This window comes from Rhizobium sp. SSA_523 (assembly GCF_030435705.1).
GTDB lineage: Bacteria > Pseudomonadota > Alphaproteobacteria > Rhizobiales > Rhizobiaceae > Neorhizobium.
Map to the genome: position 1 here is coordinate 1322873 of NZ_CP129381.1, position 113867 is coordinate 1436739.

Consider the following 113867-nt stretch of genomic DNA (forward strand, 5'->3'; position numbering starts at 1 on the left):
AGGTCCCGGCCGCAAGACATGTCAGGCCGCGAGGCCGGCTGCCGTTTTCGGAAGAGCGACAAAACCGGGCAGAGCTTCGATCCTGGCCAGCCAATGTCGGACCTGCGGATGCGGCGTCAGATCGACATTGCCTTCCGGCGCGCCGGCGATGTAGCTGTAGAGCGCGACATCGGCGATGGTCGGCGTCTTGCCGAGGATGAACATGCGATTGTCCAGCTCGGCATTGATGAGGCCAAGCACCCGGTGAGCGCGCGCAATCACCTCGTCGGCCCGGAAATCCGCGCCGAAGACCGTGATCAAACGGGCCGCGCACGGGCCATAGGCAATTTCCCCGGCAGCGACGGAGAGCCACTTCTGTATCTTCGCAACAGATGCCAGATCATCCGGCAGCCAGTCCTTGCGGCCGAGCTTCGTGGCCACATAGACGAGGATGGCGTTGGAATCGTTGACGACCACTTCGCCGTCCTGCAGCACCGGGACCTGGCCGAAAGGATTGAGCTTCAGGAATTCGGGCGTCTTGTGCTCACCCTTCGCCAGATCGAGATCGATGATCTCGGCTTCCACATTCAGCAAAGAAAGGAAGAGGCGGGCGCGGTGCGCGTGTCCCGACAAAGGAAAGTGGTAGAGTTTCATGACTGGCTCCCGTAAGGCGCCGGATACCATCATCCGGTGGGAGAGACCTAGCGACATCCATCTTTCTGGAGTAGACCTTTAGTTCTGGAACCATCCTCTCGATTTATGGAAGGCAGATATGGATCGTCTTGATGCCATGGCACTTCTCTTGTCCGTGGTGGAACAGGGAAGCCTTTCAGCCGCGTCGCGCGCCTTGCACACGCCGCTGCCGACGGTCAGCCGCAAGATTGCCGATCTGGAAGCTCATCTGGGGGTTCGCCTGATCACCCGCACCAGCCGCCGCATCCTTTTGACGGAGGCCGGGAAGGATTATGTCGCCGCGGCGCGCGAAATCCTCGAGCGCGTAGAAGAGGCCGAACGCCGCGCCTCCGGAGAATATGCGGCACCGAAGGGAGAGCTGACAGTGACGGCGCCCATCGTCTTCGGTCGCCTGCACGTGCTGCCGATCATCACCGACTTCCTGAAAACATATCCGGACATCAACATCCACCTGACGATGAGCGACCGGTCGATCAGTCTTGCCGACGAGCACATCGATGTCGCCTTGCGCATCAGCAGGCTTTCGGATAGCAGCCTCGTTGGGATCCGTGTGGGATCGATCCGCACGACGACCTATGCCAATCCCGACTATCTGGAGCGACATTCCCGTCCGTCACATCCTGAGGCACTCAGGGATCATGATTGCATTGCGTTCAATGGCGTGCTTTCAACCCAGGCATGGACCTTCCGCGACGGAGCGAAGGATCTTGCGGTGCCGATCCGCACGCGCCTGTCCGTCAACACGGCAGAAGCGGCGGTCGACGCTGCAGCGGCCGGCCTCGGGATAACGCGCGTGATGGCCTATCAGGCAAAGCCGGCAGTCGATGCCGGCTTGCTGGTGCCGCTACTGGAGGAGTTTGAACTGGAAGCGTCTCCTGTTCACCTCCTCCATCTATCGGAGGGCCTGATGCCGCTGAAACTCAGGACCTTTCTGGACTTTGCAACGCCGCGACTGAGAGTCCTTCTGAAATAGCGCAGCTCTTAAGCTTCCGCCCCATGTGAAACGCGGTCGCATTCCTGGTCCTGCCTCGTCACGTCCGGGACGATTCGAAGCGCTTCCACACCTCTTCGAACTCGTCAAACGTCGTGATGCCGCTCCGCATCGGCTCCAGGACGACGCGTTCCGATCTGCGGAGCTTTTCGACTGCGTCTGCAAGCTTCGGGATGATATCCGGCGGAACGACAACGGCACCATGGCGATCAGCGTGAACGAGATCGCCTTGAGAGACCTTCAGTCCCAGAACGTCGACGGTTTGGCCAAGGCTGACGACATGAACGAAGCCGTGGCTTGGCCCGACGCTTCCGGCGATGACGGGGAAGCCTGAAGGCAAATCCCCAAGATCGCGGACCACGCCATTCGTCAGGGCTCCCGACATGCCGAACGCCTTGTGGATGGTGGTGTTCACCTCTCCCCAGTAAGCGCCGATGGCGTCAGGATAATCGAGATCCTCCACCACGGCGATCGACGGTTTTTTCGCATCATACATCGCACGGTAATACGCCATGCGGCGCGCGCGGACCGTCTCGGCCGGCTCCGTGGAGGGGGCGCGGGCGGCAAGCTGCGCCGTGACGGCATAACCGACAATGGCAGGCTCCGCTGGCGCGCTGCACACCATGGTTCCGCGCGTGAAGTTGGAAAAGCCCCGCTTTCCCTGTGCGACCTCGATCGCGTTGCAAACGGTTGGCGTGTCGCAGCCACGCAAAAGTTCTAGAAGCGCCTGGTCCATCATTCCTCCAGCCAAAGGGCAAGTGCCGCCATTGTATCGATCGGGTTTTCCAACGGCGGCAGATGGCCGGCCCTTGGAACAATCACAAGCCGCGATTGCGGCATAAGGGCGTGCATGAGTTCATGCCGATCCAGCGGGCAGAGCCGATCATCCTCTCCCATTAGCACCAATGCCGGACGATCGAATGTCGTCAGGACATCCCGCCTATCCGGTCGATCCCGAAGCGCGCTCGACTGCCGGACGAAGATCTCCGGCCCGAGATCGAGGGCCATCTGCATGCAAAGATCGAGGATTTCCGAGCCTGCCGCCTGCCGCCAGAGGTAGTTCGGCTTCATCTCGTCGCGCAGAACAGCGTCGAGATCTCCCTTTTGCACCCGCTCGATCTGCCCAGCCCGGCGCTGCTTCACCTCGTCCAGTTCGGCCCGCGGGTTGGTGTCGAGCAGAGCCAGCCGTTCGACACGTGCTGGCGCTTGGGCTAAGATCTCCATTGCCACGATACCGCCCATGGAAAGGCCCGCCAGCGCGAAACGCGGCGGAGCATCGCAAAGTATGGCCGCCGCCATTTCAGATGTGGAGAAGCCCTCGGTCGGCACCGCGTGACGGATCTCCCGATCCGCCGCAAGCGCAGAGAGGTCCCCCCACATGCGGGCGTCGCACATCATGCCGGGTATGAGCAGGAGCGGTGTCATCCGACGCATTGCGCACCCTGCTTCAAAGCCGCAAGCTTGGACCAGGCGATCTCGGGATCAACGGCGCCGAAGCCTGCAAATGTGCCAAAGCCACAGTCGGAGCCCGCGACGACCCTCTCCTTGCCGACGATGTCCGTGAACCGCTCAAGCCGCTGCGCGACCAGATCGGGATGCTCCACGAAATTGGTCGTGCTGTCGATCGCGCCGGGAACCAGGATCTTGTCGTCCGGGATCTCGTCTGCACGGTCGCGGAAGACGGTCCATTCATGTCCGTGCCGGGGATTTGCCGTCTCGAACAGGATGTAGGTTGCCGGGACGCTCATCAACAGCGGGAAAACCTTTGCCATGTCGATGTCGCAGACATGCGGCCCCTCGTAATTGCCCCAGCAGATGTGCAGCCTGATCCGCTCACGCGGCAGACCGTCCAGCGCTTGCTCGAGAGCCTCGACATGCGTGGCAGCGACGCGAAGGAATTCCTCGTCCGACAGATCGGGAAACAGCATGTGGCGACTGAGGGCAAGATCAGGGCAGTCGAGTTGCAGGTCCAGACCCGAGTCGATGATCGTGCGATATTCCTCCCGCATGGCTTCCGCCAATGCCTTCAGATAAGCGCCTCGATCGGGATAGTACGCATTCTGCAGGAAGAGCGAGATCACGCCCGGCGAGGCCGCGTTCATGAAACCTCGTTCCACACCATGCGCCGCCATTGCAGATTTGAGGTTCGCAATGTCCTTCAGGAGTTCGTGCTGCCCCCTGGACTGTACCCTGTCGATGCATTGCGGACGCGCATATTGCGGCGTGCCCCCAGCCTTGGCAAGGCGCTCGAGGAAGGAGGGATACAGCTTGAGATCGGCCGGGGCATTGCGTGGGCTGTCGCCGCCAAAGCCGGTATAGCGATCCTTGACATAGGTTGCATAGCTGATCTTGGAGCACTCGCCGTCGCTGACGATGTCGATGCCGACCTCCTTCTGACGCCGCACATTCTCCATCACCGCGTCAGCCATACAGGTGTCGAATTCAGCGGTGTCGTAATCCTCCCCGCGCTCCCGCGCGAAGAGGAAATCGACGACCTTCTGGGATCGCGGCAGTGAGCCGACATGCGTCGCCAAAAGCGCCATGGTTGTTCTCCTTAAAGCAAGTGCCCGGTGAGGCCGGCCTTGTCGTCGGTGTTGATGACCCGGTAGAGGCTGGCCTCGCCCGTCATCGACGGTGCAAGCGAATGCTTCAGCCCCGGTGGGATCGCAGCAGTATCGCCCGGATTGAGCGTGGTCGTGCCGCCATCCCAGGTCAGTCGCCAGTGACCGCGGACCGGCATCAGGATCTCATGCCTGTCGAGCGTATAGCTTTCATCGCTGATAGAATTGCGCGACAGAAGCTCCACCTCAAATCCCGGCCGGTCCCTCAATCTGCCGTTTTCTCCAATGACCTTGGCCGGCTGCCGGTCGGAGAGCGCCATGAGGTCCCAGTAGCGCGCGACGAAATTCGGCACCACGTCGGCGGTCGTCGGCTCCGGATAGGCCTTCAGCTCCTCGTCCGTCAGCGTCGGCATGGGGGCAACGCCCTCCGGCAGGCTCTGGCCCTTCTTCGTGTCGTAAAGCTTGCCGTTCTTGCCCAGCACGAGGCCGTGGTCCCGGGCGTCCTCGATCACCTGCGGTGCCCAGACGACGCCGCCGCCGGCATCGTCTCCGCCAAGAATGGCCATGATCATTCCGTAGTCGGTGCCGATATTCTCGAAGCCGCGGAAGATGCCCGTCGGGATGTTGAAGATATCGCCTTCTTCCAGCACCACTTCGCCGGCATTGCCCCAGCGGCCCCAGAAGAAGCGCCAGCGACCCTTCAACACGAAGAAGACTTCCGCCGTGCGGTGGATGTGCAGACTGTTGCGGCATTTGGGCGGCTGGCCGGCAGCACCGATATTGAAGCCCGGCGTTTCGCGGATATGCACGTGCTGGTCGGGGCTTTCACTTACGCCGCCGCCGATGATGGTGAAGTTTTCCTTCTGGTTCGAGCCCGGAGTATGGGCGTCGATGAAGGCAGTCTTGCAGGGCCGGAGGTCTCCGTAGCGTACGATACGAGCTTCCATTTCGTCACGTGTCATAGATCACCTGTTTTCAAGAGGATTTGTTTCCAGATCGCCACTTCGTCGAAGAGCGTGAATTCCCGACGCAGTCCGATGCCATCGGGACCGAAGGGTCCGTATTCGACATGGGACATGCCCATGACATGCACTCTCGCCCCGGTGGGACTGCCGAACATGCCCCAGCCGTCATGCGTGCCGTCGAGCGACCACCGTATGGCTGCGCGCGGCGGCATCATTTCGCTTTGCATGCCGATCCGATGATGGATCTTGAAATCAGCGGAGGGAAAGGATGACCGGAGTGCAAGCCAGAAATCAGCGAGCTTGCGCGCTCCGAGCAGACTGCGGCCTCCCGCCATTTCGCCGATCGCGGCGCGGTCGTAGGTGCAAAGAGCATGAGCCAGATCAGCCTTCATGATGCGCTTCAGCGTCTCGGCATAGCGCTCACCCCAGGGATCATCATTGCCGCGCGCGGTATAGTCCCCTGCAATGTCGGTCTCCGGCGTAAAGGGCCGCGAGGCCTTTTCCGGCCCTCCTTCACGCATGATCAGGCTTCGTGCGAAGGCTTGCGGATCTTCTCCGAGCTGGCGCACCAGGCCGCCATTGTCTCGAACCAGCCATTCGTCGAAAATGGTGCCCGCCTTGGCGGCACAATCGGCGATGACGCGGACCGTGAAGCCTTTGCCGGTGGCCTTCCCGAAATAGCCGTCGCCGGTATGCGTCCCCGTGGAAATGATGCGATGGGAGGACAGAAAGCCCGTCTCGTCATTGCCCGACCAGATCACGTCTTCGCCGAGAAGCTCACGATCGGGAAATTCGTTCAGCGTCGCCATGGTCGAGGCGATCACACCCTTGTTGCCCCTGGCAACGCCCATCGGCGTGCGCACCGGAATGTCGCTGCTGTAATAGTGCTCGAGTGTCGCGAGCCCGCGATCCTCCCAGATCTCCTTGGTGATGCCGAGGATATAATCGGGAAAATCGTCCCATCGGTTCCAGAAGGGTTTCATGCCTCCGCCTCCCTTGGATTACGGGTCGATCCACGCACCATGAGCGGCCCGTCGATACGGATCTTGAGTGGCGTCGCGTCGCCGGCGAGATGCCCGAGCAAAGCCTCGACTGTGGCTGAAACCATCCGGTTGACCGGCTGGCGGATGGTCGTGAGGTTGTAGGCCGGCCATTCAGCCATGGGTACATCGTCATAACCGACAACGGAGACATCTGTCGGGACCGATAGACCAAGCCCGAAGCGAAGTTCGTCCATAACGGCGAACGCCATGTGATCATTGCCGACGAAGATGGCGTCAGGCCTCTCGTCGCCGCTGCAAAGCGCCCGCGCTGCCGCCGCAGCCGTGTTGCGGTCATACATGCCTTCCACCATGCCGAAGGGTCGAAGCCCCGCACCGGCCAGAGCCTGGCGGAAGCCTTCGGCACGGTCTCGACCCGTCGATGAACCCTGCCAGCCCATGATATGGGCAATGCGCTTGTGGCCGCCGGCAATGAGATATTCCGTCGCGCGGCGCGCGCCAGCGATGTTGTCCGATGTCACCTCGGCCAGCCTGTCGTCATCCTGGCCTCGGTTGAACATGACCACCGGTATGCCGAGCGCTAGAAGCCTGGCCGTGATGTCGCTGGAAAGCGCGACCGATGCGGTGATGATCCCGTCCACCCGGTAGTCGATCAGTTCTTTGACGACTTCCGTAACTTGCTCGGTGTGGTTCTCCGCCATGAAGACGAGGATGTGATAGCCCTTGGCCTGGAGCGCCCGCGACAGCCTCTCCAATGCCGTGGGATAGAATTGGTTTTCGAGATAGGCGACGACCAGGCCGATGATCCTCGTGCGGCCGGTGATCATGGCGCGCGCCAGCGGATTGGGTCTGTAGCCAAGCGTTTCCGCTGCGGCCAGAACCTTTTCGATGGTGTGCTTGGAGGCGGAAGCGCCGGGCGTGAAGACACGGCTGACGGCCGACTGGCTGACCCCTGCGAGCTTCGCCACATCGAGCGCCGTCACGGTCGTGGTGTTCTGCTCGCTCATTCGGCTGTCCACCCACCGTCGATGATCAGATGCGTGCCGGTCATGAGCGCCGATGCCTCGCCTGCGAGAAACACGACAGGGCCCATGATGTCCTCGATCTCGCCAAGCCGCCCGAGCTTGATCTTCGAGAGTATCCAGGCCTTGCGCTCAGGGTTGGCAAGTGTCTGCTCCGCAAGCGGCGTGCGGATGAAAGTGGGGCACAGCGTGTTGACGCGGATGCCGTGATGCGCCCATTCCAACGCCATCGCCTTGGTCATACCTTCCAGCGCATGCTTGCTGGCCGCATAGACCGCGCGGTCGGGCCCGCCGACATGGCCCATCTGGGACGAGATATTGATCAGGCTGCCTGGTCTGGCGGCCGCGATCAGGCCGCGCGCGACCTCGCGGCTCAGAAAATAAGCCGCCCTCAGATTGAGGTTCATGACGGCATCATAATCCTCCGGCCTGGTGTCGACCGCGGGGCTGTGCCGCGCCAGTCCGGCGGAGTTGACCAGAACATCGAACGGCTCCCGGCTTTCCAACGCCGCCTTCATCTCGTCCAGCGCGGTGATGTCGATTGCTAGCACATTGGCCTTGCCGCCCCGTTCCTGTATCTCGTCACGAAGCGCAGCCAGTGCCTCTTCCCGGCGTGCAACCAGCGTGACTTCCGCACCAGCATCGGCCAGCGCAACGGCAGCGCCGAGACCGATGCCGGAGGAAGCCCCGGTCACGAGCGCACGCTTTCCGTCCAGCCGAAATGAGGGGGAGCGAGGCAGGCTCATTCGGCGGCGACCCCATAAGGCACGTTCTTGCCGCCATAGCGCCGCACGCGAATATTGCACTGCTCGGCATGTCCGACAAATCCCTCCAGCACGCAGAGGCGCGATCCGTATTCCCCGATGAGGGTCGCGGCCTCGTCGGTCGTCACCTTCTGATAGCTGTGGGTCTTGAGGAATTTTCCGACCCAAAGACCGCCCGTGTAGCGGCCGGCCTTCCTCGTCGGCAGCGTGTGGTTCGTACCGATCACCTTGTCGCCATTGGCGACATTGGTGCGCGGACCGAGGAACAGCGCGCCATAGCTCTGCATATTTTGGAGAAACCAGTCGTCCCTGTCGGTCATCACCTGAACATGCTCGTAAGCCATGTCGTTGGCGACCTGCAGCATCTCGTCATAGGTGTCGCAGAGAATGACGTCGCCGTAATCCCGCCAGCTGATCCGCGCCGTCTCGGCCGTCGGCAGGATGGCGAGGATGCGGTCGACTTCGCTGAGGGTTTCCTCGGCGAGCTTCTTGGAATTGGTGATCAGGCAGGACGGCGAATTATAGCCGTGCTCCGCCTGCCCGAGCAGATCGGTCGCGCATAGCTCGGCATCCACCGTATCATCCGCGATCACCATCGTTTCGGTCGGACCGGCGAACAGATCGATGCCGACGCGGCCGTAAAGCTGCCGCTTGGCTTCGGCCACATAGGCGTTGCCGGGGCCGACAAGCATGTGAACCGGCTCCATGGTCTCGGTGCCGATCGCCATGGCTCCAACGGCCTGGATACCGCCAAGCACGTAGATTTCATGCGCGCCCCCAAGCTGCATCGCCGCGACGATGGCCGGGTGCGGCGCGCCGTTGACGGGAGGAGCGGCGGCCACGATGCGCGGCACCCCGGCAACGCTTGCAGTCAGAACCGACATATGGGCAGACGCCACCATGGGAAACTTTCCGCCCGGCACATAGCAGCCGACGGATTGCACGGGAAGGTTGCGGTGGCCGAGGATGACGCCCGGCAGGGTCTCGACTTCGATATCCGTCATGCTGGCACGCTGCGCCTCTGCGAACCGGCGGATCTGGTTCTGCGCGAACCGGATGTCCTCCATGTCACGCGTCGACACCTGCTGCATCGCGGCCTCGATCTCCGACGCAGTCAGACGGAAGGATGCGGGGGAATAGTTGTCGAACTTCGCGGACAGCGCGCGGACCGCAGCATCTCCCCGCTCCTCGATGTCCTTCAATATGCCCTCGACCGTCGCGCGCACCTTGGCATCGTCCTCGGCGCGGGCTTCTTCCGGCTTGCCGGATTTGATGTGCTGTATAGCCATGATGAAGTCCTCAGGGATGAACTTTGTTGTGGGAAGAGGCCCATTCGACGCGCTGGCCGGATTGGGCATCGAACAGGTGGCAGATGGATGCCGGGATCTTCGCCGCCAACGGCTCGCCGATCCTTCCCTGGAAATCCTTGGCCGCCTTGATTGCAACCAGCCCATCGCCGGCCTGGACCGTCGCCATCGACGCATCGCCCAGAAGCTCCATCGAGTAGATCCGGGCCTCGATGTCGCCTGTCTGGGCAATCGTCGCATCCTCGGCGCGGAAGCCGAGCTGAAACGGTCCGTCCGGCGCGCCGGTAAAACCTTCGATGCGGACGTTGACGCCTTCGAAGACCCCGTTGCGGATCTCACCCTTCAGCAGGTTCATGGCGGGATTGCCGATGAAACCCGCAACGAAAACATTTGCGGGTCGATCATAGATCTCAAGCGGCGTCCCGACCTGCTGGACCACGCCCTTGGACATTACGACAACCCGGTCGGCGAGCGTCATGGCTTCGATCTGATCATGCGTGACATAGATCGTCGTGGTCTTCAGCTCGTGATGCAGGTTCTTGATCTGCGCGCGCGTGGAGACGCGAAGCTTGGCATCGAGGTTCGACAGCGGCTCGTCCATCAGGAAGACCTTGGGTTTACGCACGATCGCGCGGGCCAGGGCGACACGCTGGCGCTGACCTCCCGAAAGCGCCGCCGGCTTGCGCTCGAGAAAATCGTTAAGTTCCACGGTGCTGGCCGCCCGCATGACCCGCTCGTGATGCTCTGTCTGCGGGATCTTGCGCACCTTGAGCGGGAAGCGGATGTTCTCGTAGACGGTCATGGTCGGATAGAGGCCATAGGACTGAAACACCATGGCGATGTCGCGGTCCTTCGGCTCAAGGTCGTTCACCCGTCTTCCGCCGATCAGGATATCGCCATCGGTTGCATCTTCGAGCCCCGCGATCATCCGCATGGTCGTGGTCTTGCCGCAGCCGGACGGCCCGAGCAGGACGAGGAATTCACCATCCGCAATATGGAGATCCATCGTCTTGACGCCGATGAAGCTGCCCCAGCGTTTAGAGATGCCTTTCAGTTGGATATCGGCCATGTGTTAACCTTTCACCGCGCCAGCCGTGAGGCCGGAGACGATCTGACGCTGGAAGAACATCACCATGAGGAAGAGCGGCGCGGTGACCGAAATCACCGAGGAGACGGCGAACATGACATTGCCTTTCGTCTGCGTCGTTCCGAGGAAGCTGGCAATCTTGGGGACCATCGTCTGATTTTCCTTGGAGAGAAGCATCGCCGTGACCGCGAAGTCATTATAGGCGAGCAGGAATGAGAACAGGCCCGTGGTGATCACGCCGGGCCACATCACCGGAATGATGACGTGCCGGAAGGCCTGGAAGCGCGAGCAGCCGTCGACCATGGCGCTTTCGTCGAGATCCTTCGGGATGTTGCGGAAGAAGGATGTCAGCATCCACAGCGTGAACGGCTGGTTGATGGCGACGAGCACGATGATGGCTGTCGGCAGGTGACCCCACAGATTCCATTGGAAGAATGGCAGGAGATAGCCGGACACCAGGGTGATCGGAGGCATGGCGCGGAAGATGAGCGCGAGGATCAGCAGCCAGAAGGCGTATCGATGCGGCGAGCGGGACAAAGCATAACCGCCAAGCGTGCCGAAAGTCAGTGAGATGCAAACGACGCAGACGACGACGATCAGCGTATTGATCGCGGCGCGCCAGAATTCCTCCTGGACCCAGGCACCGTAATAGCCCTCACCCGTGAAACGCCCACCTGTCTCGATGACAGTGAGCGGGCCTGTCAGGGCATTGATCCAGTCGGCTTTGGAGAAGAAATCTCCCTCGACCTTGAAGCTGCCCCAGAGCGTCCAGAGAAACGGGAAGGCTGCAACAATGATCCAGATGACCAAGAACAGTGTCATGGCGATTTGCAACACCGCAGGGCGGCGGTCGGCGACGCGGGCACTCATGCGTGTGCCTTTCCGAAGGTGCGCCAGGTGCGGACGAGCACCGGCGAAAGAAGGATGATGACGCCTGCTATGGTCAGGACCGAGGTCGCTGCCGCAGACGACAGAAGCCGCGTCTCTCCCCCAAGATCTGAATAGATGAAATAGCTCAGGGACTTCGCGTGGGCGCCCGCCGAGAAGCTGACGATCGGCTCGAAGACGCGGAAATTGTCCATGATCTTGATCAGCGCCATGAAGGTGGTAAGCGGCAGAAGGTGCGGAAGGATGACGTAGCGGATGCGCTCCCAGCGGCTTGCTCCGTCGATCATCGCGCTTTCCAGCGTGTCGCCGGGCACCGTCTGCAGCCCGGCATAATAGATCACGAAGGCAAACGGCGCAGATGACCAGACGCCATAGACGATCAGCATGATCCACATCATCGGCGTCGACGCTTTGACGGAGAGGCCCGGATCGCCTGCCAGCGCCTGCACCGCCGCTCCCAGAACCCCGCGCGAATCGATCATCCAGAAGAGGATGAGAGCGCCGACGAGTGGTGTCACGATCATCGGCAGAAGCGACACGAAGATCACCGGCCCCCGGAACAGGCGCGGCAAACCGTTCACGGCAAGCGCGATCGCCAATCCGAATGCGAGGGAAAGAGGGGTCACCAGCGCCGTATAGGTCAGAGTGAAGCTCAGCGCGTCATAGAAGGGCAGGTTCAGCACCTGATGCACGAAGCTGCCTATGCTCGGCGAATTCGCCCAGATCTCGCCGATCTCCGTGATGGCCAGATGGTTGCGATCCGTATAGATCCCCGGACCGACGAACCGACCCATCGGCTCAGCCTCGCGCAGCGCGCGTGTGGCCTCCTGATCGATCTGCGTTGCCTTGGTGCAGCCGAAAACCGTGCAATTCTCAACTTCGCGGATCACCTGCTCATGTGGCGCATAAACGGACTGCGTCAGCACCGAAACGATTGGCATCGCGATGAACAGAAGCATCGCCAGTGCCGAGGGCAGGAAGAACCACATGAATGTCTTGTGCTTCATGGTTCAACGCTTTCTGGATGCGGGGAGCCAACGGCCGGAGTCTTGTGGGGCCGGCCGTCGGCGAAGCGTCCTACTTCAGGAAGCCTTTTTCCTTGGCCGCCGCGCTATAGGTGGCTTCAATATCGGAGAGCGCGGTCTGCGCATCCGTCTTGCCGCTCAGGTAGCGGGCAACGTTCTCGCCGATGGCAGCATGCAGCAATCCCATGTAAGGCAGCATCGGATAAGGTCTGGCGCCGCTGGCCATTGTCTGCATGACGCCCTGATTGACGGCCGCAGGCTTGTAGCCCTCGATCATCCAGACGGCCTGGCCCATCGTGGTTTCATTGAGAAGTTTGGAGCTCGTGCCATTCTTGAGCGCAACGAAGGTTGCCGCAGCGTCAGCGTCCGAGATGTTCCTTGCCACCGTCCAGCCGTCCCACCAGAGAGCGGATGCCGGGGTCTTCCCGCCAGCCACCGTCATCGGCGCCCCGACCTTGGTATTCTCGTAAACCTCCGGCGCTGATCCTACCTTGTCGACCAGGACACCTGTGCGAGAGCCCCAGAAGTTCATCAGCGCGACATTGCCGGCCTCCCATTCGGCGGCGGTGGCATTGGAGTCATGCGTCAGGAAATCCGGGTTCATATAGCCCGTCAGCTTCTTCATCAGCTCGAGCGTCTTGACGCCCTGCTCGCCCTTGATCGATGCCGTCGCGGTGCCGTCCTTGAAGAACTCGCCGCCCATTCCGTTATAGATGTTGATGAATTCGAGGCCGAGATTGTAACCGGTGGCATAGGCGCCGCCGACCGGGTTCTTCATGATCCCGGCTGCGCGGATCTTTTCCGCCGCCTCCAGGAATTGTTCATAGGTCTTCGGCGGCTCCATACCGACCTTCTTCAGCACATCGTCGCGATAGACCAGATGCTGGGCATTCGCCATGAAGGCCACGGCGATGACTTTTCCATTGGCCGTGATCAGCTGGCGTTTCGGAATATCCTGCCCATATTTTGCAATCAGATCGTCGAGCGGACGGATAACGTCCGCATTCATCAGAGGGACGATCGAGGACGTCGCGACGATCGCAGCCGTGTATTCGGCCGGATTGCCCTGCATGCCGGGCAGATTGATCTTCTGGTGGTCGGCCGTGAGGTTCGACTTCACCGTGACTTTGCCACCTTCGCAGGCAGCCGTTGCGGCCTTCACCACAGAATGAATGGCCGGGAAATCATTCCCGACAATGGATACGCGCCCCGCGACGTCGCCACAATCGGCAGCGGCGCTGAAAGCGGAGATGCCGAGAATTGACGACGAAAGCAGCGCGGACGCAACGAAGCGCATTGCAAAAATGGTCATGTGATTACCTCCCAGTAACATGCCCGAAGATCCCTCTTCCGTCCCATCGGAAAGGATCGATGCAGCCATGTTGCAATTTTTGCAAACGTATGCAAGATTTTTTTGTGGGCGTAGGGCATGTGCAATTCGGGAGGAAATTTCGGTATGGCTTCAGCTTCAGCGAACGGGGCGGGCCCGTCATCCGCGCAGCGCAGAGCATTCCTCTCTTCGCTGCAACGCCTGGCGGAGGCCAGGCCTGAGGCTCTCGCGGATGCCCTATCGCGCACCGCTTGCGAGACTGCCGAATGGCGTGTCGCCCATCCCATCAACGCCTTGCCCGGCAATGACGCAGCCCTTTCGAAGCTCTGGACCCCCCTGAAGGCGGCCTTCCCGGACCTGGAGCGGCGCGACACGATTTTTGTTGGCGGGTCCTACGAAGGTCGAGACTTCATTGCCGCAGTCGGCCATTACTGCGGAACGATGCGCGGCGACTGGCTCGGCATCCCGGCTACGCACAAAACCGTCTATCTTCGCTACGGTGAGGTTTGGCAGATCGATGCAGACGGCCGTGCCATTCAGGCAAATCTGTTGTGGGATGTCTTGGATGTGATGCGGCAAGCCGGCGTCTGGCCGCTCGCGCCGTCGCTGGGGGTCGAAGAATTGTGGCCCGGCCCCATCACGGCAGACGGCGTCCGCCTGGAACTCTCACCCGCGAGGCTGGGAGAGACGAGCATTGCTCAGACGCTGGCGATGCATAAGACCCTGATGGAGCACGACGACCGCAACAGCCTCAACCGGCAAAGCCTCATCGACATGCCCCAGCGAGAGCACTGGCACGAGAAAATGATGTGGTACGGTCCGGCGGGCATCGGCACGACACGCGGGCTCGATGGGTTTGTCGATGGCCACCAGTTGCCCTTCCGTATCGCGTTCCATCGGCCGCAGGGCACGCATGATGAAGTCATGGCGGAGCGGCAACGGCATGGAGCAGGCCACTATATCCGCATTGGCGATGGCCCCTATTCCGTCACGGGAGGTTGGCCTTCCGTCTATGCCATGCACAAGGGCGGAGATTTCTGCGGCCTGCCGCCAAGCGGAAAACCCGTCTTCATGCGGGTCATGGATTTTTATCTGCATCATGAGGGGCTGATCCGCGAAAACTGGGTTCCGCTCGATATGCTCCATCTGCTGTTCCAGATGGGCGTCGATCCCCTCGCCCGCATGAGGGCCTTGCTGCGGCAATAGATGGCGGGCATTGACTGCCACCGGTGGCTCCTCAAACCTCAGCCGTTCCACCTCATCTCAGGCTCCATCACCATTGCTCCGGTAATAGCTTGGGCTCTCGCCTATCACCCGCTTGAAGGCGCGACTGAAGGAGGCTTCCGCATCATAGCCGAGCTTTTCTGCAACCGCAGCAACGCGCATCCCGTCCTTGAGCCACAGGCGGGCCTGGTGCATCTGGATCTTGGCCACGTAGCGGGCCGGCGTCACGCCCACAACGCGGGCGAAGCGCTCTGCAAATCCTGAGCGGGAAGCCCCCATCAGCTGGGCAAGTTCGGCCACGGTCCAGTCCCGATCGGGCTCCAGGTGAATTGCCGCCAGCACGCGGCCGATTTCGGGATTGCGCACAGCGGCGATCCAGCCGTTCGTGTCGCCGCAGCCGTGTTCGACCCACGTCCTGATGATGGTTGCCGTCAAGACATCGGCCAATCGTGCCAATATGCCTCCGGCGCCGACGCGATCCATATCCACTTCCCGTGCCATGGCTTCCAGAAGATGAGGAATGGCCGGCTCGCTCTTGGCAAGATCGCTGGTCATCATCACATCCGGCATCATCTGCAGAAGCGGGTGCATCTTGTCGATGTTGAAGCGCATGGACGCGGTCAGGGCGACGGTATCGCATGTCGTCGGAGAGCACTGCAGATCAAAGACGCCGCGGCAAACCTCCTTGCGACCATACCGGTCGAAGGGCAAAGGCTCGACATCCTCAGCACTCGCAATCACATGCGCGTCGCCCCGAGGCAATATGATGGCATCACCGGCATCCAGACGAAGCCAAGCTCCCGAAGGCGCCCGCAGCAAGGCTGAGCCGGACGAAATGAAATGAAAGCGCGCCGCCTCCTGCGCCGGGAAGGTCGTCGCCCAAGGCGCCGCCAACCGGCAACGGCCATATTCCACCCCGTCCAGCCTCAAACCACGCAGGATTTCGGACAGGGGATCAGCCGGAACGGCAGCAGCGAATTTGGAGGAAGTGTCAAGCATAACGGATTATCTAGCATAGAAGCGCCAGGCCGTCACGGATAATGATCGCTCCATCATCATTGTGAGATTAGGATTTTTCCATGCTCGGCACCTCTTCATCCCCCAGCGACGAGAACCAGACGGGACACGGCGTCGCGCATTGGGGCGCCGTCGTGTCCCTCACACTCGGCGTCTTCGGTCTCGTCACCGCAGAATTCCTGCCCGTGAGCCTGCTGACCCCGCTTTCCGCCGATCTTGGCGTCAGCACCGGTCTGGCCGGGCAGTCGATCACCACGACAGCCGTCATTGCTGCGATCGCAGGCCCGGCGGTCGTGATCGGCACCGGCAAGATCGATCGACGGTGGACGGTCCTTGCCTTGACGACGCTCCTCATCGTCTCGAGCCTCGTCGCGGCGGTCGCCAATGACATCTACACCGTTTTCTTCGCCCGCATCCTGCTGGGTGTCGGGCTTGGCGGCTTCTGGGCGATGTCGGGAGCGCTTGCCATGCGCCTCGTCCCGCCGGCTCTCATGCCCCGCGCCATGGCCATCATCATGGCGGGTGTTTCGCTCGCCACGGTTTGCGCCGCCCCGCTTGGAGCCTGGATCGGCGCCACGATCGGCTGGCGTGCCGCCTTCTATCTCTCCGCCGGAGCAGGCCTTGTCGCCCTCATGGCCCAGGCAGCCACCCTGCCCGCTCTGCCTCCGACAGGACATGCCGGGCTTGCGACGCTTGCGGCTGTCATGCGCCGGCCCGCAATCCGCACCGCCTTATTCACCATCGTGCTGTTCGTCGCAGGCCATTTTGCAGCCTTCACCTATATCCGCCCCTTTCTGGAGCAGGTACCACGGCTCAATGTGGAAACCATTTCGCTGATCCTGCTCGGCTACGGCATTGCCGGTTTCATCGGCAACGTGCTCGGCGGCATGGTGTCCGAACGCAGCCCTCGCCTTTCGATCGCGCTGTTCACCACCCTTGTTGCAGCATCTGCAGTCATGCTGACCGTCGGCGGCGCGTCGCTCGAAGTGGCGGCAACGGCCGTTGCGCTCTGGGGCCTTGCATTTGGCGCCTTTCCGGTCAGCGTTCAAAGCTTCGTTGCCCGCAACGCACCGGACGAAGCAGAAAGCGCCGGCTCGCTCGTGGTCACAACATTCCAGGTCGCGATCTCCAGCGGCGCTATTCTCGGCGGCGTGCTGATCGAAACCCAGGGTCCTGTCTCGGTTGTTGCCTTCCTGGCCGTTGCGGCCCTTCTGGGCGCCTCAGTCATGGGCGCGCGCAGCTACCCGGTCGCTCTTCACGGCAGCGGGTCCAAAATGTAGCGCCGCAACGTGTCGCCGATGACGGACACCAGCCTCTTGTGCTCGATCTCCGTCGTTGGAAGGCCGATAACGTAGCGCGTATAGGCAAGGCCCAGGATCTGGCTGGCAACGAGATAGGCCCGCTGGGAGGCAGTTTCAGGATCCGAGAGCGCCTCGATCATCGGCGTTACCTGCCTGCCCAGCACCTCTCTTATCCGCGCGGCGGCATCGGGATTGGTGGCGGCCGTGCGGATCAGGACGCGAAGCAGATCATCGTGCTCGTCTCCCTCCCAGCGCTTGAAGAAATGCATCGCAAGCGTGGCGCCAACGGCCTCCCGTCTTGTTTGAGAGAGATCCGGAAGAGCAAGATCGATCGAGACAGCCTCTGCAAACAGTTGATCTTTCCCGCCGAAGTAGCGGTTGATCAGGGCGGGATTAACCCCTGCAAGAGCGGCGATCTCGCGGACGGTGGTGCCGTCGAAGCCGCGCTCGGAAAACATCGTGCGAGCTGCAAGCACCAGCCGCTCCTTCGTCGCTTCGGCATCCCGGCCCATGATTGCCCTCAAGTAAACAAGCGTTGACATATACCGCATCATTGCGTAGTAAACGTCTGTTTACATCCTTTAAGGGGAAGTTCAATGGCCAGGTCATCCACCAAGGTATTGATTGTCGGCGCCGGTCCCGCCGGATTGGCAACCGCCATTGGCCTTGCGCAGCGAGACATAGACTTCATCATCATCGACGCCTTGCCGGAGGCCCGGAACACGTCGCGCGCAGCAGTCGTTCATGCCGCAACACTCGACAACATGGCCGAGCTGCACGTCGCCGACCGGATGGTCGCCCAGGGGATCAAGGTCCCGCACTTCCGGATCAGGGAAAAAGATCAGGTTCTGCTCAATCTGGATTTCGGCGTCCTGCAGAGCCGAAACCCCTATGCTCTGATGATCCCGCAGGACGAGACGGAACACATCCTGGTCGAGCGGCTGCGTGCGCTTGGACATGCCGTTGCTCGGCCGCGACGCTTCACGAGCTTTGACCGGCAAAACGGCAGGCTCCGTGCTGCTCTCGATGGAGAAGACGGCTCGACCATCATCGAGGCTCACCTGATCGTCGGTGCCGATGGGATGAACAGCGCCGTCAGAGATTGTGCGGCGATCGGCTTCCCCGGCGAGACCTACGGCTCCTTCCTGCTTGCAGACATCCGGATGGATTGGCCGTTAAACAAAGATGAGGTGACGCTGTTCTTCTCCCAGAGCGGGATGCTTGTTGTCGCGCCTATGTCTCATGGACGGTACCGTGTCGTCGCCCAGTGCCCGGATGCGCCGCAAGTTCCGACGGTGGCAGATATTGAAGAGGTGCTGCACGCACGCGGCCCGTCTTCCGGGGCTTCCGTAACCGATCTTCTCTGGGGATCTCGTTTCAAGGTTCATCACAAGCTTGCGGACCACTTTCACAAGGACGGAGTGGTCCTGGTCGGCGATGCCGCGCATGTTCATAGTCCTGCAGGTGGGCAGGGGATGAACCTCGGTCTTCGTGATGCTGTCGCGCTTGCTCAAGCGCTATCGGATGCGATCGACAGCGGGAGCAAGGATCCGCTGGTTGACTACGATGTTACGAGGCGAGCCAAGGCGCAAAAGGTTCTCCAGCGTACGGACAGGCTGACAGGGCTTGCGACAATGTCACTCCCGATTTCCCGCTGGGGGCGCAATCGGCTGATCGGGGCAGCAGGCGCGATCCGGCCTGTACAACGATTCATCGCAGGAACTCTCGCCGGGTATACATGAGATCGCGAACGAGAGAATGCGAGGCCCTGCCAACAGCGACCCATCCCTCTCTTCTTGCAGCGATTCAGACTTATTTAACTTCGTCCTTTCAGTCGTCTGTAAGTTAGATCTTGTAAAGGAGTAACTAAATCAATCGACGTAAGCCTTGCTGCGCTTGCCGAAGAGCCTCGCTGTGAAAGAAGCCATGTCAGAGCATACGTTTTCCGGGAAAGAAACAAGACGCCTCCAGGAACTTGTGAAATACAGATTTCTGCGCTCCGGAAATAATGCATCCTTCGATCACATCGTTCGTCTGGCCTCAAAAATCTTCAATGTCCCGACATCGCTGCTGTCGTTTGTCGAGACGGACATTCAATGGTTTGCGGCGCAGACCGGTTTCGAGCCTTGCGAGACGTCCCGGGATGTCTCCTTCTGTGCGCACGCCCTTGAAGGATCGGACGTGCTCGTCGTACCGGACGCATTGGAGGACCCCCGTTTTGCCTCGAATGCTCTCGTGACCGGGGCGCCCTTCATCCGCTTCTATGCCGGCGCGCCTTTGATCACGTCGAACGGCAACGTTCTTGGCAGCCTCTGTGTCATTGATCAGAAGCCACGGCCGGATTTTTCGCCAGAGGATCAGGAAACGCTGCGGGGACTGGCGAAACTGGCCATGGACCAGATGGAAATGAAGCGCCTTTCCGAAATGCGGCGGGCTGCTCTGTGCCTCAATCGCACCTCTCCGGATGCCATTCTCCACATCAACGCCGCCGGAACGATTACTTATGCCAACCGTGCTGCGCTCACGATTTTCGGCTACAGCAAAGACGAATTGATCAACGCGTCCATCGACCGGCTTCTACCGCCGAATCTGCAGCGGAAAATGGCGGCCGTCGTTCGGAAATTCAGACGGACCCAGACCGAATTCCTATCATTCTCGCCCATTGAATCCATTGGCCTGCACAAGACCGCGGGCGCAATTCCCGTCGAGTTCTCGGCCGGCATCTGGACGAGCGATACCAGTTTCTGCATGGGGGTGATTGTTCGCAATATCGCCAATCGCAAGCGGCGTGAGGCCTCTTTCGAGTTGTTGTTCGACCGCAACCCCATTCCCATGTGGATCTTCGATGCTGAGACGCTGAATTTCGTGGCATTCAACGATGCCGCCTGCGCCCTTTACGGCTATTCCCGCCATGACGCCTTGACGAGGAACGCTCTCGATATTCGGCTTCAAGAGGAACGCGAGGCTATCCGCCGCACGATTACCGAATTCGGCGAATTTTATCATTCCGACCGGGCCGGAACGCATCTGACAGCGCAGGGCGAGCGGTTGAAAGTTCTCACCTTTGCCAGGCGCTTGCGTCATAATGGCAAAGACTGCGTCGTCGTCGCCAATATCGACGTGACAAAGCGAGAGGAAGCAGAAAGCGAGCTGGCGAGCACAAAGATCTTCCTGAATGCCGTCGTCGAAAGCATTCCATCAATGGTTTTCGTCAAAGAGGTAGACAATGGCAGATTTGTTCTCCTCAACAGATCCGGCGAAGATCTATTGGGCGTGAGCCGGCATGATCTGATCGGCAAGACCGACTTCGATCTGTTCGACGCGATCGACGCCGAACGCTTTCAAGATGCAGATCGGGAGGTTGTCGCCTCAGGCGAACTGGTGACGATCGAAAACGAACGCGTCGTCACGCCCGCCGGCATCCGAGCGCTCCGGACGCAGAAAGTCGGCGTTCCAGACGCGGACGGCACGCCCCGCTACCTGCTCGGCATCTCCGAAGACGTGACGGAGAGACTGAAAGTGGAAGAGCATAATCGGCATTTGTCTCTGCACGACATTCTCACGGATTTGCCGAACAGGCATTCCTTTCAGACGGCTCTGCAGCAATTGCTGGCCGGCATGTCGCCCTTTGCTCTCGTGATGATCGACCTTGACCGCTTCAAGGCGGTCAATGACACGCTCGGCCATCACGCGGGGGACGAATTGCTGCGCCAATTGTCTCGCAGGATACTCTCCGTCATAGGCGAGAAAGACATTATTGCACGGCTTGGTGGCGACGAATTCGGAATGGTCCATACCGGTCAGGGCGTCAGCGAGGAAAGCGTCAGACATCTTGCTGAACGCGTCGTCTCGGCCATCACACAGCCATTCGTGGTCGATGGCCATACCGTGTCCATCGGCTGCAGCCTGGGGGCGGTCCTCAGCCCCGATCATGGCACGAAGATGGACGTGCTGATCAAACGCGCCGATCTGGCGCTCTACGCTGCCAAGTCCTCCGGCCAGGGTGGCTCCCGGCTGTACGAAGCTTCGATGGAGGAAAAGGCGGATCGAGAGCGGCTGCTCCGCGATGAACTGAAGTCGGCCCTTCGAAAAAACCAATTTTGCCTTAACTTCCAGCCCGTCGTCGATGCGCTCACGCAGAAGATCGTCTGCTGCGAAGCCCTTCTGCGCTGGCATCATCCCACGCTGGGGCCGATTTCGCCGAGCGAATTCATCCCGGCCGCGGAATCGTCTGGCCTCATCGTTCCGATAGGCCAGTGGGTTCTCGAACAGGCATGTCTGCAAGCGATGCAATGGCCGGAGGAGATCAAGGTTGCCGTCAACCTGTCTCCCAGGCAGTTTACGGGCTTTGCGCTGGCGGCCGGCGTGGCCCAAGCCCTGTCACGATCAGGGCTCACGCCCGATCGGCTCGAACTCGAAATCACCGAATCCGTATTTCTCTCCGACAGTCAGGACAACATCCAGATCCTGAAAGAGCTGAAAAGCCTCGGGCTACGCATCGCATTGGATGACTTCGGCACCGGATATTCCAGCCTCGCCTATCTCAGGAAATTTTCCTTCGACAAGCTGAAAATCGACCGGTCATTCGTCACCGATATTGCGACCTCGAAGGAGAATTTGGCGATCATACGCGCCGTCATCGGACTGGGAAAAAGTTTTTCTGCAATCGTAACGGCAGAAGGCGTCGAAGACCTTGAGCAATACGAGTGCTTGAAGGCCGAGGGCTGCGAGCAGCTCCAGGGCTATCTGTTCGGCCGCCCGCTGGATCCGACCGCCTTGAGCGCGCTGTTGTTGACCGGTGGCCGCGCGCGTCGGGCTGAGGCAAGACGCTGACTCTCCGGCGTGAGCGTAAGACATTTGCCTATGTTGCAAACTCGGTCGTTGGGGCGTCGACCTGAGCTGCAGGTGCGTATAGATTCGCGCGAGCGACCACCTGCAAGGAAGTTTTTGGTGAAATCCTCCGGCAAGTCCTCCCTGAAGCAGCAGCCAAGCCGTTCCCTCGAGGCGCGGATCTATGCGGTCTACTCTTCCTTCACACCGGCCGAAAAGCGCCTTGCAGATGTCCTTCTGCAATATCAGATGGAATTGCCAAGCTACACGGCGGGAGAATTGGCGCTGAAGGCGGATGTCTCCAAGGCGACCGCCGCACGACTGATCCGCACGCTCGGCTACAAGACCTATCCGGATGCGAAGCGGCAGATCCGCGCCGACCAGCATTGGGGCTCGCCCCGTGCCGGGCTTGCAGATCCAGACCGGGCGCCGTCGGAAAAGGTCTCCATCGCCACGACCGTGCAGATGGATATCGATAATATCCGAACCACCGCAGAAGGCCTCTCGCCGGAAACGCTGGAAGCCGTCAGCAATGCCATCGTCAAGGCGCGACGGGTCTGGATCATGGGTTTGCGCAGTGGCTACGGTCTTGCCCATCAGGCCGCACATTACCTGACGCTGATGAAGAACGATGTCCAGGTCCTGCCGGCTGGCGGTGCCAGCTATTCCCACGAGATTGCCTCGATCGCTCGGGGCGATGTCATGCTCGTCATCGCCTTTCGCCGCCGTCCACGCCTCTTGCCGACGATCATCAAGGAGGCACGCGCGGCCGGTGCCATCACGGTCCTGATCACGGACCTCAGTGCTGCGGCCAGCGCCAAAGCGGCCGAGCATGTGCTGCGTTGCCGCTGTCAGTCGCCCTCGCCGTTCAACTCCTTCGTGGCCGCGCTATCGATCATCAACTACCTCTCCTGGAGCGTTGCGACCGCAATGGGCGAGGAAAGCCTCAAGCGCTACGAAAAGATCGACCGGCTGGTCAAGCTGCTGGACGATGTCTCGACCCCGCAGACCAATACCGGCCGCTGAGCCTCTGCCCTCAGTCACTGCCGAGCACGTGCATCCGGGTTGGCGGCGCCCAGATACCGGATTTGGATGTCGACAGACCGCAGCGCACCAGCATTTCCGCCAGGCCAACGGCAGCGCTGACGCCATCGACCACGGGAATGGCGTGTTCACGCTGCAGCCCCTGGGCGAAATCCGCCATGCCGGCACAGCCGAGCGAAATGCCTTCGACACCCATGTCCTTTGCCTTCACGATCATGGCCGAGATCATTTCCACCGCGCCGCTGGCGGGATTTTCGAGCTCCAGCACCGGAATGTCGGTGGCAAAAACCTTCCGGCAGCGGCGGCCAAAACCGTAGCGGTTGATATTATCCTCGATCACCGGCGCCGACCGCGACAGAGTGGTGACAACGGCAAAGCTGTGGGCGACAAGGCTGACCGCGTGGAACGATGCCTCCCCGATGCCGATCACCGGTTTCCTGGCCACGGCGCGGGCCGCATCCAGCCCCGTGTCGTCGAAACAGGCGATGATATGAGCATCAACCCCATCCGCTTCGGCCGCGACGATCTCCTTCAGCAGCCTCGGCACAGACAGCGCACCGTCGAATGGCCCCTCGATCGCCGCTGGTCCGGTTGCAGGCTGCCGGCCGATGATTTCGGTTGCAGGGCTTGCAACGCGGCGAGCTGCCTGCGCAATCCGTTCCGTCATGGAGGCGGTTGTGTTGGGATTGATGACGGCGATGCGCATCGTCATGTCCTTTCGGTCAGCGTGTCGCGAGGGCGGCGGTTGGCCGGCTGTCGATCAGAGCGTCATAGGCAATCGGCGCTGTGGTGAGGTGGCCGTCATGAATGCCGGTCTGCCAACGGGCATAGGCATCCGGATCGATACGCGGCGTAGTCCACATCCCGTTGGCCCGGTAGATATTCGCCAGCCTCACGAGGAAATCCGGCTTGAACTTCGGAAACGTGCTTGCGAGGAAATCGCGGTAGCGCTCTGCATCATTGGCCATGATCCAGTCCATGCCGCGCCCGAGCGCGCGGGCAAACCGGCTCTGCGTATCGAGCTGCGCCGCGTCGCTCTCGCCATCCGTGTAATAGACGCTCCAGGGCACATTGCCGCCGGTGATCGACAATTCCTGCACCAAATGGCCCCCGCCGGCCGCTTCCAGCGTTACGGCGGAGGGATAGTCGATGACCAGGTAATCACCCATCCCGCCTACGAAAAGATCACTCAGCATCTTGCCGTCGAGATCCTGCACGAAGCGGACGTTGCGCGGATCGACACCGTTTTCGCGCAGCAGCAATTTCATGAACAGGCCAACGCTCGCGCCATTACTGCCCTTCATCGCGACCGTTTTGCCGGGCATGGATTGCCAGTCGAAATCCGCGGGCTTTTCTCGGCCCATGACCGCCAGCGGCGCCCGGGCGGCAACCTGCGCGAAGGGCACATAGCGTTTGCCGCGGCCATGGAACATCGACGGCACCCAGATGCCGCCGAGCGCTGCCTGCGCCTTGCCTGCACCGATATCGCTCAGCACCAGATCCCAGGGCGAGGGCACGCTGGCGGTGACGTTCAGCCCCTCTTCCTCAAAGAAACCCTGCCAGACGGCGACATATTCCGGCAGATAGTTGAGGCTGTGGCCGGTGGCGGAAACATGGAAATTCTGCATGGATGGATCTCTTACGTCAGAGGGATGCGTTCGCCGCTGTCGCTGTCGAACCACAGCACGTCCTCGGCTCGGTAATCCAGCGAGCAGGACTCGCCGATCCGCATGCGGGGATTGCCGGACACGCGGACGAAGACGAGGTCCTGTTCGATCAGCAATTCGTCGGAAGCTTTGTTAGTCATCAGGCTGCAGCCAATCACCGTCTCGGCGCCCAGCCGTTCGATGACGGAGACGCGCGCGGGAACGCGGCCCTCGCCCTCGGCCTTGAGTTCGATTTTTTCCGGTCGGATACCGAACGTCGCCTCGCGGCGGGCGGGCATGGCGGCATTATGGGCGACGGCGATTTGGCCGGCCAGTTTCAGACCCTCGGCGCGGATCGAGGCGGGGATGAGGTTCATCGGCGGCGAGCCGATGAACTTCGCCACAAACGCATTGGCCGGATTGTCGTAGATTTCGTCCGGCGTATCGACCTGCTGGACGATCCCCTTGTCCATGATGATGATGCGGCTGGCCATGGTCATGGCCTCCACCTGATCATGCGTCACGTAGACGAAGGTTTTCCCGACCTTGTGGTGCAGCGCGGAGATCTCCGAGCGCATCTGGGTGCGCAGCTTGGCGTCCAGGTTCGAAAGCGGCTCATCGAGCAGATAGAGCGCGGGATTGCGCACCAGCGCGCGCGCCAGTGCCACGCGCTGCCTCTGGCCGCCGGAAAGGCCGGAAGGGCGCCGGTCCAGCAGCGGCTCCAATTCCAGCTGACGCGCCATCTGCAGCGTTCGCTCGGCAATGGCCTTGCGCCGCATCAGCCGGTGGCGGGCGATGATGTTGACGATCGGCAGGTGATACCACTTCTTGAAGGCATCCATGATCAGCGGGAAGGCGATGTTCTCGCGCACCGTCATGTGGGGATAGAGCGCATAGCTCTGGAAGACGAAGGCGACGCCGCGCTGTTTCGGCTCCCAATCGTTGGCGATCGCCTTGTCGAACAGCAACTGGCCGGAGGTGATGTCGCTCAGGCCGGCGATCATGCGCAGCAGCGTGGACTTGCCGCAGCCGGACGGGCCGAGCAGGACCAGGAATTCGCCGTCGTGGATCTCGGCATTGAATGCCTTGATGACGGTGTTGTCGCCGAACGATTTCGAGACGTTGTTGAAGGTCAAAGCGGGCATGGATTATCCCTTGACGGCGCCGGCGGTGAGGCCTGCCACGATCTTGCGTTGAATGAGGAGGAAGAAGACAATGGCCGGGACCGAGAATACCAGGGCGGTTCCCATGACAGCCGACATGGGCGTCTCGTATTGTCCGACGAAAGAGGCAAGGCCGACGCTGGCCGGCCAGTTGGCCCGATCCGACAGGAAGGTGGAGGCGAAGAGGAATTCGTTCCAGCCGGCGAAGAAAGAGATAACGGCGGCAGCGGCAATGCTCGGCGCGATCAAGGGCAGGATGATCATCGTCAGCACGCTGAAGCGCGGGCAGTTGTCGATGATCGCCGATTCCTCGATCTCATAGGGCACCGCATCCATGGCGCCTTTCAGGACGAAGCAGGCAACCGGCAGCGAGAAGCCGACATTGGCAAGCACCAGCCCGGTCAGGCTGTTCAGCAACCCAAAGGTGATGAACATCGCATAGAGCGGCACCAGGATGAGTGCTTCCGGCACGACCTGCGTCATGAACAGCAGAAAGCCGACAATGCCGCGGCCATGGAACTTGAATCGGCTGAGGGCATAGCCGGCCAGTGATCCCAGCGTCAGGCTGAGCACGGTGCCGCCGGCTGCGATCAGCAGCGTGTTGAACAGCCACTGTCCGGTCGGCACCTGTCCGAGTTCCGTCACCAGGCCGAAGATGTTCTGCGGCTGCAGCAGGAACCGCTGGCCTGTTCCGTAGAGTTCCGCATTCGGCGACAGCGCGGTGGCGGCCATCCAGTAGACCGGGAAGCCGGCCATGACGACCAGGATGCCGATCAACAGATACCGCAGCGTTTTGAGGGTGAGGGTCTTCATGGTCATCAGCGTCCCATCCACTTCATGCGGCGTTGCTCGACGGCGTAGTGGATGGCGGCTACCGCCAGTGCCAGCACCAGGCCAATCGCGCCATAGGCACTGGCCATTCCGAGTTCGTGGTTTTCAAACGCCGTCTGGCGGATCTTCACCACCAGCGTGCTGGTGGTGCCCACAGGGCCGCCGCCCGTCAGCAGGTAGATGATGTCGAACCGCCGGATCGACCAGACGCAGACGAGAAGGGCGGCAAGCTGAATGGCCGGCCGTATATGCGGCAGGGTAACGGCACGGAAAGTGCTCAAACCGTCGGCTCCGTCGATGCGGGCAGCTTCCCTCACCTCTTGCGGTACCGATTGCAGCGCGGCCAGTACGACCAGCATGACGAAAGGTGCCACCTGCCAGACCGTGGTTGCAAGAATGGACGGGAGCGCCAGATCGACGCTCGTCAACCAGCCGAAGCGACCGACGCCGAGCATTTCCGTCAGGCGGTTGAAGACGCCGGAGCGATCATTATACATCCACAGCCAGATCAGCGAGGCGGCGACATTGGGCACTGCCCAGCCGAACAACAGAATAGCGCGCACGATCGGGCGACCCTTGAAGGGACGGTCGATGGCAAGCGCAGAGATCGTTCCGAGGGCGACGCCGAAGATCACCGCCAGCACCGCATAGACCAGTGTCGTCTTCAGCGAGAGGTAGAAGGCCGGGTCTTCGAACAGGCGCTCGTAATTGCCGAGCCCGACGAAACGGCCTCGGTTGGGATTGATGATCCGCGTGTTGGTGAGGCTCATGTACATCTGGCGGCCAAGCGGCCAGAACATGAAGACCATCAGGTAGATCATCGGTGGAAGAATGAATGCATAGGGCACGAGGCGCGTCATGCCGCTGCGGATTTTAAGGCCTGTCATACCCGTTGTTCCGATCCATGGAGGCAGGGGGTCGGAGCGCCTGAAGACCGGGCGCTCCGGGGACGGGATCAGAACTGCTTGTCGATCGTGGCCTGCGCCTCGTCCAGTGCCGTCTTCGGATCGGCATCCGAGAGGATGACCTTTTCCACTGCCTGCATGACAAAGCGCATGATCTGCATGGTTTCCACCTCATAGCCGGGGATCAGCGTGCTGCGCGAGGTCTCCGCGAGTTTGACGAAGGCCGGCGCCCAGGGGTTGGCCGCCGCATAATCGTCGCTGACGGGAACGTCCGTTGCCAGAGCATCCGGTCCGGAGGCTTCGCGAAGGGCCTTCTGGGCGGGTTCGGTCAAAAGCCAGGTCAGGAACTTGATCGATTCCTCCTGCACCTCGCTGTGCTTGCTGACACCAAGGAAGATCTGCTGGTGGGCGCCCGGGTTCTTGAACGGCATGGCTGCACCGCCAATATCCTTGCTGGCCAATGCACCGCCCGAGGCGATGTTCAGCGTGCCGCCGGAATTGTCGATCGAGAAGGCGACGTGCTTTTCCTTGAAGCGGGTGCGCTGGGTCGGCATGCTGTCGCCGACCGGGATGATGCCGGAGGCGTAGGTTTGCTTGAAGGCCGTGACGGCGGCGACGGCTTCCGGCGTGTTGACGGTCAGCTTGCCGTTCCCGTCAGTCCAGTTGACCCCGTAGCCATAGGCCCAGCTCTGGAAGTCCATGTACCAGCCGCTGAGATCGTTGATCTGGTGCCGGGCACCGAAGCCGATCACGCCGGGCGTCTTGGCAGACGCGGCCTTGGCAGAAGCGATCAGCTCTTCAACCGTGGTCGGGACCTTGGCGCCGGCGGCCTCCAGAACAGGCTTGTTGTAGATCAAGGCATAGGCCGCGCGCTGCCAGGCAATCCCGTAGCGCGTGCCGTCAATCATGCCATTGTCATTGGTCTTGTTGAGTTTCACGCCCTCGGTCGCCGCACCGATATCGACGAGGAAGCCGGCATCGGCCATCGCAAAGAACAATCCTTCCTGCATGATGGCAATATCCGGACCCTGGCCGGCACCCATTTCCGTGGTCAGCTTGTCAGCAAATTCGGCCGATGGAATGGCCACCTGCTCCAGCGTCACATTCGGTGCGACCTCCTGGTATTTGGCAATGGCGGCCCAAAGGTTCTTGCCGCGCAATGCATCAAGCCATTGAGAATTGGCGATCTTGATCGTGACCTTCGACTGGGCATGGCCGATGCCGGGAACGGCAGAGGCAAATGCGACGGCCAGCACGGCAACCGTGGCGAGGAATTGGCGGCGCGAGGGGGAGTTCAGCATGTCAGTTCTCCTTCTGGGGTCTGTTTTTATTGGTTTATTGCAATTTTCGTAAGCGTCAGGCTTTGACCCGGTAGGGGGCAAGCGGCGTGTGATGGCTGAGGTTTTCGTGGCCGTCGGCTGTGACGAGATAGCAATCGCCGACATTGCAGCCGGCCACTTCCGGCTCCAGCCATTGCGAATGCAGCACGAAGGTCATGCCCTCCTCCAGCGTGTCATGATTGTTGGACTGGATGTTGTAGGGCGGGAATTTCTGCATGGACACCGAATGTCCGACATTCGGATTATGCGGCCCGAGCGTGGCGGGATAGACATGCATCAGCTTGCGGCCCTGGCGCTCCCAGTCCTCGTCCACCACATGCTTGCGGGGAATGAGGCGAGGCTTGCCGTCATCCTCCGACACCCAGTTATAGGGCATGGTGCGACTTTCTGCGGATGTCAGGTAGCCACGGCTGATATAAGGTTCGAAGGAGGCGTTGGCGACGTCGGAAATCAGTGTGCCGGGCTTGACCAGCGCGGCGGCCTTTTCAACGCCGTCGACGCACATCTGCAGGACGTCCTCCTGCTTGTCGGTAATTTCGCCGACCGCGATCATCCGGGCGATCTGGGCTGTGTAGCCCTGATAGATCACGGCGGAAATGTAAAGGTTGATGAGATCGCCATCGCGCACGATATGGCCATAGGGCTTGCCGCAATGGGTGCCATAGCGGTTGATGCCGATCTGGTAACCATCGCCGGTCTCGCCGCCCCTTGACATCTGCGCATAGGTGAAAGCGGCATAGATCTCGAAATCGGTCACGCCCGGCTTGATGACGTGATAGGCCGCCTCGATGCCGATGCTGGCCAGTTGCGCGGCAGCTCGCACCACCGCCTGTTCCTTTGGCGAGCGGACCTTCTGCATCCGGTCGATGATCGGCTCGGCCGGCACGAAGGCGCTTTTCGGCAATCTGGTCTTGAGCCCGTTCCAGTAGCCGGTCGAGGTGGCATCGCCGATGATGCCGATCTGCGCCGAGGAAAGCTTGTTCTTTTCCAGAAAGGCCGCGACAGCATCGCTCACCTTGTCGACGGTCTTGCCGGGGCGGTTATAGGTTTCGCGCCCCCAGGTGCCGACCTGCCAAATATCTTCCACCAGCACCGGCTCGCCGGCCGGCGGAAGCAGTACCGAACTGCTGAATATCGAAAACAGCGTCAGCGGCTGGTCGTCATCGGTCGGGATGACCAGCACGCCTTCGCGCGCCCAGTCGCAAACATAGCGAAGATAGGAATTCGACACCTTATAGGAGCCGATCGAATCGGCATGGATCAGGATGACATCGTGGCCCGCGACCACAGCCTCACGGCGAATGCGCCGCAGCCGATCGACGAACTCGCTTTCCGGCAAGGGGCCGACCGGCTCGAATTCGAAGGAAGGCCTGAACCCGTCGAGAAGTCGTTCGAACCGTTGATCGGATTGGAAGGAAGGCGTGAGGTGGGATGAGGTCAAGGCTGTCATGGCGTCTCTCGTGGAGAATACGAATGAAAACCAGCTTACCCCTGAAATTTATTTTGCAAAGAGTGCCAGGCTCGGTTTTGGATTAGCATTTGCCTACAAATCATGCAGCTTTTATCTTTTAGGCAGAACACCGGCCAAAAGTGCGCAGGCCGGCAATATCGGCGAAGCCAAACAGCTATAGAAATCAAGTTTAACCGCAGACACGGCACCAGAAGCTTTGAAAAAAAACTTTCAAAATAAATTCGAAAATCGTCAAGACGGATTGGACCGCATGCCTGGAAAAGCGGCGCTGCGTGGCAGGACATCCGCTCCCGGTGGGCATTTGCCTAAAGCGGCGTCAGCTGCAGCCCCGCGGAATGGTCGCGCCGGAGGGTCGCCCCGGATAGCCGCCACGGTCAGCCAGCGCCGCACCGAAATGGCGCTGACGATGCCCCCCGTCAGCCGGCCGAAGAAGGCCGCGCAGACCGCGCAATTGCCCTTTGCAGTCCCCCGCACAGCTCCCATGCCGAGCGCTCCGTGAAATCCTTCGCGCCTCGCTACACTTTTCGATCGCCGGTGCTACCTATCCCTTCGCAACCTTAGATGCAGGCGAGGAAGCACTGATCAATCGTCACGGCAGGACATTGGAAGACCGCCGAGCGAGACAGTTCTGTGGACCACGCGATCGCCTTCGGCGGCGTTCTCTCAAGCTTCACCAGGCTTTTGGGGAATTTGGCAAGATACCGGGACAGGAAGACGTCATGACCGATGCGCAAGCGACCACCGACACAGCCAGGCGCCGCATACCGCCGGCCTTGATATCAGGCTTCTGGCTGATCCTGCTGCCGCTGGCGCTTGCCGGGTTCGGCATTTGGCAGCTGGATCGGTCCGTCGACGCCAGACAGGCGGTTCAAGCCAATGTACAGGACATCACCCGCTCACTCGATGAAATCCGCCCGATTGCGGCCGACGCGCCGGGAACGATGATCCGCTTTGAAGGCGGGCGTTCTTTCCCGGCCTCGATGGCCGTTGCGCAGCTGGAAAATGCGCTTGGTGAGACCGAGCTTGTCCAGACCGTCGCAGAAATCCGGCATCCCTTTGCCTATGTCACGATAGCCGGGGGAGTCCTTGCCTTGCTGGGCGGCGCGGTCGGCCTGCTTGGATCAAGCCTTGCCGGCCTCTCGGCGCGCCGCTCGCGCGACCAGCTGGTGCGCAGTTTCACCTGGCTGAGGATCACGCTGCCGTTCTTCCTGGCTGCCGTCATGCTCGGCCTTGGCTTTGCAGGCGTCGGCGCCACCGTCTTCGAAACCCTGACGCTGCCATTCTGGGGCAATCTCTCAGGCAATGCCGTAAAACTGGGGCTGATCGGCATCATCCTCGCCGGCGTCGCGCTGTATTGCGCCATCACCGCCGTCCGCGGCTTGCGCCGCGTCTTCGCGCTGGTGGAGCCGGAGCCGATCATAGAAAGGGCGCGTGTCGTGACCGAGCACGAGGCGCCTGCGCTCTGGACATTCGTCCGCAATCTGGCGACACGCATGGAGGCCGGCGCGCCGGACACCATCGTCGTCGGCCTGACCAGCGGCTTCTACGTGACCGAGAGCCGGCTTCTGCTTCTTCCCGAGGAGCGGCTGATCGAGGGGCGGACCCTGCACATGCCGGCCCCTATGCTGGAGCTTCTCGACACCGCCGAGATCGCAGCCATTGTCGGCCACGAGCTTGCGCATTTTGCAGGCGAGGATACCCGGTATTCGCAGCGCTTCGTGCCGATCTATTCCAGCCTGCAGCGTTCGCTGGACGCACTCTACCGGGCTGATATCAATGGTGATTTTGGCATCGCCGCGGGCCTTCGCCTCGGTTACCACGCCCTGTCCCGCTTTGATACCGCTGTTGCCCATTGGAGCCGGCTGCGCGAGTTCGAAGCGGATCGCCACGGCAGCGCGGTCAGCGGCACAGGCGGTGCCGCGTCCGCGCTGGTGCGCGTCCATATTGCCGACCCTTGTGTGCATTTTGTCTTGAACGATGCCTTTCGCGGAAATGAGGGGCTTGGGCCGGATCTTGTTGCGGCCATCGCGAGTGTGGCCGCCAATCAAGGCTTTGTCGATCCGGCCGCGCATCTGGAAGACCGCCAGGCCCACCCGACCGATAGCCACCCTCCGACGATCCAGCGCATCCAGGCGCTCGGCGTTTCAGTTGATGACACGCTCCTTTCGCATGCGACCCGACGCCCTGATCCAGGCATGGCATCTTTCGGCAGACGGGCATTCCCGTCCTGGGATCAGCTTTGCCGCGAACTCTCCGCAGACTTCCTGCGCAATGCCAGCGCCGTTCGCACGGAATACCGGGAGGAACTGAAGACGGCCGCCGCCGGGGTGACCGAGCCGGAGCTGGTGGTCCATGAGAATACCGGGCCGATGGCAGGCGCCATGATCTTCATCATCGTACTTTTCGGCGTCTTCCTCGCCTGCACCTATCTCTTCCCCTATGAGATGGGATTCGGCGGAAATGAGAGCCACAGGGCCATCCTCACAGGGGTGCTCGGTTTCGGTATGCTCCTGTGCCTTGCCGCTGTCGTCTTCTATCGCCGCCGGGCCGCCCGGCCATTGATGGTTTTCACGCCGGAATTCTTGCGCTCGCCCTGGCTGAGCGAGCCTGTACGGTGGGACGCGGTCAACGGCTATCAGGTCTATGCCTCCACCCGCTTCGCCCTGCAACTTTACCTGGACCCAAACGAGCCTCTGCCCAGCCGGACCCGGTTTTCCTTCTACAACAAGGTCAAGCCGAAGCGCCACATGATCGAGCTGGACGCTATCGGAATCCGCGGCATGAAGGCAGACGCATTCTCGGATCTGGTGGGCCGCTATCTTGTTGCGGCGCATGCGCGGCGGGCGCTCCAGGAGCAGGGCTTGGACGCCGTGGCGGTCGAGGCTTCGCCGCGCACGGCTGGCGAAGGTTTGACCCGTGGTCAGCCTTCGCCCGTTTGACCGTCACGGCTTACTGAGCAAGGCCGAGCTCTGCGAGATAGGCGGCAGAGGCCTGGATCTGGCTCTTGTCGCGGATCTCGATGATCAGGCGCGGGTTGGAGGTGATGACGGCCAAGCGTGCGAAGACGGCACGCCAGTTGATGTTGCCATGGCCGAGCGGCCAATGACGATCCGCATAGCCGTCGGCGTCCTGAAGGTGCACGTGTTGCAAAAGATTGCCGGCGTCATGGGCGAAGTAATCGACCGGCGGCGCACCGGTCGACCCGGCGGCATAGGCCGCATGACCCGTATCAATGGATAGAGCAAATGCGGGCGAGTTGAAGTCTTCCACCAGACGGCGGCGTTCGGCGGGATCCTTGTCCTCGATATTTTCCAGCACAAAGACGCAACCCTGGATCTCGGCGCGCTTTACAGCGGCATCCAGTGTCTGGTGCGTCATGTCGATCACCCGCTGGCGCTGATCCGGCCAATTGTCGAGATTGTTGTGCATCCAGGTCGTATAGGGGCTATGGATGACGATCTGGGTGATGTCGAGCGCAGCCGCCACGTCAAGCGCCTGATCCATGCGGCGCGCCACCACGGCCCGCACATCCGGATCAGCGGAGGCGACATTGAGGCCCATGAAAGGACCATGCATGCCAAGACGGCCCTGATGGCCATCGAGAAGCTGCTTCGCGCGCTCCACCAGCGGCTGCCAGTCGCCTGTCAGAACCTCGGCTGGAACGAAATCCTGCAGTTCGAGATCGCGCGGCTTTTCCAGCAGCCAGTCGCGGTTCAGTTCAACGTCCTTCAACGTCATGGCGGCGCCAAGAATGGGCAGGTCAGACATGGGTGTAGTCCTTCTTTATGTGAAGCAGAATGCTGTTGAGGGTGGCAGATCAGGAAAGGGTCGGATCGAGCCGGTCGCGCAGCCAGTCGCCGAGAAGCGAAACACAGAGCGCGGTGGTGGTGATGACGAAGGCCGGCGCCAGCATGATCCAGGGAGCCGAGGAGAGATATTCGCGACCAAAGCCAACCATGTTGCCGAGCGAAGTGTTCGGCGGCTGAATGCCGAGACCGAGGAAGGAAAGGCCGCTTTCCAAGAGAATGATCTCAGGGAAGGCAAGCGTCATCGAAACGATCAGTGTGGAAGCTATATTGGGCAGGATATGGCGGCCGTAGAGTCGCCAGGGCGACGCCCCCAACTGATGTACGGCCGCGGCATAGCCATGCATCCGGCCACTGATGGCAAGGCCGCGGGCGATGCGCGCATAGCGCTCCCACGCATGGAAACCAAGCAGGCAGACAAACAGCACCAGCGAATTGCCGAAAAACGCAAGCACAGCGAGCGCCAGCACAAGAAAGGGAATGGCAGCGGAAAAATCAACCAGCGCCAAAAGCGCCTGCTCGACGATACCGCGGAAATGTGCGGCCACGAAACCCAGCGTCACGCCGATCACGGCGCCGATAATGGTCGCGCCGAACGCAATCAGCAGGCTCATGCGTATCGAAGTGATAAGTCTCGACAGAACGTCGCGACCCAACTCATCCGTTCCAAGCACATGCGCCCAGCTACCGCCCATGAAGACCGGCAGGCTCAGGCGGTTGCGGAGATCCATCTGGGTGAAACGGTATGGGGAGATCAGGTCGGCCGAGACGGCAACCGCCAGCATCACAACAAGCCACAGGACGGCAATGCTGATCAGGATCGGCATGCGTTTGACGCGCTCCAGCAGTGCTGTAGGCCTTGCTGCAGGAGAATTCTCGGCCGCGACGAGTGAAGAGGTGGCTTCGACCATGGTTTGCTCCTTCAAGTTCTGAGCGGGCAGCGACGAGACAGGTTCAAGGCGGCGAGGAACATCATCACCGCGCCGGCCTTGCCTGCCCATGCATGCGCGGATCGACCAGGCCGTAGAGAACATCCACGATCATGTTGGCTGCGACCATCGTCATGGCGATCATCAGGACGACGGCCTGCACGACGGCGAGATCCCTGTTGGCGACCGACACGACGAGAAGCCTTCCAACCCCCGGCCAGGAAAAGACACTCTCAACAACAACGGCACCCGCGACCAGGCCGCCCAGCATGAAGCCGATGATGGTGATTGTGGGGATAGCCGCGTTTTGCAGTGCATGACGCCAGACCACAGCCGACCACGACAGGCCCTTGGCACTCGCTGTGCGGATGTAAGGCTGGCCGAGCACTTCCAGCATGGCGCTACGGGTAAAGCGCGCCAGAAGTGCTGCGCCGCCAAAGCCCATCGTCGCAATCGGAAGAATGGCGTTCACCCAGCTGTCCTGCCCTGCCGATGGCAGCCAGCCGAGACTGACAGAGAAAATCAGCACCAACAGCATGGCCAGGATGAACGAAGGAACGGCAAAGCCCGTGACCGCCATCACCATGACGAGGCGGTCAATGAACGAGTTGCGGTGGAGTGCGGCATAAACGCCGGCAGGTACACCCACAAGGAGGTTTACCAGAAAGGCCGGAATGGTCAGGGCCAGTGTCGAGGGAACTCTTTCCAAAACAACGGACACCACGTCGCGGCCATCGCGCATGGAGCGCCCGAGTTCGCCGCTGAAAATCGCCTCGAAGAACGAGAAATACTGGATCCACAGTGCCTGATCGAGACCCCAGGCCTTCCGAAAGGCATCAATGGCCTCCGGCGGCGCATCGGCACCCATGATCACCATGGCCGGATCGCCCGAAAGGCGCAAAACCACGAACACAAAGGTCACGACCATGACGATGCTGACGGCGGCCCGCAGCAGCCGGAGCAGTAGATAATGCAGCATGTCAGCAGGTCTCCAGCGAAACGGGGGTGCGGCCAGGTGCAGCCTCCCCATGCACCACATGACAGGCGACGCGTCGGCCATCGCTGCGGCGAGGTTTCAGTTGCGGCACTTGCTCGCGGCAAGTCGCGGAAGCGACAGGACAGCGCGGATGAAAGGCACAGCCTGCCGGGCGGTTGGCGGGATTGGGCGGATCACCCTGCAGGACCACACGGCTCGCCCTCTTCCCCGGGTGGGGAATGGCCGAGACCAGAGCCTGCGTGTAAGGGTGGGCCGGATCGTGCAGCACCGCGTCCGGATCGCCCTCCTCGACGATGCGCCCGAGATACATCACCGCAACACGCTGGCTGATCTGGCGCACGGCTCTCAGATCGTGACTGACAAACAGCATGCCCATCTTGAGCCGCTCCTGCAGATCGCTGAGCAGGTTCAGCACCAGGGCCTGAATTGACACATCGAGCGCGCTGATCGGTTCGTCGCAGACGAGAAGATCCGGATTGGTGACAAGTGCACGGGCAATCACTGCGCGCTGACGCTGCCCGCCGGACAGCGATTGTGGATGACGGGCGGCATGATGCGGCTGCAAGCCGACCTCTTCCATCACGGCCGCGATTCTTTCCTCTCTTTCCGAAAGAGTGCCGATCCGGTGAATGTCCAGCGGTTCGCCGATCTGCACACCGAGGGTCAGACGTCGGTCCAGAGCGGCCAAGGGGTCCTGGTAGACCAGTTGCATGCGTTGGCGGAGGCTCGCCCAAGCCTTGGTGCCATCCTGCGGCAACGCCATGCCGTCGAAGGTGACGGAGCCGGTGTCGGTTGGTTCGATGCCCAGCACCAGCCGCGCCGTCGTCGATTTTCCGCAACCGGACTCGCCGACCAGTCCCAGCGTTTCCCCACGCGCCACCGTGAGCGAAACATTGTCCACCGCGCGAACGGGATGAGGTCGCCCCAGGACGCCGCGCCGCATCGAGTAGCTGCGCGAAAGATCACGCGCCTCGAGCAAGGCTGATGCACCCATGCTCATTGCATTGCCCTTTCGCGCGCATTGTGTGCGGACTTGAACGCTAGCTCATCCGCAGCCTGATAAGGCCGTGCATGAATGCAGGCGGCGCTATGCTCGTGCGTCAGTGGCAGGGGCACCGGGTCCACTTCCGTGCAGCGATCGGTTGCCGCAGAACAGCGAGGTGCGAAAGCGCATCCCTGCGGCATATGCGCCGCTTCCGGCACACTGCCGGGAATGGCGACCAACCGCCTGCGTGCCCCGTTAAGCGGCGGCAAGGCTCCCATGAGCCCGCGCGTATAGGGGTGACTTGGACGGGCGAAGATCTGTCCGCTCGGCGCCTCTTCAACGATCCGGCCAGCATACATCACAGCAATGCTGGAACAGGTTTCCGCAACGACGCCCAGATCATGCGAAATCAGCACCAGCGCCATTCCGGTATCGCGGCGAAGCGTTGTCAGCAAATCGAGGATCTGTGCCTGGATGGTGACGTCGAGCGCTGTGGTCGGCTCATCCGCCACCAGAAGATCAGGCTCGCCCGCCAGCGCCATGGCAATCATCACGCGCTGGTTCTGCCCACCTGACAACTCGTGCGGATAGGCATTGATGCGGTTCCTTGAATCGGGGATCCCGACCAGATCCAGCAGGCGCATGACCTCGGCCCTCGCGCTCTGGCCGGTCAAGCCGCGATGCAGGCCAAGCGCTTCGGCGATCTGGCGTCCGATGCGGTGGACCGGATTGAGGCTTGCAGCCGGATCCTGGAAGATCATGGCGATCCGACCGCCGCGCACCGGCTCCAACCGTGCCTTCGGGGCACCAAGAATTTCGCTACCGTCAACGAGGACGGAACCACGCACCGTAGCCGAAGCAGGCAGAAGGCCGAGTGCTGCAAGCCAGGTTACGGATTTCCCGCAACCGGACTCGCCAACCAGACCGACTGCTTCGCCACGCTCTACCGAGAGGTTGATGCCACGGAGAGCTGGCGCGCGACCGAATGCGACCGTAAGGTTCTGGATCTGGACGAACGCCATGACCTCAAGCGCCCCAATTATGGCGACGGAAATCCATCACGAAAGATTGGGCGGGTGCCCAGTTGATATCTGCCCGCTTGGCCGTGAAGGACGCATTGCGGTGCAAGACCACATAGGCCGGATCTTCGATCTCGATAATCTGCAGCATGCGTCGCCACACCGCGATGCGACGGGTGCGATCCGTGCTGGAACCGAGTTCCTTCGAGAGCGCACCAAACTCCTCGTTGCGCCACTGGTTGTTCCTCCATGGAGACCCGGCAGGACCCCAGGATCCGCTCATCTGGACATAAGGGTCAGGCAGGGTGGCGGCCGCCGACCAGTCGTGAATGCCGCGGGTTTCCGGCCCGCCTTCGCTGATCTGGCCCCAGTTTTCCACCATCTGCAGCTTGATGTTGAGGCCGACAGAGCGCCAGTTTTCCGTATTGATCTGAGCGGTGGCCGTCTGGGCGGTATAGTAGTCGTTCAGGACTCGGTAAGGGATCGGCTCGCCATTGTAGCCGGCCTCGCGCAACAGCGCTCGTGCCTTATCCGGATCGTAGGCGGGATTGTCGTGATCGGCGATGTAGAAATCGCCATAGAAGGTCCATTGTAGGCCCCGTGGCACTTCGGTACGGCCGCTCCACAGGGCTTCGACGATCAGGTTTCGGTCGACTGAGTGGGTCAGAGCCTGGCGAACCAGCGCATTGGCCAGAACCGGATGGGATTTATTGAACACAGTGTAGCGGGTGTTGTTGATCGGTCCTCCGACAACCTTGAAGCGTTTATCGGCTTCCACTGTCGCAATCTGGTCAGGAGGAATGTCACAAGCGAAATCAGCACCACCGGAACGCAGGAGGTTGATGCGCGACGCCGTCTCTGGCGTCTCGACGAAGCGGATCTGGCGAAGCGGCGGGCGGCCTTCCCAGTGATCATCGAATGCGGAGAGCGTCAGCACGGAATCAGGCTTGTATTCGGCAACGGCATAAGGACCCGTGGTGACTGGCTGTCGTGCCCAGTCCATCCAGCTCTTGGCTGCCAGGAAGGCGCGCTTGTTGACGATCATGCCGATCGACGCCGAGAGGCGGCCTTCCAGGACAGGATCTATGGCATTGTTGTGCAGACGGATCTTGTGCGGCCCGAGCACCTCGATGCGCTCGAAGGCCGGAAGAGCCTGGCGCGCGACCGCCGTGACGTTGGCGGGAACCTCAAAGGTTCCGCCGCCCCACATCCGATCGGGGCCATAAGAAAAGGCCACATCTTCGGCAGTCATCATGTCGCCATTGTGAAATCTCACGCCCTCCCGCAGGTCCACATCGACCGTCAGATCGTCGATGCGGTTCCAGCTGATCGCCAGTTGCGACTTCAGCGACATGTCGCCGATCCAGTCATTACCGAGCAAGGTTTCGGCATAACTCGTGTAAATGCGAGCGCCGACATTTGACTGTTCCGTCAACATCTCCAGGGTGTTGGAATTGGAAATGCGCTGGACTGCCACCGTGACGGCAGGACGCTCGGCGGATTGCGCCCTGGCAAAGCGCGGTATGGCAAAGGCGGCCGTTGACGCAGCCGAAAGGGAAAGGAGATGGCGGCGGGTAAATCCAGTCATTGTCTTAACCTTCTTGAAAACAGCGAGCAAAGGGCGTGCCGCAACGACGCGGGGAACCCGCGTCCGGCGTGATGAAGCGTCGGCGATAACGTGACGATGATCTGCATTTGCCGGGCGGTATGTTCACTCTTGGCCTGGCCGCCTCGATAGGGATTTGTTTAGGGACTCATTGTGAAATGCACATGACAGCTGTAGGTACAGCTCCAGGAAAGCAGAGTCGGAGTTGATGGATGGAGCCGCAATGGTTCAGGGTTTATCAGGCGGTGAAGAAGGCCATCCGCTTGGGAGAGCTGCTGCCCGGCAGCCAGGTCCCGCCGGAATTCGATCTTTCGAAACAGTACAGCGTCAGCCGAAACACTGTGCGACGCGCCTATCTGGCTCTGTCACAAGAAGGATTAATCCGGAGTGTGAACGGTCGCGGCTCCTTCGTCATGCAGACGGGCCTAACCTATGAGGTAGATGCCACCTCCCGGTTCCGCGATGTCCTGGATCGACAGGGTGTCCGATCCGCAATCCGCATGATGGACAGCCAGGAAGTTCCGGCAGATGACGAGATGGCCCATATACTGCGTATCGGAACCGGTCATCCTCTGTTGCGCGTCACCGCGCTCATCCTCGGCGACGAGGTGCCGTTCATCCTGACGGTGCGCCACATCCGCGCAGACCTTGTGCAGGACCTGGACCAGAAACTGAAAGAAACGGACTCCCTGACTAAGATCGCTCTGCGCGAAGGGTTGGGACAGCTGCGCCGCGTATCGACAACCGTGGCGGCCGGGCTACCGACAGAAAGGGAAGCCGCCCTTCTGCAGTGCCCAACCAATGCGCCGGTCCTACTGGTTCACTCAACCGGTCGCATCGACAATGGGCTGCTTCTTGAATGCCAGAGGGCGGCGATGAACAGTCAGCTTATTCGGCTGTCTTTCAAAAGCGAGTGAGCCGAATCAGGAGACGTAAGTGCCACGGCATCAGAAGCGCCCGGTGGCGAGCAAGTTTCAGTCCCTGCAATGCCTTCGAAACCGACACGAGAACTCCGGTCGCTCACATCTCCTCCGCCGTAAGAAAAGCGGCATCGATCCGCTTGTGGGCAAGGCAAGGCCATACGCATCGCATCGCATCGTCCGCTACACTGTCGCGCGCGGCCTCACCCACAACGCCCGACATAGCCCGCCTTCGGCGGCCTAGGACACAGCGCCTCCCCTCACGCCATTGATGAGCCAGGGCCAGGTTCTGTCAAAATGCTCTTTGACACTCCCGCTGGCATCGAATGCGTGACTCCCCGTCATCGCCGCGGCCGTCGGCAGCGCGACAAGACAGTGTATCAGATGGCTGGCGATCGCTTTGGCGTCACCCTCGGCGATTGATCCCGCCGCTTGTGCCTCAGCGACTGCATCCACGAGCTTCTCCATGATCGGATCCGGCTGCGGCGGTATCGGACCGTCTTTCTCAAAGACAACGGCCTCGCTGAAGGTGATACGCTTCAACGCAATGAGGTCGGGCTCCATGTTAATATGCAGCATGGCTAGCATCAAGGCTTGAAGCCGCTCAAGCGCGGTGCCGCTGGCCGCGGGCATCGTTTCGAGCCTGGCAATGGCGCGCTGATGCGCGTGGTCCACAACCGCTTCGAACAAGGCCACTTTGGATGGGTAACGGCGATACACCGTGTCCTTGCCTGCGCCAGAATGTGCGGCAACCTGCTCCATGGAGGTCCCGGCAAATCCCCTCGTGGCGAACAGGTTCGTCGCCGCGCCGATGATCCGCTCCGCAGCAGCGTCCTTGTCTGCTTTGGAAGGCCGACCGACACGCCGCGGTACCTGCATGACGTGAGATGTCATTTTCTTCCTCCTGCAATTGCAACAGCGCATTTTGGAGCGCGGCCCGTGTCTTGCCAATCCAAATGTTGACTGTCTCTTTCATATTTACTGGACAGGACGGTCCCGTTTGATTTATGGAAGTAGGCGATGCGGCAGGCTTTGACCATGGGGAAAATCGTGGGGCAGATGTTTCGATGCAAATCTTTCATGGCGGGAACCGCCATCCTTCTCATCGCTTCGGGAGGATGGGCTCAGGAGCAGACGACCCAATTGGCGCCCGTCTTGGTGCAGGGCGACGGCACGAGTGCTGACACGTCGGACAGCATTGTCGCCAGATCCGCCCGCTCCGCAACCAAAACCGTGACGCCGCTGACAGAGACGCCGCAATCGGTCACGACCGTCACGCGCAAGCAGATCGACGACCAGAATTCCCAGACCGTCAGCGAGGCGCTGCGTTATACCGCCGGCGTCCTTTCCGATCGGGATTCAAATTCGCGCTATGATTCGGTGTTTCTCCGCGGCTTCGGCGCATTCGGCACCGCCACCAGCTATATCAGCTTTCTGGATGGCTTGAGAATGCAGCGCGGGCAAGCTTTCGCTACTCCATCCATCGATCCCTTCTTCCTGGATCATGTGGACGTGCTGAAGGGGCCTTCCGCCCTCCTCTATGGGCAGATCAGCCCCGGCGGCCTCGTCAATCAGGTGAGCCGGGAGCCGTCCGACATCCAATCGAATGAGGTGCGGCTCGAGGTGGGACCGGACGGACGGGTCCAGAGCGGACTGTACTCTACCGGACCTGTCACCTCCGATGGCACGGTGCAGTACGGGCTTGCGGTCATCGGCCGGTCTTCCGGCACGCGCTATGACCATGTCGACGAGCAGCGCCTTGGCGTGATGCCATCTCTGAAGTGGCAGCCGGACGCAGACACGTCGCTGGTGATCTCCGGCTATTATCAACGGGATCCGGAAGGCGGCTATTTTAATTCGCTGTATCCGAGCTTTCTGGCGCCTGCAGGCTATGCCGGCTTCTTGCGCCGCGACCTCAATGTTGGAGATCCAGACTATGACGCTTTCGAGCGCACCCAGTATGGCGTTGGCTATAGGCTCGAGCACAATTTCGATGACCAGGTGACGGTACGCTCGAACTTCCGCTATTCGGGCGTTGACACCGACATGCAGTCGCTCCAGATGAACGGCCCGATGTCGGCAACCGGTATTGTCCCTCGCTGGGCTGTGCATTCCATCGAAGACGCGCGTGGTTTTTCTTTTGATAATCAGGCGGAGTTCAACCTTGAGACTGGCGCCGTGCGTCATACGCTTCTTGCAGGCCTCGACATCCAGCGCTCCACCAGCAGCTGGAAGTATTTTCTCGGTGGCGCACCATCGCTCGATGTCACCAACCCCGTTTATGGTCAGCCGGTCGGCCCGTTCATGGCTGCGGTCGATAGCGATCAGACGCTCCGCCAGACGGGTATCTACCTTCAGGACCAGATCGAAATCGGCAGCCTGCGCGGTGTCTTCGGCGTCCGGCACGATTGGGCAAATCAGGATACGGATAATCGCCTCACCCGCACGTCAACCGAGCGATCTGACAGCGCGACGAGCTATCGAGCGGGCCTGCTTTATCTGTTCGATAACGGTATAGCGCCTTATGTCAGCTACTCCACCTCATTCGAACCGACGACCAGTCTGGGAGCGGACGGCAATCCCCTGAAACCGACGGAAGCGGAACAGTACGAGGTAGGGATCAAGTACCAGCCGGCGCGGCTGGACGCCGTCTTCACCCTATCCGCCTTTGACATCCGCCAGCAAAACGTCGTCTACTACAATGCTTCAAGCGGCTTCAACGAACAGCAGGGCGAGATCCATTCGCGGGGCGTGGAGTTCGAAGCCAGAGGTAATCTGACCAGCAACCTTGAACTAATAGCGGCCGTCTCTCTGCTCGACACAGAAGTTTCCGAATCCGGCATCGCGTCGATCATCGGCAATCGTCCACAGGCCGTGCCGCGCTACCACGCTTCGCTCTGGGCAAACTACGTGATCGAAACCGGCGCGCTGGAGGGTTTGAGCCTTGGCGGGGGCGCACGCTTTGTCGGCTCCAGCTACAGCAACGACGCAAATACGGTGAAGGCCGATGGCTACACGCTGCTGGACGCCGCACTCCGTTATGATTTCGGAGCGAAGAACCCAAGCCTGAAAGGGCTTCAGGCAACGCTCAATGTCACGAACCTGCTCGACAAGGCATATTATTCCTCCTGCAGTTCCGACTATTATTGCCAATACGGCAACAGCCGCACGGTGCTGGCCGGCCTGAAATATAAGTGGTGAGGCGTCAGTGACGTTAACAAGACGCCTTTTGTGCACATCCCTCGCCGCCGCCGGCATCCTCTCGCAGATCCGGCCCGCGACGGCTGAGGGACAACCAATAAGCGTGACGGACATGGCTGGGCGCGAGGTGCGACTTCGCGCTTTGCCAGAACGGATCATCCTTCTTGAGGCACACGATCTTGTGACCATGTCCCTCTTGCACGAGGATCCCGCCTCGCTCGTCGTGGGCTGGGCGGCTGTCGATCGGATCGACAGCGAGCGCCTGCAAGAGCGCCTGACCAACGGCTATCCCGTTAGCACCGTCGGCAAGCAGTCTCCCGATACGGTTTCACTGGAAGGGCTAATCGCCCTGGCACCTGATCTCGTTGTCACGACTGCCTTCATGACGCCGCAGGGCGATGCGGATCCAATGGTGGAAAGGCTGAAGCAGTTCGGTATTCCCGTCGTCTTCAGCGATGCATCGAGCAATACCAACGCCGGCGAGCCCACAGCCGGTCCTGTTGCCGAACTCAAGAATGCTATGAAAATGTGGGGCGGACTGCTCGGCACATTGACAAAGGCGAACGCGTTCATCGCCTTTTATGAACGAGAACTGGCAGGGATAACGGCACGCCTTGAAGGCACGACACCGGTCACGACCTATCTGGAAGTCCAATCCACCCTTGACGATTGCTGCTGGGCGGCAGGGCGAAAAGTCTGGGGCGATCTGCTAGCACTTGCCGGCGGACAACCCTTGCCGGGCGTGACCGCTCCGTGGTTCGAAAAGCTCTCGCTCGAATATCTACTGTCAACGCCCCACGACGTGTACATAGCCTCTGGCGGCGGATGGGCCTCGGGCAGCCGTCCCGCGATCGGACCTGGCATCGACCCTGCCCTTGGCCGGCAGGGTCTGCAGCGCCTGATCGACGGAAGGCCTGCCTTCCACCACTTGGCGAGCGTTCGCGCACAGCGCGTTCATGGGATCTGGACCGGCCTGATCACAAATCTTCCGCTCAACATCCTGTTCGTCGCGCAAGCCGCGAAATGGCTGCATCCCGAGCGATGCGCCGATCTCGACCCTGCAGCCATCCTCGATCGCATCAATCGCGATTTCGCGGCATTTCCTATTGAGGGGCCGTTATGGGCCTCGATTTGAGTTCAAGGAGCAATCCGGATGTCACTGGTTATGAACAAACGATATCGCGCAAGCGCAATGGTTCGGTTTGAGAACATCAGCGAATATGTGGAGCCGATCGTCGAGTCGATCGCAACCCACGATATGACTGTTGAAGAAGCCGCTGGAGTTCATCATATCCGCTCACCGTTCGGCACTGCCACGTTCGAAGCGACCGCAAAGGGCTTCAAGCTGACGGCCGAAGCCAACAACGCAGGCGGCCTCAATCGGCTAAAGCATGCGCTCGTCGGACCGATCGGCTTCATCGCCGCCCGCGAGAAGCTGGAGATCCGGTGGGAAGGAGATCATGCCGAACCGGCCCTGCCCGCTGATCTTCGTATTCTGCATGTGAAATCCGTCGAAGACATTGCTCCCCGCGTCCGCCGGATCGTGTTCCGGGGGAAGAACCTCAAACGGTATGATCGCGACGACCAGTTCCACTGTCGACTCATCTTCCAGCCTCGTGGCACAGATGAACCGCGATGGCCGATGCTCGACCACCGCGGCCATGTCGTGTGGCCCGACGACAAAGCCGTGCCGACACGGGTCTACACGATCCGGCATATCGATGCCGCCGCCGAGGAAATCACGATCGACTTTGCGCTTCACGCCCATCCCGGTCCGGCAACCCGTTGGGCCATGGAGGCGCGCCCGGGTAACCTTGCCGGCATCCTCGGCCCCGCCGCCATGGGCCCAAAACCCGCAGAATTTCATGTTCTGATTGGAGATGAGACCGCTTTGCCCGGTATTGCGAGGGTCCTTGAATCCCTGCCTGCCACCGCGGCCGGCCAAGCCTTCATCGAGGTGGACAGCAAAGCCGACGAGCTTCCCCTTCGCTGTCCGGCCGGCATGGCGGTTGTCTGGCTGCACCGCAACGGCGCTGCCGCCGGCACGACGACCTTGCTGGAGGATGCGATACGCACGGTCCGATGGCCCGACCAGCTGGACAGGGCCTTTGTCTGGGGCGGATGCGAGCATCGGGCCTTTAGTGCGATCCATCGGCATCTCAAGAAGGAACTCGGCCTTCCCCGCGATCGCTTCGTGCTCTACTCGCACTGGCACAGGCATCTCAGCGAGGAGGAGATCATCGCGAAGGGCGGAGAGGCCTATCTGCCGCAGTAACCGCCGGGCGGGCCTCAATCGGTCTTGCCAAATATTGGGCGTGCGAAATCGCCTTGTCCTCATCCCCGACCCCTGGCCGTCTTCGAAAAGAATAAGCCTAATGTCGCGGATCATGCGCCCCGATGACCGTGTCGCCTTCGATACGGATCATGCCAGCCTGCCCGGCCAGCGGGCTGAGCGTCGGCAAAGGGCTGATCTGATGCCCCAGGGCGGCCAGCTCGTCTTCGATGCCGCTGACCTCGATCTTCAAGCTTTCGCCGCTATCCGAGAAGGTCTTTCCCAAAAGAAAGCGGGGGGCCGCGAGCGCTTCTTTCGGCATCAGCTTGTGGTCGATCGCCTGGCGCAAGAGGACGGTCAGCGTCTGGGGCTGGCCATCGGCCCCCTGGGTTCCGTATAGAAGCCAGGGCACGCCGTTGCGGGTTGCAATTCCAGGGTTGAGCGTATGGAATGGCCGCCGGCCCGAGGCAAGTCGATTTCGGCCTGATCCAAGCGAGAAGCCGGCGCCCCGATTATGCCATATGATCCCGGTGCGGCCCAGCCTGCAACCACTCCCCCAATCAAAATAGGTACTCTGCAATGCGGAGACGCAATTGCCATTTTTATCGCGCGCGGCGAAATAGACAGTGTCGGCCTCCTGGAAAACCTGCGGCCAAGGTGCAGCGCGAGCCGGGTCTACTGCCTCTGACTGCCTCACCAGATGCGTATCCGATAGAAAGGCCTTGGCCAGAGCCATGGCTTCCGGTCCGTCGTCGATAAGGCGACGGTCCAGGAAAGCCCGTTTCACCGCCTCGACCATCAGGTGAACCTCGTCTGCCCTGGATTTGGGAGGCGCCAGCCGCTCAAGAATGCCCATGATCTCCAGCGTGGTCACGCCCTGGGTTGGTGGCGGCGGCGCGTGGAGCACGCTATCACGGTAGGCGAGCGACAGCGGTGCCTCGTTCAGACAGTCGAGCGACGCCAGATCGGCGGCGGTGGCATCGACACCAAGCATATGAAGATCAGCCAGAATCCGCGCCGCCAGGCTTCCTTCATAGAAGCTGCGCAAACCTTCCCGCGCAAGGATCTCCAGGCTTTCGCCCAGTTCCGGCTGAATGAGTTTAGAACCGCAGCGCGCGTCTGCAAAATTAGAAAAACCGGGCCAGCCAGACATTTCGGCGTCACGCTTTTCGCGCCAGAAATCCTGTGAGGCGGTCACGATGATGCCATCCCGCGCTGCCGATATGGCGGGTTGCAGCAGCGCCGCAATATCCGTGTCGGAACGGCCGCTGGCTTCCAGCGCCGTGATCCAGGTGGCGACTGCACCGCACGTGGTCAGGATCGATCCCGGTCCCCGCGTCGCAATTCGAGTGACCTGGTCGCTGAAGGCAAATGCACGCCCGATGCCCGACAAAGCTCTGACATGTCCACCGGCATCGGCCAACATCCAGACCGCATCGCCGCCGATTCCGCAAAAGTGCGGCATTGCCACGGAAAGATGGGCCCCCATGGCAACCGCGGCTTCGGCAGCACATCGACCCTCCGCGAGCAGGCGATTGCCGATGTCCGTTGCCTGGGGGTGGGGACTGACTGCGAGCGAAGTGGACATCACAGGCTCCGGCAAATGGGTTGGACGGGCGCCCAAAGGCGCATCCGTCCGCTGCGGATCACGGCAGTGACTGGAGCGTTGCGACGGATCGCTTCTGCCGCGGATCGAGCTTTGACCAGGATGAAGTCTGCCGCAGCGCCAATCGCAAGGTCCGGCAGGGCAAGACCGGTCATGCGCGCCGGTATATCCGAAATCATCGCATGCACGCGATCGAGTGAATGATCGGCGGCCAGTTGCTCCAGATTGGCGTAAAATTGCGCCATCCGCAGCAGGGAGGCATCGCCGAAGGGCGTGAAGAAATTCTCGACATTATTCGTTGCGATCGCCACATCCACGCCGGCCCCGGCAAGGTCGGAGGCGGGCGCCAGACCGCGCGGCCTCATCGGGTCTGAGCGATCACCATTCAGAAAAGCGTCTGTTGCTGGCAAGACGACCAGCGAAATGCCTGACTCTCGCATTCCGGCAGCGAGCCCGGCACGTCTATCGGCCGAAAAGGCCGCGAATTTGGTCGCGTGGCCGACCACGACACGGCCATGATAGGAACGTCGGTCCGTCTCCGCGATGATCTTGGGAAGGATCGAATTCTCCGGATCAAGATCGAAGTCGACGTGGAAATCGACATCAACGCCAAACCGTTCCGCAAGATCGAAGATGAGCTCGACATGCGCATGCGGATCAGCGTCGGTATAGGGACATCCGCCGACCACTGTCGCTCCGGCTTCCAACGCTTTGGCAAGCAAGGCGAGCGTTTCCGTTTCGTCGGTAACACCCTCCTGGGCGAAGGCACAGATCTGCAAATCGATGAGATGGGCCCAGTCTGCGGCAAGCCTGCGGATAGCATCGAAACTCCGCATGCCGACCCGCGGATCGACCTCGACAAAGGTTCGCATGGCTCGTGTGCCCGACCGGAAGGCCATGTCGAGAACCTCTGAACCGCGCGCGTAGACATCCTCCTCCGTGAATTGCGATTTGCACACTGCCGTCAGGCGAACCGCTTCCTTCAAGTTCCCTTCGCAGATCGGGCATCGGCCGAGGAGCATTGCCTTATCAAGATGAATGTGCGCGTCCACAAACCCAGGCAGCAACAAAGCGCCCGCGGCGTCGTAGGTTTTAATGCCGGTCCTTGATCCCTGGCCGATGGCGGAAACCATTCCGCTCTCGATCAGGATAGGCTGCACGGACCCCATGCCGGGGAGGAGGACATTGTCGATCTGGAATCTTGCCTCAGGCATCCATCGTCTCTCGCTGTGCAAGTCTCAGTGCTTCCTGCTTTAGCTTCAATTGCATATTCTGGGGCACTATGACACCAGGCTTATCGAAGGTCTCCAAATAGGGAACGAGGTGCTCTACCTGCTCGTCGAACAGTCTTTCCATCAATGCATCCACCAGTTTGCGCGTGCCAAAGCGAAAGGCACCGATGGAAACGGCCGAGAGCCCGCCCATGCTCATGGTTGCAAGGGCGTTGAAGGCAAAGACGCGATCGATGCCAGGCGCGGATCCGGGAACCCGCGGCGTGAACCGGTAATGCCTGTCCAGATAGGGGAAGTTCAGTCGGGGGCTGTCGACGTCTCCATCCATGGGAGTGAACCGGTCTCGCCAAAGGGCAGCCAGTTCATGCAGTCGGGACAGTTCGGGCCGCCGGCTCATGTCAACCGTGACACCCGTCGCGGCAAACACATGGTCGCAGCGCCATTCCCGCCCTGGAAGCTCAATCCGGATTTCCGATCCCGTCCAGGACACGCTATTCCAGGGTGATCCCAGGTGGATGTTGAAGTTCTCATAGCCGCAGGCCTTGTGGAAATGGTGTTCCGCCGGCGCTTGGCTGAGCCCGCCAGGAACAAGAAAGCTGGCCGAAAACGTGATGAGCCGCTTCCACACGCCGGCCATTGCCGATCTCGGACAGGCACGGTCTGTGGAGGAAAAACAGGCGCTCCACTGCGCAGCTGCCGCTGCAAACCGGGAAACAAGCGGTCTGGAATTGCCTCCTATAGGGCCGGTGCAGTACCAGCGCCTGCCGATCCCACATCCCCCTCCTTGTCCTCCTCCACCGGCCGCCCGCATCGTCTTTCTCCAGGTTTCAAGTACGGCCGCCGGGATAAGAGCAAAAATAACCAATGCTCACGCGACGGATTGCAAAAATATGATATATCGAGCCTCTCCCGGTCACAGGTCGCACCGTTTTGAAGAGCGTTTACATCCTAGCCTTGCTCGCCTATGCGGCATTTTCCGTCACTGATGCCAGCGTCAAGGCGGCAGGCAGCCATTTGTCGATCTTCCAGGTCGCGTTCATGGTCAATGTCTTTGCAGCGCTGTCCGTGCTGGCCACGCGGCATCCTGGCGAACGATGGCGTGACTTCTGGCGCACCCCTCATCCTCTTGCCGTGCACGGCCGCGCCATCTGCGGCGTCGTGGCAAGCGTTTCGGGCGTCTACGCCTTCACCACCATTCCGCTTGCCCAGGCCTATGCCCTTGTCTTCCTGGCGCCCCTGTTCGTCACGATCATGTCGGCTCTGGTGCTGAAGGAATATGTTGGGCTATGGCGATGGTTCGCCGTGGCTATCGGCTTCGTGGGCGTGCTTCTCGTCGTGAAGCCTGGCCACCAGCCGTTCGAGGCCGGGCATCTGGCGGCTATCTTCACCGGCCTCGGCACGGGAACGGCGGTCATCATCCTGCGGCGCATCGGCGGCAAGGTGAAAACGACGAGTGTTCTGGGAACGCTCATTCTCTATCTCCTCGTGCTCAATGCCGTGGCCATGCTCATCCACGGGGCCAGCATTCCGACATTCCGAGAATGCGCCCTGCTTGCCCTTGCCGGCATGTCCTACGGGCTGGGCCAATGGGCGCTGGTCTCGGCGACGCGCTATGGCAATGCGACCCAGATCGCGCCCATGCATTATTCGCAGCTGGCCTGGGCCGTCCTCTTCGGCGCCCTGATCTTCAACGAATTTCCCGATGCCATTGCGCTTGCCGGCATCGTCGTCATAGCATCCGCAGGCCTGCTGACGGTTCTGCGCGAGCGATTGCGCGGCATGCGATCATCGGTCGCCCTGGCCGCAACAGTTGGCATTCCGGACGGCGACCCGGTTGCGGATCCGCTGGAAGAACCGGCGAAAGATCCGGCGGAAACTGTGAAGCGCGCTGAGGATTTTCACCGCCGGCCATTCCCAAAATAAATATTTGATATATCATGTACGGAAGAAGAAGCTCAACAGCGGCAGTCGTGGAGACATGATGATCAAGCCAGTCTTCGGGGTCGTCGCAGACGATCTGACAGGCGGAATGGAAACGGCCGCGATGCTGGTCGCCTGCGGTATCGACTGCGCTTTCGTCACGGATCCGGACGCTGTGGAAAGCCTCGGCCAGGTCGATGCCATCGTTGTCGCGCAGAAGACCCGTGTCGTGCCGGCAGCACAAGCCGTGGCGCGCACCGAGCGGGCGGCGCGGGCCTTGCTCGCCCGCGGCACGCGGCAGATCTTCTTCAAATATTGCGCGACATTCGATTCCACCGATGACGGAAATATCGGCCCCGTCGCCGATCTGCTGATGGCATTGACAGGCGCGCCATATACCGCCTTCTGCCCATCCTCTCCGGCTTTGCAGCGCACCGTCTACAATGGTCATTTGTTCCTCGGCAGCCAGCTCATCTCGGAATCCCCCAAGCGCCACGACCCGTTGACGCCGATGACGGATCCGGATCTCGTTCGCGTCCTGCAGCGGCAGACGAAGACCCGCGTCGGATCTCTCGCCCACCCCGCCATCTGCGGGGGCGGCGCCGGTCTCACCCAGGCCGTCCAGATCCTGGCCGAACAGGATATCCGCTATTTTATCACCGATACGATCTATGACCGCGATCTCGACGCCATAGCCGACCTCACCTGCGACTGGCCGCTGATGACCGGCAATGCCACGATCGTCCAGCATTACCCGGCGCTTTGGCGGGAAAAAGGACTTCTCACGGGCGAAGCCCATACGCGAAACCTGCGGCCGGTCTTCGGCAAGGGGGTTGTGCTTTCGGGCAGCTGCGCCGAGCGGACACGCGAACAGCTTGCCGCATTCGAGCAATCTCACCCCGTCCTGCGCATCGACCTGACGCAGATCGACAGTGCCGAGGCGGCGGTGGACGCAGCCCTCCTTTGGGCACTGCCGCTTCTCGAGACCGGACCCGTCGCCCTCTCGACATCTGCTGCACCCGAGGCCGTCTCCGCCGCCCAGGCGCGCTATGGCAGGGACGGCGCAGCCGCTCTGGCGGAAAAAATCGTCGGCGACCTTGCCGTCGCCTTTCACCGGGCCGGCGTCCGTCGCTTCGTCGTGGCTGGCGGAGAAACCTCCGGTTCGGTTGTCGAACGCCTCGGCATACGCGGCCTGGAAGTCGGTCCCTATGGCGGACCGGGCATCGGCACGGCAATCACCACCGACAGCGATCCCATCGGCCTATGCCTGAAATCGGGAAAACTCGGTCCGGTCGACCTGTTCACCCGGGCGCTGGCCGCGATGCAGAACCCGGAGCGAGATGCATGAACGAGATGGACCTGCGCAAGACGATGCTCGAGATCGTCGCAAAGCTTGAAGACAAGGGCTTCAACCATGGTTCGAGCGGCAATGTAAGTTGCCGGATGGGCGACGACATGCTGGTCACACCGACCGGCGGCAATAGCGGCAATATGACACCGGATCGGCTGGTGAGGCTGGACCGCAATGGCGAGACGATCGGCGATGGCCTTCCCTCCAGCGAATGGCATATGCACCAGGCCATTCTGCATGCCTATCCGCACGTGCAGGCCGTCATCCACACCCATGCCGATTGCTGCGTCGCTCTCTCCTGCCTCGGCAAGCCGATCCCTGCCTTCCATTACATGATTGCCAGCTTTGGCGGCACGGATGTGCCCTGCGCGCCCTATGCGACCTTCGGGACGAAGGCGCTGGCAGACAGCGCCGTTGCAGCACTCCGGGACCGCAAGGCCTGCCTGCTCGCCAATCACGGCATGATCGTTGCCGCGACGTCCCTGCAGCAGGCCTTCGACCTGACGGTGAAGCTCGAAACGCTGGCCCGCCAATACATTCTGGCGCGGCAGGCCGGCGAGCCTGCAATCATTCCCGACGAGGAAATCGCGCGGGTTCTGGAACGCTACAAGGGCTATGGCCGCAGCCGGTTGCCCGGCTGATCAGAGAAGGAGCCACCATGGAGATCACCGGCACGTCGAAGATCATGTTCGTGCTTGCCGATCCGGTGGATCATGTCCGCGCCAGCGCGGTGCTGAATGCCTATTTCGCCGGGATCGGCGAGGATATCGCCACGTCGCCGCTTGCCGTTCGTCCGGAAGACCTCGCAACCATTGTCGAGGCGATCCGCCGCATGGGCAATGTCGTCGGCTTCGGCGTCACCATTCCGCATAAGGTGGCCATCCTGCCTTTGCTGGATGCGCTGACGGACGAGGCCCGAATGATCGGCGCCGTCAATTTCGTCCGGCGCAACCGCGATGGCCGGCTGCTCGGCGACAACCTGGACGCACCCGGTTTCCTGGCCGGCCTCAGCGCTCACGGTCTTTCGCCGAAGGGCATGCGGGTTCTGCAGCTCGGTGCGGGTGGCGCCGGTCGCGCCACGGCACTGGCGATCGCACAAGCGGGAGCCGCCGAACTGTTGATCTCCAACCGCAACGCGACGCGCGGCCAGGTCCTCGCCGACAGCGTCCAGGCACAATTTCCGACAGTCCGCGTCTCTGCCGGACCGGCGCCTGCCGGAGCTTTCGATCTGATCGTCAACACCACTCCCCTGGGGATGAAGCCAGGCGATGCGCTGCCCGTCGACCTTAGTGGTTTTACCGGATCACCGGTCGTCTACGACATCATCGTCAATCCGGCCGTGACGCGCCTCATGGCGGATGCCGAAGCGCGTGGCTCAGTCACCATCGGCGGAAAAGCCATGCTGGATGCGCAAATGGCCCTTGTCGCAAGATTGATAAGGCAGTAGCATTCCGATATATCAAATATCATAATGGAGCTCGACACGCATGGGGACGGGATCGACAGCTGTCTGATGGGTCCTCGCCCTTAAGCCAAGCCAAAACGAAAAAAGTGGGAACAGGCTTCAGTGACTATGGCAATAAGCAAAGAATCCGCGGCAGGCGCATCCATTCGCATCAGCCGCCTTGAGAAGCGCTTCGGAAGCGTTTTCGCGGTTAATGGCGTCGACATCGACATCGCGGCCGGCGAATTTCTGGCGCTGCTCGGCCCGAGCGGTTCGGGCAAGACGACGATCTTGATGAGCGTGGCCGGGTTCGAATTTCCGAGCAGCGGCAAGATTCTCGTTGATTCCGAAGATCTGACCTACGTGCCGGCCAACCAGCGCAATCTGGGGATGGTGTTCCAGAACTACACTCTGTTTCCGCACATGTCGATTTTGGACAATGTCGCATTTCCCCTGAAGATGCGCGGCATGGCGAAGGCCGAGCGCTACGCCAAAGCGGAAGAAGCGCTCTCCACCGTCCGCCTGGCGGGGTACGGAGACCGCTTCCCGAACCAGTTGTCCGGTGGCCAGCAGCAGCGCATCGCCCTCGCCCGGGCGATCGTCTACCGGCCCCGCGTCCTGCTGATGGACGAGCCGTTGAGCGCTCTCGACAAGAACCTGCGCGAAGACATGCAGCTCGAAATCAAGCGCCTGCATGCCGAGCTTGGCATCACCGTCATCTTCGTCACCCATGACCAGGGTGAAGCGCTCACCATGGCCGACCGGGTCGCGGTCCTGAAGGACGGCAAGATCCAGCAGATCGGCCCGTCACGCGAACTTTACGAGCGTCCCGCCAACCTCTTCACCGCCGGCTTCATCGGCGAGATGAATTTCATCGACGTCACGGTGGAAGCCGCCGGCGACACGATGACCGTTCTGCTGCCCTCGGGCGAGCGCTGGAGTGTTCCGGCTGCCGCGGCCGTCGAGCCTCTGCATGTCGGCCAGAAGGCGGTTCTCGGCTTCCGTCCGGAGCGGCTGGCGCTCAACGCCACCGGCTCGGATCATACGCTGCAGGTGACGCTGTCGGACGTGGTCTATGCGGGGTCGGCCCTGCTGCTGATCGGCAGGCTGCCCGACGGCACCGAGATCCGCGCCCGCCTTCCAGGCGCCTCCGATCTCGCTGCGCTCACGCGCGGTGCGACCGCCACGTTCAGCGTCTCGAAGGACGCGATCCTGCTTTATGCGGGAGGGACGAAGTGACTGGTCACGCCCGATCCCAATTCTGGCATTCCGATGGGCGCCGCCTGAGCGGACTGGCAACGCTGCTGCTGCTGTCGCCCTTCTTCGCCATCATCGCCTTCGTCTTCATCTACCCGCTCGCCCAGTTGCTCTACATCAGCTTCACCGAGCCGGCGCCGACGCTCGACAATTATGCGCGCGTCGTCACCAATCCGGTCTATGCGCGGGTGCTGATGCGGACGATCTGGACCGCTGTGCTGGTGACAGGCCTTGCCGTTCTTCTCGGCTTCCCCGTCGCCTATTTCATGAGCCGCGCCCGCGGCACGACGGCCGCTTTGGTGGGCACCTGTGTCATTCTGCCCCTGTGGTCGAGCGTGCTCGTGCGAACCGCCGCATGGTCTTTCCTCTTCCAGCGCGAGGGGTTGATCAATTCCGGCCTGATGGCGCTTGGCATCACCTCCGAACCGCTGAGGCTTCTCTACACTCAAGGGGCGGTCGTCGTAGCGATGACCCATGTTCTGCTGCCGTTCATGATCCTGCCGATCTTCGGATCCCTGCGTGCCATCCCGAACGACTATCTGCGGGCCGCCGCCGTTCTCGGCGCCTCGCGCTTCGCCACCTTCCGCGAAGTCCTGCTGCCGCTCAGCCTGCCGGGAATCGCCAGCGGATCGCTGCTGGTCTTCCTGACCGCACTTGGCTTCTTCATCACGCCGGCGCTGCTCGGCTCGCCGCAGGAACTGATGATCGCCACCCTTGTATCGCAGCAGATCCGCGAGGTTCTCGACTGGCCGTTCGCCTCGGCGCTGGTTGGCGTCCTGACGCTCTTCGTCACGCTGCTGGCCCTCATCTTCAGCAAGACCCTGCGGTTCGACCGGTTGATGGGAGCGCAATCATGAAGCCACCCGTCGACAAAGCCTCGCTGGCACTGGGCGCCTATGTCTATGCCGTTCTCGCCTTCATCATCATTCCGCTGGTCATTGTCATTCCGATGTCCTTCGGCACGAGCGATTACCTGGAATTTCCACCCCGCGGCTTCACGCTGAAATGGTACCAGGAGTTTTTCGACAGCCGCCAATGGCGCAATGCCACCTGGCTCAGCGCGCAAGTCGCCTTTCTGACCGCCATCTCGGCGTCGATCATTGGAACTGCGGCGACCTATGCCATGGTCCGCGGACGGAGCAGCCTGGCAACGCTCTTCCAGATCCTGCTGATCGGCCCGATCATCGTGCCGCATATCGCACTTGCTGTCGGCCTTTATCTGTTTTTCCAGTCGATCGGCCTGTCGGGCACCGTTCCAGGCTTCGTTCTCGCTCACACCATTCTGGCGCTTCCCTTCGTCGTCTTCACCACCGCGTCCGCGCTGGGCAAGGTGGATGCGAACCTCGAAGCTGCGGCGATGAGCTGCGGCGCGAGCCGTTTCAACGCCTTTCGCCTGATCACGCTTCCGCTCATCTTGCCGAACGTGATCAGTGGCGCACTGTTCGCCTTCATCATCTCCTTCGATGAACCGGTCGTGTCCTTCTTCCTCTCCGGCGTCCGCTACAAGACCCTGCCGCGCCGGATGTTCGAAGACATCGAGCAAAATCTCACCCCCATCATACCGGCGATCGCGACGCTGCTGATCGTCCTCTCCATCGCGATACTCGCCATCGCCTTCCTGATGAGGTCGCGTGCAAAAGCCTGACTGGGAACAAAGCTTAGAACTTAAAAACAAGAGGAGAACCATCATGCCGATACAGAACTGGAAATGGACCACCGCAGCGATTGCGATCGCCGCGGGACTTGCCGGCACGACACCCGCCGTCGCGCAGGAACTGGAAGATCAGCTGGTTATCGCCACGACGGGCGGCCTGATGGGCAACTCGCTGGCCAAGTATTTCTACGAGCCTTTCGCAAAAGCCAAGGATGTCGAAGTGGTGCCGGTCGCCATCGAGGTTCCCGACCAGTGGGCGCGTTCGGAAGCGATGATGCGCACCGGCAATGTCGAATTCGACATTGTCACCGCCACCGGTCCGGATCTCGTTGCGCGCACCGAGATGCTCGAAAAGATCGACTGCAGCCAGCTTCCCAGTGTTCAGAAGTTCGGCGTCTCGGATGCCTGCACGCCCTACGGCGTCGTGCGCACCACCGGCGGCATGCTGATCAACTACAATACCGAGGCTTTCAAGGACAAGGCGCCGACCACCTGGGCCGACTTCTGGAACGTCAAGGACTTCCCCGGCCCGCGCGGCCTGCCCGATACCGGCGATCGCGACTGGTGGGTTCCCGTCGCCGCCCTTCTGGCGGACGGCGTCAAGCAGAGCGAACTGTTTCCGCTCGATCTCGACCGCGCCTACAAGAAGCTCGATGAGATCCGCCCGCATGTCGCCGTCTGGTGGAAGACCGGCGACCAGGTGCAGCAGATCATGCGCAACAAGGAAGTCGTCATGACCATGAGCTATTCCGGCCGCGCGCTGGCAGTGGTCAAGGAAGGCGGGCCGGTTGCCATGTCCTGGGACGGTGCGATCCGCGACACAGGCTATATGGCGATCCTCAAGGGTGCTCCCGACAAGAATGCAGCGCTTGCCTATCTCGACTTCTTCTATGCCAATGCAGAGGCCCATGTGCCCTTCATGCGGGACGTGAACTACGCAACCGGCAGCAAGACGGTCTACGACCAGCTGAAGCCGGAGGAAGCCAAGCTCTTTGCCACCTCGCCGGAAAACTACGAGAAGCTGGTGAAGCCCGACTTCGCCTGGATCGGCGCCCATCGCGATGAACTGCGCCAGCGCTGGACGGCGTGGCTGACCCGCTGATCGCGGGCTCCTGAGCATCGGGCCGTTTCCAAATTCGCCCGACGCTATAGAGGGGCAGCCATCCCTGCCCCTCATCACCTCCTCCCCGGGCCGCGGGGAGCAGGCCCGACAGGCCAAAGGGCAGACCCGGACAATTGCAACGACAGGAACGATTTGCATGGATCACACCAGTGACCCGAACGCGCTGCGCTATGTCATCGATCCGCAGCGGCTCGATCTCGTGGAGGAATTCCGCAAGAGCCCGCTCGGCGTGCATAGCGCCGAGCTGCGCAAGATGCTGGCGAAGATGCGCTGGGGCAAGGCGCAGGGCCGCCTCGTCCTGATCGTGCTGGAGGCCGGCAAGGCGTGGCGTCTTTCGCGCATTCCCGAGCGTCGCGGCGATCCGATGCCATTCGTCGACGATCGCATCTTCACGTCGCTTTCCGAGGCGGAATGGCATGTTTTCAAGATCCGCTGGCAGGCCATGACCGGCCAAACGCTACCCCCGGAGTATCAAGGTGATCTATAAGACCAACGAATATCTCGGCTACCCCGACCGGATCAGCGTGCCGGCCGGCGAAACCGTCAAGTTCCAGCTGTCGAGCCGGCGCGACGCCGTCAAGGTCGAAGTCCTGCGCCTGCGCTGCGGCGATGTCGACGTCAACGGGCCAGGCTTCAAGTATGACCTGATGGACAGCGCCATAGACGGCGTTCACGCCTGCCTGGACCAGGAGATCCGGCCCGGCTCCTGCGCGGTGATCGAGCATGGCGGCACGCTTGTTCCCAGTGGCAACGGCTGGTCCTTCGGCTGCTATATCTATCCCACCCACATCGCCGATAATGGTCGCGGCATCATGAGCAACTGGTGCGAAACCACCGGCCAGGGCTATGCGCTCGAGCTCGACTCCGAAGGCCGCCCCGTCCTGCGCCTGGGAAGCACCTGCCTCACCCTCGACGTCAAGGTTCGCGAACGGGTCTGGTCCTTCATCTCCGCAACGCTCGACCTCGCCAAAAAGACCGCCAGGTTGTCCTTGATCGTGCCGGCCGACGGCACGCGTCCGGCAGCGGCCCATGCGAAGAGCTTTGCGCTTCCCGATGTCCTGCCGCTCGACAGCGGCCTCGATTTTCTGATCGCCGCCCACCACCTGGACCCCGCGAACCGCTACACGGCGCATTTCGACGGGAAGATCGAGGCGCCGCGGATCGTCTCCAGCTCTCTGGAAGCCGAGGCGCTGCGGGTCCTCGATTGCCAGCCGCGCACTGGAGCAGCCGCGCCCGGCCTCGTCGCCTTCTGGGATTTCGGGGATGGCATCACGACGCTCGACATCAAGGACCTCTCGGCCAATTGCCTGCATGGCCGCTTGCATCAGCTGCCGCGACGCGGCGTCACGGGCTTTTTCTGGTCCGGCGCCGTGCATGATTTTCGCCTGGCGCCGCGCGAATATGCGGCCATCCACTTTCACAGCGACGACATCTATGACTGCCAGTGGCAGACAACATTCACGCTCGATGTGCCTGCGGATTGGCGCACCGGCGTCTATGCGCTGCGGCTGACGCCGGCCGGAGACGAACCGGAGCCGGACTGCGAGAGCTACGTCACCTTCTTCGTCACCCCCGGCAAGCAGACCAAGCGGGCGGATCTCGTGGTCGTGCTCTCGGTTGCAACCTACCTGGCCTATGCGAACAGTGCGCTGCGGCTCTACCAGGTGCATTTCGAGACGCTGATGGAGCATGTGCTCTGGCTGCCGCTGGACGATGTCTACATGCAGGAGCATCCTCAGATCGGCCAGTCGACCTATGACAGCCATGTTGACGGATCCGGCCGCGCCTATTCGTCCTGGCTCCGTCCGGTCCTCAGCATGCGTCCGCGCGGCTACTGGTTCAACATGATCAACGACACCCATATCCTCGACTGGCTTGAGGAAAAGGGCATCGCCTATGACGTCATCACCGATGTCGAACTGGACCGCGAAGGCGCCCGTGCGCTGAGGCCCTATCGCGCGATGATGACGCCGACCCATGCGGAATATTACTCGTTCAACATGATGAACGGCATCATGGACTACCAGAACGGCGGGGGCCGGCACATTTCCATGGGCGGCAACGCCTTCTACTGGCGTTGCGGCTTCCATCCGGCGGCTCCGGCCGCGCTCGAAGTGCGCCGCGGAATGGCCGGCACCCGCACCTGGGAGTCCGAACCGGGTGAAGTGCATCTGGCCGGCACCGGCGAGCCGGGCGCCCTCTGGAGGCATAGCGGTTTCGCCCCGCAGAAGCTGGTCGGCACCGGCTTTTCGGCGATGATCAACGACACCTGCACCTATTACGTCCGCACGCCGGACAGCGAGGATCCGCGGGCGGCCTTCATCTTCGAAGGCACCGGACGGCACGAGCGGTTTGGCGATTTCGGCTTCCGCTACGGTGGCGCCGTGGGCAGCGAGATCGACCGTCTGGACTACGACCTCGGGACGCCGCGCCACGCCTTGCTGATTGCCACTTCGGAAGGTCTCGGCGCCGGCGCGCTTCCGACGCCGGAGGAGTTCCGCACCATGGTCGACGGGCTGGACGGTACGCAGAACGCTCTTGTCCGCGCCGACATGGTGTTCTTCGAGACGGGCAATGGCGGCGCAGTCTTCGCCTCCGGCTCGATCACCTTCGGCATGTCGCTCGGCCACAACAATTATGACAACAATATCAGCACGATCACGCTGAATGTCGTGAAGCGGTTTCTCGACCCCGAACCCTTCGTCCTGCCGGCTTTGACCTAGACGGCGACGGGCCGCGCCGGCGCGCGGCCTTGGCAAACCCTGCGGCATGCGCCGTACGCGACTTCAAGAGGCGATCATGGCAGACAGACCGGAATTTCAATCTCCCGAGCTCGGACCGATGAATGTCGCGCCGCGCAAGGTGCGGCCGATGCATGCCGACGACCACTGGAACAGCCAGCCGTGGTACGAGGCACCGCGAGAAGACCCCGACATACCGGAAGTCTATACCTATACCGACGCGATCTCGTACGATCCCGGCGACGAGGTCACATTCCATTCGACCTCGACCGCCAGGACCTGGCGCCTGCAGATCTATCGCGACGGATTGCACCCGGAAACCGTGCATGAGGTAGCGGCGATTGATGGCGTATTCGCGCCGACCCCCAAGGACGCCTACCGCAACGGCTGCAACTGGCCGGTCAGTCATCGATGGACATTGCCGGCCGACCTGAAGTCGGGCTTCTACCGCGTGGTATCGACCTGCGACAGGCCGAACGGCATCAAGTTCGTGCAGCATCACTTTTTCGTCGTGCGGCCGACTGAAAAGACCCGCCGCGCCAAGATCCTGATGGTCCTGCCGACCGGCACCTGGACGTCCTACAACGACTTCGGCGGCGCCAATCACTATTTCGGCGTCGAAGGCGAGAACCGCGATCAGCCGTCGCCGGTCCTGTCGCTCGAACGTCCCTGGACGCGCGGCATTGTCTGGCTGCCGGCGGGCGCGCCGCGGATCTGCGCCGATCCGGCACCGGAAATGGGTGACGCGCCGCGCTATGCGATGAAGGAATGGGCCTATGCCAATGGCTTCGGCCAGTATTATGCGGCTGCCGGCTGGGCGCAGTTCGACCGCCACTTCGTGCTTTGGGCCGAAAAAGAAGGCTTCGAGCTCGACATGATCACCCAGACCGATCTGCATTACCGGCCGGAGCTGCTCGACGCCTATCCCTGCGTCACCATTATCGGTCACGACGAATACTGGACCTGGGAAATGCGCGAGGCGATGGAGGGCTATGTCGAGCGCGGCGGAAATCTTGCCCGCTTCGGCGCGAATTTCCTCTGGCAGATCCGTCTCGAGGCGGATGGCAAGCGGCAGATCTGCCACAAGTTCAAGGCGATCCACAACGATCCCGTCGCAGGCACAGACAAGGCGCATCTGCTGACCAGCGCCTGGGAGGACCACACTGTGAAGTGGCCGGGTGCGTCGACGGTCGGCGTCAACGGGGCGCACGGCATGTATGCCTCCTGGGGCGGCTTTGCGCCGAACGGCCAGAAGGGCATGACCGTCTACCGGCCGACCCACTGGGCCTTCCAGGGCACCGGCCTGCACTATGCCGACATCTTCGGCGACAAGCAGCATATCTTCGCCTATGAGGTGGACGGCCTGGACTACACGTTCCGCCACGGCCTCCCCTATCCGGTCGCGGTGGAGGGCCAGCCCGAGACGATCGAGATCCTTGCGATGTCGCCGGCGGTCCTCGCCGAGGACGAGCCCGAAGGCGAAGGCTTCCGCTACTATGTGCGCGGCAGCGATCATGAGGGGCTTGTCGAATGCGTTACCGGAGAGGTAACGCCGGAAGGGCTCGCGCGCTACAAATACGGATCCGGGATGATGGTGCACATGACCCGCGGCAAAGGCGAGGTGCTGACCGCGGCCACTTGCGAATGGGTCATGGGCCTGAAACGCGGCGATCCTTTCACCCAGCGCATCACCCGCAACATCCTTGACCGGTTTACCGCCGGCCGATCCGCATAGGCGGAGATGGGACGAGCTTTCGCATCAGAACAATGGCCTGGGAGGGTTTGAGCCGATGAACACTGATACCAGCCGCGAAAGGCAGCCTGCCGCGCGCAACCGCGATCCTGCCGACCTCGCGCGGATCGCGCGGTCGCTCCGGCGCCACGTGATCGCGCTCGTGGCACCGACCGGCCAGGGCTATGTCCAGCAGGGTCTCGGCGCGGCCGACCTGTTCGCCGTCTTGTATTTCGCTGAAATGCGGCTCGACCCGGCCGATCCGCAATGGCCGGACCGCGACCGCTTCCTGCTCTCGACGGCCCATAACACGGCCATCTTCTATGCAACGCTTGCCGCGCGCGGCATTGTCGAGCGGGATCTGGTGGACCAGTATTGCCAGGATGGTTCCGTGTTCGAGGTCAATGCCTCCGAACGGGTCGGCACAGCCATCGAAGCGACGCTCGGCTCTCTCGGACAGGGCCTCTCGGTCGGCATCGGCATGGCACTCGCGGCACGGCGCCGCGGCTCGCAAAGCCGGGTTTACGTGGTTCTCGGCGATGGCGAATTGCAGGAGGGCCAGCTCTGGGAAGCGGCTCTCTATGCCGGCAGCGCCGGTCTCTCCAATCTCTGCCTGATCATCGACTACAACAGCATGCAAGTTGAAGGTCATATCGACAAGGTGGTGTCGGTGGCGCCGGTCGCCGAAAAATTCGCGGCTTTCGGTTGGGCCGCCGAGGAGATCGACGGCCATGACATTCCGGCTCTCTTGACGGCGCTCGAAGAGGCCCGTGGCCGGGACAGGCCGACCTGCCTCGTGGCCACCACAACTGCCGGCAAGGGCGTGCCGTCGCTGGAGGGCATCCTCGCCCATAATCTCAAACTGCCAGCCGAGGTCGCCGCCGAGGCGATGGCCGCCCTGGCCGATGCGGAGGAGAGACCATGAGCCGCCAGACGGAAGACCGAGCATCCCTGGAAGTCCTGGACTTCAACGCGCGTGGCGCCTCGGCGGCGACGGCGCAGAAACATTACGGAGAGGCACTGCTGCAGGCCGCACAGGCTGATGACCGGATCGTCTGCCTGACCGCCGACCTCACCCTTCCGACGGAGACGGACCTGTTCCGCGACCAGTTGCCGGAGCGCTTTCACCAGGTCGGCATCGCGGAAGCCAATATGATCGGCATCGCCGGAGGTCTGGCTCGGTCCGGCGAGATTCCCTTCGTTCACAGCTTCTGCGTCTTTGCGACCCGTCGCTGCTATGACCAGATCGCCATGCAGGTGGCCTATCCGCGCGCCAATGTGAAGATCGTCGGGGTAATCCCCGGATTGACGACTTTGCTCGGGGTCTCGCATCAGGCGATCGATGATATCGCCCTGATGCGGGCACTACCGAACATGACGGTGATCGAACCGAGCAGCCCGGACCAGGTGCGTGCTTCGGTCGCGGCGATCGCCCGGCATGAGGGTCCGGTCTACCTGCGCCTGAAACGCGCCGACGGAACGGAGGTGGTCGGCGATCCTGCATCCGACTTTACCATCGGCAAGATGAGGGTGCTGCGCGAGGGCCAGCAGGGCCTGATCGTCGCCTGCGGCATGATGGTCTATATCGCACGATCGGCCGCTGACGCGTTGAGCCGCGACGGCATCGAAATGACGGTCGTCGACATGGCGACGATCAAACCGCTCGATCCCGCTTTGGTCGAACTTGCGAGGCGGATGCCGCTTGTCGTCACCGCGGAAAACCACTCGATCATTGGCGGGCTCGGGAGCGCGGTGGCGGAAATGCTGATGGAAAACGATGTCCCGTCGAAATTCCGCCGCCTCGGCGTCCGCGACACGTTCGCCGAAGGCGGCACAACCGCCTTTCTCTTCGAGAAATACGGGTTATCCGCGAATGCCCTGGTTGCGACGATCCGCCAGGCACTGGCACAGCCAGCACCATGAGGGACCTGCGTGCCCTTGCGGCCTCAGGCGGAGGGGGGTGGCAGGTAGCGGGTGCCGCCGGATTTTTCCAGCAGGCGCACCAGGTTTTGTCCGCCTTCCATCATGTCTGCCTGAATGGCTTCGCGAACCTTGTCTGCACGGCGCTGCCGCAAGTATTTCAGCACGGACAGGTGCTGATGCTCTTTCGGGTAGGTCGGGGGCGCGCTCGGATAATGGAAGTTCAGGAGCGGCCCGTTGCGCATCCAGATATCGTCGAGGATGGCCAAAACTTCCGGCAGTTCGGATCCTTCGTAAAGCCCGCGGTGAAACTGCCAGTTGGCGCGCACCGCATCCGACCAGCGCTGCTGCTGCTCGGCCGCGATCAATTCGGCATGAATGGCTTCCATACGGTCGATATCGGCCTCCGAAACACGCGTTGTGGCGTGTTCGGCGGCAAGGCCTTCAAGAAACAAGCGCACCGTCCGCAGCTCGATATACTGCTTGGCCGTCATGTGAGCCACGGCGATCGAACGGCCCGCCTGCATTTCCAGCGCCCTGGCGCGCACCAATTGCATCAGCGCCTCGCGGATCGGCGTCTCGGAGACGTTCATCGTCGTCGCCAGATCACGGATCTTAAAGCGATGGCCCGGCCAGAACCGGCCCTCCATCAGGGCTTGCCGCAGGTTGTTGTAGACCAAGCCGGTCAGGCTATCCCGCACGACCGGTCCAACTCCATTACCGTCCACCACCTGATCCACGTCTCGCATCTCGTTTCCTAGTACGGCCGGTGAGCCGGACGAGCCGGCGCCTGTTCACCTATATATAATATACCCTGTCGGATTTGCACGCTCTACCCATGACATCCTTAGAGAGGCTTTTACTCGCAGACGATCCCTCCCGTCCATGGTTTTTCATGCGGCCGAGTAACCCACAGATTGGGAAATGGCGGGAGCGGACAGAGGCTACCCAACACTGAGGGATTGCTGCCCCCAGACCCCAGCAAAGTGATTGCGGACCGGCCTCATATATGATATATCAAAGGAACAAAGATGGAGTTGGCGATGTCTGATTTGGTCAGGATGCAGGACCGCGCATTGCGCGCACGTGCGGAGAAGGTCGTTCCCGGGGGAATGTGGGGACACCTGCATGCGGCGAAGCTACCGGATGCCTATCCGCAATTCTTCAGCCGCGGCGAAGGCGGCATTCTCTGGGATGTCGACGGAAATCGTTACGTCGATTTCATGTGCAGCTGGGGCCCGAACCTTCTCGGGCACCTCCACCCGGAGGTCGAAGAAGCGGCCGAGCGCCAGCGGCGCATGGGCGATTGCCTGAATGGGCCCGCCGAAGTCATGGTCGAACTGGCTGAACTCGTGGTCGACACGATTGCCCATGCCGATTGGACAATGTTCCAGAAGAACGGCACCGATGCGACGACGACATGCGTCACCATTGCGCGCGCGGCAACGGGCAAACGCAAGATCCTGGTTGCCAAGGGCGCCTATCACGGCGCCGTTCCGTGGTGCTCCCCTTCTTTGATCGGCGTGACGGCGGAAGACCGCGCCCATCTCGTCTACTACACGTTCAACGACATCGAATCGCTCGAGACTGCGGTGAAAGAGGCCGCTGACGACATGGCAGCGATCGTCGTCTCGGCCTATCGCCACGATATCAGTCTTGATCAGGAACTGCCGACCCAGGATTTCGCCAAGGCCGTCCGCCGGCTTGCCGATAGCAAGGGCGCCGCGCTGATCATTGATGAGGTTCGCGCCGGCTTCCGCCTTCACACAGCCGGAAGCTGGGAACCGCTCGGCGTTCGGCCCGATCTTTCCGCCTGGAGCAAGGCGATCGCCAACGGCTACACGCTGTCGGCGGTAACCGGCAGCGACTGGCTGCGCAAGGCGGCGTCACAGATCTTCGTCACCGGATCGTTCTGGGCCGGTGCCGTCGCGATGGCCGCAGCGTTGGCCACGTTGAAGGTGGTGCGGCGGGACAATGTTCCTGAAAAGGTGGCGCGGCTTGGCCAGATGCTGCGCGACGGGCTGGAAACCCGCTCACGCCAGTTCGGCCTCTCCATCCGCCAGTCGGGTCCTGCACAAATGCCCACTGTTCTGTTCGATGACGATGCCGACTTCGCCAAGGGCAATGCCTTCTGCAATGCCGCCCTGTCGAAAGGCGTGTATTTCCACCCGAGGCACAACATGTTCCTCTGCGCCGCCCATACGGAAGCCGATATTGCTGCCGCTCTGGAAGCAGCCGAACATGGATTTGCCACGGTGAGCAACCGCGCGGCGACATAAACCGCGGGGACGCCGACCGCCCTCCGTAGCGGGTCGCGAAGCACCTTTTGGACGGCCCGAAGCGGCAGAGCCGGTTTCGGGATGGCCCTGCCGAGCCATCACGAAAGCGTGCCTGCATGTGTTCGGGCCAAGGACTGGTCGCCGCTCCAAACCGCGCTAATATCTCACATCGTGCATATAAGCATGCGATGGAGATCGGTATGTCACAGGCCGGGCTGGAGAGACGCAGGGTTCTTGCTGCAGGTGGTGCGCTCACAATTGTCGGCCTTGCCGGATTGTCGCTGCCTGCGCGGGCGGCTGCGCTTGCGGCGACGCCTTCAATGCGCGGCGGCTCCAATAATTACATTCCGGGAGCGCCGGTCGTTGAGAAGATAGGTGGCGGCGGCTTCTGGATGTCAGGCACAGTCCGCCGGGCCGGCGATGGGGCTCCGCTTGCCGGCCAGCGAATCCAGATCTGGGCCCATACCACCGAAGGAAGCGAACGCGACATGCGCAGTCACGGCGCCACGCTGACGGATGCCAATGGCGTGTTTCGGCTGGAAATGCCACAAATCGTGCCGGCCCTTGGTCAGGCTCATGCCCATCTTGCTTATGACAGCGGCGAGTTCGACACCGTCTTTCTCCGCCCATTGCTGCCCAGCCCGAAAGCGACAAGCCTGGAAGCCCATTTCGTCCTGCAGGCCGTGTGACCCGAGCATATGGCAAGCGCCCGCGCTTTCCTGATCTGGACCGCCATCGGTCTTGCCGTCGTCCTGCCATTGATCCTGGCCGCCTCCAGTGAATATCTCGCCTGGCGCGATCCCATTTACGTCGTTGCCGGCTTTGCGGGCATTCTGGCACTTTGCATCACGCCCCTGCAGCCGCTCCTGGTGCGCGCCTGGCCGCCCGGACTGCGCTTGCCGGCCGGGCGCCGCCTTCACCGCGCCATGGGCACCTTGCTCGTTGCAGCCGTGGTCGTCCATGTGGCCGGTCTCTGGGTCACAAGCCCACCGGACGTAATCGACGCGCTTCTGTTGCGCTCACCCACCCCGTTTTCGCTTTGGGGCGTCAGTGCCATGTGGGCGGTCTTTACGGCCGCTATCCTGGCCGGCTTCCGGCGGCGCCTGTCGCCGAAGGCGTGGCGGATCAGCCATATGGGCCTGGTTGCAATCGTCGTGGTGGGAGGCGCCGTTCACGCGCTGCTGATCGAAGGGACGATGGAGCCGGTTTCCAAGATTGCCCTTTGCGCCCTCGCCATCTGCATGGCGCTGGCCGGTTTTATTGCGCCCTGGCTGCGGGCAGGACGCCGGACCACGAAATAGGTCTTGCGCATTCTTGCCAGAGCCGGCACCTGTCCATTGACGTCAAGGCGGCGAGGCCGCCCGGCCCCGCCTCTGATTTACCAGTTCGTGATAGACCCGTCCCGACGCTTGAGATGCGGCGCTTCCCAGAATTCGAATTCCTGCCGGGCCAACAGCTCTTCGTTCACCTCTATGCCCAGGCCCGGTGCATCGGAGACAGGATAGAAGGCGCCTTCCAGTCTCGGCTGAACCGGGAAGAAGTCCGAATTGTCGAAACCGAGATGGGTCTCCGCCGGGCTGCTGCGGGTTTCGAGCCACGAGAAGTTGGGGACCGCGGCACAAAAATGAACCGTCGCCGCCGTACAGACCGGACCGAGCGGATTGTGCGGCATCATGTCGACGTAATGCGTCTCGCTCCAGGCCGCCACTTTCATCGATTCCGTCAGACCGCCGACATTGCAGACATCCACACGATTGAACTGGTGGATGTCACGCTCGATGAAAGGCTGGAACTGCCATTTGGAGGCAAACTCCTCGCCGATTGCGAAGGGAATATCCGTCATCCGCCGCAAGGCCTCATAGGCTCCCGGCGTCTCGTCGCGGATCGGCTCCTCCAGGAAGTCCAGGGTGCCCTTCGGCATCTTCTGGCAGAAGCTTGCCGCTTCCGCCACGGTCAGGCGATGGTGGTAGTCGATGCCGAGAACGACGGTGTCGCCCAGTTCCTCACGCGCCTTGACGAGCCATTTGGCGGTGGTGGCGATATGCTCCCGCGGCTCGTAAATTTCCTTTTCCTCATGGCCGGCCGGCGAGAGCCGCATGGCCGTCCAGCCGTGTTCGACGAGCATCTTGGCCTGTTCGATCATGGCCGGACCGGGGGCTGCAAAGGTGGTCGCGAAGGTCGGTATGCGGTCACGTTGCTTGCCGCCAAGCAGTTCGTAGACCGGAACACCAAGCGCCTTCCCCTTGATATCGTGGAGGGCGATGTCGATTGCCGAGATCGCGGCCTGCAACACGCGGCCGCCCTCGAAATACTGGCTGCGATACATTTCCTGCCACAGCGCACCGATGCGAAAGGGATCCCGTCCCTTCAGGAATTGCGCATAGTGTTCGAGGGCTCCGGCGACCGCCTTTTCGCGACCGGACAGGCCGCTTTCCCCCCAGCCGAAAATGCCCTCATCTGTTTCGACCTTGACCAGCAGCTGGTTTCGAATGCCGACCTTGACCGCGTAGGTCCGGATTGCGGTGATCTTCATCGTCTGTCTCCTGCGCCTACCAATGCCAAAGCGTGCCGTCTTCGAGACGGTTCACCGGCAGGTAAGCCCGCTGGTATGGATATTTCGCAGCCAGGTCTTCGTCGATATCGACGCCATGGCCGATGGCATCACCCGGATGCAGATAGCCATCCTTCAGGCTCCATGCGCCTGGGAAGACGTCCAGGATCTGAGGCAGGTAGCCTGAATATTCCTGGATGCCGAAATTCGGAACCCACAGGTCCAGATGCAGGTTTGCGCCGAGGCAGATCGGCGACATGTCCATGGCACCATGGCAGGCGGTGCGGACATTGTAGACGGAAGCGAAATCCATGATCCGGCGCAGCGCGGTCACGCCGCCCGCATGCACGCAGGTCGTGCGGATGTAGTCGATCAGCTGTTCTTCCATCAAAAGCCGGGCATCCCAGATGGTGTTGAACACCTCGCCCACGGCCAGCGGCGTCGTGGTGTGCTTGCGGATCAGCCGGAAGCCTTCCTGGTGCTCTGCCGCCACCGTGTCCTCCAGCCAGAAGAGGCGGGCAAATTCCAGATCCTTGCCGAGCCGGGCCGCCTCGATCGGCGTCAGCCGATGGTGAGCGTCATGCAGCAGTTCGACATCCCAACCATGCGTTTCGCGCACCGCCTCGAAAAGCTTCGGCACGTGACGCAGATATTTGGAGGTGGACCAGACTTCCTCATGCGGAACGGCATCGTCCTGGGCATTGTTGGTCACGGACTTGACGCCCGTGCCATATACGTCCGGCAGGCCGGGAATGCCCACCTGGACCCGCACCGCCTTGTAGCCCTCGTCGATCCGTTTGCCGACGGCATCCACTGCTTCGGCGATATCGGTTCCCTGCGCATGGGTGTAGCAGAGCACCTTTTCGCGGCTGGCGCCGCCGAGAAGCTGGTAGAGCGGCATATTGGCGGCCTTCGCCTTGATATCCCACAGAGCCATGTCGATTCCGGCAATCGCAGCCATCGTCACCGGTCCGCGACGCCAATAGGCTCCCCTGTAGAAATACTGCCAGATATCCTCGATCCGGCTGGGATCGCGGCCGATCAACAGCGGCGCCAGGTGATCCTGCAGATAGGCGACCACGGCGAGCTCGCGCCCGTTCAACGTCGCATCGCCCACCCCGGTCAGGCCTTCATCCGTGACGATCTTGACGGTTACGAAGTTGCGTCCGGGAGAGCAGACGATGACTTTCACATCGGTAATTTTCATGGCTTATCCATTCACTGAAACTGTTGGCGCGACATAGCGGAAGCGGTTCTGGATCCGACGGTCGCGCGGATCCGGGTTTGGAATGGCCGACAGCAGGGCGCGGGTGTAATCATGCGCCGGCCGGGTGACGACCTGATCGGTTTCACCGGCCTCCACGAGGCGGCCGCGATACATCACGGCGACCCGATCGCACATGTAGCGGATGACCGACATATCGTGAGAGATGAACACATAGGAGAGACCAAGCTCGTCCTGCAGCTTCATCATCAGATCCAGCACCTGCGAGCGCAATGACACATCGAGCGCGGAGGTCGCTTCGTCGGCAATGATGAGCCGGGGCTTGAGGGCAATGGCACGCGCAATGCCGATCCGCTGGCGTTGACCGCCCGAAAAGGCATGCGGATAGCGCTCACGCCAGGCAGGCTCCAGACCGACCTGCTGCATCAGTTCTGCCACCCGGTCGTCGAGCTCCGGCCCCCGCATGCCGGCAAGCTTCAGGGGTTCGGCGATGATCTGGCCAACGGTCTTGCGCGGGCTGAGCGAGCCGACCGGATCTTGAAAGATCATCCGCACTTCACGGCGAAGCGCCTTGAGCTGCGCCTTGTCGGCGGTTCGCAGGTCGACCACGCTGCCGTCGGCCCGCCGGTAGTTGATCTCGCCCATTTGCGGATCGTAGATGCGAAGCAGGCAGCGGCCCATCGTCGTCTTGCCGGAGCCGCTTTCGCCGACAATGCCCAGGGTCTCACCGGCTTTCACCGTGAAGGAGACATCATCCACTGCCTTCAGCCCGGAAGGAAAGGTCAGAGACATGTTGCGGACGTCGAGCAGAAGCGGGGCATCGGGCGAGACTTCCGCCCGCTTCAGGCGGATTTCGGCCTTGCGCTCCAGCCTGACGACAGAGCCGATCAGTCGCTTGGTATAATCGTCCTTCGGCGCATGGAAGACGTCGTCCACCGGGCCGTGCTCCATCACCTTGCCGCGATACATCACCAGCACTTCATCGGCGATTTCCGCCACCACGCCCATATCATGGGTGATGAACAGGACCGCCATGCCGTGGCTCTCCTGAAGCCGTTTGATCAGGGCAAGAACTTCCGCCTGCGTGGTGACATCCAGCGCCGTTGTCGGCTCGTCGGCGATGAGGATCTGCGGATTGCAGGCAAGCGCCATCGCAATCATAACCCTCTGGCGCATGCCGCCCGAAAATTCGAATGTGTAGCGGTCAATGGCGGTTTCCGGCCGCGGGATTTCGACCTGCCGCAACAGTTCGAGCACTCGCTCTCGGCGCTCGGCCTTCGGCGTGCCGAAATGGATCCGCAAGGCTTCGCCGATCTGCTCGCCGATCCGGTGGACCGGCGAAAGCGAACTCATCGGCTCCTGAAAGATCATCGCGATCTCGCGACCGCGCACGCTGCGGATCGCCTCGCCGCGCGGATCGAGCCTGGCCAGATCGGTCTGGCTGCCATCCTCGCGGGTGAGGAGAATGGAGCCACCCTCGATTCTGCCCGGCTTGTCGACGATCTGGAGGATTGATCGCGCCGTCACCGATTTGCCCGAGCCGCTTTCGCCGACCACGCACAGGGTCTTTCCGCGCTTGAGCTCGAAGGACACGCCGTCGACCGCCTTGAAGGTCCCGGTTCGGGTCTTGAAATAGGTTCTCAGATCCTCGACCTTGAGAATGGTGTCGTTGATCATGCTCATCAGACGGACTCGTATGGATCGGCGGCGTCGCGCAGTCCGTCGCCGAGGAAATTGAGGGAAAGAACGGCGATGACGATGGCGGCGGCCGGCGTGAACAGCAGCCACGGCGCCTGGGCCACAGCCCGGATGTTCTGCGCCTCCTGCAGCAGCACGCCCCAGGAAATGATCGGCGGCTGCAACCCGATGCCAAGGAAGGAAAGGGCTGTTTCAGCAAGGATCATGGTCGGGATGGCCAGGGTCACCGTGGCGATGATGTGGCTCATGAAGGATGGCACGAGATGGTGGAAGATGATCCCGATTTCGCTCATGCCGTCGAGCCGTGCAGCGGTGACGAAATCCTCGTCGCGCAGGGACAGGAACTTGCCGCGCACCTCTCGTGCAAGGCTGGTCCAGCCGAGCAGCGAGACGATCAGGGTGATGACGAAATAGGTCCTGAGCGGCGGCCAGCCGACCGGTATGGCGGCCGCCAGTCCCATCCACAAGGGGATGGTCGGGATGGAGCGCAGCAGTTCGATGATACGCTGGATCACCATATCGACCCAGCCGCCGAAAAAGCCCGATATGCCGCCGATGGCAACGCCCAGAACAAGGCTCATCAGCACGCCGACAAGGCCGATGGAGAGCGAGATGCGCGCGCCGTGGACGACACGCGAGAAGATATCGCGACCGAGCCGGTCCGCCCCCATGACATAGAGACTGTCACCCGGCTTCGCGTTGACGAGACCGAATAGCTTCGTCTCCATCGGAATGAACCCCAGCATGCTGTAGGGTGCTGATGGAACCAGGAAGCCGACGGCCAGAGGTTTTGCCGGATCCGGCTCGAACTCGCGCCGCATGCTTTCCGTATTGAGCGTCATCTTCAACTGATCGACATGCGGCATGAAGCTGCCGTCATGGATCAGCGAAAGCCCCTGCGGCGGTGCATAGGTAAAGCGGGCATTGGTGGCATTCGGATCCATCGGCGCGATGAAATCGGCAAAGGCCGCGATGAGATACATCAGCGCGATGACGACAAGGCTTGCCAGCGCGATCTTGTGCTTCTTGAACTTCAGCCAGAACAGCCGCCACTGGCCGGCCACTGCGATGTTCTTGTTCCGCAGGTCGAGTTCGGCCTCCGTCTCGGGGGGAAGATGGGTGATGTCGGTCATGTCAGTCTAATCCGCGGATCGGTCATGGCCAGCAGGATGTCGGAAATCAGCGTGCCGATGATGGTGAGGACGGAAATCAGGAGGATCAGCGAGCCGGCGAGATACATGTCCTGCGCCAGGAGTGCCCGCAGCAGCAGCGGCCCGGTGGTGGGAAGGCTCATCACGACCGACACGATGATCTCGCCGGAAATCACCGCGGGCAGGATCCAGCCCAGCGTCGAGATCAGCGGATTGAGCGCCAGGCGGACCGGATAGCGGATAAGAAGTTCGAATTCGGACATGCCCTTGGCGCGGGCGGTGGTGACATAGGGCTTGGACAGCTCGTCCAGCAGATTGGCGCGCATGATCCGGACCAGCGCTGCAAGCGATCCGAGCCCGATGACGATGACCGGCAGCCAGACGTGGTTCGCCAGATCGAGGAGCTTGCCGAAACTCCAGCCGGCATCGACATATTGCGGCGAGAACAGCCCTCCGACGCTCTGCCCGAAATAGACGGACATCACGTACATCGCCGACAGCGCCATCAGGAAATCCGGCACCGCCAGGAAGAAGAAAGCGAGGAAAGTGACGGTATAATCGGTGATCGAGTACTGGCGCACCGCCGAAAGGATGCCGATCGGTATGGCGACCGCCCAGACGAAGCAGAGGGTCAGTAGCGACAGCATCAGCGAGAAGTCAAGCCGGCTCCAGATGAGTTCGGTGACCGGCTTGCCGAGTTCGAAGGAGATGCCGAAATCGCCATGCAGCAGGATGCCTGCCATCCACTTGTAATATTGGAAATAGATCGGCTGATCGAGCCCGTAGCGCTCGCGCATGGCGGCGACGGTTCCGGCCTCGACCGCTCCGCCCTGGCTCGCCCAGTCCGCCATCAGCGTCGTCAGGTAATCGCCCGGCGGCAGCTGGATGATGATGAAGGCGATGATCGAGACGGCAAACAGTGTCGGAATGGCGAACACCAGCCGCTTGGCGATATAGCGAAGCATGTCAATGACCGTTGATTTTCACGGGAAGAGCCGGGCCGGAAGTCGTTTGCTGCCGGCCCGGCATGCGGATTACCGGGCTTTGTCGAAGTACCACTGCGACAAAGTGGGCGCCGGATGCCAGAGGTTGCCGGTGATCGGGATGCCGTCGACGACGTTCTTCAGATCCTTCGACACCATCATATATTTCGGCATGGGCCGCGAGATGCCGATATTGAGGAAATTCTCAGCCGAGAGGCTCAGAAACTCCTTCATCTTCGCCTTGCGATCGTCATCGGTAACCGCGGCATTCACCTTGTCATAGGCTGCCATGAGAGCCTTGATGTTTTCCGGCGGCTCCTCGCCCGTGGCGGGGTTGGCATACCATTCGGCCCAGCGCACGGCAAAGAAGATATCCGCCTTCTGGAACGGCATGTAGCAGCGCGGGTCCGTGTAAACCTCCGACAGACCGCCGACGCAATTCCAGATATAGGCATCCTGTTCGTTGGCGCTCCACATGGTGTTCAGGCGGGCACGATCGGTGGTGCGGATCTGGATGTCGATGCCGACGTCCCGGGCATATTGCTGCACCATCTGCATCACGTCCGGGTAGGACAGGCCGAAGACATCAGCCACCATGAAGTTGATGGTGAAGCGCTTGCCGGTCTCGTCGAGACGGAAGCCTTCGCCGTCCTTGTTCGGCATCAGCTTGTCGAGCTCGGCATTTGCTGCGGCCGGATCATACTCGGTATATTGCGTCGCTTCCTTCTCGTTGAACAGCTCGTGTTCCGGCTGGACGGCCACCTGCGCCGGGGCACCCTGACCCACATAGACGAGATCGATGATTTCCTGCCGGTTGATCGCTTTGCTGAGCGCGATGCGGAAGTCCTTGTTCTGGAAGACCTTGCGCTTTACCGGATCATTGGAGTTGAGGTTGAGCAGGATGACGGCATCATTGGCCGGCAGGTCCTTCACATCGACGAAGCGGTAATTGCCGGTTTCCTGACCATCGAACAGGACGGATTTGAAGGTCGAATTGTTGATGTGGCGGAAGGCGAAATCAAATTCGCCCGACGTCATTTTCAACGCCATCAGCTGCGGGTCGTCGAGCTTTGCCCAGGTGATGTTGTCGATGTAGGGCAGCTGGTTCCCGGCCGAATCCACCTTCCAGTAGAAGGGATTGCGCTTGGCGGCAACCCGCTCTCCGTCAGCATAGGGAACCGTGAGGATCCAGGGATTGAGGGTCGGAAGGTCGAGATTCTGCCAGTAGGCGGGCTGGAAGGTCAGCGAGATCTTCGAGTTGAACAGCGAAACCCAGTCGCTGACGGCCGGATTGGCCTTCAGCAGCGCCGGAATGCCGTCCTTGTTATACTTCTCGTGGAACTGGCTGAGATAATGCTTCGGGTAGATGACCGGCAGGTGGCCCTGGCCATAAGCGAGCTGTTGCAGAAACAGGCCATAGGGCGCATCGAACTTGAACTCCACCGTCTGCTCGTCGACCTTGCGCACCTTGACGGGCTTTCCGGCGACGGTGAAGGTCGGGCTCTTGGCCGGCGTCAAGGCCGGGTTCATGAACACGTCCTCATACCAGAACATGATGTCGTCCACGGTAATGGGCTGGCCATCGCTCCACCGCAGCCCCTTGCGCAGGGTGAAGGTATAGGTGGTGGCATCATCGGAGGCGGTGAAGCTTTCCGCCAGCGACGGCTCCACCTTGCTCCATTTGGGGTCCCAGCGGACCAGAAGTTCGTTTGCGATGGTGCGCGTGAGGTTGTACTGGTCGCCATTCGCCAGGATCGTCGTTCGCAAGGTCCCGCCATAGGTCCCGACGCCGTCGATCATGGTCTCGACAAAGGGCTTTTCGGGAAGGCGCGCCGCGACATCGGGAAGAGCGCCTGACGTCACCTGCTCCTGCAGGGTCGGGGACTGGTTGAATGTCTGTGCGAATGCGGTGCCGATCAGGCCCTGCATGATGATTCCCGCCAATCCCGTCGACAGCACGAGACCGCGCAACTTGCGCTGATAGTTCATGGAAGCTCCTCCACCTTGTCCAAGGCGCCCTCTCCTCAGGCGCTCCAAAGGCTCGACCGCATTTGGATGTATTCAACGTCCACAATCGTACATTATTTGTCAATCCCCGTGTGCTAATTTGTGATTTCTGCACTTGGCACGGCGAGCGAAATCCGGCTAAATCTATGCCATGACCACAGCAGCTCTTTCACACCAGCCCGCAGTTCCGCAAAGCGAAAGCGCCTCGGCGTCGATCTATGAACGCATTCGCGACGACATCATCCAGGGCAGGCTCACGGCCAATGCCCGGCTGAAGGTTTCCGAACTGGCCGACCGGATGAACACCTCCACGAATCCGGTGCGCGAGGCGCTGCAGCAATTGCGCGGCGAGGGCTTCGTGGTGATGGAGCCCAATCGCGGCGCCCGGGTGAGACCCATCGACGAAACTTTCGTCCGGGATATTTTCGAGATCGAAGTGCTGATCGAACCGGCGCTGACCCGGTGGTTTGTCGGCCTGGCGACGAAGGCGGATCTCGAGGCCCTGGAGGATGTGCAGGCGCAGATCGAGGCTCTGAACTTCGCCGACTGGCAGAAACATTCGCAGCTGGACCTGACATTCCACAGGCTGATGTATGACCGTCACTACAACCGTCATGCCGTCGATCTCTGGTGGCGCCACAGGGAAATCCTGTCGGCCATCAGCCGTAACTTCCAGACCTCGCTCAGCCGTCAGAGCAGCATCCTCAAGGAGCATCGAGAGCTCATTGCCTGCATCGCCCGACAGGATGCCGATGGCGCGGCTCGGATGATCGCGCAGCATGTCGAGGGGTCGGGCCGGCACATCATCGAGCATATGCGCCTGGTTCGACGCTAGTCGATCTCTTCGGCCGCTTGCCTTTTCCCCTCTCTTCTCTCCGCTTCCCAGGTGCCACCGCATCTCATCATGGCAAGATGGCGCCGCCGTAGCGCAGCGCCTGGACGGTCGAGTTCCCTGCTTTGGCGGCTCGGATTGCCGCCAGCCCTCAGATCAGGCGGTGATAGGCGCCGTTCTGATAGACCAAAGAGCGCCCGCCGGTCAGGCGCACGGCCTGGACGGCACCGGTCACGATGACATGGCTGTACCGTTCGATGGCCTCTTCAACCACGCAGTCGATCCCGGCAACGGCATCTTCCAACAGGGCTACGCTCGTGGAGAGCGATGTCCATTCATAACCATCATACCGCTCCTGCCCCTGTAACCCGCCAATGCCGGCAAACTGGTTGGCAAGCCCTTCATGGCCGGCACCGAGGATATTGACACCGAAGGCGCCGGACTGCTGCAGAACCGTCCAGGTCGATGATGTGCGGTTGAGGGAGACCAGCATGCGCGGCGGATCGATGGAGAGCGCCGTCGCCGAGGTTACCGTAGCGCCCGTTCTGCTCTGGCCCTCTCCCACCGTAACGACACTGACGCCGCCGGCAAGACCGCGCAATGCGGCCTTCAGGCTCGCCGCATCGGCGGGGCGAACATCTGCCACGGGACGCGCAGTCTCGGCGTCAAACGCCTGGGAGGGATGTTGTTTCGTCATTGTCGTTCATCCTCGTGGCATCGTGCTTGCTCGTCTGTCGATCCCCCGTCGGTCCGGCAAATCGAGGCGAGCATCGTCCCAGTGCGAGTTCAGGTGGCCACCCGGATGCCGATCCACGGGCGATCGGCTCGTCGTTCCTCAAGCTGTTTGGGTGGTCAGGATCAGGACGAGAATGAAGAGGAAGGATGTGGCGAAGGCCACGACCGCAAGGGTGTCATGCAGCCTGTTTGCCCCGTCTGGCGTGAGAAGACGCGCAGAGCGCGGTTCCTTGTCGATTGGCTGATCCATGACTTCATCTCCTTACAGAATGGGAAAGGCGGTGAGGCCCCAGTGGCTTACCTCTTCCTCCTCGGTCCGCCGCAAGGCATCGGTGCCGGTTTCGGAAAGGTTTGCCGTTCCGTCACGTCCCTCATCAGGCTTTGGCATACCGGCAAGGGCGCGCGGCTTGCGCAGGAACGCAAACAGATCGAAGACCAGTCCATCGAATACGTGGGGCATGATCAATCTCCCGGCTTCTGTTCGAATGCCCTGCAGTGTCGCGCCTCTTGCCGTGATCGTCAATAATGTCTACAAGTCTGGTATACTATATCGGGTCGTGACAGGGGAATGTTTGCCTCCTGCACAGACCCGTTGTGAAAAACCCGTCCGCGCGCCCCGCCCTCCCCTTAAAATCTGTCCGAAGCGGGTGCCGCAGAGAGGCGGTCTGGCGGACAAGCCGCCGGAACCAATCACGCAGACGATCATTTGTCTGCCTCAACGCCTTTGGAGGTATGGATGACTGGCAAGCTTCCGGAACTGGTGGAGGGCCATGCGCCTTTCACGCTGCAGCAGACATTCGGCGAGGCTGTGGAGTCCTACGAAACACTGGCCACCCGGTGCCTCGGAGCCGCTCGTAACGCATGGGGGCGGGGAATTTCGGATCTCGGAGGTCTTCGAGGCTCTTCGGGAGTGTAATGATATCCTGCCGCAAACCCTGCTGGTTCTCCTGAAGGATCATCTTACCAAGCCGCTGAATCACGAGGGTTCGGTGGAAGAAATCCCGTTTTCGACCGCCGCGCGGGTGATGAGCGTGCTGGTCCGGCGCCGCCTGCACACCGGACCTTGAGCGTCCAAATCTGACGCACCGGATCTTACGCGGCGGGCCGTCTGATCTGGACTCGACCGCCGGCGGTCGGGTTGGCGGCCGCAGAGTCATCTGCGCAGAAGCGGCAGAAGCTTCTGTCCCTGCCGGGCGATTTCCTGGAGATATGGCGTGTCCGACAGGATGAAGTGACTGATCCCGAGATCGCGGTATTTTCTGAGCGAGGCCGCCACGTCTTCGACTGAGCCGACGAGCCAGGTGGTTCCAGCCCCGCCGCCACCAAACCGGCCAGGCGCGGTGTAGAGATTGTCGTCGAGAACATCGCCGCGCTCTGCCAGATCGAGAAGCCGCTGCTGACCGACGGCAACCGGGCCGCGGTGATCCTGCCAGTTGCCGCCGGCGCCCTTGGCCATTTGCTCAACCTTCGCCTCGGCATCCGCCCAGGCCGCGTCCCGCGTCTCCCGGACCACGGTGGTGATCCGAAGCCCGAATTCGAGTGGCGGCAGGTCCCGGTCGAGCGTTGTGCACAACGTCTTCAGCCGGTCGATGCGTTCCGCCAGGCCTGCCAGCGGTTCACCCCAGAAGAGCTGCACGTCGGCCTCGGTGGCCGCGACCCGCTCTGCCGCATCCGAGGCTCCGCCGAAATAGAGTTTGGGATGCGGGCGCCCGTCCCTTGCCTGGATGCGCGGCTCGACCGTGGAGTTCTTCACCTGAAAATGCTCTCCCTCGAAGGTGACAGCCTCTTCGGTCCAGAGGCGCCGCACGAGACGCATGAACTCCCGGGTCCGGCCATAGCGTTGCGCCTGATCCTGCTCGACATCGCCATAGGCTGCGAGATCGTCCTGGCCGGATACGATGTTGACGCGCACGCGGCCGCCACTCAGCCGGTCGAGACTGGCTGCGGCCGATGCGAAATGCGCCGGACGCCAGTAGCCGGGCCGGATCGCGATCAGCGGCTCGAAAGTCTTCGTACGGGCCGCGAACGCCGTGGCGATCGTGAAGGTATCCGGCCGTCCCCAGCCGGTTCCAACGAGTGCGCCCTGCCAGCCATTCTGTTCCAGTGCCTCTGCCTGCGCCGTCAGACTGTCCAGGCCGCCCAGATCGGCCGTGGAGGTATCGCCGCGATGCCCTCCCCTGGCAACATTCGGAATGTACCAGAGGTAGCTCGATGATGCCGTCATGAGTGAATTCCCTGCATGAGTCGAAAAGTGGAACTAGCGTTGCATTCCCCAGCGGCGCACCGTGACCGTCTCCACCAGCCTGAAGAGGATGCCCTCGACGAGCAGGCCGATGATGATCACCATGGCGAGCCCGGCAAACACCTTGTCGGTGAAGAGCTCGTTCCGGTTGCGAAAGATGAACCAGCCCAGACCACCGCTGGAGGAGCTGACGCCGAAGACGAGTTCGGCGGCGATCAAGGTGCGCCAGGCAAAGGCCCAGGCGATCTTCAGGCCGTAGAGAATGGATGGAAGAGCCGCAGGAATGAGGATGCGCAACACGAAAGCAGGTCCGCGCAGGCCGTAATTGCGCCCGACCAGACGCTGCGTTTCTGGCACGCTGTCAAAACCGCTCAGTGTCGCCAGCGCGAAGGGCCAGAGCACGGCATGGACGAGGACCACCAGAAGGCTCGTTTCTCCAAGCCCGAACCACAGCATGGCGACCGGCAGAAGCGCGATCGCCGGAAGCGGATTGAACATGGAGATCAAGGTCTGCAGCAACTCGCGCACGAACCGGCTGGCCATGGCGAGCGACACGAAGACGAAGGCGCCGGCAATGGCGATGACATAGCCCTTGATCAGCACCGCAAGCGAGGTCCAGGACGCCGACAGGAGGTTTTCGCGCATCAGCGCCTCGGTGAAGGCTCGGGCGGTTTCCAGAAAGCTCGGGAAGAGGATCGGCTGGGCGCTGAACCGGGCGGCCATCTCCCAGCCGACGGCAAGAAGAGCCAGAACAAGCGCCTTGCGGAGCAGCGCCGAGCCACGGATCTTTGCCAGCCACTCCATGGGATGGCGTGCGGTCGCGGGCTCGCTTTTGCTGAAGGCCTCAGCCATGAACGACCTCCTGATCCACGGACTGGCGGGAAAAAAGAATGTCATGCACCTCCCGGCTCAGCGCCTCGAGACGCCGGCTGCCAATGTCGGCATAGTCGAAATCCCGTGTCGACAGGCTGGTGATCGTGCGGCCCGGATGTGGGCTCAGAAGATGTAGCCGCGTGCCGATGAGGATGGCCTCATCGATCGAATGCGTGACGAAGAGCAGGGTAAAACCAATCTCCTCCGCCAGATCGAGGAGGTCGCGCTGCAACTGGGCGCGCGTCAACGCATCCAGCGCCGCGAAGGGCTCATCCATCAGAAGAACATCCGCATCTGTCACCAGCGCCCGGGCGATTGCGGCACGCTGTTTCATGCCGCCCGAGAGCGTATGCGGAAAACTGTCGAGAGCCCTGGCCAGTCCCACTTTCATCAAGGCCGCTTCTGCGCGCTCGCGTAGCTCCGCTCTTGACAGCCTGCCGGAAAGCCGGAGGGGAAACTCCACATTCTGCCGCACGGTCTTCCACGGCAGCAACTGATCGAACTCCTGGAACACCACGATCCGGTCCGGTCCCGGTCCCTTGACCGCTTCGCCCCGCAGGTGGATGGCGCCGGAAGCCGGCTTCAGGAAGCCGGCAACCGCTTTCAAGATAGAAGACTTGCCGCAACCGGACGGGCCGAGCAGAACGAGGCGTTCGCCCACGGCCACCCGAAACGACACGTCCTCGACAGCGCGCACCACACCGGCGCCCACCGGGTAATCGAGCGTCAAATGGTCGACCTCGAAGATCGCCGGCGGCAAAGGATCCCGTGCCAGCATGATCAGCTACCGCTCTCGGCGTGCAACGGCTCGAACGTGTAATCCTTCCAGCTCTCCGCCTTCCGCTTGAGGGCATCGGTTCTGTAGAGAAAATCGGCAAAGGCAAAGGATTTTGCGGGAATGATGGTGAACTTGCTGTCCGGGCTCTCGATGAGAGACTGCACGAAGGCGGGCTCGAGCTTGGATTTTTCCACCCGGATATAGGTGTCTGCCGCAGCCTTCTTGTTGGCCTCGATCCAGGCACTGGCTTCCTTCACCGCTTCGAAAAAGGCCTGGAAGGTCTTCGGATTCTCCGCTTGCCATTTCGTCGTGGCATAGAGATAGGTCGGCGTCACCGCACCGCCCAGAATGTCATAGGAGGAGAAGATCTTGTGAACCTTGGGGTCTTTCAGGGCCTGTTCCTGGAAGGGTGAATTGGAAAGATGCGCCGTGATTTCCGTCGACCCTGACAGCAGCGCCGCAGTGGCATCTGGATGAGCGAGCGTCACCATATTGGTGTCGAGCTTGTTCTGGTTGCCGGCCCCGAACTCCTTCTCGGCCGCCATCTGCAGGATGCGTGCCTGAACGGAAACGCCGACGGCAGGCAGGGCGATCTTGTCGGTCGCCTTGAAATCCTTCAGCGTCTTGATGTCGGGATTGTTGGTCACGAGGTAGTTCGGCTGGTTGGCCAGCCCCGCAACGATCTTCACCGACCCCTGCGTGCGATCCCAGAGCGTGAGAAACGGACCGATTCCGGCAGCCGCAATATCGATGGAGCCGGATAACAGTGCCGCATTGATGGCGTCGCCGCCGGAGAGCTGCGCCCATTCCACCTTCACATCATCGAGACCAAGGGCCTTGGCATGCTTTTCGATGAGCTTCTGATCCCGGATGACATGCAGCGGCAGATAGATGGTGCCGAACTGCTGCGAAAGGCGGATGAGGCCTTCGGCCTGAGCGGCAAAGGCTGGAAACAGGGCCGCGGCCGCAAGGGCGGAAGCGGCAAAAAGGCGCGATATTCGGGTCATCATGGCGTCCTTTGACAAGAGAAAAGTGGGGAAAAGGATCAGCCGGCAGCGTCTGCCTGAGGCGGGCTACCGGTTCGTCCGGCTGAAAATTCGTTGGCTATTCCGTCACCCACCGGGACGCCCCTGCCGGGATCGATGCCAAGGAGCGGAAACAGAAGCTCCGCCACACGATAGGCCTCTTCCAGATGCGGGTAGCCGGAGCCGATGATCGTATCGATGCCGAGCGCCTGGTAGTCGGCAAGCCGGTCCGCGATCTGGCGGGGCGTGCCGACAAGCGCCGTTCCCACCCCCGTCCGAACTAGCCCGACGCCCGCCCAAAGGTTCGGGGCGATGCGCAACCGGTCGCGCCGCCCGCCATGCAAGGCGGCCTGCCGCTTCTGGCCGACCGAATCCATCTCCGACTGAAACCGTTTCCAGCTGCGTTCGATCTGTTCGTCGGAAATATGGGAGATAAGGCGCTCGGCCGCCCGCCAGGCATCATCCTCGTCCTCGCGCACGATGAAGTGGATGCGCATGCCGAAGCGAACGGTGCGCCCAGCCTGCTTCGCCCTTGCGCGGACGGACTCGATCTTGTCGCGAACGGCCTCGAGCGGTTCACCCCAGGTCAGATACATATCGGTCGCCTTGACCGCCAGATCCTGCCCCGCCTCCGATGAACCGCCGAAATAGAGCGGCGGGTGCGGCAAATGCACTGGCGGAAAATCGCAGCGCGCACCCTTGAGGCTATAATGACGGCCATCGAAATCGACCGTCTCCCCCGCGAGCAGCCGCTTCCAGATCTGCAGGAATTCGGCCGCCTGCTCGTATCTCTGGTCATGCGAGAGGAAGATCCCGTCGCCCGCCAGTTCAACGGGATTTCCCCCGACGACGACGTTGAGCAGAAGGCGCCCTCGGCTCAGCCGGTCCAGCGCGGCCGTCTGCCGTGCGGCGAAGGTCGGCGAGGTGACGCCGGGCCGCAGTGCCACCAGATATTTCAGCCGCTCCGTAACGGCAGCCAGACCACTGGCGGTAATCCAGGAATCCTCGCAGGTCTGGCCGGTTGGCAGAAGCACCCCTTCGAAACCCAATGAATCGACGGCCGTCGCCACCTGCTTGAAGTAACCGAATTCCGGGGCACGGCTCAGATGCTCGGTCCCCAGATAGGATCCGTCACCGTGGGTCGGAATGAACCAGAAGAAATGCAGGGATTGGGTCGGGCTCATCGGTTTGGCTTTCTCTCCGTATATGAGAGAAAGCCTAGAGACCTATCAGTCTATAAAAAAGGTATATTATTCTCGATCCGGGGCGCGCTTACCATGGATCGACCAATCCACCCCGGGCAGGCGAACAATCTGTCTCCCTGTCGATGGCGTCAGCAGGCGAGGCCGATAGCACGACGATGACTGCTATCGGCTTTGCGTCCATTCCGGCAACCAGTCGCAATGGGCCAGCAGCAGGTCATCCACCAGCGACCAGATCTGGTTCAGATCGAGTTCGGCGGCGGTATGCGGATCCATCATGGCGGCATGATAGATGTGCTCGCGGTTTTCGCTCATCAGCGCCCGGACCGTCAGTTCCTGAACGTTGATATTGGTGCGTATCAACGCCGTCAGTTGCGGTGGCAGGGCGCCGATGACGGTGGGCTGAATGCCATTGTGATCCACAAGGCACGGCACTTCGGCGGCGCAATCGGCCGGCAGCGAGGTGATGGAGCCATTATTGCGCTGATTGCCGTAAATGACGCAGGGCTCGCCGGTCCAGACCGAGTTGATGATCGAGGAGGCATATTCCTTCGACGCTCTGACGTCGATGCGGTCTGCCGAGCGGTAGGCTACTGCCTCGGTCTTCCAGCGCTCGATCTGCTCGATGCAGCGCCTGGGATATTCATCCAGCGGGATGCCGAATGTCTCGATGAGGTCCTCGCGCCCCTGCTTGATGAAGTAGGGCGTGTATTCGGCGAAATGCTCCGAGCTTTCGGTGACGAAATAGCCGAGCCGGGTCAGCATCTCGTAGCGGACCTTGTTGGGACAGCGCGGATTCCAGCCGGGCTTCGGCGCACGTCCGTCCCGATACGCGCGCAAGAGATCGGGATAGAGGTTGCGATAGCTGCCATCTGCCTGGCGATGTTCGAATTCCAGGAAGAAGGCCATATGATTGATGCCAGCGGAACGGTAGCGGATCTCCTCGTAGGGAATATCAAGGTCATGCGCGAGCTCCATTGCCGTTCCCTGCACCGAATGGCAAAGCCCGACCTGCCGGATCGCCGGATATTTCTCCGCGATCGCCCAGGTGTTGATCGCCATCGGGTTCACATATTGCAGCAGGATGGCCTTCGGGCAGACAGCCAACATGTCCTCGCAGACCTGCCAGAGATGCGGGACGGTGCGAAGACCGCGCATGATGCCGCCGACCCCCAGTGTGTCGGCGATCGTCTGGCGCAGACCGTAACGCTTCGGAATCTCGAAGTCGGTGACGGTGCAGGGCTGATAGCCGCCGATCTGGAAGGCGACGACGACGAAATCGGCATCCTGCAGCGCCCGCCGCTGATCGGTATGGGTCTCCGCCTTCGCCTCGACGCCGAGCGTTTCAATCAGCTTGTTGACGACAAGAGCGCTTTCTTCCAATCGCTGCGGATCGATATCCATCAGCGCGATGGTGGCTCCGGACAATGCCGGCCTTTGCAGAACATCGCCGACGATGTTCTTCATGAACACCGTGGAACCGGCGCCGATGAAGGTAATTCTCGGTTGGTTGGCCATGCCGTTCCTCCTGTCATCACTCAATGTCGAAGGCAGCCGTCACCAGCCGCCGCGTATAATCCGTCTGCGGGTTGGAAAGCACCTCGTTCACCGAGCCCTCCTCCACGATCCGGCCATGCTGCATGACGATGATGCGGTGGCATAGCGCCCGCACCACCTTGAGATCGTGGGAAATGAACAGATAGCTGAGGCCGCGCTCATCCTGCAGCCGGCGCAGGAGGTCTATGATCTGCGCCTGGACGGAGAGATCGAGCGCTGAGGTCGGCTCATCGAGAAGGATGAATTCCGGCTCCAGCGCCAGGGCGCGCGCGATCGCGATCCGCTGCCGCTGGCCGCCGGAAAATTCATGCGGAAAGCGTGACAGGATGTCGACGGGCATGCCGGCGGCATCGAGTGCGTCCCGCACAAGCTCCACCCGCTCCCTTCGGGTTTTGCCGATGGCATTGACGACAAGGCCCTCCTCGATGATCTGACCGATCGTCATGCGGGGGTTGAGCGAGGCGAAAGGATCCTGAAAGACGATCTGCATGCGGGAGCGCAAGGGCCGCATTGCCTTGCGGGTGCGGCCGTCGACGCGCTCCCCGTCGAATTCGATCTCGGCCGAGACCGGCTCGTTAAGCCTTAGCAGCGACTGGCCAAAGGTCGTCTTGCCGGAGCCGGATTCGCCGACGATGCCCAAAGTCTCGTGGCGCCGCAGCGTGAGGCCGAGATCATCCACCGCCACGAGTTCGCGCAGGTCCGGCTTGAAGAAGCCGCCATGCCGCATCATGAAGGACACTTTCACCTTGCGGGCCGTCAAAAGCGGCGGGGCGCCTTCGGGCAGCGGCGAGGCCCGGCCATGCGGTTCGGAGCCCAGCAGCTTTTTCGTATAAGGATGGCGCGGATAGGCGAAGATCTCCGCAACCGTATTATGTTCGCGCATCTCGCCATGCTGCATCACATAGACATAATCCGAGAATTTGCGGACGATGGTCAGGTCATGGGTGATCAGCACCACGGCCATGCCGCGCGCCTGCTGCAGGTCGCGGATCAGGTTGAGGATCTGCGCCTGCACCGTCACATCGAGCGCCGTGGTCGGCTCATCGGCGATCAACACATCCGGATCGTTCGAGAGCGCCATGGCAATCATCACGCGCTGCCGCTGCCCGCCCGAAAGCTGATGCGGATACTGATTGAGCCGGGCTTCCGGCTCGGCGATCTGCACCTGCCGCAACAGGTCGAGCGCGCGGGCCTCTGCCGCGGCCTTGCTGATGCGGGAATGCACCCGGATCGCCTCGACGATCTGTCTGCCGATCGTGTAGAGCGGATTGAGCGAACTCATCGGCTCCTGGAAGATCATCGAAATGCGATTGCCGCGCAGCGCCCGGCGGGCGCGGGGCGAGAACTGCAGGATATTCTGGCCGTCAAAGGCAATCTGCGCGGAGGGCGCCACTGTGGCCCGCTTGGTCAGAAGTCCCATCACCGTGCGCGCGGTCACCGATTTTCCGGAGCCGGATTCTCCGACAATGGCGATCGTCTCGCCCCGATAGAGTTGGAAGGAGACATCCTTCACGGCCTGGACGGTTCTATGCTCGACCGTGAAGGTCACCGCGACGTGGCGCGCATCCAGGATCGGTGTTCCGGCTCTGGCTGCATGGTCGAAGCGCATGGGAGGCGCAAATGTGTTCGGTCGAGCAAGCGTCATCTGCGGGTCCTCCTCAATAGGGATCGACGGCATCGCGCAGTCCGTCGCCCAGCGCATTGAAGGCGAAGACGGCAACCAGCACGAAAGCGACGGGAGAGAGGATCCAGGGATAGGAGCCGATCACCGAATAGGTCGCGGTGTCCTGCAGCATCAGACCCCAGGACATCAGTGGCGGCTTGACCGCAAATCCCAGGAAACCCAGAAAGGATTCCAGCAGAATGACGGTCGGGATATACAGGCTGACCGCCACGATCACATGGCTCAGCACATTGGGCAGGATATGCTGGAAGATGATGCGCCAGTCGCTTGCTCCCACCGCAATGGCTGCCCGCACATAGTCGATACGCGCGAGAGCCAGCGTCTTGCCGCGCACCTCGCGTGACATCTGCGCCCAGCCCAGCGCCGACATGACAACGACCACGAACGTGAGGAACACATGTGTGGGTGCGGTTACCGGGATCAGCGATGTGAGCGCCAGATAGAGCGGCAGTTGCGGGAAGGCCAGGACGATATCTACGAAACGCTGGATCCAGGCATCCGCAACACCGCCGAAATAGCCGGAGATCAGCCCGACACTGGTGCCGATGGCCGTGACGATGGCAACGACGCTGAGGGCAATGGCGAGCGAAATACGAGAACCGTGGATGGCGCGGGAGAGGACGTCGCGACCGAATTTGTCCGTACCCAGCAGATGCACCGGCTGGCCATCCATCGTGCCGAAGAAATGGCGGTCAGCGGGAATGAGACCGAACAGCCGGTAGGGAGCGCCCTTCACGAAAAAGCCAAGCAAGCGCGGATGATCGAGATCCGGTCCGACAATCGGCTGGAACGTCACCGGGTCCAGATTGCCGGTCTCCGCGCTGGCATAGACGCGGGGCCGCAGGCTCAGAACGCCATCCTTGTCGCGAAAGCGGATCACCTGCGGCGGCGAAAAGCTCTCCTGCGTTTCCAACGGGTCCATCGGCGCAAAGAACTCGGCGAATACCGCCATGATCACCAGGATGGCAACCAGGACCAGACCCATCATGCCGGTGAAGGAGCGGCGAAAACGGCGCCAGACAAGCGCGCTGTAGCTTTCGTTGCGATGGACAGGGCGCCGTGTCTCGGCGGGACGAACAGTCGTGTTCGTGTCGGTTTCGTTCATGGCCAGCACCTCACGCCCTCCCGAATTGACGGACCCGCGGATCCAGCAGTGCCAGCAGCATGTCGGCAATGATATTGCCGACCACCAGGGTTGTCGCCAGCACCATCATGAAGGTCGCCGTGACATAGACATCCCCGACCGCCATGGAGCCGACGATCGCGGGACCCACGGTCGGCAGGGCAAAGATAATGGCGGTTTCGATTTCGCCGCTCAGCATATAGGGCAGCACCACACCCTGATACATCACGAGCGGGTGCAGCGCGTTCGGCACGGCATGGCGCAGGATCACGGCACCTTCCGAGAGCCCCTTTGCCCGCGCCGTTTCGACATATTGCGCGTTCAGCGTGTCGAGCAGATTGCCGCGCATTACCCGCATATTATAGGCAAGGCCGCCGAAGACGGCGATGGCAACCACCGGCCAGACATGCTGGACAAGGTCCACGAGCTTGCCAATGGACCAGGGCGCCCCGCCGTAATGCGGCGAGAAAAAGCTGCCGATCTCCGAGACATCGAAGTGGAACACCATGAGATAGACCAACACCAGCGCCATGAGAAAGCGGGGAATGGTCATGCCGAGAAAGGACACGGCAGAGAGAAGATTGTCGATCCAGGAATATTGGCGGGTGGCCGCCCATATGCCGAAGGTGATGCCCAGTAGCGAGGCCAGGATGTGGCAGACAAGCGCCAGCGCCAAGGTACGCGGCAACCTTTCGCCCACCACCTCTGCCACCGGCTTGTTGTAGTAGAAACTGTAGCCGAAATCGCCGCGCGTCACGATGCCGGTGATCCAGCGGAGATACTGCATGGGGATGGGTTGATCGAGCCCGTGCTCCACCCGGTAGGCCTTTGCCTGCGCTTCCGCCTGCTCGAAGGAGGCACCGCCCTGGTTCATCAGCTGCGAGCGGATGTGATCCGCGTAATCGCCCGGCGGCGCCTGGATGATAGCGAAGGTGACGACGCTCAGGATCAGTAGCACCGGCACGGCCGAAGCGATCCGCGTCAGGAGAAATCTCAGCATGTCGTCCTCATCAATGGCGGCACTGGCCGCGTGACGCTCTTGTCCGGCCGCGCTTCACGCGCGACCGGTCTTGTCTTGAGGAGGAGACCTATTGAGCGGGACCTGCAGCACCCGGTTTGCCCGGCAATTGCTGCGGGAAAAGCTCGTATTTGCCCTGCTTGTCCTTCGCCACCCAGACCCGTTCCCGCATGATCGAATCCTCCGCCCAGTTGAACATGTAGATCGGCGTGCCCGGCGGAATGTTGGAGAAGCGCTTGTTGATGATCAGCGCGCCCGGATATTCGGTAAGGCCGATCGTGTAGAGGTTCTGGGTGTAGAGTTTCTGATACTGTTTCATCAGTTCAGCCCGCTCGGCATTGTCCTGCGAGGCGATGAAGCGATTGACCAGATCAACCATCTGCTGCTCGAAGGGCAGGATATCGAGAGCCTGGCCTTCCGGGGCCCGGTGGTGCCAACTGGTGCGGGGCCCGACCGGTGCAAGCTGTTCGGTATTCTGCACGACCGAAGCCAGTTCGGAGCTGTTACGCCGCACGGCCCAGTCGAAGCGGCCTGAATAATGGGCAGCATCGCGCTGGTTGACATCCAGCGAATTCAGCACCACGCGGATGCCGAGTTTTGCCATCTGACCGACAAGTCCTTCAGCAAGGCTCTTGTCCGTCGTGTAAGCATTGTTGACGAGAAGAACGATTTCAACATCCTGCCCGCCGGCAGTGCCCTTGGGGAAATTGACCACGCCGTCATTGTCGGTGTCGACAAGACCCAGCTTCTTCAGCGTCGTCTTGGCGGCTTCCAGATCATAGGGATAATACACCGTCGATTTGCGGTCGTAGAAGCTCGTGCCGGAGGAGAGGCCGCCGGGATAGATCGCAGTGAACGGTCCCTTGACCAGGCTATCGCCGACAGCCTTGCGATCGATGGCAGAAGTGATCGCTTGGCGGAATTCCAGGTTGCGGTTCAACACGCGAACCGCCTGCTCCCGTTCATCGGGCGCACCCCAGCCATTGGCGGAGAAGTTCATGATAAGGTTATAGCCGATCAGTCGCTGACCAAAGGCCAGACGCGCCGGCGCACTGGGCTCTGCCGCGCGCTTCAGCGATGCCACGAAATTTTCCGGCTGTTCGAGATTGGAGAAATCACCGGAACCGGCCACCGCCTGCACGTCACGATCCGCCCAGGTGGAAAGCTTGTAGTGCATTTCATCGAGATAAGGCAGCTGCTGGCCCTTCTCGTCGACTTTCCAGTAATAGGGGTTGCGGCGCAGGACGATGATATCGTCCGGACGATAAGCGACCGGCACCCAGGCGCCCATGACGGGCATGTTCATATAGTCGGCGGGATAGGCGTTCTTGAACTGCTCATAGGTATTCTTGGAATATTTCGGATGCTTCGGCTTCAGCATATGCGCCGGGCCGGGGCAGAAGCTGCCATAGGCCATGGTGTAGAGATATTGCTTGGGAAAAGCCGCCTTGAAAGTCCATTCGACCGTGTAATCATCGACCTTGCGCAGGGTTGTGCCCTCGCCGAAAGCCTCTGGTGAGGCACCGCCACCCAGCGGCGAGACATTGGGATCCAGCACCGCATCATCCCAGTAGAACATCACGTCATCGGCGGTGAAGGCAACGCCGTCGGACCATCTGGCGCCCTTGACCAGATGCATTGTCAGCTTGTGGCCATCGGTCGACCACTCCCAGCTCCTGGCGAGGTTTGGCAGCGGTTCGGTATCCTTGGCATCGACCTGGAACAGCGGCGCGGTGCGCGTCAGGCATTCGGACAGGCCGATATCGATGCCGCCCCATCCCTGGCTCTGGCCGGCCATATAGTTCCAGCCCTCCGGGCGCCCGCCAATCACATGGCGCATGGTATCGCCATAGACACCGGCGCCATCCGGCATATTGCCCGTCTTGTAGACCAGAGGCTCCTCCGGCAGACGGTCCTTCAGCGGCGGAAGCTTGCCGGTCTTTTCGAATTTCTCGACCACCCATTCAGGCTCGCTATAGGAAGGCAGGGCCTTGAATTCGAGAATGGAATCGCGCGCCACATAGGTGATCTTGCCTTGCGCCGGCAAAGCCGCGGGTTCCGGCGGCGTGCCGGTTTCGAAAGCATGCGCATGGAGCGCAAAGAAAGACGCGCCGAGACCGAGCGCCGCGATCCTGTGCAATCTGCGGTATTGATGCATGTCCAGTCCTCCCTTTCGACGCTGGTGCGCCGCTCCTTAACCCCTGTCTATTTGCGGAAACCCCCTCCCGCAGGATTAGACGTCCAGGCCTTCATCCCTGATCCGGCCGGCATAGGCGATCGGCTCATCGCCTCTAACCGGCGGGGGCCGCCGCGCCCTTGTCCCGACGCATCTCCTCGATCGAGCGCACCGGCTGGCGCGCCGCACCATCCCACTCGCGAGTCTTCACCGTCGCGCGTGACAATCGTTCCTGCGCGGCGGGGATCGCCTCGGCATATTGCGGCAGCCAGCGTGCCTGCGCGACGACCATCTCATCCACCATCTGCCAAACCTCTTCCGGCGTCGCGACCGCCCCCACCAGCGGATCGTGCAGAACGGCCAGTTTGAGAAGATCGATGTCGCCTGTAACGGCGGCATGAACGGACATGCGTTGGACGTTGATCGATGCCGTGCAGGTGGCTGCACAGGCTTCAGGCAGAGTGATACCGGACACCATATTGATGCCGAAGCGATCGACGAAGCCGGGCGATTCGATGATGGCGTCCGCCGGCAGATTGGTGATCACGCCTGTATTGCGGAGATTGAAATGGCCTCGATAGACCCGGCCGGTCTCCAGCGCCTCCAGAATATGGCTGGCATGTTCATTGGAACGACGCGCCGGATCGATGGGCCGTCTCGCCTGCTCCAGCGCGCGGGGAAAATCGGTCTCGAACCAATTGCGTGTTTCGGTCGTGTGCCGCAGGTAGCCGCCGGTTTCGCCATGGATCCAGTCGGACAGGTCGATCCAGCGCGTGATCTCTTCCGGCCGCTTGCGATACCAGGGCAGATATTCCGAAAGATGCCCATTGCTTTCCGTCGAATAGACGCCGAAGCGCTTCAGGACATCGATGCGCAGCTTCTCCTGCTTTGCGTAGACCGGATGCGCCTCGAAGGCGGTGATCAACTCCTCTTTGCCGATCCTGCGCCCGTTCAGCCGAAGATCGACGAACCATGTCTGATGGTTGATGCCGGAGCAAATATAGTCCAGCTCCTTGACCGACGAGGCTCCCAGGACTTCTGCAATCTGGGCGGCGCCGTGCTGCACCCCGTGGCAGAGGCCGACCGTATCGACCTTGCCATATTCGATGGCCGCCCAGGTATTCATCGCCATCGGGTTCGCATAGTTCAGGAAGCGCGCGCCCGGTGCAGCGACCTCGCGGATATCCTTGCAGAAATCCAGAATGACCGGGATGTTGCGCTGACCATAGAGAATGCCGCCCGCACAGATCGTATCCCCGACGCATTGATCGACCCCGTATTTCAGCGGAATGCGAATGTCGTCCGCATAGGCATCCAGCCCGCCGACCCGGACGCAACTGATGACGTAGCGCGCACCCTCCAGAGCACGTCGCCGATCTGTCGTTGCGGTCACCCGCGTTGGAAGATTGTTGGCCTCCACGATGCGCTCCAGGATGGCGCGGATCATACCCAGATTATGCTCGCTGATATCGGTCAGAGCGAATTCCACATCCCGGAACTCCGGCACGCAGAGGATGTCGGTAAACAGCTTCTTGGTGAAGCCGACACTTCCGGCGCCGATGATAGCGATTTTGAAACTCATGCGTACGATCCTCCCTGCAAGCGCTGGCCGCGAGAACCGACCTCTTCCTTACGCCCGCCACCTCGCAGTATCGGCCTCACGGAAAGGCCGGAAAACAGGCGTGATAGAGCGTCAGGTTTCCGCTTGTTCTTGGCTTCTGCTCATGTCGTAAGAGGAGATTACGCATAATCCCGGAGAGCGACAGAGAAGGATTGTGCTTTCATGGGTAGTTTTGTGCTCCATCATTGCACGGAGGAAGAAGCACATCCTCGGGCAGGATCGAACGCTGCGTCCGGCTTCCGGAACGCGGCAGGCGGCAGTCCATCAGGTTCCGTGAATGGGGACCCGGACGAGGCGCCAGCCCTGCGGCAGGCACAGGAACAGGTGCGGAGCGAGCCTGCCCAAAGCGCTGCGGAGTGAGAGCGTGGAGTGATGTCGTTGCCGGAGCTAGTCCCGCGCGGCCGCCATGGTCAGTGCGGTCTCGATCGCCTGGCCGACCGCAAGAATTGTCCGATCCTTCATGGCCGCACCGGCCACCATCAAGCCCACCGGCGCCTCATCGCCTCTATGGCAGGGGATAGACAGGGCACAGCCGTCCAGGAAGTTGATCATGGTGGGATTTCGCAGGATCAGGCCGTTTGCCGCGAAAAAGGCCTCGTCGCTCTCGATCAAGGGGCCGAGTTCGGGGGCGATGACCGGTACGGTCGGCATGATCAAAGCATCATAACCGGCGATCTGGTCTTCGACCGTCGCAACCCATCGCCGGCGCACATCGAGCGCATCGATGTAATCGGCGGCGGACAATTCCTTGCCGCGCAGAATCCGCAGCCGTACGCGTGGATCGTAACGATCGCCGAGGTTCTCCAGCAGGTCCTTGTGCCAGGCATAGGCTTCCGGCGCCACCAGCCCTCCCCGTGCATAAATGCCTGCCACTTCGGAAAAGGCCGGCAGCTCGATCTCCACCACATGCGCGCCATGACGGGAGAGCACCGTCAAGGCGCGGTCGAATGCAGCGGCGACCGTCGCATCCATATTGGAGAGAACCACCGTTTGGGGAACTGCCAGACGGAGGCCACGCAGCGGCAGAGGACGACCCGACAGGTGAGCGTTACCGGATAGAACGGCATCGATGGCGGCGCAGCAGGCGACGCTTGCCGCAATCGGTCCGATCGAATCCAGCGAGGTCGAGAGCGGAACGACGCCCTCGGCGGAGACGCGCCGGGCGGTTGGCTTGAAGCCGGTCAAACCACAGAGGGCGGCAGGGATGCGGATGGAGCCCCCGGTATCTGTTCCGATCGCCGCCACCGCCATGCCATCGGTGACCGAAATTGCCGCGCCGGAGGAGGACCCGCCCGGAATGCGGCCAGTCGCCCGATCGAATGGGTTTCGCGGCGTGCCATAATGCGGATTGATGCCAATGCCGGAAAAGGCGAATTCGCTCATATTCGTCGTGCCGGTGATCACGGCCCCGGCCGACAGGAGACGCCGCACGACGGGCGAATCCTGCGCAGCTGGTCTGGCATGGGTGAGAGCAAGGGAGCCGGCCGTCGTTCGCTCCCCCGCCACGTCGAAGAGATCCTTGACGGAGATCGGCAGCCCCTCCAGCAGCGACCGCTTATGGCCGGCGGCCCGCATGGCATCGGAAGCCTCTGCAAGTTTAAGGCTGCGCTGCGCATTCAGCCGGATAAAGGCCCGTGCGCCCTCCCCGTCCGGGTCGTTGATCCGGTCCAGAGCCTGCCGGGTCAGACGGTCGGATGTGGTGACGGCTGCATCAAGTTCGGCGGAGACAGTCTGGACGGTAGGGAGGGTCATGCGGGGCTTGCTCGGCTGGCTGCGATTGCGGTGGTTGGAGTGTTAAACCTCGGGCGGGAATAGGCAAGTGTCACCCTGCGTTTTCCCTCGACAGACCCAAGGCGAGGCATGACTGTGTCCAAGCAAAGATCCGAGTTGACGGCTGTCAACCGCAACCATCTCCCCCCTCCTCCCTAGGGTCAAATCCTGACTGAGTTTCGGCCCGAATGCCGTCACGGAAGAACCGGCCGCAATTGCTGCGCAATGCGCCGCAGTGGCTGCAGATAGGCACTGGGCAGATCCATCGCCGGGATCTGCGCGGCGGCAGCACCGATATTGAGTGCAGCGACACACTGCCCCTTCGCATTCAGAAGCGGAACGGCAATCGAGCAAAGCCCCCATTCCAGCTCCTGGTCGATCACGGCATAGCCCTGCTGACGGATCAAGGCCAGTTCCTCCAGCAACGCACCGATATCGGTTTTCGTCCTCGGCGTCAGCGCCGGGCGGGTTTCCGCCTCAAGACGCGCCCTCGCCTCTCCCTCCGGCAGATCCGCCAGGAGAACCCGGCCCATGGAGGCGCAATAGGCCGGCAGGCGACTGCCGGCGGTAAGATTGATAGACATGACGCGTTTCTGCGAGGCCCGCGCAAGGTATACGATTTCGGACCCGTCCAGAACGCTGACAGAGGCGCTCTGGCCGATCTCCTCGGCCAACCGGTCCAGGAAAGGCTGGACGATCAGCGCCAGTGGCGCCGCGGAGAGATAGGCATGGCCCAGGCGGAGAATGCGCGGAGTGAGCGAGAAATATTTGCCATCATAGGCGGCATAACCAAGAGCGGCGAGCGTTAAGAGACAGCGGCGCGCCGTTGCGCGGTCCAGCCCTGCTCGTCCGGCTGCCTCGGTGATGGATAGGCGCGGCTGCGCCTCGCCGAAGGCTTCAATGACCTTCAGGCCTTTTGCCAGTCCGCCGATGAAATCCGTGTCGCGCATGCTCGCTCTCCTTCATCACATCATGTGCGATATGCGAACAAAAATCAATTATCGCACAAAAAAGTTGACGGCTGGCAACTGCCGGGCGCTTTATGGAGCACGTAAAAAAAGAGGAGCGGAGCAATCCATGGACAAGACAATCGGCAGCCTGGCAGAGGCCGTGGCAGCCATTCCGGATGGTGCGACGATCATGATCGGCGGCTTCGGGGGGTCTGGCGCACCCATCGAACTCATCCACGCCATCATCGACAGAGGCGTCAAGGATCTTACGGTCATCAACAACAATGCCGGCAATGGACGGATCGGCATTGCAGCAATGATCGACGCCGGACTGGTGCGGAAGATGATTTGTTCATTTCCCCGGTCGTCCGACCCGCGCGCCTTCACCGAGCGCTATCTGGCTGGAGAAATCGAACTGGAGCTGGTGCCACAGGGCACGCTTGCCGAGCGCATCCGCGCCGGCGGCGCCGGCATACCGGCCTTCTTCACCCCAACCGGCTACGGCACCGAATTGGCTGAAGGGAAACCCGTCGCCGAGTTCGATGGTCGCCATTATGTCCAGGAGCGCTGGCTGAAGGCCGATTTCGCCATTGTCAAAGCGCAGCTGGGCGACCCCTATGGCAACCTGACCTACAATAAAGCCGGGCGCAATTTTAACCCGCTGATGTGCATGGCCGCGCGCACCACCATTGCCCAGGTCTCGAAGATCGTTCCGGCGGGCGGCATCGATCCCGAGCATGTCGTCACCCCCGGCATCTTCGTGAAGACGCTGGTCGAGGTGTCGCAGCCACAGCAGGAAGAAGAACTCATTCGAGCCGGAGTAGCCTATTCATGACCGTCGACCTGCATGACGCAATCAAATTGTCGAATGCCCAGATCGCTTGGCGCGCCGCCCAGGACATCGAGGATGGCGCCTATGTCAATCTCGGCATCGGCTTTCCGGAAATGGTGGCACGCTTCCAGCCACCCGGCCGTCAGGCGATCTTCCATACCGAAAACGGCATCCTGAACTTCGGTGAGGCCCCGCCGGCCGGCGAGGAGGATTGGGATCTCATCAATGCCGGCAAGAAAGCAGTGACGCTGAAGCCGGGCGCGGCCTTCTTCCATCACGCGGACAGTTTTGCCATGGTTCGGGGAGGGCATCTGGATGTGGCCATCCTCGGCGCCTATCAGGTGGCGCAAACCGGCGATCTCGCCAATTGGCGCGTCGGATCGAAGGGCGTGCCGGCAGTGGGCGGCGCCATGGATCTGGTGCATGGCGCCAAGCAGGTCTTCGTCATCACGGAGCATGTGACCAAGGACGGGAAGCCGAAACTCGTCGATGCCTGCACATTCCCGCTGACCGGTATCGCCTGCATTACGCGTGTCTATACCAGCCATGCCGTGATCGATATCAAGGACCGGCATTTTGTCGTCCGCGAGAAGCGGCCGGAGATGACCCTTGAGGCATTGCAGGCTATGACCGGTGCGCCCTTGCATACGGATGGCCCCATCGCCGACCTGATCGTGCCCGAGGTTTGAGGAGAGAGATCGATGACTGACGCTTTTATCTGCGACTATATCCGCACGCCCATCGGCCGCTTCGGCGGCTCCCTATCCTCCGTCCGCGCCGATGATCTGGGGGCCATACCGCTCAAGGCCTTGATGGAGCGCAATGGCGGCGTCGACTGGGATGCCGTCGATGACGTGATCCTCGGATGTGCCAACCAGGCTGGCGAAGACAATCGCAATGTCGCGCGCATGGCAGCCCTTCTCGCGGGCCTTCCGGTGCTTGCCACCGGCACCACGATGAACAGGTTGTGCGGCTCCGGAATGGATGCCGTGATCACCGCTGCCCGCGCCATCAAGGCCGGCGAGCTCGACCTGATGATCGCCGGTGGCGTAGAAAGCATGAGCCGCGCGCCCTTCGTACTGCCGAAGGCCGAGACGGCCTTTTCGCGTCATGCGGAAATCCATGATACCACGATCGGCTGGCGCTTCATCAACCCGCTGATGGATTCGCGCTACGGCACCGATTCCATGCCCGAGACCGGCGATAATGTGGCGATCCAGTATAAGGTCTCCCGCGAAGATCAGGATGCTTTCGCACTCCGCAGCCAGGAAAAGGCCGCCACTGCGCAGGGGAACGGCCGTCTCGCGAAGGAGATTACCCCGGTCAGCATTCCACAGCGCAAGGGCGATCCTCTGCTTGTCGATCGGGATGAACATCCACGGGCAACCACGCTGGAGGCGCTAGCCAAGCTGCGCCCGCTCAACAAGATGTCCGGAGCCACAGTGACGGCCGGAAACGCCTCGGGTGTCAATGATGGTGCCGCCGCCCTGATCATCGCTTCCGAAGCTTCGGCGGCCAAACATGGCCTGCGGCCGATCGCCCGCATCCTCGGCGGTGCCACTGCCGGCGTGGAGCCGCGGATCATGGGCATTGGCCCGGCACCGGCGTCACAGCGGCTGTTGTCCCGCCTCAGGCTGACCGCAGACCAGCTCGATGTCATCGAACTGAACGAAGCCTTTGCGTCGCAGGGCATCGCGACGTTGAGGGAACTCGGCATCGCCGACGATGATGCCCGCGTGAACCGCAATGGCGGCGCGATCGCGCTCGGTCACCCTCTGGGCATGTCGGGTGCACGCATCGCCGGCACGGCGGCACTCGAACTTGCCGAAAGCGGCGGCCGTTACGCCCTCGCCACCATGTGCATCGGGGTCGGGCAGGGGATCGCCATCGCGCTCGAGCGGGTCTAGGTTTCGCTCCTCAAACTGAACGATTTTTTCTCATACCACGCCCCAAACCCTGGTTGAGTCTTGACCCGGATTCTCCGACGCGGATCGGACGGCGGCACCCTTCAGCCATCAAGGCTTGAGGGGTGTTGTCCCGCTTTGGCCGTAAAAGGCACGCGCATCGTTGAACATAAGCCGTCGATCATCGTCCCTGGTATAGAACATGTGACCCCCGCGATAGAGCTTGAGTTGCGTGCGCTGTCTCGCCAGGTCCGGCGGCAAATGATCCAGGACATAGCGGCTTGCGCCATAGGCGGTGAGGATGTCGCTATATCCATGCGCGACCATCAGCCTGAAGGAGGGGATCGTCGATAAAAGGTCGCGCAGATCGGTCTCCACACTCGCCGTCACTCGGCTATCGCCGCTGCGACCATCATTCCACTCCCAGCGGCGGTTGACGTCCTCGTTCAGCAGCGAATAGGTCATCTCGGTCTTGAAGCCGAGGTCCTGCCTCGCATAGGCCGCGAAGCCGGCACCATAGGCACGCGTATAACCATCGAGGATCGGGTCGTCATTGCGGCCATAGCTCGCCTCTGGATAGGCATCCTGCACCGCCACTCCCGCATCATAGGGACTGAGGATCTTGCCGGCACCCGCGGCCTGCTTGGCATAGATCTCTCCCACGAAGCCGCGCGTCTTCGCCACCACATCCTTCGGCAGGCCGGTGAAATCGGCAATGCGCTGGTAGAAAGCCTCGGCAGCGGCACCCTCCGGCCACGGACCGGCAAGGCTTGTCAGGTAATCCGTCATCGCGAACGTGTCGGCAAGCGCGAGACGTTCCGGATCGAATTGGCCCTGCCGCTCCAAGTGCGCAGCTGCCAGAGACGGAAACTGCAAGGCTGCCGCCAGCGGGTCATCTCCCGCTCCGAAAACGAAGCGGCCCTCCATCAGGGGGGAGACCATGACAATGCCCGAGACGATGAGGCTCTGCGATTTCTTCAAGGACTGCGCCACCTTGGCGGCGCGGAACCCCCCATAGCTCTCGCCAAGGAGGTATTTCGGCGAGGCCAGCCGGTCGTTCTTCTGCACATACAGGGAGATTGCCTTGGCAAGGCTCTCAGCATCCTGCCGCACCGAGAAGTAGCGTTTTGCCCCGTCTTCCGTCGCAGCACGGCTCCAGCCCGTTCCCACCGGATCGATCAGCACCAGATCGGTGAAAGCAAGCCAGCTCTCGCGGTTATCCTGCAGAACGGGCTGGCTGCCATCTCCATTGGAACCGGAGAAGGGCAGGATTTTCGGTCCGACGAGACCCATGTGGAGATAGGCGGAGGCAGCCCCCGGGCCGCCATTGAAAACGAAGGTCACGGGTCGATCGGGTTTTGCATCGGTTTGACGATAGGCAGTGTAGAAGATCTTGGCCGAGACCTGGCCGTCGGCCCCGCGCAGTTCAAGCGTTCCCGCCGTCGCGGTATAGGGCAGGGGGCCCTCATCCGTTTGCAGCACATGCTTGGTTTCTGAATCGGCAGGAAGCATGGCAAGCAGGCCGCCTGCCGAAGAGGACTTGTCCTTTCCGGCCTCTGCCGCTTCATCCTGCTCCTGGCTCCAGGCAGGACCCACCACAGGAATGAATACCGAAGAAGGCAAAGCCGCCGAACATACCAGCAGGGCCGAAACCAGTGTCGAACGCATGCGCATCGCATTCCTCCCAATCATCCCACTCAATGTAGAGCAGGCGATGTAACCGGCGAATGAACTTATGCCAAATGTCGGTGATCGAGACCGGATGCGCGAGACCGAAGCCTTCCTCCGGCGCGCAACGCAGGCCGGAAAGCCATGCTCTCGTATCGGTCGGGCATTCCAGACACAGCCGGCCAACCCATTCCGCACAAGCTGAAATCCAAATGCGATCGGCCTCATCCGGCTCGGATGAGGCTCGACGCACATCAAGAGAGAGGCCGAATTCGTCCGGCCCGGGCTGATCCCGAAGCCTACTTCTTCACGATGACCCAGATGGCATGGATGATGCCGGGAATATAGCCGCAGAGCGTCAGGAGGATGTTCAGCCAGAAATGCAGGCCGATGCCGACCTGGAGAAACACGCCGACCGGCGGCAGCAAAATGGCAAACAGGATGCGAATGACGTCCACGATGAATCTCCGTCAACAAGGGATAGATGTCGCCGCATCAACGCAGCCGGCGTCACTTGGTTTCATGCCGGCCGCGGCCGATTGCAGTCCGCACGGCGCCTAGACGCCGAGCCCCCGCCCGTAGATCCGGTCAAGCACATTTGCCACATCCACCAGCCGGTCGGCCTCCGCATCATAGGTCGCACCTTGCGATAGCCGGCGCGCCCAGTCCGCTGCGGCGCGTCCGCCCCATGCATCAGGCGGCCCCGCCAGTTCCTCCCGTGTCGTCCCCTTCAGATGCTCCGCACGGAAATCATAGAAGGAACCGTTGATATTGGTCAGTTGGGCACCGCCCTCCGTCCCGTAGAAGGCGGCAGAGATCACCGCGTCCTGACCGGCCGGAAGACGCCAGGAGCAGGCGAGCCGGACGGTTGCTCCGCTTTCCAGATCGATCGTTGCCACCGCATAGTCTTCAATCTTGTCGCTGTCTCCGCTGATCGCCTGCCCGCCGCTCATCAGGCGGCTGGAAACGGCCGATGCCGCCGGAAAACCGAGCGACCACAGCGCCGCATCGACGAGATGCACGCCAAGATCGATCACGCAGCCGCCGCCCGACAGCGACTTCTCGTAAAACCACGGCTTGTCCGGACCATAGGCATTGTGAAACGTCAGGTCCGCCGCATAGATCGATCCGAGTGCGCCGGAGCGGATCAGGTCCCTGATCTTCTGCATTCCCTCGGTGAAACGGTAGGAGAGATCGACAGCCAGCAGGCGATCCGCAGAGCGCGCGGCATCCACCACGGCCTGAACCTCCTGCTCGGTCCGGCCGAGCGGCTTCTGGCAGAAGACGGCGCGCCCGCTTTCCAGCACGCGAATGGATTCAGCCGCATGCCGGGCATTCGGCGTGGCGATCACAACGCCATCGAGATCTTCCCGCAGCATGGCGTCAAGCCCGTCCACCACCCGCGCTTGCGGCGCAAGCCGGCAGGCTTCTTCCAGCATGGCAGGGTTGGGATCGGCAATCGCCACCGCCTGCGCAACCCCGGTGTCGAGGACTGCCTGCATCCGGTTACGGCCGATCCAGCCGACCCCAAGGAAACCGAGGCGGATCGGGCGGGTCTCTGTCTGCAAGTCGCTTTTCATCACCATCGTGTTCATGCGTATGTCACCAGTGCCTTGAGAAAACCATCCGGCCGGTCGCGCGTGGCGTCCAGGGCCTCATCCAGCCTTTCGAGCGGATAGCGATGCGTATAGAGGCTCGACGGATCGAGCCGCCCGGCCACCACGCCGTCCACGGCTTCGCGCATGCCCTGAAGGTAAACGGCCGGATCGCGCTCATGCGCGTTGATGACATCTATGCCGCGCCAGTTCCACAGCTGCATATTGATCTGCCGCGGACCATCCTGATGATAGCCGGCGACGATCAGCCGGCCCCTCTCGCATGTAAGCTCGGCAGCGAGATCCAGCGGCCACTGCTTGCCCACGGCCTCGATGACACGGTCGCAGAACCGGCCCTGCGTCAGTGCCTTGACCTTCTCGATGATCTGCCAGTGATCGTCCATCTCGATGACCTCGGCCGCTCCCATGCGTCGCGCCACGTCGAGGGAAAAGGGCCGACGCGAAATGGCGATGACGGAGGCGCCGGCACGGGAGGCAAGCTGCGTCAGAAGCGCGCCGAGGAAGCCGATCCCGATGATCGCCACAACCTGTCCAGGCTTTATCTCCGCGCGACGGAAGATATTCATCGCGCAGCCCAGGGGCTCCGCCGGAAACGGCACGCCATCCAGAGCCGGCGGCAGCTTCACGACGGCCGAGACATCGGCAAGATCATGCTCCGCATAGGCGTGGTAGCTCAGCGCGGCTACGCGCTCGCCGGGCGCAAAGCCCTGGACATCCTCGCCGACAGCGTCGATCACGCCCCATCCCTCATGACCCAGCCCGCCGGGCTCGGTCGGAAACGTCATCCATTCCGGACCCGACCAGGGCGTGAGATTGGAGGCGCAGACACCCGAACCTTCCAGCCGGATCCTTACCTGTCCCTTGCCGGGATGCGGAAGCTCGGTCTGCCGCACCTCGATCGTGCCCGGCCCTGTCACGACAGCCGCAGCCATGGTCTTGGTTCTTCGCGAGAGCGTGTCCATCCCTGTCCCTTCTTTTTCCTTCTGTTGCGCACAAGGCGCCGATGACGGGAAGCTAACAGGGGAAAGGCGGCAGAGTTCCTGAAGAAGATGACACTGTTGAAGTCATCAAAGATGCTGACCTTCCGCCGGCTTGGCGGCGCTGCGTCACGAAAGGCGTCATTTGCGCTGGAACTATTGCTTCTGCCGCTTGTTCAGCCGGCGAAGTCTTCATCATCATCCCTCCAACGTCAGGCAAAAAACCGTGTCAAAAAAGGTACTTATCACAGGTGGCTGCGGCTTCATCGGCCGTTACGTGACGGAAGAACTGCGTGCCGGCGGTTATCAGGTTCGCATTCTCGACGCGCTGATCGACCAGGTGCATGGCGATGCGGAAGCCGCCATTCCCGCCGATGTCGAATTCATTCGCGGCGACGTTTGCGACAAGGATAAGGTGCAGGAAGCGCTGCGGGATGTTGACCTTGTGGTGCATCTCGCCGCCGAGGTCGGCGTCGGCCAGTCCATGTATGAGATTGCCCGCTATGTCGGCGGCAATGACCTCGGCACCGCGGTTCTTCTGGAAGCGATGATCGGCCTTCCGGTGAAGCGCATCGTCGTGGCCTCCTCGATGAGCGTCTACGGCGAAGGCCTTTATGTCGACGAGGCCGGCAGGCGGTTTGGCCAGGTGCGTCGCAAGGCCTCGCAGATCAAGGCCGGCGAATGGGAGGCGAGGGGGCCGAATGGCGAGCATCTGACGCCTGCCCCGACGGATGAGGAGAAGCCGGTTGATCTGGCCTCGATCTACGCGCTGACGAAATATGCGCAGGAGCGCGCCGTCCTGATCTATGGCGAAGCCTATGGCGTGGACGCCACGGCACTGCGCCTGTTCAACGTCTTCGGTCCCGGCCAGGCCCTGTCCAACCCCTATACCGGCGTTCTGGCGAATTTCGCCTCTCGTATTGCCAATGGCCAGCCGCCAATGATCTTCGAGGACGGCCAGCAGAGGCGCGACTTCGTGCATGTCCGCGACGTGGCGCGTGCCTTCCGGCTGGCGCTGGAGAAGCCGCGCGCTTCTGGCCATGTCATCAATGTCGGCAGTGGACAGTCCTATTCCGTTGCCGATGTCGCAAGCATGCTGGCAGAGGCGATGAATGCGCCGCATCTCCAGCCGGACATCATGAACAAAGCGCGCTCCGGCGATATCCGCAACTGCTTCTCCGACATTTCCAAGGCGCGGGAACTGCTTGGTTTCGAGCCGCAGCACCGGCTCGAAACGTCGCTTGGCGAGCTTGCTGCCTGGGTGCGCACCGCCGGCGCCATCGATCGCGGCGCGGAGATGAAGCGTCAACTGGAGGAGCGGGGCCTGGTATCATGATGGAAACGTCCTCCCCGCAGTCCAGCCCCGCCTTCGGCTTTGTGGAATGGTTTCGCCCAGGTGAATATGAACGGACGGAACGCCTGCTTCCCGACATCGTCAAGAGCGGCGCCTCCTACCTGCGAACCCACCTCTCCTGGGCGGAATATCTGGCACCTGGCGGCGAGGCGTGGTTCGATTGGCTGATACCGAAGCTCGGGCGCGAGATCGATCTCCTGCCCTGCATCCACTACACCCCGCCCTCGCTCTCGCGCACGGGACGCTCCAGCGGAGCGCCGGTGGTGCTGAAGGATTACGCCGATTTCGTCGATCATGTGCTGACGCGCTATGGGCAGCATTTCGAGCACATCGAATTGTGGAACGAGCCCAACAATCTCCTCGACTGGGACTGGCGCGAAGATGCCGATTTTTCGCTCTTTTGCGAAATGGTGGGTGGCGCCGCCTATTGGGCGCGCGAACGCGGCTGGAAGCCGGTTCTCGGTGGTCCTTGCCCTTTCGACCCGATGTGGCTCAACCTGATGGGCGACCGGGGTGTTCTCGGCGTGGTCGATGCTGTCGGCTTCCACGGCTTTCCCGGCACCTGGGATAGCGAGGAGGGCAGCTGGGGCGGCTGGGACATGCATCTGGGCGAGATGCGACAGGTCATAGACCGACACAATCCGAAGGCCGAGATCTGGATTACGGAAACTGGCTATTCCACCTGGCGCAACGACGAGATGGAGCAGGCCAGACGCTTCATGAAGGCCCTGCAGGTTCCTGCGGATCGTCTTTATTGGTATTCCTTTGCCGATGTCCCGCCGGATGTTGCGGTTCAGGAGGGCCTCTGGTTCGATCCGCGGCATTACCATCTCGGCGCCGTCACGCACGAGAACCAGCCGAAACTTCTCGCGCGGCTCCTGATGGAGGGCGGGCTGCCCCGCCTGCGGGCGGTCACGGAGCTTGCAGTTCCCAATATCACCACAGGCGCGGCGCCGGTCGTCATCACCGGCGGCAGCGGCTTTATCGGATCCAACCTGGCGGAGAGCTTCCTGGCGGAAGGCGAGGACGTCATGATCCTGGACAATCTGGCACGGCCGGGCGTCGATCAGAACCTGGAATGGCTGCGGGAGCGGCATGGGCGCCGGGTTCATCCGGTCCTTGCCGATGTCCGTGATCTGCGCGGCATAGAAGGCGCCTTCAAAGATGCCAAGGCCGTTTTCCACCTCGCCGCCCAGACTGCGGTCACGACCAGCCTCGTATCGCCCATAGATGATTTCGAGGCCAATGCGCGCGGCACCATCAATGTGCTGGAAGCCGTCCGCCGGGCGGGACACCGGTCGCCGGTGATCTTTGCCAGCACCAACAAGGTCTATGGCGCGCTCGACGATCTGGAAATGCTGGACGAGGGCGACCGCTACCGACCTGCCGATCCGCTCGTCCACAAGCGCGGCATTGGCGAGAGCAGGCCGCTGGATTTCTGCACCCCCTACGGATGTTCCAAAGGCGTTGCGGACCAGTATGTCCTCGACTACGCCAAGTCCTTCGATATCCCGACGGCCGTCCTGCGCATGAGCTGTATCTACGGTCCCCGCCAGTTCGGCACCGAGGACCAGGGCTGGGTCGCGCATTTCCTGATCCGCGCCCTCGCCGGGGAGCCGATCTCCATCTACGGCGACGGCAAGCAGGTTCGCGACATCCTGCATGTCGACGATGCCGTGGCCGCCTATCGCGGCGTGCTGGCCGGTATCGGCAAGATACGCGGCGAGGTGTTCAATCTGGGCGGCGGGCCGCAGAATTCCGTCAGCATCCTCTCCGTTCTCGCCGAGATCGAGCGGCTGACGGCGCGGCCGCTGCAGACCTCCTTCGGCGATTGGCGTGCCGGCGATCAGTTCTACTTCGTCGCCGATACGGGCAAGTTGCAGGAACGGCTCGGCTGGCGTGCACGGATCCGCTGGCAGAGCGGCCTCTCGCATCTGGCCGAATGGCTGGCCGATCATCGCTTTGGCGGCCGCCAGGTGCTCCAGCAAGCGGTGAGGGTCACGGCATGAACCAGATCCTGCGCCCCCGTCGAATTCTGATGACGGTGGATGCCGTCGGCGGCGTCTGGCGCTATGCCATGGATCTCGCTCGTGGCCTGGCCAAACAGCGGATGGAGATCGTCTTCGCCGGCTTCGGCCCGGCACCGGATGCCACCAAGCGGCGCGAGGCCGAAGCCATCGGAAAGCTTGTCTGGCTTCCGGCACCGCTCGACTGGATGGCCGATGGCGAGGCCGACGCGCAGCGTGCCGGCGCGCAGATCGCGGAACTGGCGGCGGGGGAGAAGGTGGATCTCCTGCATCTGAACCTCCCCTCCCAGGCGGCCAGCCTGGCGCTCGATATTCCGGTCCTGACGGTCTCGCATTCCTGTGTCGTCACCTGGTTTGCCTGCATGCGGGGCGGAAAGGTGCCCGAGGCCTGGTCATGGCAGAAGACGCTCAATGCGCAGGGACTGGCAAGGGCCGATATCGTCGTCGTCCCCAGCCGCTCGCATGGCGTGATGCTGGAAGAGGCCTATGGACCGCAGCCGCATCTTGCGGTGGTTCACAACGCCACCCGGCTCTCGCCGGAATGGCCGCGCAAGCAGAACTTCGTTTTCGCAGCCGGGCGCTGGTGGGACGACGGCAAGAATGGCCGCACCCTCGATGAGGCGGCGGAGCATGCCAGCTGGCCGATCCTGATGGCGGGTCCGACCCATGGCCCGAGCGGCCAGCAGGTGGCGCTTCTGGCCGCCACCGGCCTTGGCGAACTGAGCCATTCCGAGGCGATGAACCATCTTGTGCGGGCAGGCATTTTCGTTTCGCCCTCGCTTTACGAGCCTTTCGGGCTGGCCGCGCTGGAAGCGGCGCGTCTCGGGGCTGCGCTCGTCCTGTCCGACATTCCGACCTATCGGGAATTGTGGGACGGTGCGGCTTTGTTCGCCGACCCGCATGAACCGCAGGAATTTGCGGACCAGATTAACCGGCTTGCCGCGGATGAGAGGCTTCGCAGCGACCTTGCCCGCCAGGCCCAGACCGCATCCAAGGCATTCACCCTCGACCGGCAGGTCCATGGCATGGCTGAGCTCTACGCGCAGGCCACCGGACGCCATTCAGCCCAAGCCGCAGCGGAGTAATCATGAAGTTTGTCTTTTACACGCATTCCCTTGTATCCGACTGGAACCACGGCAATGCGCATTTCCTGCGCGGTATCATGCGGGACCTTCAGCGACGCGGGCATGAGGCGCTGGCACTGGAACCCCGCACGTCCTGGTCCCGCGAAAATCTCTTGAAGGACCAGGGCGAACAGGCCATCCATGCCTTTGGCGTGAGGTTCCCCGATCTGAGCTCGAAAAGCTATGACGACGGCTTCGATCACGAGGCGGCGGTCGCCGATGCCGATGTCGTCATCGTCCATGAATGGACCGATCCGGCTTTGATCGAACGGCTTGGCAAGGCCCGCCGCTCCGCAGCTTTCACCCTCATCTTCCATGATACGCATCACCGTGCCGTCTCGGTCGAGCATGAGATCGCCGGGCTTCACCTCGACGATTACGATCTGGTGCTGGCCTTCGGCGAGACGCTGCGCCAACGCTATCTCGATGCCGGCTGGGGCCAGCAGGTCTTCACCTGGCACGAGGCGGCCGATGACAGCGTGTTCCGCCCGCTTCCACGAGACAAGGAGCGGGATCTCATCTGGATCGGCAACTGGGGCGATGGCGAACGCTCCGACGAACTGGCGGAATTCCTGATCGACCCGGTGAAGCAACTTCAACTGACGGCCACGGTCCGAGGCGTCCGCTATCCGGACGAGGCGCTTTCACGGTTGAAGGCGGCCGGCATAGACTATCGCGGCTGGATTGCGAATGCCGACGCGCCGGAAGCCTTCGCCCGCCACCGCCTCACGGTGCATGTGCCGCGGCGGCCCTATGTCGAGAACCTGCCCGGCATACCCACGATCCGCGTATTCGAAGCGCTGGCCTGCGGCATTCCGCTGATCTGCGCCCCCTGGAACGATGCCGAACATCTGTTCCGCCCGGGTCGGGATTATCTGATCGCCGAGTCCGGCGCGGCCATGACGGGGCTGATGCGCGATGTCCTGCACGATGAGGCCCTGCGCGACGAGCTGATCGCCTCCGGCCTCGAAACCATCATGGCACGCCACACATGCCGCCACCGGGTGGATGAGCTTCTCAGCATCCTTGGCACGCATGGAACCACATCCGTTCAACATTTGATATCGCCTTCGGAGGCTGCAGAATGAAGATCGCATTTTATGGCTCCAGCCTCGTTTCCGCCTATTGGAACGGTGCCGCCACCTATTACCGCGGCCTGCTGCGCGCTCTGGCGGCCAAGGGCTATGACATCACCTTCTACGAGCCGGACGTCTACGATCGTCAGAAGAACCGGGACATCGATCCGCCGGATTGGGCACGCGTCGTCGTCTACGAGGGCACGGTTACGGCTCTCAAACGCGTGACGGAGGAGGCGGCGGCGGCCGATATCGTGGTCAAGGCCAGCGGCGTGGGGTTCGAAGACGATCTCCTCCTGCAGGAAGTGCTTCGCCATGCGAGGCCCGAGGCGATGACCGTCTTCTGGGACGTGGATGCGCCGGCAACCCTGTCGGAAATCCAGCGCGATCCCTCCTGCGCCCTGCGTCGCGCGCTCGGTTCGCTCGACATGATCCTCACCTATGGCGGCGGCGCCCCCGTCGTCTCCGCCTATCGGGCGCTGGGCGCAAAAGAGTGCATCCCGATCTACAACGCTCTCGATCCTGAGACCCATCATCCGGTGCCGCCTGAGCCGCGCTTTGCGGCCGATCTCGGCTTTCTCGGCAATCGGCTGCCGGACCGCGAGGCGCGAGTGGAGCAGTTCTTCCTCGAACCCGCCGCCGGCGTGCCCGACCAGCGCTTCCTGCTGGGCGGCTCAGGCTGGGCCGACAAGCCCATGTCGCCCAATATCCGCCTCATCGGCCATGTTCCGACCCGTGATCACAACGCCTTCAATGTTACGCCCAAAGCGGTGCTGAACATTTCGCGTGAGAGCATGGCGAAGAACGGCTTTTCCCCGGCAACCCGCGTCTTCGAGGCTGCCGGGGCCGGTGCTTGCCTGATTACCGATCACTGGGAGGGGATCGATCTCTTCCTGAAGCCCGACGAGGAAATCCTGGTGGCGCGGGACGGGCGGGATGTCATGGAGATCATGGCGCGTCTCACACCGGACTGTGCCGCGGAAATCGGGCGCAAGGCGCTGGCCCGGGTCCTGGCCGAGCACACCTATACACATCGCGCCGAGGATGCGGACCGCATCTTCAAACGCCATTTCGAAAGCCTGGAGGCCGCCGAATGACGGTGCATCCCCTCAACATCGTCATCATCGGCCTCAGCCTCTCGTCCTCCTGGGGAAATGGTCACGCGACGACCTACCGCGCCCTGCTGCGCGGCCTTTATGCCGAAGGTCACAAGGTCCTCTTCCTGGAACGCGACGTGCCCTGGTATGCGCAAAACCGCGATCTCGCCCATCCGGACTTCTGCGAGCTTGCCTATTACGATACGATCGACGGCTTGATCGCCACTTATGGCGAGCAGATCAGGCATGCCGATGCCGTCATCGTCGGATCCTATGTTCCGGACGGAGCCAAGGTCATCGCGGCCGTGGCCGCTCTCCAGCCGCAGCGCCTGTGCTTCTACGACATCGACACGCCGGTGACGCTGGCGGCCCTGAAGCGCGGGGAGGTGGATTATCTCGAGCCGCAACAGATCCGCGAATTCGACGCCTACTTCTCCTTTACCGGCGGTCCCACGCTAACGGAGCTCGAACGCCGCTACGGCGTGCCCCGCGCACTGGCGCTTTACTGCTCGGTCGACGCCGCTCGATACCGGCCGACCGGCGAGGACCCGGTCTGGGATCTCGGCTATCTTGGCACATACAGCCCCGATCGGCAGCCAACCCTCGAGCGCTTTCTGATCGAACCGGCACGGCATCTGCCGCATCTGCGTTTTGTCGTTGCGGGTCCGCAATATCCGCAGGAGATCGAATGGCCGGCCAATGTCGAGCGGATCGACCATCTTCCGCCCGATGAACATCCGTCCTTCTACAGCCGCCAGCGCTTCACCTTGAATGTCACGCGCGCCGACATGATTGCCGCCGGCTGGTCGCCCAGCGTGCGGCTGTTCGAAGCCGCTGCCTGTGCAACCCCGATCATCAGCGATGACTGGCGGGGCCTTTCCGACCTTCTCCCGGATGGCGAAGCCATTCTCATTGCCCATGACAGCGAGGACGTCATCGCCGCGCTGACGAAGATGGGGGAGGGAAAACGTTTGGCCATCGCTTCTGCCGCACGCCAGCGGATCCTTCAGGATCACACCGGCGAGGCGCGGGCCAGAAACCTGGTCGAGGCTCTGCTGGCCTTGCCCATGCGTGAAAAGAAGGCCGGCGCACCGGCCCTTCAAAGAGTGCCAGCATGATTAGAGAGGATCATTCAATGCTGCAGAGAACCGATCGCGGAAAGAAGAAGACCGTCCTGGTGGCGGGAGGTGCCGGCTTCGTCGGCTCGCATCTGTGCGACACGCTGCTTGCGCGGGGTCAGCGCGTCATCTGCGTCGACTCCTATCTGACCGGATCGGAGGAGAATATCCGGCCCTTGCAGAATCATCCGAACTTCCGGTTCATCGAGCGCGACATCTGCGACTTGCATGACCTGGATGAGCCGGTGGATCAGATCTACAACCTGGCCTGCGCCGCCTCGCCGCCGCAATACCAGGCGGATCCCGTCCACACCATGATGACCTGTGTCGTAGGCACGGGCCGGCTCCTGGCCATTGCGGAACGGGACAAGGCATCATTCCTGCAGGCCTCCACCAGCGAGGTCTATGGTGATCCGGAAGAGCATCCGCAGCGGGAGGATTATCGCGGCAATGTCAACTGCACCGGTCCGAGGGCCTGCTACGACGAGGGCAAGCGCGCCGCAGAGGCGCTCTGCTTCGACATGCTGCGGGCCGGTCGGGTGGATGCCCGGGTGGTGCGTATCTTCAACACCTACGGGCCCCGCATGGCTCCGGACGATGGCCGGATCGTCTCCAACCTCATCGTCCAGGCACTGGCCGGTCAGCCCTTGACGATCTACGGCACCGGCGAGCAGACCCGCTCTTTCTGCTTCGTCAGCGATCTGGTCGCCGGCCTGGTCAAGCTGATGGAGGTGGATCCCAATCCGGGCCAGCCGGTCAATATCGGCAATCCGGGCGAGTTCACGATCAACGAGCTGGCAGAAATGGTTCTGTCCATGGTGCCGACCGGCTCCCGCATCGTCTATCATCCCCTGCCGAAAGACGATCCGCAGCGGCGTCGGCCGGATATTTCCCGCGCCAAGGCCTGCCTGGACTGGGAGCCGCAGGTGCCGCTGGTCGAGGGCCTGCGCAAGACCATCGATTATTTCATGGCGCTGGAGGCGCAGACCGCAAAGACGAAGCGCCTGCTTCCCAAGCGCATGCCGAATGATCGCAACAAGCAGATCCCGTTGGGAGCCTGACAATGGATGCAACGCGAACCAAGCAGGCGGACCTGCGCAAACGGATCGAGGAACTGGGGCCGTGGTTCCAGAACATGCGGATCGGCGGCGTCGAAACGGCGCCCGATCACTTCCTTGGCGATTACCCGGCCTTCAAGTGGAAAGGCTTCTCGCATGTGCTGCCGCCCGATCTTGAGGGGCGCAGCGTGCTGGATATCGGCTGCAATGCCGGCTTTTACACGCTGGAGATGAAGCGGCGCAATGCAGGGCGCGTCGTCGGCATCGACAGCGACGAGCATTATCTTGCTCAGGCACGCTTCGCAGCCGAGCATGAGGGTCTCGATGTCGAATTTCGCCGCATGTCCGTCTACGAAGTGCCGCAGCTGAAGGAACGGTTCGATCTCGTTCTGTTCATGGGCGTGCTCTATCACCTGCGCCATCCGCTCCTGGCGCTCGACCTGCTCTACGAGCACGTGGTCGGCGACCAGATGCTCTTCCAGTGCCTGCAGCGCGGAGATGAGCGGATTCCCGAGCTTTCGGAGAATTACGATTTCTCGGAATGGGCCGTCTTCGACCGGCCGGATTATCCAAAACTCTTCTTCGTCGAGCAGCGCTACGCCTCGGACCCGACGAACTGGTTCATCCCCAATACGGCCGCCATGGAGGCCATGCTGCGCTCCTCCGGTTTTGTCATTGCCGCTCAGCCGGAGCGGGAAGTCTATCTTGTCACGCGCGGAGAGCGCCATTACGCTGTCGAACCCCCGCCCTGTGCTTGAGAGGGAAGAGGTCGTGGCAAAGCGCGATCATCGCGAGTTCGAAATCGGTCTGTTGCGCGGTGCTGCTGGAGCGCTGATATTTGGCCTCCCCATGCTGATGACGATGGAATTATGGTTCATCGGCTTCTACATGCCGCGCGAACGCCTGTTCCTGCTGCTTCTCGTGAACATCCCGCTGCTCGTGGTGCTCGCGCGCCGCATCGGCTTCGAAACCACTTTCACCTGGCGAGAGGCCTTTCGCGATGCGATGATCGCCTATGCGCTTGCCATTTTGACAAGCGGGCTGGTGCTTGGCCTGTTCGGCGTCTTGACCACGGACATGCCGATCAGGGAATGGCTGGGCAAAACGGCCATACAGGCTGTCCCCGCCAGCATCGGCGCCATGCTCGGCCGCAGCCAGTTCGGAAAGCGGGACGAGGAGGCGGAAGACGAAGAGAAATCCGACGAAATGAGCACCGGCTATGCCGGCGAATTGTTCATGATGGCCGTGGGCGCGCTGTTTCTCTGCCTCAACGTTGCGCCGACGGAGGAGGTGATCCTGATTTCCTACAAGATGACCGCCTGGCATGCCGTTGCGGCGATCGTCACTTCGCTCGCCATCATGCATGGTTTCGTCTATGCCGTCTCGTTTCGCGGGACCCACGAGCTGAAACCCGATACGCCGAGCTGGCATGCCCTGATCCGCTTCACCTTTCCCGGCTATATTGTCGCCTGCGTGATCAGCCTCTATGTGTTGTGGACCTTCGGCCGCCTCACTGACACTTCCATGACACAGGCCATGATGTCCATGGTGGTGCTCAATGTGCCGGGCGCCCTGGGAGCCGCATCGGCACGCCTGGTCCTCTGAGGATGCAAGAATGACAGTGACGGACCGCAGGACATCGCGCCATATGGAGACCCCGGAGCCTCGCCTGATCGAGTGGATGACGGGCCTTGTCTCCGTGCTGCTGGTCGTGGCGCTTCTCGGGCTGATCGGCAGCGAAGCGCTGAATGCCTCCGACGAACTCCCCGATCTGACTGTGACGGTGCAAAGGGTGGAGCAGCGGGGCGAATACTTCCTCGTCCAGATCGATCTGAGCAACAGGGCAAGGACAACGGCCGCGGCCGTTCGCGTTGAGGGCCGTCTGACCCTGCCCGACGGGACGACGGAGGAGGCGGAAGCAACATTCGACTATGCGCCTGCCCAATCGTCGACCACCGGCGGGCTGATCTTCAGGACCGATCCGGCGAAGGGAGCGCTGGCAGTGCAGCCGAGCGGCTACACCGAGCCCTGACAGACGGGTGGCGTCAGCCCGCCATCTCGCCCAGTTCCGGAAACCTTTGCCTCGCCTCTTCCAGCGAAGGGCAGATCACATCGCTCGCGTCGAGCTCCACGGAGATCGCGTCAGAGACATCCAGCGTTCCGTCGAAGGAGACGGGCAAGCGCTCGCCGCCGTTGCGCACCAGCGTGCCTTCATTCGTGAAGCCCTGCTGGAGCAACCAGTCGCGCGGAGCCATGACGGTGATCTTGATGCGGACGGCATTATCATCTTCGCGCATAGCCACGAGCTTGTAACCAATATCAGACTGGCTGCCATCCACCTCCAGCTTACCGTGGCTTGCCGCTTCCTGCAGATGTTCGCTCATCATGATACTCCGGTTGTCGAGGCTGTTCACGGTTAACAGATGCCGCCGCTTC

At 61.7% G+C, this 113867-nt stretch carries 105 protein-coding genes (1 of these 105 cut by a window edge); 44 read left to right on the plus strand and 61 right to left on the minus strand.

Annotated features, from left to right (window positions below):
* Positions 1 to 21 precede the first annotated feature (21 nt).
* The gene (locus QTJ18_RS07260) at positions 22 to 633 is read right to left on the minus strand and encodes a glutathione S-transferase family protein (RefSeq protein ID WP_252754115.1); all 612 of its coding nucleotides are present in this window, start codon (positions 631 to 633) and stop codon (positions 22 to 24) included.
* A gap of 118 nt (positions 634 to 751) precedes the next feature.
* Between QTJ18_RS07260 and QTJ18_RS07265 the strand changes: the two genes are divergently transcribed.
* Positions 752 to 1645, plus strand: a complete 894-nt coding sequence (locus tag QTJ18_RS07265; protein ID WP_252754114.1) for a LysR family transcriptional regulator — start codon at positions 752 to 754, stop codon at positions 1643 to 1645.
* 58 nt (positions 1646 to 1703) lie between these two features.
* Here QTJ18_RS07265 and QTJ18_RS07270 read toward each other — a convergent pair whose 3' ends face one another.
* From QTJ18_RS07270 to QTJ18_RS07325, 12 genes are all read right to left on the minus strand, one after another.
* Positions 1704 to 2399, minus strand: coding sequence for an RraA family protein (locus QTJ18_RS07270; protein ID WP_301557779.1), 696 nt, complete (start codon positions 2397 to 2399; stop codon positions 1704 to 1706).
* Positions 2399 to 3088, minus strand: coding sequence for an alpha/beta fold hydrolase (locus QTJ18_RS07275; protein WP_301557780.1), 690 nt, complete (start codon positions 3086 to 3088; stop codon positions 2399 to 2401). Before QTJ18_RS07275 ends, QTJ18_RS07270 begins: the two co-directional genes overlap by 1 nt.
* On the minus strand, positions 3085 to 4206 hold the full coding sequence (locus QTJ18_RS07280) for a cobalamin-independent methionine synthase II family protein (protein WP_252754111.1): 1122 nt from the start codon (positions 4204 to 4206) through the stop codon (positions 3085 to 3087). Before QTJ18_RS07280 ends, QTJ18_RS07275 begins: the two co-directional genes overlap by 4 nt.
* A gap of 11 nt (positions 4207 to 4217) precedes the next feature.
* Entirely contained in the window at positions 4218 to 5186 is a 969-nt protein-coding gene (locus tag QTJ18_RS07285; protein ID WP_252754110.1) for a cupin domain-containing protein, read from the minus strand.
* A complete protein-coding gene (locus QTJ18_RS07290; protein ID WP_252754109.1) occupies positions 5183 to 6172 on the minus strand; it encodes a nuclear transport factor 2 family protein in 990 nt (329 codons plus the stop codon). The genes QTJ18_RS07285 and QTJ18_RS07290 overlap by 4 nt, the downstream gene beginning before the upstream one ends.
* Positions 6169 to 7197 carry a LacI family DNA-binding transcriptional regulator gene (locus QTJ18_RS07295; RefSeq protein ID WP_252754108.1) on the minus strand — a complete coding sequence of 343 codons (1029 nt, stop codon included), beginning with the start codon at positions 7195 to 7197 and terminating at the stop codon, positions 6169 to 6171. The genes QTJ18_RS07290 and QTJ18_RS07295 overlap by 4 nt, the downstream gene beginning before the upstream one ends.
* Entirely contained in the window at positions 7194 to 7958 is a 765-nt protein-coding gene (locus QTJ18_RS07300) for an SDR family NAD(P)-dependent oxidoreductase (protein ID WP_252754107.1), read from the minus strand. Before QTJ18_RS07300 ends, QTJ18_RS07295 begins: the two co-directional genes overlap by 4 nt.
* Positions 7955 to 9265 (minus strand): histidinol dehydrogenase, encoded by a 1311-nt coding sequence (hisD, locus tag QTJ18_RS07305; protein ID WP_252754106.1) that lies wholly within the window; start codon positions 9263 to 9265, stop codon positions 7955 to 7957. The genes QTJ18_RS07300 and hisD overlap by 4 nt, the downstream gene beginning before the upstream one ends.
* Positions 9266 to 9275: 10 nt before the next feature.
* Positions 9276 to 10352, minus strand: a complete 1077-nt coding sequence (locus QTJ18_RS07310) for an ABC transporter ATP-binding protein (protein WP_252754105.1) — start codon at positions 10350 to 10352, stop codon at positions 9276 to 9278.
* Between the two features lie 3 nt (positions 10353 to 10355).
* Positions 10356 to 11192 (minus strand): carbohydrate ABC transporter permease, encoded by an 837-nt coding sequence (locus QTJ18_RS07315; protein ID WP_252754104.1) that lies wholly within the window; start codon positions 11190 to 11192, stop codon positions 10356 to 10358.
* A 44-nt stretch (positions 11193 to 11236) separates the two neighbouring features.
* Complete coding sequence (locus QTJ18_RS07320) at positions 11237 to 12265, minus strand: carbohydrate ABC transporter permease (RefSeq protein WP_252754103.1); 1029 nt, start codon at positions 12263 to 12265, stop codon at positions 11237 to 11239.
* Between the two features lie 70 nt (positions 12266 to 12335).
* A complete protein-coding gene (locus QTJ18_RS07325; RefSeq protein WP_252754102.1) occupies positions 12336 to 13595 on the minus strand; it encodes an ABC transporter substrate-binding protein in 1260 nt (419 codons plus the stop codon).
* A 144-nt stretch (positions 13596 to 13739) separates the two neighbouring features.
* Between QTJ18_RS07325 and QTJ18_RS07330 the strand changes: the two genes are divergently transcribed.
* Entirely contained in the window at positions 13740 to 14819 is a 1080-nt protein-coding gene (locus tag QTJ18_RS07330; protein WP_252754101.1) for a nuclear transport factor 2 family protein, read from the plus strand.
* Positions 14820 to 14876: 57 nt separating this feature from the next.
* Here the strand turns inward: QTJ18_RS07330 and QTJ18_RS07335 are convergent, their stop codons facing one another.
* A complete protein-coding gene (locus QTJ18_RS07335; protein WP_252754100.1) occupies positions 14877 to 15836 on the minus strand; it encodes an AraC family transcriptional regulator in 960 nt (319 codons plus the stop codon).
* Between the two features lie 80 nt (positions 15837 to 15916).
* Here QTJ18_RS07335 and QTJ18_RS07340 point away from each other — a divergent pair, with 80 nt between their 5' ends.
* Positions 15917 to 17134 (plus strand): MFS transporter, encoded by a 1218-nt coding sequence (locus tag QTJ18_RS07340; RefSeq protein ID WP_301557748.1) that lies wholly within the window; start codon positions 15917 to 15919, stop codon positions 17132 to 17134.
* Here QTJ18_RS07340 and QTJ18_RS07345 read toward each other — a convergent pair.
* Positions 17110 to 17697, minus strand: coding sequence for a TetR/AcrR family transcriptional regulator (locus QTJ18_RS07345; RefSeq protein ID WP_252754099.1), 588 nt, complete (start codon positions 17695 to 17697; stop codon positions 17110 to 17112). The two genes, QTJ18_RS07340 and QTJ18_RS07345, sit on opposite strands and share 25 nt — an antisense overlap.
* A 54-nt stretch (positions 17698 to 17751) precedes the next feature.
* Here QTJ18_RS07345 and QTJ18_RS07350 point away from each other — a divergent pair, with 54 nt between their 5' ends.
* From QTJ18_RS07350 to QTJ18_RS07360, 3 genes are all read left to right on the plus strand, one after another.
* Positions 17752 to 18897, plus strand: a complete 1146-nt coding sequence (locus tag QTJ18_RS07350) for an FAD-dependent oxidoreductase (protein ID WP_252754098.1) — start codon at positions 17752 to 17754, stop codon at positions 18895 to 18897.
* A 184-nt stretch (positions 18898 to 19081) separates the two neighbouring features.
* On the plus strand, positions 19082 to 21988 hold the full coding sequence (locus tag QTJ18_RS07355; RefSeq protein ID WP_289852146.1) for a bifunctional diguanylate cyclase/phosphodiesterase: 2907 nt from the start codon (positions 19082 to 19084) through the stop codon (positions 21986 to 21988).
* Between the two features lie 117 nt (positions 21989 to 22105).
* A complete protein-coding gene (locus QTJ18_RS07360) occupies positions 22106 to 23011 on the plus strand; it encodes a MurR/RpiR family transcriptional regulator (RefSeq protein WP_252754096.1) in 906 nt (301 codons plus the stop codon).
* A gap of 10 nt (positions 23012 to 23021) precedes the next feature.
* Here QTJ18_RS07360 and QTJ18_RS07365 read toward each other — a convergent pair whose 3' ends face one another.
* From QTJ18_RS07365 to QTJ18_RS07395, 7 genes are all read right to left on the minus strand, one after another.
* Positions 23022 to 23735, minus strand: coding sequence for an aspartate/glutamate racemase family protein (locus QTJ18_RS07365; RefSeq protein WP_252754225.1), 714 nt, complete (start codon positions 23733 to 23735; stop codon positions 23022 to 23024).
* Between the two features lie 16 nt (positions 23736 to 23751).
* The gene (locus tag QTJ18_RS07370; protein WP_252754095.1) at positions 23752 to 24657 is read right to left on the minus strand and encodes an ABC transporter substrate-binding protein; all 906 of its coding nucleotides are present in this window, start codon (positions 24655 to 24657) and stop codon (positions 23752 to 23754) included.
* An 11-nt stretch (positions 24658 to 24668) separates the two neighbouring features.
* On the minus strand, positions 24669 to 25820 hold the full coding sequence (locus tag QTJ18_RS07375; protein ID WP_252754094.1) for an ABC transporter ATP-binding protein: 1152 nt from the start codon (positions 25818 to 25820) through the stop codon (positions 24669 to 24671).
* A 3-nt stretch (positions 25821 to 25823) separates the two neighbouring features.
* Positions 25824 to 26657 (minus strand): carbohydrate ABC transporter permease, encoded by an 834-nt coding sequence (locus QTJ18_RS07380; RefSeq protein ID WP_252754093.1) that lies wholly within the window; start codon positions 26655 to 26657, stop codon positions 25824 to 25826.
* On the minus strand, positions 26657 to 27556 hold the full coding sequence (locus QTJ18_RS07385) for a carbohydrate ABC transporter permease (protein ID WP_252754092.1): 900 nt from the start codon (positions 27554 to 27556) through the stop codon (positions 26657 to 26659). Before QTJ18_RS07385 ends, QTJ18_RS07380 begins: the two co-directional genes overlap by 1 nt.
* 68 nt (positions 27557 to 27624) lie before the next feature.
* Positions 27625 to 28875: an ABC transporter substrate-binding protein gene (locus QTJ18_RS07390; protein ID WP_252754091.1), complete on the minus strand. Its 1251-nt coding sequence runs from the start codon at positions 28873 to 28875 to the stop codon at positions 27625 to 27627.
* Positions 28876 to 28930: 55 nt separating this feature from the next.
* Complete coding sequence (locus tag QTJ18_RS07395) at positions 28931 to 30364, minus strand: M24 family metallopeptidase (protein WP_252754090.1); 1434 nt, start codon at positions 30362 to 30364, stop codon at positions 28931 to 28933.
* On the opposite strand from QTJ18_RS07395, the gene QTJ18_RS07400 reads away from it, so the two are divergent.
* Together QTJ18_RS07400 and QTJ18_RS07405 are read left to right on the plus strand one after the other, a co-directional pair.
* The gene (locus tag QTJ18_RS07400; protein ID WP_252754089.1) at positions 30363 to 30545 is read left to right on the plus strand and encodes a hypothetical protein; all 183 of its coding nucleotides are present in this window, start codon (positions 30363 to 30365) and stop codon (positions 30543 to 30545) included. The genes QTJ18_RS07395 and QTJ18_RS07400 overlap by 2 nt on opposite strands.
* Before the next feature lie 559 nt (positions 30546 to 31104).
* A complete protein-coding gene (locus QTJ18_RS07405) occupies positions 31105 to 33324 on the plus strand; it encodes a M48 family metallopeptidase (protein ID WP_252754088.1) in 2220 nt (739 codons plus the stop codon).
* 10 nt (positions 33325 to 33334) lie between these two features.
* Here the strand turns inward: QTJ18_RS07405 and QTJ18_RS07410 are convergent, their stop codons facing one another.
* From QTJ18_RS07410 to QTJ18_RS07435, 6 genes are all read right to left on the minus strand, one after another.
* Entirely contained in the window at positions 33335 to 34153 is an 819-nt protein-coding gene (locus tag QTJ18_RS07410; RefSeq protein WP_252754087.1) for a sugar phosphate isomerase/epimerase family protein, read from the minus strand.
* Positions 34154 to 34202: 49 nt separating this feature from the next.
* A complete protein-coding gene (locus QTJ18_RS07415; RefSeq protein WP_252754224.1) occupies positions 34203 to 35018 on the minus strand; it encodes an ABC transporter permease in 816 nt (271 codons plus the stop codon).
* Positions 35019 to 35166: 148 nt separating this feature from the next.
* A complete protein-coding gene (locus QTJ18_RS07420; RefSeq protein WP_252754086.1) occupies positions 35167 to 36099 on the minus strand; it encodes an ABC transporter permease in 933 nt (310 codons plus the stop codon).
* 1 nt (position 36100) lies between these two features.
* A complete protein-coding gene (locus QTJ18_RS07425) occupies positions 36101 to 37117 on the minus strand; it encodes an ABC transporter ATP-binding protein (RefSeq protein ID WP_252754085.1) in 1017 nt (338 codons plus the stop codon).
* Complete coding sequence (locus QTJ18_RS07430; RefSeq protein WP_252754084.1) at positions 37114 to 38124, minus strand: ABC transporter ATP-binding protein; 1011 nt, start codon at positions 38122 to 38124, stop codon at positions 37114 to 37116. The genes QTJ18_RS07425 and QTJ18_RS07430 overlap by 4 nt, the downstream gene beginning before the upstream one ends.
* Before the next feature lie 4 nt (positions 38125 to 38128).
* Positions 38129 to 39709, minus strand: coding sequence for an ABC transporter substrate-binding protein (locus QTJ18_RS07435; RefSeq protein WP_252754083.1), 1581 nt, complete (start codon positions 39707 to 39709; stop codon positions 38129 to 38131).
* 230 nt (positions 39710 to 39939) lie between these two features.
* Between QTJ18_RS07435 and QTJ18_RS07440 the strand changes: the two genes are divergently transcribed.
* Positions 39940 to 40644 (plus strand): GntR family transcriptional regulator, encoded by a 705-nt coding sequence (locus QTJ18_RS07440; protein ID WP_252754082.1) that lies wholly within the window; start codon positions 39940 to 39942, stop codon positions 40642 to 40644.
* A 243-nt stretch (positions 40645 to 40887) separates the two neighbouring features.
* Here QTJ18_RS07440 and QTJ18_RS07445 read toward each other — a convergent pair whose 3' ends face one another.
* Positions 40888 to 41541, minus strand: a complete 654-nt coding sequence (locus tag QTJ18_RS07445; protein WP_252754081.1) for a TetR/AcrR family transcriptional regulator — start codon at positions 41539 to 41541, stop codon at positions 40888 to 40890.
* A 186-nt stretch (positions 41542 to 41727) separates the two neighbouring features.
* Between QTJ18_RS07445 and QTJ18_RS07450 the strand changes: the two genes are divergently transcribed.
* The 3 genes from QTJ18_RS07450 (at position 41728) to QTJ18_RS07460 (ending at position 46123) form a co-directional block, all read left to right on the plus strand.
* The gene (locus QTJ18_RS07450; protein WP_489672077.1) at positions 41728 to 43848 is read left to right on the plus strand and encodes a TonB-dependent siderophore receptor; all 2121 of its coding nucleotides are present in this window, start codon (positions 41728 to 41730) and stop codon (positions 43846 to 43848) included.
* Positions 43849 to 43960: 112 nt separating this feature from the next.
* On the plus strand, positions 43961 to 44983 hold the full coding sequence (locus QTJ18_RS07455; RefSeq protein WP_252754223.1) for an ABC transporter substrate-binding protein: 1023 nt from the start codon (positions 43961 to 43963) through the stop codon (positions 44981 to 44983).
* A 30-nt stretch (positions 44984 to 45013) separates the two neighbouring features.
* The gene (locus QTJ18_RS07460; protein WP_252754079.1) at positions 45014 to 46123 is read left to right on the plus strand and encodes a siderophore-interacting protein; all 1110 of its coding nucleotides are present in this window, start codon (positions 45014 to 45016) and stop codon (positions 46121 to 46123) included.
* 97 nt (positions 46124 to 46220) lie between these two features.
* Here QTJ18_RS07460 and QTJ18_RS07465 read toward each other — a convergent pair whose 3' ends face one another.
* From QTJ18_RS07465 to QTJ18_RS07475, 3 genes are read right to left on the minus strand one after another with little or no spacing between them, the layout of a single operon-like run.
* The gene (locus QTJ18_RS07465; protein WP_252754078.1) at positions 46221 to 47708 is read right to left on the minus strand and encodes a gamma-glutamyltransferase family protein; all 1488 of its coding nucleotides are present in this window, start codon (positions 47706 to 47708) and stop codon (positions 46221 to 46223) included.
* Entirely contained in the window at positions 47708 to 48940 is a 1233-nt protein-coding gene (locus tag QTJ18_RS07470; RefSeq protein ID WP_489672074.1) for an amidohydrolase family protein, read from the minus strand. The genes QTJ18_RS07465 and QTJ18_RS07470 overlap by 1 nt, the downstream gene beginning before the upstream one ends.
* Positions 48933 to 49595, minus strand: a complete 663-nt coding sequence (locus QTJ18_RS07475; protein ID WP_252754077.1) for a hypothetical protein — start codon at positions 49593 to 49595, stop codon at positions 48933 to 48935. The genes QTJ18_RS07470 and QTJ18_RS07475 overlap by 8 nt, the downstream gene beginning before the upstream one ends.
* A 293-nt stretch (positions 49596 to 49888) precedes the next feature.
* Between QTJ18_RS07475 and QTJ18_RS07480 the strand changes: the two genes are divergently transcribed.
* From QTJ18_RS07480 to QTJ18_RS07540, 13 genes are all read left to right on the plus strand, one after another.
* Positions 49889 to 50881, plus strand: a complete 993-nt coding sequence (locus QTJ18_RS07480) for a DMT family transporter (RefSeq protein WP_252754076.1) — start codon at positions 49889 to 49891, stop codon at positions 50879 to 50881.
* A 55-nt stretch (positions 50882 to 50936) separates the two neighbouring features.
* Positions 50937 to 52226 carry a 3-oxo-tetronate kinase gene (otnK, locus tag QTJ18_RS07485; RefSeq protein WP_252754075.1) on the plus strand — a complete coding sequence of 430 codons (1290 nt, stop codon included), beginning with the start codon at positions 50937 to 50939 and terminating at the stop codon, positions 52224 to 52226.
* Positions 52223 to 52870, plus strand: a complete 648-nt coding sequence (locus tag QTJ18_RS07490; protein WP_252754074.1) for a class II aldolase/adducin family protein — start codon at positions 52223 to 52225, stop codon at positions 52868 to 52870. Before otnK ends, QTJ18_RS07490 begins: the two co-directional genes overlap by 4 nt.
* A 17-nt stretch (positions 52871 to 52887) precedes the next feature.
* Positions 52888 to 53676: a shikimate dehydrogenase family protein gene (locus QTJ18_RS07495; RefSeq protein WP_252754073.1), complete on the plus strand. Its 789-nt coding sequence runs from the start codon at positions 52888 to 52890 to the stop codon at positions 53674 to 53676.
* 126 nt (positions 53677 to 53802) lie between these two features.
* The gene (locus QTJ18_RS07500; RefSeq protein WP_252754072.1) at positions 53803 to 54912 is read left to right on the plus strand and encodes an ABC transporter ATP-binding protein; all 1110 of its coding nucleotides are present in this window, start codon (positions 53803 to 53805) and stop codon (positions 54910 to 54912) included.
* 44 nt (positions 54913 to 54956) lie between these two features.
* Entirely contained in the window at positions 54957 to 55787 is an 831-nt protein-coding gene (locus tag QTJ18_RS07505; RefSeq protein WP_252754221.1) for an ABC transporter permease, read from the plus strand.
* Positions 55784 to 56575 (plus strand): ABC transporter permease, encoded by a 792-nt coding sequence (locus QTJ18_RS07510; protein WP_252754071.1) that lies wholly within the window; start codon positions 55784 to 55786, stop codon positions 56573 to 56575. Before QTJ18_RS07505 ends, QTJ18_RS07510 begins: the two co-directional genes overlap by 4 nt.
* A gap of 43 nt (positions 56576 to 56618) precedes the next feature.
* Positions 56619 to 57686 (plus strand): extracellular solute-binding protein, encoded by a 1068-nt coding sequence (locus QTJ18_RS07515; protein WP_252754070.1) that lies wholly within the window; start codon positions 56619 to 56621, stop codon positions 57684 to 57686.
* Positions 57687 to 57843: 157 nt separating this feature from the next.
* Positions 57844 to 58194 (plus strand): N,N-dimethylformamidase alpha subunit family protein, encoded by a 351-nt coding sequence (locus QTJ18_RS07520; protein WP_252754069.1) that lies wholly within the window; start codon positions 57844 to 57846, stop codon positions 58192 to 58194.
* Positions 58184 to 60430, plus strand: coding sequence for a N,N-dimethylformamidase beta subunit family domain-containing protein (locus QTJ18_RS07525; RefSeq protein ID WP_252754068.1), 2247 nt, complete (start codon positions 58184 to 58186; stop codon positions 60428 to 60430). The genes QTJ18_RS07520 and QTJ18_RS07525 overlap by 11 nt, the downstream gene beginning before the upstream one ends.
* 76 nt (positions 60431 to 60506) lie before the next feature.
* The gene (locus QTJ18_RS07530) at positions 60507 to 62183 is read left to right on the plus strand and encodes a N,N-dimethylformamidase beta subunit family domain-containing protein (protein WP_252754067.1); all 1677 of its coding nucleotides are present in this window, start codon (positions 60507 to 60509) and stop codon (positions 62181 to 62183) included.
* Between the two features lie 55 nt (positions 62184 to 62238).
* On the plus strand, positions 62239 to 63105 hold the full coding sequence (locus QTJ18_RS07535) for a transketolase (protein ID WP_252754066.1): 867 nt from the start codon (positions 62239 to 62241) through the stop codon (positions 63103 to 63105).
* Positions 63102 to 64103: a transketolase family protein gene (locus tag QTJ18_RS07540; protein ID WP_252754065.1), complete on the plus strand. Its 1002-nt coding sequence runs from the start codon at positions 63102 to 63104 to the stop codon at positions 64101 to 64103. Before QTJ18_RS07535 ends, QTJ18_RS07540 begins: the two co-directional genes overlap by 4 nt.
* Before the next feature lie 23 nt (positions 64104 to 64126).
* On the opposite strand, the gene QTJ18_RS07545 is transcribed toward QTJ18_RS07540, so the two are convergent.
* Positions 64127 to 64849, minus strand: coding sequence for a GntR family transcriptional regulator (locus QTJ18_RS07545; protein ID WP_252754064.1), 723 nt, complete (start codon positions 64847 to 64849; stop codon positions 64127 to 64129).
* A 294-nt stretch (positions 64850 to 65143) separates the two neighbouring features.
* Between QTJ18_RS07545 and QTJ18_RS07550 the strand changes: the two genes are divergently transcribed.
* The 3 genes from QTJ18_RS07550 to QTJ18_RS07560 all read left to right on the plus strand — a co-directional run bounded on the left by QTJ18_RS07550 (position 65144) and on the right by QTJ18_RS07560 (position 67680).
* Positions 65144 to 66379 carry an aminotransferase class III-fold pyridoxal phosphate-dependent enzyme gene (locus QTJ18_RS07550; protein WP_252754063.1) on the plus strand — a complete coding sequence of 412 codons (1236 nt, stop codon included), beginning with the start codon at positions 65144 to 65146 and terminating at the stop codon, positions 66377 to 66379.
* A gap of 200 nt (positions 66380 to 66579) precedes the next feature.
* Positions 66580 to 67068: a peptidase associated/transthyretin-like domain-containing protein gene (locus QTJ18_RS07555; protein ID WP_252754062.1), complete on the plus strand. Its 489-nt coding sequence runs from the start codon at positions 66580 to 66582 to the stop codon at positions 67066 to 67068.
* A gap of 9 nt (positions 67069 to 67077) precedes the next feature.
* Entirely contained in the window at positions 67078 to 67680 is a 603-nt protein-coding gene (locus QTJ18_RS07560; RefSeq protein WP_252754061.1) for a ferric reductase-like transmembrane domain-containing protein, read from the plus strand.
* A gap of 77 nt (positions 67681 to 67757) precedes the next feature.
* On the opposite strand, the gene QTJ18_RS07565 is transcribed toward QTJ18_RS07560, so the two are convergent.
* The 6 genes from QTJ18_RS07565 to QTJ18_RS07590 all read right to left on the minus strand — a co-directional run bounded on the left by QTJ18_RS07565 (position 67758) and on the right by QTJ18_RS07590 (position 75976).
* Positions 67758 to 68912, minus strand: a complete 1155-nt coding sequence (locus QTJ18_RS07565; RefSeq protein ID WP_252754060.1) for a mandelate racemase/muconate lactonizing enzyme family protein — start codon at positions 68910 to 68912, stop codon at positions 67758 to 67760.
* 16 nt (positions 68913 to 68928) lie between these two features.
* Positions 68929 to 70137, minus strand: a complete 1209-nt coding sequence (gene manD / locus QTJ18_RS07570) for a D-mannonate dehydratase ManD (protein WP_252754059.1) — start codon at positions 70135 to 70137, stop codon at positions 68929 to 68931.
* Between the two features lie 3 nt (positions 70138 to 70140).
* Positions 70141 to 71838, minus strand: coding sequence for an ABC transporter ATP-binding protein (locus QTJ18_RS07575; protein WP_252754058.1), 1698 nt, complete (start codon positions 71836 to 71838; stop codon positions 70141 to 70143).
* Positions 71838 to 72986 carry an ABC transporter permease gene (locus QTJ18_RS07580; protein ID WP_252754057.1) on the minus strand — a complete coding sequence of 383 codons (1149 nt, stop codon included), beginning with the start codon at positions 72984 to 72986 and terminating at the stop codon, positions 71838 to 71840. The genes QTJ18_RS07575 and QTJ18_RS07580 overlap by 1 nt, the downstream gene beginning before the upstream one ends.
* Complete coding sequence (locus QTJ18_RS07585) at positions 72983 to 73969, minus strand: ABC transporter permease (RefSeq protein WP_252754056.1); 987 nt, start codon at positions 73967 to 73969, stop codon at positions 72983 to 72985. The genes QTJ18_RS07580 and QTJ18_RS07585 overlap by 4 nt, the downstream gene beginning before the upstream one ends.
* A gap of 69 nt (positions 73970 to 74038) precedes the next feature.
* Positions 74039 to 75976, minus strand: coding sequence for an ABC transporter substrate-binding protein (locus tag QTJ18_RS07590; protein WP_252754055.1), 1938 nt, complete (start codon positions 75974 to 75976; stop codon positions 74039 to 74041).
* Between the two features lie 169 nt (positions 75977 to 76145).
* Here QTJ18_RS07590 and QTJ18_RS07595 point away from each other — a divergent pair, with 169 nt between their 5' ends.
* Entirely contained in the window at positions 76146 to 76829 is a 684-nt protein-coding gene (locus QTJ18_RS07595) for a GntR family transcriptional regulator (RefSeq protein WP_252754054.1), read from the plus strand.
* Between the two features lie 148 nt (positions 76830 to 76977).
* Here QTJ18_RS07595 and QTJ18_RS07600 read toward each other — a convergent pair whose 3' ends face one another.
* The 3 genes from QTJ18_RS07600 to QTJ18_RS07610 all read right to left on the minus strand — a co-directional run bounded on the left by QTJ18_RS07600 (position 76978) and on the right by QTJ18_RS07610 (position 78021).
* Positions 76978 to 77523, minus strand: a complete 546-nt coding sequence (locus QTJ18_RS07600; RefSeq protein ID WP_252754053.1) for a flavin reductase family protein — start codon at positions 77521 to 77523, stop codon at positions 76978 to 76980.
* Positions 77524 to 77661: 138 nt separating this feature from the next.
* Entirely contained in the window at positions 77662 to 77811 is a 150-nt protein-coding gene (locus QTJ18_RS07605) for a hypothetical protein (RefSeq protein WP_252754052.1), read from the minus strand.
* A 12-nt stretch (positions 77812 to 77823) separates the two neighbouring features.
* On the minus strand, positions 77824 to 78021 hold the full coding sequence (locus tag QTJ18_RS07610; protein WP_252754051.1) for a hypothetical protein: 198 nt from the start codon (positions 78019 to 78021) through the stop codon (positions 77824 to 77826).
* Between the two features lie 276 nt (positions 78022 to 78297).
* On the opposite strand from QTJ18_RS07610, the gene QTJ18_RS07615 reads away from it, so the two are divergent.
* Together QTJ18_RS07615 and QTJ18_RS25575 are read left to right on the plus strand one after the other, a co-directional pair.
* On the plus strand, positions 78298 to 78477 hold the full coding sequence (locus QTJ18_RS07615; RefSeq protein ID WP_252754050.1) for a hypothetical protein: 180 nt from the start codon (positions 78298 to 78300) through the stop codon (positions 78475 to 78477).
* Positions 78443 to 78628: a hypothetical protein gene (locus tag QTJ18_RS25575; RefSeq protein WP_489667245.1), complete on the plus strand. Its 186-nt coding sequence runs from the start codon at positions 78443 to 78445 to the stop codon at positions 78626 to 78628. Before QTJ18_RS07615 ends, QTJ18_RS25575 begins: the two co-directional genes overlap by 35 nt.
* Before the next feature lie 86 nt (positions 78629 to 78714).
* Here QTJ18_RS25575 and QTJ18_RS07620 read toward each other — a convergent pair whose 3' ends face one another.
* The 13 genes from QTJ18_RS07620 to QTJ18_RS07680 all read right to left on the minus strand — a co-directional run bounded on the left by QTJ18_RS07620 (position 78715) and on the right by QTJ18_RS07680 (position 95580).
* Positions 78715 to 79785 (minus strand): LLM class flavin-dependent oxidoreductase, encoded by a 1071-nt coding sequence (locus tag QTJ18_RS07620; protein ID WP_252754049.1) that lies wholly within the window; start codon positions 79783 to 79785, stop codon positions 78715 to 78717.
* 33 nt (positions 79786 to 79818) lie between these two features.
* Entirely contained in the window at positions 79819 to 80607 is a 789-nt protein-coding gene (locus QTJ18_RS07625; protein WP_301557782.1) for an ABC transporter permease, read from the minus strand.
* A 40-nt stretch (positions 80608 to 80647) separates the two neighbouring features.
* Complete coding sequence (locus tag QTJ18_RS07630; RefSeq protein ID WP_252754047.1) at positions 80648 to 81454, minus strand: ABC transporter ATP-binding protein; 807 nt, start codon at positions 81452 to 81454, stop codon at positions 80648 to 80650.
* Between the two features lie 2 nt (positions 81455 to 81456).
* Complete coding sequence (locus QTJ18_RS07635) at positions 81457 to 82461, minus strand: ABC transporter substrate-binding protein (RefSeq protein WP_252754220.1); 1005 nt, start codon at positions 82459 to 82461, stop codon at positions 81457 to 81459.
* Between the two features lie 38 nt (positions 82462 to 82499).
* On the minus strand, positions 82500 to 83663 hold the full coding sequence (gene ssuD, locus QTJ18_RS07640; protein ID WP_252754046.1) for an FMNH2-dependent alkanesulfonate monooxygenase: 1164 nt from the start codon (positions 83661 to 83663) through the stop codon (positions 82500 to 82502).
* Between the two features lie 183 nt (positions 83664 to 83846).
* Positions 83847 to 85199, minus strand: coding sequence for an alpha-glucosidase/alpha-galactosidase (locus QTJ18_RS07645; protein WP_252754045.1), 1353 nt, complete (start codon positions 85197 to 85199; stop codon positions 83847 to 83849).
* Positions 85200 to 85215: 16 nt separating this feature from the next.
* Positions 85216 to 86883 (minus strand): ABC transporter ATP-binding protein, encoded by a 1668-nt coding sequence (locus QTJ18_RS07650; RefSeq protein ID WP_252754044.1) that lies wholly within the window; start codon positions 86881 to 86883, stop codon positions 85216 to 85218.
* Positions 86884 to 86896: 13 nt separating this feature from the next.
* Positions 86897 to 88027, minus strand: coding sequence for an ABC transporter permease (locus tag QTJ18_RS07655; protein ID WP_252754043.1), 1131 nt, complete (start codon positions 88025 to 88027; stop codon positions 86897 to 86899).
* Between the two features lie 10 nt (positions 88028 to 88037).
* Complete coding sequence (locus tag QTJ18_RS07660; RefSeq protein ID WP_252754042.1) at positions 88038 to 89045, minus strand: ABC transporter permease; 1008 nt, start codon at positions 89043 to 89045, stop codon at positions 88038 to 88040.
* A gap of 88 nt (positions 89046 to 89133) precedes the next feature.
* Positions 89134 to 91221, minus strand: coding sequence for an ABC transporter substrate-binding protein (locus QTJ18_RS07665; RefSeq protein ID WP_252754041.1), 2088 nt, complete (start codon positions 91219 to 91221; stop codon positions 89134 to 89136).
* 133 nt (positions 91222 to 91354) lie between these two features.
* Positions 91355 to 92821, minus strand: a complete 1467-nt coding sequence (locus QTJ18_RS07670) for an alpha-glucosidase/alpha-galactosidase (RefSeq protein ID WP_252754040.1) — start codon at positions 92819 to 92821, stop codon at positions 91355 to 91357.
* Between the two features lie 426 nt (positions 92822 to 93247).
* On the minus strand, positions 93248 to 94612 hold the full coding sequence (locus QTJ18_RS07675) for an amidase (RefSeq protein WP_252754039.1): 1365 nt from the start codon (positions 94610 to 94612) through the stop codon (positions 93248 to 93250).
* Between the two features lie 212 nt (positions 94613 to 94824).
* Complete coding sequence (locus tag QTJ18_RS07680; protein WP_252754038.1) at positions 94825 to 95580, minus strand: IclR family transcriptional regulator domain-containing protein; 756 nt, start codon at positions 95578 to 95580, stop codon at positions 94825 to 94827.
* Positions 95581 to 95707: 127 nt separating this feature from the next.
* On the opposite strand from QTJ18_RS07680, the gene QTJ18_RS07685 reads away from it, so the two are divergent.
* Genes QTJ18_RS07685 through pcaF form a run of 3 tightly spaced genes read left to right on the plus strand, consistent with a single transcriptional unit; the run spans position 95708 to position 98319 of the window.
* Entirely contained in the window at positions 95708 to 96415 is a 708-nt protein-coding gene (locus QTJ18_RS07685; protein WP_252754219.1) for a 3-oxoacid CoA-transferase subunit A, read from the plus strand.
* A complete protein-coding gene (locus QTJ18_RS07690) occupies positions 96412 to 97101 on the plus strand; it encodes a 3-oxoacid CoA-transferase subunit B (RefSeq protein ID WP_252754037.1) in 690 nt (229 codons plus the stop codon). Before QTJ18_RS07685 ends, QTJ18_RS07690 begins: the two co-directional genes overlap by 4 nt.
* A gap of 12 nt (positions 97102 to 97113) precedes the next feature.
* Entirely contained in the window at positions 97114 to 98319 is a 1206-nt protein-coding gene (pcaF, locus tag QTJ18_RS07695; RefSeq protein ID WP_252754036.1) for a 3-oxoadipyl-CoA thiolase, read from the plus strand.
* Between the two features lie 108 nt (positions 98320 to 98427).
* On the opposite strand, the gene QTJ18_RS07700 is transcribed toward pcaF, so the two are convergent.
* The 4 genes from QTJ18_RS07700 to QTJ18_RS07715 form a co-directional block, all read right to left on the minus strand.
* Positions 98428 to 99990 carry a S10 family peptidase gene (locus tag QTJ18_RS07700; protein WP_489667243.1) on the minus strand — a complete coding sequence of 521 codons (1563 nt, stop codon included), beginning with the start codon at positions 99988 to 99990 and terminating at the stop codon, positions 98428 to 98430.
* 293 nt (positions 99991 to 100283) lie between these two features.
* A complete protein-coding gene (locus QTJ18_RS07705; RefSeq protein ID WP_252754034.1) occupies positions 100284 to 100442 on the minus strand; it encodes a YqaE/Pmp3 family membrane protein in 159 nt (52 codons plus the stop codon).
* Between the two features lie 99 nt (positions 100443 to 100541).
* Positions 100542 to 101579 carry a Gfo/Idh/MocA family protein gene (locus tag QTJ18_RS07710; RefSeq protein WP_252754033.1) on the minus strand — a complete coding sequence of 346 codons (1038 nt, stop codon included), beginning with the start codon at positions 101577 to 101579 and terminating at the stop codon, positions 100542 to 100544.
* On the minus strand, positions 101576 to 102562 hold the full coding sequence (locus tag QTJ18_RS07715) for an MDR/zinc-dependent alcohol dehydrogenase-like family protein (RefSeq protein WP_252754032.1): 987 nt from the start codon (positions 102560 to 102562) through the stop codon (positions 101576 to 101578). The genes QTJ18_RS07710 and QTJ18_RS07715 overlap by 4 nt, the downstream gene beginning before the upstream one ends.
* Positions 102563 to 102803: 241 nt before the next feature.
* Between QTJ18_RS07715 and QTJ18_RS07720 the strand changes: the two genes are divergently transcribed.
* The 10 genes from QTJ18_RS07720 to QTJ18_RS07765 are packed head-to-tail and all read left to right on the plus strand — an operon-like array spanning position 102804 to position 113463.
* Positions 102804 to 103913, plus strand: coding sequence for an NAD-dependent epimerase/dehydratase family protein (locus QTJ18_RS07720; RefSeq protein WP_252754031.1), 1110 nt, complete (start codon positions 102804 to 102806; stop codon positions 103911 to 103913).
* A complete protein-coding gene (locus QTJ18_RS07725; RefSeq protein WP_301557749.1) occupies positions 103910 to 105940 on the plus strand; it encodes an NAD-dependent epimerase/dehydratase family protein in 2031 nt (676 codons plus the stop codon). Before QTJ18_RS07720 ends, QTJ18_RS07725 begins: the two co-directional genes overlap by 4 nt.
* Complete coding sequence (locus QTJ18_RS07730) at positions 105937 to 107043, plus strand: glycosyltransferase family 4 protein (RefSeq protein WP_252754030.1); 1107 nt, start codon at positions 105937 to 105939, stop codon at positions 107041 to 107043. The genes QTJ18_RS07725 and QTJ18_RS07730 overlap by 4 nt, the downstream gene beginning before the upstream one ends.
* A 2-nt stretch (positions 107044 to 107045) precedes the next feature.
* Positions 107046 to 108170: a CgeB family protein gene (locus tag QTJ18_RS07735; protein ID WP_252754029.1), complete on the plus strand. Its 1125-nt coding sequence runs from the start codon at positions 107046 to 107048 to the stop codon at positions 108168 to 108170.
* Positions 108167 to 109255 carry a CgeB family protein gene (locus tag QTJ18_RS07740; RefSeq protein WP_252754028.1) on the plus strand — a complete coding sequence of 363 codons (1089 nt, stop codon included), beginning with the start codon at positions 108167 to 108169 and terminating at the stop codon, positions 109253 to 109255. Before QTJ18_RS07735 ends, QTJ18_RS07740 begins: the two co-directional genes overlap by 4 nt.
* Positions 109252 to 110373 carry a CgeB family protein gene (locus tag QTJ18_RS07745; protein WP_252754027.1) on the plus strand — a complete coding sequence of 374 codons (1122 nt, stop codon included), beginning with the start codon at positions 109252 to 109254 and terminating at the stop codon, positions 110371 to 110373. The genes QTJ18_RS07740 and QTJ18_RS07745 overlap by 4 nt, the downstream gene beginning before the upstream one ends.
* Before the next feature lie 17 nt (positions 110374 to 110390).
* A complete protein-coding gene (locus QTJ18_RS07750; RefSeq protein WP_252754026.1) occupies positions 110391 to 111434 on the plus strand; it encodes a UDP-glucuronic acid decarboxylase family protein in 1044 nt (347 codons plus the stop codon).
* A gap of 2 nt (positions 111435 to 111436) precedes the next feature.
* Positions 111437 to 112189: a TIGR04290 family methyltransferase gene (locus tag QTJ18_RS07755; RefSeq protein ID WP_252754025.1), complete on the plus strand. Its 753-nt coding sequence runs from the start codon at positions 111437 to 111439 to the stop codon at positions 112187 to 112189.
* Between the two features lie 13 nt (positions 112190 to 112202).
* Entirely contained in the window at positions 112203 to 113036 is an 834-nt protein-coding gene (locus tag QTJ18_RS07760; protein ID WP_252754024.1) for a TIGR02587 family membrane protein, read from the plus strand.
* 10 nt (positions 113037 to 113046) lie between these two features.
* Positions 113047 to 113463, plus strand: a complete 417-nt coding sequence (locus tag QTJ18_RS07765; RefSeq protein ID WP_252754023.1) for a TIGR02588 family protein — start codon at positions 113047 to 113049, stop codon at positions 113461 to 113463.
* Between the two features lie 13 nt (positions 113464 to 113476).
* Here the strand turns inward: QTJ18_RS07765 and QTJ18_RS07770 are convergent, their stop codons facing one another.
* Both QTJ18_RS07770 and QTJ18_RS07775 read right to left on the minus strand, forming a co-directional pair.
* Complete coding sequence (locus tag QTJ18_RS07770) at positions 113477 to 113818, minus strand: hypothetical protein (RefSeq protein WP_252754022.1); 342 nt, start codon at positions 113816 to 113818, stop codon at positions 113477 to 113479.
* Positions 113778 to 113867: the 3' portion of a helix-turn-helix domain-containing protein gene (locus QTJ18_RS07775; protein ID WP_252754021.1), read on the minus strand. Its footprint extends 891 nt past the window's final position; the window shows 90 of its 981 coding nt (coding positions 892–981); its start codon lies off the right edge, out of view; its stop codon occupies positions 113778 to 113780. Before QTJ18_RS07775 ends, QTJ18_RS07770 begins: the two co-directional genes overlap by 41 nt.

What these genes read in the sequence shown, in the direction of transcription:
- QTJ18_RS07260 (WP_252754115.1), bottom strand. Translation starts at nt 633, where the DNA reads ATGAAACTCTACCACTTTCCTTTGTCGGGACACGCGCACCGCGCCCGC.
- QTJ18_RS07605 (WP_252754052.1), bottom strand. Translation starts at nt 77,811, where the DNA reads ATGGATCAGCCAATCGACAAGGAACCGCGCTCTGCGCGTCTTCTCACG.
- QTJ18_RS07440 (WP_252754082.1), top strand. Translation starts at nt 39,940, where the DNA reads ATGGAGCCGCAATGGTTCAGGGTTTATCAGGCGGTGAAGAAGGCCATC.
- QTJ18_RS07450 (WP_489672077.1), top strand. Translation starts at nt 41,728, where the DNA reads ATGGCGGGAACCGCCATCCTTCTCATCGCTTCGGGAGGATGGGCTCAG.
- QTJ18_RS07610 (WP_252754051.1), bottom strand. Translation starts at nt 78,021, where the DNA reads ATGCCCCACGTATTCGATGGACTGGTCTTCGATCTGTTTGCGTTCCTG.
- QTJ18_RS07345 (WP_252754099.1), bottom strand. Translation starts at nt 17,697, where the DNA reads ATGTCAACGCTTGTTTACTTGAGGGCAATCATGGGCCGGGATGCCGAA.
- QTJ18_RS07700 (WP_489667243.1), bottom strand. Translation starts at nt 99,990, where the DNA reads ATGCGCATGCGTTCGACACTGGTTTCGGCCCTGCTGGTATGTTCGGCG.
- QTJ18_RS07520 (WP_252754069.1), top strand. Translation starts at nt 57,844, where the DNA reads ATGGATCACACCAGTGACCCGAACGCGCTGCGCTATGTCATCGATCCG.
- QTJ18_RS07555 (WP_252754062.1), top strand. Translation starts at nt 66,580, where the DNA reads ATGTCACAGGCCGGGCTGGAGAGACGCAGGGTTCTTGCTGCAGGTGGT.
- QTJ18_RS07655 (WP_252754043.1), bottom strand. Translation starts at nt 88,027, where the DNA reads ATGAACGAAACCGACACGAACACGACTGTTCGTCCCGCCGAGACACGG.
- QTJ18_RS07435 (WP_252754083.1), bottom strand. Translation starts at nt 39,709, where the DNA reads ATGACTGGATTTACCCGCCGCCATCTCCTTTCCCTTTCGGCTGCGTCA.
- QTJ18_RS07660 (WP_252754042.1), bottom strand. Translation starts at nt 89,045, where the DNA reads ATGCTGAGATTTCTCCTGACGCGGATCGCTTCGGCCGTGCCGGTGCTA.
- QTJ18_RS07415 (WP_252754224.1), bottom strand. Translation starts at nt 35,018, where the DNA reads ATGCCGATCCTGATCAGCATTGCCGTCCTGTGGCTTGTTGTGATGCTG.
- QTJ18_RS07420 (WP_252754086.1), bottom strand. Translation starts at nt 36,099, where the DNA reads ATGCTGCATTATCTACTGCTCCGGCTGCTGCGGGCCGCCGTCAGCATC.
- pcaF (WP_252754036.1), top strand. Translation starts at nt 97,114, where the DNA reads ATGACTGACGCTTTTATCTGCGACTATATCCGCACGCCCATCGGCCGC.
- QTJ18_RS07290 (WP_252754109.1), bottom strand. Translation starts at nt 6,172, where the DNA reads ATGAAACCCTTCTGGAACCGATGGGACGATTTTCCCGATTATATCCTC.
- QTJ18_RS07355 (WP_289852146.1), top strand. Translation starts at nt 19,082, where the DNA reads ATGTCAGAGCATACGTTTTCCGGGAAAGAAACAAGACGCCTCCAGGAA.
- QTJ18_RS07295 (WP_252754108.1), bottom strand. Translation starts at nt 7,197, where the DNA reads ATGAGCGAGCAGAACACCACGACCGTGACGGCGCTCGATGTGGCGAAG.
- QTJ18_RS07310 (WP_252754105.1), bottom strand. Translation starts at nt 10,352, where the DNA reads ATGGCCGATATCCAACTGAAAGGCATCTCTAAACGCTGGGGCAGCTTC.
- QTJ18_RS07635 (WP_252754220.1), bottom strand. Translation starts at nt 82,461, where the DNA reads ATGACCCGAATATCGCGCCTTTTTGCCGCTTCCGCCCTTGCGGCCGCG.
- QTJ18_RS07385 (WP_252754092.1), bottom strand. Translation starts at nt 27,556, where the DNA reads ATGACAGGCCTTAAAATCCGCAGCGGCATGACGCGCCTCGTGCCCTAT.
- QTJ18_RS07365 (WP_252754225.1), bottom strand. Translation starts at nt 23,735, where the DNA reads ATGCGCATCGCCGTCATCAATCCCAACACAACCGCCTCCATGACGGAA.
- QTJ18_RS07405 (WP_252754088.1), top strand. Translation starts at nt 31,105, where the DNA reads ATGACCGATGCGCAAGCGACCACCGACACAGCCAGGCGCCGCATACCG.
- QTJ18_RS07550 (WP_252754063.1), top strand. Translation starts at nt 65,144, where the DNA reads ATGTCTGATTTGGTCAGGATGCAGGACCGCGCATTGCGCGCACGTGCG.
- QTJ18_RS07490 (WP_252754074.1), top strand. Translation starts at nt 52,223, where the DNA reads ATGAACGAGATGGACCTGCGCAAGACGATGCTCGAGATCGTCGCAAAG.
- QTJ18_RS07335 (WP_252754100.1), bottom strand. Translation starts at nt 15,836, where the DNA reads ATGCTTGACACTTCCTCCAAATTCGCTGCTGCCGTTCCGGCTGATCCC.
- hisD (WP_252754106.1), bottom strand. Translation starts at nt 9,265, where the DNA reads ATGGCTATACAGCACATCAAATCCGGCAAGCCGGAAGAAGCCCGCGCC.
- QTJ18_RS07665 (WP_252754041.1), bottom strand. Translation starts at nt 91,221, where the DNA reads ATGCATCAATACCGCAGATTGCACAGGATCGCGGCGCTCGGTCTCGGC.
- QTJ18_RS07380 (WP_252754093.1), bottom strand. Translation starts at nt 26,657, where the DNA reads ATGACCATGAAGACCCTCACCCTCAAAACGCTGCGGTATCTGTTGATC.
- QTJ18_RS07430 (WP_252754084.1), bottom strand. Translation starts at nt 38,124, where the DNA reads ATGGCGTTCGTCCAGATCCAGAACCTTACGGTCGCATTCGGTCGCGCG.
- QTJ18_RS07560 (WP_252754061.1), top strand. Translation starts at nt 67,078, where the DNA reads ATGGCAAGCGCCCGCGCTTTCCTGATCTGGACCGCCATCGGTCTTGCC.
- QTJ18_RS07675 (WP_252754039.1), bottom strand. Translation starts at nt 94,612, where the DNA reads ATGACCCTCCCTACCGTCCAGACTGTCTCCGCCGAACTTGATGCAGCC.
- QTJ18_RS07535 (WP_252754066.1), top strand. Translation starts at nt 62,239, where the DNA reads ATGAACACTGATACCAGCCGCGAAAGGCAGCCTGCCGCGCGCAACCGC.
- QTJ18_RS07575 (WP_252754058.1), bottom strand. Translation starts at nt 71,838, where the DNA reads ATGAGCATGATCAACGACACCATTCTCAAGGTCGAGGATCTGAGAACC.
- QTJ18_RS07565 (WP_252754060.1), bottom strand. Translation starts at nt 68,912, where the DNA reads ATGAAGATCACCGCAATCCGGACCTACGCGGTCAAGGTCGGCATTCGA.
- QTJ18_RS07615 (WP_252754050.1), top strand. Translation starts at nt 78,298, where the DNA reads ATGACTGGCAAGCTTCCGGAACTGGTGGAGGGCCATGCGCCTTTCACG.
- QTJ18_RS07735 (WP_252754029.1), top strand. Translation starts at nt 107,046, where the DNA reads ATGAAGTTTGTCTTTTACACGCATTCCCTTGTATCCGACTGGAACCAC.
- QTJ18_RS07585 (WP_252754056.1), bottom strand. Translation starts at nt 73,969, where the DNA reads ATGCTTCGCTATATCGCCAAGCGGCTGGTGTTCGCCATTCCGACACTG.
- QTJ18_RS07625 (WP_301557782.1), bottom strand. Translation starts at nt 80,607, where the DNA reads ATGGAGTGGCTGGCAAAGATCCGTGGCTCGGCGCTGCTCCGCAAGGCG.
- QTJ18_RS07495 (WP_252754073.1), top strand. Translation starts at nt 52,888, where the DNA reads ATGGAGATCACCGGCACGTCGAAGATCATGTTCGTGCTTGCCGATCCG.
- QTJ18_RS07325 (WP_252754102.1), bottom strand. Translation starts at nt 13,595, where the DNA reads ATGACCATTTTTGCAATGCGCTTCGTTGCGTCCGCGCTGCTTTCGTCG.
- QTJ18_RS07390 (WP_252754091.1), bottom strand. Translation starts at nt 28,875, where the DNA reads ATGCTGAACTCCCCCTCGCGCCGCCAATTCCTCGCCACGGTTGCCGTG.
- QTJ18_RS07340 (WP_301557748.1), top strand. Translation starts at nt 15,917, where the DNA reads ATGCTCGGCACCTCTTCATCCCCCAGCGACGAGAACCAGACGGGACAC.
- QTJ18_RS07765 (WP_252754023.1), top strand. Translation starts at nt 113,047, where the DNA reads ATGACAGTGACGGACCGCAGGACATCGCGCCATATGGAGACCCCGGAG.
- QTJ18_RS07710 (WP_252754033.1), bottom strand. Translation starts at nt 101,579, where the DNA reads ATGAACACGATGGTGATGAAAAGCGACTTGCAGACAGAGACCCGCCCG.
- QTJ18_RS07475 (WP_252754077.1), bottom strand. Translation starts at nt 49,595, where the DNA reads ATGGCCGGCGTGTGGAAGCGGCTCATCACGTTTTCGGCCAGCTTTCTT.
- QTJ18_RS07320 (WP_252754103.1), bottom strand. Translation starts at nt 12,265, where the DNA reads ATGAAGCACAAGACATTCATGTGGTTCTTCCTGCCCTCGGCACTGGCG.
- QTJ18_RS07275 (WP_301557780.1), bottom strand. Translation starts at nt 3,088, where the DNA reads ATGACACCGCTCCTGCTCATACCCGGCATGATGTGCGACGCCCGCATG.
- QTJ18_RS07630 (WP_252754047.1), bottom strand. Translation starts at nt 81,454, where the DNA reads ATGCTGGCACGGGATCCTTTGCCGCCGGCGATCTTCGAGGTCGACCAT.
- QTJ18_RS07715 (WP_252754032.1), bottom strand. Translation starts at nt 102,562, where the DNA reads ATGGACACGCTCTCGCGAAGAACCAAGACCATGGCTGCGGCTGTCGTG.
- QTJ18_RS07425 (WP_252754085.1), bottom strand. Translation starts at nt 37,117, where the DNA reads ATGAGCATGGGTGCATCAGCCTTGCTCGAGGCGCGTGATCTTTCGCGC.
- QTJ18_RS07620 (WP_252754049.1), bottom strand. Translation starts at nt 79,785, where the DNA reads ATGACGGCATCATCGAGCTACCTCTGGTACATTCCGAATGTTGCCAGG.
- QTJ18_RS07330 (WP_252754101.1), top strand. Translation starts at nt 13,740, where the DNA reads ATGGCTTCAGCTTCAGCGAACGGGGCGGGCCCGTCATCCGCGCAGCGC.
- QTJ18_RS07265 (WP_252754114.1), top strand. Translation starts at nt 752, where the DNA reads ATGGATCGTCTTGATGCCATGGCACTTCTCTTGTCCGTGGTGGAACAG.
- manD (WP_252754059.1), bottom strand. Translation starts at nt 70,137, where the DNA reads ATGAAAATTACCGATGTGAAAGTCATCGTCTGCTCTCCCGGACGCAAC.
- QTJ18_RS07445 (WP_252754081.1), bottom strand. Translation starts at nt 41,541, where the DNA reads ATGACATCTCACGTCATGCAGGTACCGCGGCGTGTCGGTCGGCCTTCC.
- QTJ18_RS07300 (WP_252754107.1), bottom strand. Translation starts at nt 7,958, where the DNA reads ATGAGCCTGCCTCGCTCCCCCTCATTTCGGCTGGACGGAAAGCGTGCG.
- QTJ18_RS07685 (WP_252754219.1), top strand. Translation starts at nt 95,708, where the DNA reads ATGGACAAGACAATCGGCAGCCTGGCAGAGGCCGTGGCAGCCATTCCG.
- QTJ18_RS07400 (WP_252754089.1), top strand. Translation starts at nt 30,363, where the DNA reads ATGGCGTCTCTCGTGGAGAATACGAATGAAAACCAGCTTACCCCTGAA.
- QTJ18_RS07315 (WP_252754104.1), bottom strand. Translation starts at nt 11,192, where the DNA reads ATGACACTGTTCTTGGTCATCTGGATCATTGTTGCAGCCTTCCCGTTT.
- QTJ18_RS07410 (WP_252754087.1), bottom strand. Translation starts at nt 34,153, where the DNA reads ATGTCTGACCTGCCCATTCTTGGCGCCGCCATGACGTTGAAGGACGTT.
- QTJ18_RS07470 (WP_489672074.1), bottom strand. Translation starts at nt 48,940, where the DNA reads ATGCCTGAGGCAAGATTCCAGATCGACAATGTCCTCCTCCCCGGCATG.
- QTJ18_RS07460 (WP_252754079.1), top strand. Translation starts at nt 45,014, where the DNA reads ATGAACAAACGATATCGCGCAAGCGCAATGGTTCGGTTTGAGAACATC.
- QTJ18_RS07645 (WP_252754045.1), bottom strand. Translation starts at nt 85,199, where the DNA reads ATGGCCAACCAACCGAGAATTACCTTCATCGGCGCCGGTTCCACGGTG.
- QTJ18_RS07280 (WP_252754111.1), bottom strand. Translation starts at nt 4,206, where the DNA reads ATGGCGCTTTTGGCGACGCATGTCGGCTCACTGCCGCGATCCCAGAAG.
- QTJ18_RS07395 (WP_252754090.1), bottom strand. Translation starts at nt 30,364, where the DNA reads ATGACAGCCTTGACCTCATCCCACCTCACGCCTTCCTTCCAATCCGAT.
- QTJ18_RS07285 (WP_252754110.1), bottom strand. Translation starts at nt 5,186, where the DNA reads ATGACACGTGACGAAATGGAAGCTCGTATCGTACGCTACGGAGACCTC.
- QTJ18_RS07650 (WP_252754044.1), bottom strand. Translation starts at nt 86,883, where the DNA reads ATGACGCTTGCTCGACCGAACACATTTGCGCCTCCCATGCGCTTCGAC.
- QTJ18_RS07270 (WP_301557779.1), bottom strand. Translation starts at nt 2,399, where the DNA reads ATGGACCAGGCGCTTCTAGAACTTTTGCGTGGCTGCGACACGCCAACC.
- QTJ18_RS07465 (WP_252754078.1), bottom strand. Translation starts at nt 47,708, where the DNA reads ATGTCCACTTCGCTCGCAGTCAGTCCCCACCCCCAGGCAACGGACATC.
- QTJ18_RS07540 (WP_252754065.1), top strand. Translation starts at nt 63,102, where the DNA reads ATGAGCCGCCAGACGGAAGACCGAGCATCCCTGGAAGTCCTGGACTTC.
- QTJ18_RS07545 (WP_252754064.1), bottom strand. Translation starts at nt 64,849, where the DNA reads ATGCGAGACGTGGATCAGGTGGTGGACGGTAATGGAGTTGGACCGGTC.
- QTJ18_RS07590 (WP_252754055.1), bottom strand. Translation starts at nt 75,976, where the DNA reads ATGAACTATCAGCGCAAGTTGCGCGGTCTCGTGCTGTCGACGGGATTG.
- QTJ18_RS07350 (WP_252754098.1), top strand. Translation starts at nt 17,752, where the DNA reads ATGGCCAGGTCATCCACCAAGGTATTGATTGTCGGCGCCGGTCCCGCC.
- QTJ18_RS07595 (WP_252754054.1), top strand. Translation starts at nt 76,146, where the DNA reads ATGACCACAGCAGCTCTTTCACACCAGCCCGCAGTTCCGCAAAGCGAA.
- QTJ18_RS07455 (WP_252754223.1), top strand. Translation starts at nt 43,961, where the DNA reads ATGGCTGGGCGCGAGGTGCGACTTCGCGCTTTGCCAGAACGGATCATC.
- QTJ18_RS07750 (WP_252754026.1), top strand. Translation starts at nt 110,391, where the DNA reads ATGCTGCAGAGAACCGATCGCGGAAAGAAGAAGACCGTCCTGGTGGCG.
- QTJ18_RS07730 (WP_252754030.1), top strand. Translation starts at nt 105,937, where the DNA reads ATGAACCAGATCCTGCGCCCCCGTCGAATTCTGATGACGGTGGATGCC.
- QTJ18_RS07740 (WP_252754028.1), top strand. Translation starts at nt 108,167, where the DNA reads ATGAAGATCGCATTTTATGGCTCCAGCCTCGTTTCCGCCTATTGGAAC.
- QTJ18_RS07770 (WP_252754022.1), bottom strand. Translation starts at nt 113,818, where the DNA reads ATGATGAGCGAACATCTGCAGGAAGCGGCAAGCCACGGTAAGCTGGAG.
- QTJ18_RS07580 (WP_252754057.1), bottom strand. Translation starts at nt 72,986, where the DNA reads ATGACCGACATCACCCATCTTCCCCCCGAGACGGAGGCCGAACTCGAC.
- QTJ18_RS07670 (WP_252754040.1), bottom strand. Translation starts at nt 92,821, where the DNA reads ATGAGTTTCAAAATCGCTATCATCGGCGCCGGAAGTGTCGGCTTCACC.
- QTJ18_RS07370 (WP_252754095.1), bottom strand. Translation starts at nt 24,657, where the DNA reads ATGCAGAATTTCCATGTTTCCGCCACCGGCCACAGCCTCAACTATCTG.
- QTJ18_RS07375 (WP_252754094.1), bottom strand. Translation starts at nt 25,820, where the DNA reads ATGCCCGCTTTGACCTTCAACAACGTCTCGAAATCGTTCGGCGACAAC.
- QTJ18_RS07600 (WP_252754053.1), bottom strand. Translation starts at nt 77,523, where the DNA reads ATGACGAAACAACATCCCTCCCAGGCGTTTGACGCCGAGACTGCGCGT.
- QTJ18_RS07690 (WP_252754037.1), top strand. Translation starts at nt 96,412, where the DNA reads ATGACCGTCGACCTGCATGACGCAATCAAATTGTCGAATGCCCAGATC.
- QTJ18_RS07510 (WP_252754071.1), top strand. Translation starts at nt 55,784, where the DNA reads ATGAAGCCACCCGTCGACAAAGCCTCGCTGGCACTGGGCGCCTATGTC.
- QTJ18_RS07725 (WP_301557749.1), top strand. Translation starts at nt 103,910, where the DNA reads ATGATGGAAACGTCCTCCCCGCAGTCCAGCCCCGCCTTCGGCTTTGTG.
- QTJ18_RS07530 (WP_252754067.1), top strand. Translation starts at nt 60,507, where the DNA reads ATGGCAGACAGACCGGAATTTCAATCTCCCGAGCTCGGACCGATGAAT.
- otnK (WP_252754075.1), top strand. Translation starts at nt 50,937, where the DNA reads ATGATGATCAAGCCAGTCTTCGGGGTCGTCGCAGACGATCTGACAGGC.
- QTJ18_RS07680 (WP_252754038.1), bottom strand. Translation starts at nt 95,580, where the DNA reads ATGCGCGACACGGATTTCATCGGCGGACTGGCAAAAGGCCTGAAGGTC.
- QTJ18_RS07755 (WP_252754025.1), top strand. Translation starts at nt 111,437, where the DNA reads ATGGATGCAACGCGAACCAAGCAGGCGGACCTGCGCAAACGGATCGAG.
- QTJ18_RS07515 (WP_252754070.1), top strand. Translation starts at nt 56,619, where the DNA reads ATGCCGATACAGAACTGGAAATGGACCACCGCAGCGATTGCGATCGCC.
- ssuD (WP_252754046.1), bottom strand. Translation starts at nt 83,663, where the DNA reads ATGAGCCCGACCCAATCCCTGCATTTCTTCTGGTTCATTCCGACCCAC.
- QTJ18_RS07500 (WP_252754072.1), top strand. Translation starts at nt 53,803, where the DNA reads ATGGCAATAAGCAAAGAATCCGCGGCAGGCGCATCCATTCGCATCAGC.
- QTJ18_RS07745 (WP_252754027.1), top strand. Translation starts at nt 109,252, where the DNA reads ATGACGGTGCATCCCCTCAACATCGTCATCATCGGCCTCAGCCTCTCG.